This is a genomic window from Micromonospora sp. DT68, from assembly GCF_049847245.1.
In the GTDB taxonomy this organism is placed as follows: domain Bacteria; phylum Actinomycetota; class Actinomycetes; order Mycobacteriales; family Micromonosporaceae; genus Micromonospora; species Micromonospora profundi.
Window position 1 is genome coordinate 346,029 of sequence record NZ_JBNCNZ010000006.1, and the last position, 85,673, is coordinate 431,701.

The 85,673-nt window shown below is 72.2% G+C and carries 81 protein-coding genes, 3 pseudogenes and 1 riboswitch (1 of these 85 only partly in view); of the genes and pseudogenes, 39 read left to right on the forward strand and 45 right to left on the reverse strand.

Annotated elements, in window-relative coordinates:
* On the forward strand, positions 1-179 hold the 3' portion of the coding sequence (locus ACPXB1_RS14155; protein ID WP_425735379.1) for a protein kinase domain-containing protein. The gene continues 1,396 nt to the left of window position 1, outside the view; the window shows 179 of its 1,575 coding nt (coding positions 1,397-1,575); its start codon lies beyond the left edge, outside the window; it ends in the stop codon at positions 177-179.
* Here ACPXB1_RS14155 and ACPXB1_RS14160 read toward each other — a convergent pair.
* The 4 genes from ACPXB1_RS14160 to ACPXB1_RS14175 form a co-directional block, all read right to left on the reverse strand.
* Positions 169-738 carry a GNAT family N-acetyltransferase gene (locus ACPXB1_RS14160; protein ID WP_355597256.1) on the reverse strand — a complete coding sequence of 190 codons (570 nt, stop codon included), beginning with the start codon at positions 736-738 and terminating at the stop codon, positions 169-171. The genes ACPXB1_RS14155 and ACPXB1_RS14160 overlap by 11 nt on opposite strands.
* 21 nt (positions 739-759) lie before the next feature.
* Positions 760-1,257, reverse strand: coding sequence for a DinB family protein (locus ACPXB1_RS14165; protein WP_355597254.1), 498 nt, complete (start codon positions 1,255-1,257; stop codon positions 760-762).
* Between the two features lie 33 nt (positions 1,258-1,290).
* Positions 1,291-1,731, reverse strand: a complete 441-nt coding sequence (locus ACPXB1_RS14170; RefSeq protein WP_355597252.1) for a VOC family protein — start codon at positions 1,729-1,731, stop codon at positions 1,291-1,293.
* Between the two features lie 62 nt (positions 1,732-1,793).
* The gene (locus ACPXB1_RS14175) at positions 1,794-2,594 is read right to left on the reverse strand and encodes a helix-turn-helix domain-containing protein (protein WP_355597250.1); all 801 of its coding nucleotides are present in this window, start codon (positions 2,592-2,594) and stop codon (positions 1,794-1,796) included.
* An 87-nt stretch (positions 2,595-2,681) separates the two neighbouring features.
* On the opposite strand from ACPXB1_RS14175, the gene ACPXB1_RS14180 reads away from it, so the two are divergent.
* Positions 2,682-3,023: a DUF1330 domain-containing protein gene (locus ACPXB1_RS14180; RefSeq protein WP_355597248.1), complete on the forward strand. Its 342-nt coding sequence runs from the start codon at positions 2,682-2,684 to the stop codon at positions 3,021-3,023.
* A 70-nt stretch (positions 3,024-3,093) separates the two neighbouring features.
* Here the strand turns inward: ACPXB1_RS14180 and ACPXB1_RS14185 are convergent, their stop codons facing one another.
* Positions 3,094-3,762: a carbon-nitrogen hydrolase family protein gene (locus tag ACPXB1_RS14185; protein ID WP_425735380.1), complete on the reverse strand. Its 669-nt coding sequence runs from the start codon at positions 3,760-3,762 to the stop codon at positions 3,094-3,096.
* A gap of 112 nt (positions 3,763-3,874) precedes the next feature.
* Here ACPXB1_RS14185 and ACPXB1_RS14190 point away from each other — a divergent pair, with 112 nt between their 5' ends.
* Positions 3,875-4,669 (forward strand): DedA family protein, encoded by a 795-nt coding sequence (locus ACPXB1_RS14190; RefSeq protein ID WP_355597246.1) that lies wholly within the window; start codon positions 3,875-3,877, stop codon positions 4,667-4,669.
* A gap of 65 nt (positions 4,670-4,734) precedes the next feature.
* Here the strand turns inward: ACPXB1_RS14190 and ACPXB1_RS14195 are convergent, their stop codons facing one another.
* Positions 4,735-5,346 carry a hypothetical protein gene (locus tag ACPXB1_RS14195; RefSeq protein WP_425735381.1) on the reverse strand — a complete coding sequence of 204 codons (612 nt, stop codon included), beginning with the start codon at positions 5,344-5,346 and terminating at the stop codon, positions 4,735-4,737.
* A 219-nt stretch (positions 5,347-5,565) separates the two neighbouring features.
* Here ACPXB1_RS14195 and ACPXB1_RS14200 point away from each other — a divergent pair, with 219 nt between their 5' ends.
* The 3 genes from ACPXB1_RS14200 (at position 5,566) to ACPXB1_RS14210 (ending at position 8,296) form a co-directional block, all read left to right on the forward strand.
* Positions 5,566-5,985 carry a protein-tyrosine phosphatase family protein gene (locus tag ACPXB1_RS14200; RefSeq protein WP_425735382.1) on the forward strand — a complete coding sequence of 140 codons (420 nt, stop codon included), beginning with the start codon at positions 5,566-5,568 and terminating at the stop codon, positions 5,983-5,985.
* A gap of 155 nt (positions 5,986-6,140) precedes the next feature.
* The gene (locus ACPXB1_RS14205) at positions 6,141-7,370 is read left to right on the forward strand and encodes a D-alanyl-D-alanine carboxypeptidase family protein (protein ID WP_355597240.1); all 1,230 of its coding nucleotides are present in this window, start codon (positions 6,141-6,143) and stop codon (positions 7,368-7,370) included.
* A 71-nt stretch (positions 7,371-7,441) separates the two neighbouring features.
* Positions 7,442-8,296 carry a peptidylprolyl isomerase gene (locus tag ACPXB1_RS14210; protein WP_355597238.1) on the forward strand — a complete coding sequence of 285 codons (855 nt, stop codon included), beginning with the start codon at positions 7,442-7,444 and terminating at the stop codon, positions 8,294-8,296.
* Between the two features lie 215 nt (positions 8,297-8,511).
* On the opposite strand, the gene ACPXB1_RS14215 is transcribed toward ACPXB1_RS14210, so the two are convergent.
* Positions 8,512-9,549: a LacI family DNA-binding transcriptional regulator gene (locus tag ACPXB1_RS14215; protein WP_355597236.1), complete on the reverse strand. Its 1,038-nt coding sequence runs from the start codon at positions 9,547-9,549 to the stop codon at positions 8,512-8,514.
* A gap of 251 nt (positions 9,550-9,800) precedes the next feature.
* Here ACPXB1_RS14215 and ACPXB1_RS14220 point away from each other — a divergent pair, with 251 nt between their 5' ends.
* The 10 genes from ACPXB1_RS14220 (at position 9,801) to ACPXB1_RS14265 (ending at position 21,186) form a co-directional block, all read left to right on the forward strand.
* On the forward strand, positions 9,801-10,814 hold the full coding sequence (locus tag ACPXB1_RS14220) for an acetylxylan esterase (protein WP_425735383.1): 1,014 nt from the start codon (positions 9,801-9,803) through the stop codon (positions 10,812-10,814).
* A gap of 65 nt (positions 10,815-10,879) precedes the next feature.
* Positions 10,880-11,737 (forward strand): M15 family metallopeptidase, encoded by an 858-nt coding sequence (locus ACPXB1_RS14225; RefSeq protein WP_425735384.1) that lies wholly within the window; start codon positions 10,880-10,882, stop codon positions 11,735-11,737.
* 375 nt (positions 11,738-12,112) lie between these two features.
* Positions 12,113-12,862 carry an SDR family NAD(P)-dependent oxidoreductase gene (locus ACPXB1_RS14230; RefSeq protein WP_355628655.1) on the forward strand — a complete coding sequence of 250 codons (750 nt, stop codon included), beginning with the start codon at positions 12,113-12,115 and terminating at the stop codon, positions 12,860-12,862.
* A 277-nt stretch (positions 12,863-13,139) separates the two neighbouring features.
* Positions 13,140-14,171 (forward strand): ABC transporter ATP-binding protein, encoded by a 1,032-nt coding sequence (locus tag ACPXB1_RS14235; protein WP_355597231.1) that lies wholly within the window; start codon positions 13,140-13,142, stop codon positions 14,169-14,171.
* A complete protein-coding gene (locus tag ACPXB1_RS14240; RefSeq protein ID WP_355628652.1) occupies positions 14,168-15,274 on the forward strand; it encodes an ABC transporter ATP-binding protein in 1,107 nt (368 codons plus the stop codon). The genes ACPXB1_RS14235 and ACPXB1_RS14240 overlap by 4 nt, the downstream gene beginning before the upstream one ends.
* The gene (locus ACPXB1_RS14245; protein WP_355597227.1) at positions 15,267-16,802 is read left to right on the forward strand and encodes an ABC transporter substrate-binding protein; all 1,536 of its coding nucleotides are present in this window, start codon (positions 15,267-15,269) and stop codon (positions 16,800-16,802) included. The genes ACPXB1_RS14240 and ACPXB1_RS14245 overlap by 8 nt, the downstream gene beginning before the upstream one ends.
* 31 nt (positions 16,803-16,833) lie before the next feature.
* Positions 16,834-17,769, forward strand: coding sequence for an ABC transporter permease (locus ACPXB1_RS14250; RefSeq protein ID WP_053656262.1), 936 nt, complete (start codon positions 16,834-16,836; stop codon positions 17,767-17,769).
* Positions 17,766-18,698: an ABC transporter permease gene (locus tag ACPXB1_RS14255; protein ID WP_355597225.1), complete on the forward strand. Its 933-nt coding sequence runs from the start codon at positions 17,766-17,768 to the stop codon at positions 18,696-18,698. Before ACPXB1_RS14250 ends, ACPXB1_RS14255 begins: the two co-directional genes overlap by 4 nt.
* A gap of 24 nt (positions 18,699-18,722) precedes the next feature.
* Positions 18,723-19,514: an alpha/beta fold hydrolase gene (locus ACPXB1_RS14260; protein WP_355597223.1), complete on the forward strand. Its 792-nt coding sequence runs from the start codon at positions 18,723-18,725 to the stop codon at positions 19,512-19,514.
* 472 nt (positions 19,515-19,986) lie between these two features.
* Positions 19,987-21,186, forward strand: coding sequence for an RtcB family protein (locus ACPXB1_RS14265; protein ID WP_425735385.1), 1,200 nt, complete (start codon positions 19,987-19,989; stop codon positions 21,184-21,186).
* A 46-nt stretch (positions 21,187-21,232) separates the two neighbouring features.
* On the opposite strand, the gene ACPXB1_RS14270 is transcribed toward ACPXB1_RS14265, so the two are convergent.
* From ACPXB1_RS14270 to ACPXB1_RS14290, 5 genes are all read right to left on the reverse strand, one after another.
* Positions 21,233-22,024 carry a maleylpyruvate isomerase family mycothiol-dependent enzyme gene (locus tag ACPXB1_RS14270; protein ID WP_355597219.1) on the reverse strand — a complete coding sequence of 264 codons (792 nt, stop codon included), beginning with the start codon at positions 22,022-22,024 and terminating at the stop codon, positions 21,233-21,235.
* A 70-nt stretch (positions 22,025-22,094) separates the two neighbouring features.
* On the reverse strand, positions 22,095-23,588 hold the full coding sequence (locus ACPXB1_RS14275) for an MFS transporter (RefSeq protein ID WP_355597217.1): 1,494 nt from the start codon (positions 23,586-23,588) through the stop codon (positions 22,095-22,097).
* Positions 23,589-23,684: 96 nt separating this feature from the next.
* Positions 23,685-24,584 carry a Gmad2 immunoglobulin-like domain-containing protein gene (locus ACPXB1_RS14280; protein ID WP_355597215.1) on the reverse strand — a complete coding sequence of 300 codons (900 nt, stop codon included), beginning with the start codon at positions 24,582-24,584 and terminating at the stop codon, positions 23,685-23,687.
* Positions 24,581-26,026, reverse strand: a complete 1,446-nt coding sequence (locus ACPXB1_RS14285) for a HAMP domain-containing sensor histidine kinase (RefSeq protein WP_355628643.1) — start codon at positions 26,024-26,026, stop codon at positions 24,581-24,583. Before ACPXB1_RS14285 ends, ACPXB1_RS14280 begins: the two co-directional genes overlap by 4 nt.
* A 15-nt stretch (positions 26,027-26,041) precedes the next feature.
* Positions 26,042-26,722 (reverse strand): response regulator transcription factor, encoded by a 681-nt coding sequence (locus ACPXB1_RS14290; protein ID WP_355597211.1) that lies wholly within the window; start codon positions 26,720-26,722, stop codon positions 26,042-26,044.
* 164 nt (positions 26,723-26,886) lie between these two features.
* Between ACPXB1_RS14290 and ACPXB1_RS14295 the strand changes: the two genes are divergently transcribed.
* On the forward strand, positions 26,887-27,222 hold the full coding sequence (locus tag ACPXB1_RS14295) for an L-rhamnose mutarotase (protein ID WP_355628640.1): 336 nt from the start codon (positions 26,887-26,889) through the stop codon (positions 27,220-27,222).
* A 55-nt stretch (positions 27,223-27,277) separates the two neighbouring features.
* Here the strand turns inward: ACPXB1_RS14295 and ACPXB1_RS14300 are convergent, their stop codons facing one another.
* Positions 27,278-27,853: an AMIN-like domain-containing (lipo)protein gene (locus ACPXB1_RS14300; RefSeq protein WP_355597207.1), complete on the reverse strand. Its 576-nt coding sequence runs from the start codon at positions 27,851-27,853 to the stop codon at positions 27,278-27,280.
* A 129-nt stretch (positions 27,854-27,982) separates the two neighbouring features.
* Entirely contained in the window at positions 27,983-29,245 is a 1,263-nt protein-coding gene (locus ACPXB1_RS14305; protein WP_425735386.1) for an MFS transporter, read from the reverse strand.
* Between the two features lie 73 nt (positions 29,246-29,318).
* Between ACPXB1_RS14305 and ACPXB1_RS14310 the strand changes: the two genes are divergently transcribed.
* From ACPXB1_RS14310 to ACPXB1_RS14325, 4 genes and pseudogenes are all read left to right on the forward strand, one after another.
* Positions 29,319-30,302, forward strand: coding sequence for an ArsR/SmtB family transcription factor (locus tag ACPXB1_RS14310; RefSeq protein ID WP_355597204.1), 984 nt, complete (start codon positions 29,319-29,321; stop codon positions 30,300-30,302).
* A gap of 111 nt (positions 30,303-30,413) precedes the next feature.
* Positions 30,414-30,887 (forward strand): annotated as a pseudogene (locus tag ACPXB1_RS14315) (snapalysin family zinc-dependent metalloprotease); the annotation flags it as partial.
* 3 nt (positions 30,888-30,890) lie between these two features.
* Positions 30,891-31,601 carry a S1 family peptidase gene (locus ACPXB1_RS14320; RefSeq protein ID WP_425735398.1) on the forward strand — a complete coding sequence of 237 codons (711 nt, stop codon included), beginning with the start codon at positions 30,891-30,893 and terminating at the stop codon, positions 31,599-31,601.
* Between the two features lie 117 nt (positions 31,602-31,718).
* Positions 31,719-32,405, forward strand: coding sequence for a hypothetical protein (locus tag ACPXB1_RS14325; protein WP_355597202.1), 687 nt, complete (start codon positions 31,719-31,721; stop codon positions 32,403-32,405).
* A 22-nt stretch (positions 32,406-32,427) separates the two neighbouring features.
* Here ACPXB1_RS14325 and ACPXB1_RS14330 read toward each other — a convergent pair whose 3' ends face one another.
* Entirely contained in the window at positions 32,428-33,270 is an 843-nt protein-coding gene (locus ACPXB1_RS14330; protein ID WP_355628632.1) for a DUF3152 domain-containing protein, read from the reverse strand.
* A 138-nt stretch (positions 33,271-33,408) separates the two neighbouring features.
* On the opposite strand from ACPXB1_RS14330, the gene ACPXB1_RS14335 reads away from it, so the two are divergent.
* Positions 33,409-33,912 (forward strand): SigE family RNA polymerase sigma factor, encoded by a 504-nt coding sequence (locus tag ACPXB1_RS14335; RefSeq protein ID WP_355597198.1) that lies wholly within the window; start codon positions 33,409-33,411, stop codon positions 33,910-33,912.
* Entirely contained in the window at positions 33,909-34,655 is a 747-nt protein-coding gene (locus ACPXB1_RS14340) for a hypothetical protein (protein WP_355628630.1), read from the forward strand. The genes ACPXB1_RS14335 and ACPXB1_RS14340 overlap by 4 nt, the downstream gene beginning before the upstream one ends.
* A 10-nt stretch (positions 34,656-34,665) precedes the next feature.
* Here ACPXB1_RS14340 and ACPXB1_RS14345 read toward each other — a convergent pair whose 3' ends face one another.
* Positions 34,666-37,584 (reverse strand): ATP-binding protein, encoded by a 2,919-nt coding sequence (locus ACPXB1_RS14345; protein WP_355628627.1) that lies wholly within the window; start codon positions 37,582-37,584, stop codon positions 34,666-34,668.
* Positions 37,585-37,887: 303 nt separating this feature from the next.
* Here ACPXB1_RS14345 and ACPXB1_RS14350 point away from each other — a divergent pair, with 303 nt between their 5' ends.
* Positions 37,888-39,642: a M28 family peptidase gene (locus tag ACPXB1_RS14350; RefSeq protein WP_355597192.1), complete on the forward strand. Its 1,755-nt coding sequence runs from the start codon at positions 37,888-37,890 to the stop codon at positions 39,640-39,642.
* Between the two features lie 64 nt (positions 39,643-39,706).
* On the opposite strand, the gene ACPXB1_RS14355 is transcribed toward ACPXB1_RS14350, so the two are convergent.
* Positions 39,707-40,405 (reverse strand): SDR family oxidoreductase, encoded by a 699-nt coding sequence (locus ACPXB1_RS14355; RefSeq protein WP_355632387.1) that lies wholly within the window; start codon positions 40,403-40,405, stop codon positions 39,707-39,709.
* 161 nt (positions 40,406-40,566) lie between these two features.
* On the opposite strand from ACPXB1_RS14355, the gene htpG reads away from it, so the two are divergent.
* Both htpG and ACPXB1_RS14365 read left to right on the forward strand, forming a co-directional pair.
* Positions 40,567-42,483, forward strand: coding sequence for a molecular chaperone HtpG (gene htpG / locus ACPXB1_RS14360; protein ID WP_355632384.1), 1,917 nt, complete (start codon positions 40,567-40,569; stop codon positions 42,481-42,483).
* Between the two features lie 220 nt (positions 42,484-42,703).
* Positions 42,704-42,877: riboswitch (cyclic di-AMP (ydaO/yuaA leader) on the forward strand.
* A 2-nt stretch (positions 42,878-42,879) separates the two neighbouring features.
* Complete coding sequence (locus ACPXB1_RS14365; RefSeq protein WP_355597188.1) at positions 42,880-43,563, forward strand: transglycosylase family protein; 684 nt, start codon at positions 42,880-42,882, stop codon at positions 43,561-43,563.
* 73 nt (positions 43,564-43,636) lie between these two features.
* Here ACPXB1_RS14365 and ACPXB1_RS14370 read toward each other — a convergent pair whose 3' ends face one another.
* The 3 genes from ACPXB1_RS14370 to ACPXB1_RS14380 form a co-directional block, all read right to left on the reverse strand.
* Positions 43,637-43,990 (reverse strand): hypothetical protein, encoded by a 354-nt coding sequence (locus ACPXB1_RS14370; RefSeq protein ID WP_355597186.1) that lies wholly within the window; start codon positions 43,988-43,990, stop codon positions 43,637-43,639.
* 93 nt (positions 43,991-44,083) lie between these two features.
* Complete coding sequence (gene dinB / locus ACPXB1_RS14375; protein WP_355632381.1) at positions 44,084-45,271, reverse strand: DNA polymerase IV; 1,188 nt, start codon at positions 45,269-45,271, stop codon at positions 44,084-44,086.
* Between the two features lie 101 nt (positions 45,272-45,372).
* Entirely contained in the window at positions 45,373-45,810 is a 438-nt protein-coding gene (locus ACPXB1_RS14380) for a VOC family protein (RefSeq protein WP_355597182.1), read from the reverse strand.
* Positions 45,811-45,932: 122 nt separating this feature from the next.
* Between ACPXB1_RS14380 and ACPXB1_RS14385 the strand changes: the two genes are divergently transcribed.
* The gene (locus tag ACPXB1_RS14385; RefSeq protein ID WP_355632378.1) at positions 45,933-46,931 is read left to right on the forward strand and encodes a helix-turn-helix transcriptional regulator; all 999 of its coding nucleotides are present in this window, start codon (positions 45,933-45,935) and stop codon (positions 46,929-46,931) included.
* Between the two features lie 16 nt (positions 46,932-46,947).
* Here ACPXB1_RS14385 and ACPXB1_RS14390 read toward each other — a convergent pair whose 3' ends face one another.
* The 3 genes from ACPXB1_RS14390 to ACPXB1_RS14400 all read right to left on the reverse strand — a co-directional run bounded on the left by ACPXB1_RS14390 (position 46,948) and on the right by ACPXB1_RS14400 (position 50,611).
* Positions 46,948-47,475, reverse strand: a complete 528-nt coding sequence (locus ACPXB1_RS14390; RefSeq protein WP_355597178.1) for a GNAT family N-acetyltransferase — start codon at positions 47,473-47,475, stop codon at positions 46,948-46,950.
* A 304-nt stretch (positions 47,476-47,779) separates the two neighbouring features.
* Positions 47,780-49,354 (reverse strand): FMN-binding glutamate synthase family protein, encoded by a 1,575-nt coding sequence (locus ACPXB1_RS14395; RefSeq protein ID WP_355632375.1) that lies wholly within the window; start codon positions 49,352-49,354, stop codon positions 47,780-47,782.
* A gap of 126 nt (positions 49,355-49,480) precedes the next feature.
* Positions 49,481-50,611: a peptidoglycan recognition protein family protein gene (locus tag ACPXB1_RS14400; protein WP_355597174.1), complete on the reverse strand. Its 1,131-nt coding sequence runs from the start codon at positions 50,609-50,611 to the stop codon at positions 49,481-49,483.
* A gap of 196 nt (positions 50,612-50,807) precedes the next feature.
* Between ACPXB1_RS14400 and ACPXB1_RS14405 the strand changes: the two are divergent.
* A pseudogene (locus tag ACPXB1_RS14405) lies at positions 50,808-51,519 on the forward strand (mechanosensitive ion channel family protein); the annotation flags it as partial.
* Positions 51,520-52,184: 665 nt separating this feature from the next.
* Entirely contained in the window at positions 52,185-53,447 is a 1,263-nt protein-coding gene (locus ACPXB1_RS14410) for an MFS transporter (protein ID WP_355632369.1), read from the forward strand.
* Positions 53,448-53,463: 16 nt separating this feature from the next.
* Here ACPXB1_RS14410 and ACPXB1_RS14415 read toward each other — a convergent pair whose 3' ends face one another.
* The 4 genes from ACPXB1_RS14415 to ACPXB1_RS14430 all read right to left on the reverse strand — a co-directional run bounded on the left by ACPXB1_RS14415 (position 53,464) and on the right by ACPXB1_RS14430 (position 56,339).
* The gene (locus tag ACPXB1_RS14415) at positions 53,464-53,877 is read right to left on the reverse strand and encodes a YchJ family protein (RefSeq protein ID WP_355632366.1); all 414 of its coding nucleotides are present in this window, start codon (positions 53,875-53,877) and stop codon (positions 53,464-53,466) included.
* A gap of 154 nt (positions 53,878-54,031) precedes the next feature.
* On the reverse strand, positions 54,032-54,643 hold the full coding sequence (locus ACPXB1_RS14420) for a class F sortase (protein ID WP_355632363.1): 612 nt from the start codon (positions 54,641-54,643) through the stop codon (positions 54,032-54,034).
* An 82-nt stretch (positions 54,644-54,725) separates the two neighbouring features.
* Positions 54,726-55,211 carry a hypothetical protein gene (locus tag ACPXB1_RS14425; protein ID WP_355597166.1) on the reverse strand — a complete coding sequence of 162 codons (486 nt, stop codon included), beginning with the start codon at positions 55,209-55,211 and terminating at the stop codon, positions 54,726-54,728.
* 300 nt (positions 55,212-55,511) lie between these two features.
* Positions 55,512-56,339, reverse strand: a complete 828-nt coding sequence (locus tag ACPXB1_RS14430) for an ArsR/SmtB family transcription factor (RefSeq protein ID WP_355597164.1) — start codon at positions 56,337-56,339, stop codon at positions 55,512-55,514.
* Between the two features lie 97 nt (positions 56,340-56,436).
* On the opposite strand from ACPXB1_RS14430, the gene ACPXB1_RS14435 reads away from it, so the two are divergent.
* A complete protein-coding gene (locus tag ACPXB1_RS14435; protein WP_355597268.1) occupies positions 56,437-57,753 on the forward strand; it encodes a lycopene cyclase family protein in 1,317 nt (438 codons plus the stop codon).
* Between the two features lie 10 nt (positions 57,754-57,763).
* Here ACPXB1_RS14435 and ACPXB1_RS14440 read toward each other — a convergent pair whose 3' ends face one another.
* Positions 57,764-58,870 carry a serine hydrolase domain-containing protein gene (locus ACPXB1_RS14440; protein ID WP_355597162.1) on the reverse strand — a complete coding sequence of 369 codons (1,107 nt, stop codon included), beginning with the start codon at positions 58,868-58,870 and terminating at the stop codon, positions 57,764-57,766.
* A 117-nt stretch (positions 58,871-58,987) separates the two neighbouring features.
* Between ACPXB1_RS14440 and rnhA the strand changes: the two genes are divergently transcribed.
* Positions 58,988-59,464, forward strand: coding sequence for a ribonuclease HI (gene rnhA / locus ACPXB1_RS14445; protein ID WP_355595065.1), 477 nt, complete (start codon positions 58,988-58,990; stop codon positions 59,462-59,464).
* A 157-nt stretch (positions 59,465-59,621) separates the two neighbouring features.
* On the opposite strand, the gene ACPXB1_RS14450 is transcribed toward rnhA, so the two are convergent.
* From ACPXB1_RS14450 to ACPXB1_RS14470, 5 genes are all read right to left on the reverse strand, one after another.
* Complete coding sequence (locus ACPXB1_RS14450) at positions 59,622-59,858, reverse strand: preprotein translocase YidC (protein ID WP_425735387.1); 237 nt, start codon at positions 59,856-59,858, stop codon at positions 59,622-59,624.
* Positions 59,859-59,963: 105 nt separating this feature from the next.
* The gene (locus ACPXB1_RS14455; RefSeq protein ID WP_425735399.1) at positions 59,964-60,890 is read right to left on the reverse strand and encodes a pentapeptide repeat-containing protein; all 927 of its coding nucleotides are present in this window, start codon (positions 60,888-60,890) and stop codon (positions 59,964-59,966) included.
* A 35-nt stretch (positions 60,891-60,925) separates the two neighbouring features.
* Complete coding sequence (locus ACPXB1_RS14460; protein ID WP_425735388.1) at positions 60,926-62,023, reverse strand: DUF5919 domain-containing protein; 1,098 nt, start codon at positions 62,021-62,023, stop codon at positions 60,926-60,928.
* Between the two features lie 117 nt (positions 62,024-62,140).
* A complete protein-coding gene (locus ACPXB1_RS14465; RefSeq protein ID WP_425735389.1) occupies positions 62,141-62,878 on the reverse strand; it encodes a B3/B4 domain-containing protein in 738 nt (245 codons plus the stop codon).
* 7 nt (positions 62,879-62,885) lie between these two features.
* Complete coding sequence (locus tag ACPXB1_RS14470) at positions 62,886-63,497, reverse strand: LysE family translocator (protein WP_355595055.1); 612 nt, start codon at positions 63,495-63,497, stop codon at positions 62,886-62,888.
* Positions 63,498-63,559: 62 nt separating this feature from the next.
* Here ACPXB1_RS14470 and ACPXB1_RS14475 point away from each other — a divergent pair, with 62 nt between their 5' ends.
* A complete protein-coding gene (locus ACPXB1_RS14475) occupies positions 63,560-65,059 on the forward strand; it encodes a PLP-dependent aminotransferase family protein (protein ID WP_355595054.1) in 1,500 nt (499 codons plus the stop codon).
* Positions 65,060-65,093: 34 nt separating this feature from the next.
* Here ACPXB1_RS14475 and ACPXB1_RS14480 read toward each other — a convergent pair whose 3' ends face one another.
* From ACPXB1_RS14480 to ACPXB1_RS14510, 7 genes are all read right to left on the reverse strand, one after another.
* Positions 65,094-66,515: a DUF6297 family protein gene (locus ACPXB1_RS14480; protein ID WP_355595052.1), complete on the reverse strand. Its 1,422-nt coding sequence runs from the start codon at positions 66,513-66,515 to the stop codon at positions 65,094-65,096.
* Positions 66,512-67,135: an ABC transporter ATP-binding protein gene (locus ACPXB1_RS14485; protein ID WP_053656192.1), complete on the reverse strand. Its 624-nt coding sequence runs from the start codon at positions 67,133-67,135 to the stop codon at positions 66,512-66,514. The genes ACPXB1_RS14480 and ACPXB1_RS14485 overlap by 4 nt, the downstream gene beginning before the upstream one ends.
* A gap of 91 nt (positions 67,136-67,226) precedes the next feature.
* Entirely contained in the window at positions 67,227-69,644 is a 2,418-nt protein-coding gene (locus tag ACPXB1_RS14490) for a tetratricopeptide repeat protein (protein ID WP_355595050.1), read from the reverse strand.
* Positions 69,641-71,407: a hypothetical protein gene (locus tag ACPXB1_RS14495; RefSeq protein ID WP_355595048.1), complete on the reverse strand. Its 1,767-nt coding sequence runs from the start codon at positions 71,405-71,407 to the stop codon at positions 69,641-69,643. The genes ACPXB1_RS14490 and ACPXB1_RS14495 overlap by 4 nt, the downstream gene beginning before the upstream one ends.
* On the reverse strand, positions 71,404-72,681 hold the full coding sequence (locus tag ACPXB1_RS14500; protein ID WP_355595046.1) for an ABC transporter substrate-binding protein: 1,278 nt from the start codon (positions 72,679-72,681) through the stop codon (positions 71,404-71,406). Before ACPXB1_RS14500 ends, ACPXB1_RS14495 begins: the two co-directional genes overlap by 4 nt.
* Entirely contained in the window at positions 72,678-73,256 is a 579-nt protein-coding gene (locus ACPXB1_RS14505) for an ATP-binding cassette domain-containing protein (RefSeq protein ID WP_425735390.1), read from the reverse strand. Before ACPXB1_RS14505 ends, ACPXB1_RS14500 begins: the two co-directional genes overlap by 4 nt.
* Before the next feature lie 140 nt (positions 73,257-73,396).
* On the reverse strand, positions 73,397-74,389 hold the full coding sequence (locus tag ACPXB1_RS14510) for a helix-turn-helix transcriptional regulator (protein WP_355632760.1): 993 nt from the start codon (positions 74,387-74,389) through the stop codon (positions 73,397-73,399).
* A 44-nt stretch (positions 74,390-74,433) separates the two neighbouring features.
* Between ACPXB1_RS14510 and ACPXB1_RS14515 the strand changes: the two genes are divergently transcribed.
* The gene (locus ACPXB1_RS14515; protein ID WP_355595040.1) at positions 74,434-74,913 is read left to right on the forward strand and encodes a hypothetical protein; all 480 of its coding nucleotides are present in this window, start codon (positions 74,434-74,436) and stop codon (positions 74,911-74,913) included.
* Entirely contained in the window at positions 74,913-75,374 is a 462-nt protein-coding gene (locus tag ACPXB1_RS14520) for a hypothetical protein (protein ID WP_355595038.1), read from the forward strand. Before ACPXB1_RS14515 ends, ACPXB1_RS14520 begins: the two co-directional genes overlap by 1 nt.
* A 12-nt stretch (positions 75,375-75,386) precedes the next feature.
* On the opposite strand, the gene ACPXB1_RS14525 is transcribed toward ACPXB1_RS14520, so the two are convergent.
* From ACPXB1_RS14525 to ACPXB1_RS14535, 3 genes and pseudogenes are all read right to left on the reverse strand, one after another.
* Complete coding sequence (locus ACPXB1_RS14525) at positions 75,387-76,847, reverse strand: cryptochrome/photolyase family protein (RefSeq protein WP_355595036.1); 1,461 nt, start codon at positions 76,845-76,847, stop codon at positions 75,387-75,389.
* A gap of 87 nt (positions 76,848-76,934) precedes the next feature.
* Positions 76,935-78,074: pseudogene (locus ACPXB1_RS14530) on the reverse strand (low temperature requirement protein A).
* 47 nt (positions 78,075-78,121) lie between these two features.
* A complete protein-coding gene (locus ACPXB1_RS14535) occupies positions 78,122-78,541 on the reverse strand; it encodes a hypothetical protein (protein WP_355595034.1) in 420 nt (139 codons plus the stop codon).
* A 185-nt stretch (positions 78,542-78,726) separates the two neighbouring features.
* On the opposite strand from ACPXB1_RS14535, the gene ACPXB1_RS14540 reads away from it, so the two are divergent.
* Both ACPXB1_RS14540 and ACPXB1_RS14545 read left to right on the forward strand, forming a co-directional pair.
* Positions 78,727-79,812, forward strand: coding sequence for an S-(hydroxymethyl)mycothiol dehydrogenase (locus tag ACPXB1_RS14540; RefSeq protein ID WP_425735391.1), 1,086 nt, complete (start codon positions 78,727-78,729; stop codon positions 79,810-79,812).
* Positions 79,812-80,441, forward strand: a complete 630-nt coding sequence (locus ACPXB1_RS14545) for an MBL fold metallo-hydrolase (RefSeq protein WP_355595030.1) — start codon at positions 79,812-79,814, stop codon at positions 80,439-80,441. The genes ACPXB1_RS14540 and ACPXB1_RS14545 overlap by 1 nt, the downstream gene beginning before the upstream one ends.
* Before the next feature lie 126 nt (positions 80,442-80,567).
* On the opposite strand, the gene tsaA is transcribed toward ACPXB1_RS14545, so the two are convergent.
* The gene (gene tsaA, locus ACPXB1_RS14550) at positions 80,568-80,990 is read right to left on the reverse strand and encodes a tRNA (N6-threonylcarbamoyladenosine(37)-N6)-methyltransferase TrmO (protein WP_425735392.1); all 423 of its coding nucleotides are present in this window, start codon (positions 80,988-80,990) and stop codon (positions 80,568-80,570) included.
* Between the two features lie 61 nt (positions 80,991-81,051).
* Between tsaA and ACPXB1_RS14555 the strand changes: the two genes are divergently transcribed.
* The gene (locus ACPXB1_RS14555; RefSeq protein ID WP_425735393.1) at positions 81,052-81,522 is read left to right on the forward strand and encodes a VOC family protein; all 471 of its coding nucleotides are present in this window, start codon (positions 81,052-81,054) and stop codon (positions 81,520-81,522) included.
* Positions 81,523-82,222: 700 nt separating this feature from the next.
* Entirely contained in the window at positions 82,223-82,936 is a 714-nt protein-coding gene (locus ACPXB1_RS14560) for a hypothetical protein (RefSeq protein WP_355595024.1), read from the forward strand.
* A 68-nt stretch (positions 82,937-83,004) separates the two neighbouring features.
* Here the strand turns inward: ACPXB1_RS14560 and ACPXB1_RS14565 are convergent, their stop codons facing one another.
* Entirely contained in the window at positions 83,005-84,372 is a 1,368-nt protein-coding gene (locus ACPXB1_RS14565) for a hypothetical protein (RefSeq protein WP_355595022.1), read from the reverse strand.
* Between the two features lie 165 nt (positions 84,373-84,537).
* Here ACPXB1_RS14565 and ACPXB1_RS14570 point away from each other — a divergent pair, with 165 nt between their 5' ends.
* Positions 84,538-84,849 (forward strand): MazG-like family protein, encoded by a 312-nt coding sequence (locus tag ACPXB1_RS14570; protein ID WP_425735394.1) that lies wholly within the window; start codon positions 84,538-84,540, stop codon positions 84,847-84,849.
* Positions 84,850-85,673: the final 824 nt, after the last annotated feature.

An 85,673-nucleotide genomic window follows, 5' to 3' on the forward strand; every position in this document is an offset into this window, starting at 1 on the left:
GCGATGAGCTCGACGACCTCAACCGCCGGCCACGCGACCGCGCGCGTAACATCGCCGACCTGCGGGAACGCATCGCGAAGCTGGTCGAGCGGCGCGAGATGCCGGCGCGCACAGCCGCCCAGCTCGACGCCCTGCTCACCCGGGCCGACACGTCCGGCACGGGCCGGATCAGCGACTGACGCGGGAGCTGCGCGCTGCTTGGCCGGGCGCTGCCGGGAGCGTGATCCAATAGCGGCGCGCGGGGCCGAGGCCGGTGTCCGGGCCACACTCAAGGACGCCGCCCTGCCGTTCGATCGTCCTGGCCGACGCGAGATTGTCGGCCACGCAGACGACCAGAACACGATCCAGGCCGAGCCGCCGAGCCTCGTCCAGCATCCGACCCAATGCCCAGGTCGCCACACCTCGGCGTCGCGCGGACGGCCGGATGCCGTAACCGATGTGGCCGGCGACCCGCAGCAGGAAGTCGTTGAGCTCGTGCCGCAGCGCGATCCCACCGAGGACCCGGCCGTCCTCGACGATCCACCGGTACGTGCACCGCACCTGGCCCTCGTCCAGCGGCGTCGCCGGATCTGACTGGTCGGTCAGCCGCGCCACCCAGGCCGCGAACCCGTCGGGGGTGCGTACCTCATCCGTCGGCCGTAACCCGAACCCATCCTCGTGGAGGCCGGCACCCCATTCGTCATGCGCGTCGAGCCACGCCCCGCGTAGGCCTACGGTGGGCGCGACCAGCTCGGGCATGCGGCGATCGTAGTCGGCGCCTCACTCGCTCAGGATCTGCTCACGGAGGATCTCCGCGTGCCCGCAGTGCTGCGCCAACTCCCGCAACACGTGCAGATAGACCCAGCGCAGCGGCAGCGGACCGCGTCGGTTGCCGCGCAGCACATCGTCCAGACCCAGGGTGGCCGCCGCCCGGCGCGACGCCTCGCACGCCTCGCGGTGTGCCCGCTGGATGCTGGCGATGGTGTCACCGTCGTCGAGGATGAATGACTCGTCCGGCGTCGCCGGGATGCCGATCTCGGCGCGGGACCGGCACGTGACGGCCTCGTCGAACCACACCTTCTCCACGAACGTGACGTGCTTGATGAGGCCGAGCAGCGTCGTGCGGGACGGCACCAACGATCGGCGCGCCTGCTCCTCGGTCAACCCGTCCAGACAGCCGTTGAGCGCACGGCGGTGCTCGTCGATGAACGCCTCGAACTGCTCCTGTGCGGAAGCGCTGACCACGTCGGAGGCGAAGGTCCCCGGAAAAGACGTCATGACCGAAGCCTAGGACCACGGCCGCGACGGCACTCACCCGAAGGAGACCAGGGCGCCGCGCTCGTCGAAGCGGGCCGTGCCCGCCCACGCGATCTCCCAACGGTTGCCCTCGGGATCGGCGATGTAGGCCGAACGCCCACCCCAGGGCCGGTCGGTGGGCTCGGCGACCACAGTCGCACCCGCCGCAACCGCCGCGGTGAAGGCCGTGTCGACCTCGGCCCGGCTGTCGACGTTGCAGGCCAGGGTCACGCCGGACCAGCCACCGGCCGGACCAGCCACGCCGGGTGCCGCCTCGGCGGCCAACTCCGGCAGCGGAAAGAGCGCGAACAGAACGCCGCCGAGCAGGAACGCCGACCAACTGTCGTCGCTGCCCGGCGACTCGGGCCAGCCCAACGAGCGGTAGAACGCCCGCAACCGGCCCACGTCGCGCGCGCCCACTGTGACAACGGACAGACGGGAGGGAAGTGCGTGCATGGCACTGATCCTGCCTTGGCCGTACGACATCTCAAGTCGTGGCGCTGCACCGCCACGACTTCCTAACCGGCGAGGGCCCGTAGCAGATCGGTGGTCGCCGGGTCGGCCGGAAAGAAGGCCTCGACGGCCAATCCGGCGACTGTGACGTCCAGCGGCGTACCGAAGAGGGTGGTGGTGCTGAGGAAGGACAGCTCCCGGCCGTCATGGCGGTAGCGCAGCGGAACGACGATGCGTGACACCGCCGTGCTGATCGGCGTCTCCTGGATGTGGCCGCCGGGATAGCCGCGAAGCTCCTCGTGCAGGTCGTACAGGATCGGATCGTTGCTCGTCACGGCCTGCTGGCGCAGACGGCTCAGCAGATGCGCGCGCCACTGCGGCAGGTTGACGATGCGCGGAGCCATGCCGTCGGGGTGCAGGCTGAGCCGCAGCACGTTCACCGGTGGGCTCAGCAGGCGAGGGTCGGCGCCAGCGGTGAACAGGGCCACCGCCGGATTGGCCTCGACGAGGTGCCAGTGCTTGTCGACGAGCAGAGCGGGGTACGGGCTGTGGGCGTCGAGGATCTGCCGCACTGCCGCGCGTACCGGGTCCAGCTCCGGATCGGTCAGGTCGTGAGTGGAGTACGCGGGTGCGTAGCCACCGGCGAGCAGGATCGTGTTGCGGGCCGCCAACGGCAGGTCGAGCTGCTCGGCCAGCCGCAGGATCAGCTCCGGGCTCGGGCGCGACCGCCCGGTCTCCACGAAGCTCAGATGCCGGGCCGACACCCCCGCCTCGAGCGACAGGTCGAGCTGACTCATCCCGCGGGTTCGGCGCCAGTCGCGCAGCAACTCCCCGACGGCGCGCGCGGGCCCTGCCGTGATCGTCACGCCTCGACCCTAGTGACAGCGGCTGCGCACGATCCATTACCTGCGAGGTAATCGACAGGGCACCGGCAGCCCCGAGACCATCTCCCCATGACCGCTTACGGACTTGCGCATCTGCGCACCGCATCCACCCACGCCGACGTGCTGGAGTACCTGCGCCGCATCGACGCCACCCTCGCCCCCTTCGGCGGCCGGTTCCTCGTCCACGGCGGCGACGTCGAGGTCCTGGAGGGGACCTGGCCGGGCCATCTGGTGATCATCGAGTTTCCCGACCTGCCCACGGCCCGCGCCTGGTACGACTCCAGCGACTATCAGGAGATCAAGCCGTTCCGGACACGGCACATCGCCGGCGACGTGATCCTGGCCGACGGAGTCGAGCCCGACCACAGTTCAGCCGAGCTTGCCGCGAGCATGGTCCGCCGGAGCGGGTGACAGCTCGCCGCCCGCCTGGTCTGGCGAAGTGGGTGACGGGGCCCCCATCTCGCCGGTCGGCCCGGTGCCGTCAGCCGATGTCGGCCCGGGCCAGCGCTTCGGGCTCGGTGCCCGTGCGGGCGTGCACCTCGCCCGCGGGCGACCAGATCGCCGACCCGCCGGCCGCCTCGGTGTAGCCGCCACCCGTCGATCCCGCGAAGCTCGCCACCGCCACCCACACCCGGTGCGTCGTGGCGATCCGCCGCGCCCGCCCGTCCGTCACGGCCGCGTCGCACGCCGACTCCAGCACGCCCGCCGCGTACACGTCGATCCCGAGCGCGGCAGTCTGCGCCGCGTGCGCGGCGACGCCGGTGTCCTTGCAGATCGCCAGGCCGATCCGCCAGCCGTCCACATCCAGCACCGTCGGCGTGTCGCCCGGCCGGAAGCGGCGGGCCTCCATGTCACCCAGCCACATCTTCCGGTACGCGATCGTCGCGCCGTCGCCGGTCACCGCCAGCGTGGCGATGTGCTCACCGGCGACCGGCGCGCCGGCAAGCGCGAGGGTGCCCGTCTCGGCGCACGCCTCGACCAGCGGCGCCAACCGGGGATCGTCGACCGACACGGCCGGCCCCTGCAACTCGTACCCCGTCAGTGACAGCTCCGGAAAAACGACAACCCGGGCGTGCGCCGCGCGGACCGCGGCGGCGTGCGCCCGCGCGTTCTCCGCGACATCCAGGGGTACGCACGAAGGCTGCGCCACCGCGAGCCGCAGTGGGGTACGGTTCTGCGCGCCCCCTTCGCAAGGGGCGGCGTGCTCGACCGGGGGGTGGCCCGCGTGGCCGACTCTCAGGAACACTTCGTAGCGTGGGGGCATGATTCGAACGTCCCACGCCGTGCTCGCCACCGGAACCCCCAGCGCTGCGGCCGAACCGCCACAGGATGGCATCGTCGGCTACGTCACCGACCTGGTGGAACGACTCGGCGGGCCGGGCGCCGGCCTGGCGGTGGCACTGGAGAACCTGTTCCCGCCGATCCCCAGCGAGATCATCCTTCCGCTGGCGGGTTTCGTGGCCGCGCAGGGCCGGATGAGCCTCGCCGGGGCGATCTTCTGGACGACGTTGGGATCGGTGGTCGGCGCCCTGGCGCTGTACTACATCGGCGCGTTACTGGGGCGTGACCGGACGCGCGCCATCGTGGAGCGGCTGCCGCTGGTGAAACTCAGCGACGTGGACCGCACCGAGGCGTGGTTCCTGCGGCACGGCGTGAAGGCCGTCTTCTTCGGCCGGATGATTCCGATCTTCCGAAGCCTGATCTCCATCCCGGCCGGTGTGGAACGGATGCCGGTACGGATCTTCCTGCTCTACACCACGCTCGGCAGCCTCATCTGGAACAGCACCTTCGTGCTGGCCGGCTACCTGCTCGGCGACAACTGGCACCTCGTCGAGAACTACGTCGGCATCCTCCAGAACGTCGTCATCGTGGTCTGCGTGGCGGCCCTGGCCTGGTTCGTCGGGTCCCGCGTGCTGCGCGCCCGCCGCGCCGCCCGCAACCCCGAGCCCGCCGTCGAGGTCACCCCCGACCCGATCACCCCGACGCCTGGCGTACCCGACCCGAGTGGGCGCGGAACGCTCTACCGGAGCGGCTCACAAACCCCCCACGAGCACTGACGAACGCAGGGCAGGGTAGGGCCGGGCACGGGTACGACTGCGTGGTCCGGCGCGGTGGTGTGGTCCTACTCTCTGTAAACCCACCTTCGCAACCTGTCAGCCATGGTTGACGCGCCGTCGGGGTGTAGCAAAGAGCGCAGCAGTACCCGATGGCGCCGGACCAGCAGCGCGATCCAGATGACCACCACAGCCCACATCAACAGAGAGACGCTGCGGTACCTCATGAGTGCCGTGTCGGTGCGTGCCTCGCGTGCTGCCCTCACCTCGGCCGCCGTGTAGAGCACGATGCCGTCGGCGACGAAAGTGTCGGCCCTGATCCGGTAGAGGGCGTTTTCGAACACACGTCCGCTCTCCAGCGTCGGGCCGGGGTCACTGCCCATCTCGAACCGGACCGGCGTGCCGGGCACCAGCTCCTTGCTCGGCAGATTTCGTACGCTGAACTCGACCCGGGGGTGCTCGCGGACCGTCACCAGATACACCGGTGCGGCGATCCTTCTGTTGCCGCTTCCCGTCGACGCGCTTGTGGTCCGAAACGACTCGACCGTGCCTGCCACCACGAACATCTCTGCCGGCAGGTCCGGCTCGTCGATTGGCGTCGGTATGTTCCAGATCCAGGTTGCTAGAACGGCAAGGAAGACGGGAACCATGTAGCGCGCTCTGAGACGGAGGTGCGGCATGCTGGCGAGAGTAGCCGCGCCCATCCACAGGTGCCGTTGCCCGATAGGCCGCCTCACCTGCAGGCGCCGCCGCGGAATGCCGTCAGGCTGGAGTCGCGTCGCGCCACTCGCCGAGAGGCGACCCGCACACCGACACCGCCCTCGCCACCACCCGGTCGGGGGCAGCGCTGTGTCGGTACGGGAGCCCGACAGGTGCTTGTTTCGCGGCACAATGCTCAGGTGACTGTCGCGCAGCCCTGGTCTGAGCAGTCGGGTGTGCTCGTACTGCCCGGTGGAACGACGGTGCGCGGGCGCCGTGTCGCCGCGACCGCGTCGCCGGCTGACTTCGCCCTGCTGTTGGCGCCCGGCCCGGCTCCGGCGTGGCCGCATCGGCGGATCCGGTGGCCCGACTTCTGGGTCCCGCTCGACCGGGCGGACACACTCGACGCCCTGCGGGATGCCCTGCAGCGGGCGTACGACGGTGAACGCGTCGAGGTGGCCTGTAGGGGCGGGGTGGGTCGTACGGGTACGGCGTTGGCGGCATTGGCGATCCTCGACGGTCTGCCCGTCGAGCGGGCGGTGCCGTGGGTGCGGGCGGGCTATCACCCGAAGGCGGTGGAGACGCCCTGGCAGCGGCGGTGGCTACGGCACGTCGCCTGACCTGTGGAGTCGGCTGACGTACTCGATGAGCCATTGCCGCCGGCGGCGACCGGGTCGGCGGTGCGCGCCCGTGAAGACGGCCCGCCTGTCACCGAGACGATCCGTCCGGCGGCATCCGGTCCCGCCGGGCGATCTTGTTGACTAGGGTCGGGCACATGAGAGCTGCGCTGTTGGCGGTGACGGCGACCGTCGCCCTGCTCGCCTCGGGGCCGGTCACCGCCGCGCCAGCATCGCCGGCTGCCCCCGCGCAGGCTGGCGCCGCGCAGGCCGTGCGGTGCCCCCGGGTGCCGGCGCCTGCGGTGTCCCGGCCGCCCCGGCCCACGCCCCCGCCCGACGTGCCCGAGCAGCGGACCGTCGGCGGCGCCGGGTTGGCCACCAGCGGCCTGGTCGTGCCGGCCGGCGTGGGCGCGCCGCCGGCGATCACCGCCACGTCGTGGTTGGTGGCCGACCTCGACACCGGTCAGGTGCTCGGAGGCTGCGGCCCGCACGAGTACGGCACCCCGGCCAGCGTGCAGAAGCTGCTGCTGGCGGCCACCATGATGCCCCGGCTCGACCCGAAGCAGACGGTCACCGTCACCGCCGCCGACATGAACATCGAGCCCGGTTCGTCGGCCGTCGGCCTGGTGGAGGGCGGCAGATACACCATCGAGACGATCTGGTTGGGGTTGCTGCTCAACTCGGGCAACGAGGCGGCGAACGCCCTGGCCCGGCTGGGCGGCGGCTCCGACGGGGCGGCCGGCGGCGTGCGCGCCATGAACGAGGAGGCGCACCGGCTCGGCGCGTTGCAGACGCACGCGGTCACCCCGTCCGGCCTGGACGCCAAGGGACAGTTCACCAGCGCGTACGACCTGGCGCTTATCGCCCGGGCCTGTTTCGCCCAGCCGACCTTCCGGCGGTACGCGCTCACCGACCAGACGGCCATCCCGGCCCAGCCTGCGCAGCGCACCAAGGGTTTCCAGATCCAGAACGAGAACCAGCTCATCTACCGGTACCCGGGCGCGTTGGGCGGCAAGACCGGCTTCACCGACCTGGCTCGGCACACCTACGTCGGCGCGGCCGAGCGCGGTGGGCGGCGGCTCGTGGTGACGCTGCTGGGTGCCGAACCGGCGCCGATGCGCGGCTGGGAGCAGGGCGCGGCACTGCTGGACTGGGGCTTCTCGCTGCCCCGTGATGCCGCAGTGGGCCGGTTGGTCGAGCCCGGCGAGCTGACCGCCACGCCGTCGGCCGCGCCGTCGGCGTTGGCCGCACCCGGTGCGCCCCGGCCGGCCGCTGCCAGCGGCCCGCACCCCGGCGCGGGATGGCTGTGGTTGGTGACCGCCGTGAGTGGCGCGGGGGTACTGGTGCTGATGGGCGGGCTGCTGTGGCGCCGCCGCCGGCTGCCCTGAACGAATCGACAACCGGCTCTGGTGTCCATAGACTCCGGTCGTTCTGGCACCACGAGTCCAGGAGGATCCCTGTGTCGAGTGAACTCGAACCGACCTCCGGTGTGGCGGTACCCCGCCGACCGGTGCGCGCGCTCACCCGCCTCGCGGGCGTGACGGCGCTCGCCGGGGCGCTTGTCGCCGGCGCCGCCGCCGCAGCGGTCGCGGCACCGAGCGCCGCCCGCGACGCGCTGACAGCGCATGGCGCATCCCGCGGCGCGCTGACGGCGTCCGCCGCCGAGCGTCCGCCGCGCACCACGCACGGCCCCTGCGCGTACACCGAGACGCCCGACGAGCCGGCCGCCCGCCCGGTGCCGCTGCCGCCCGACCCCCGCCGTACGCCGACTCGGGGCACCGTCCGGGTGACCCTGGCCACCAACCACGGGCCGATCGGGTTGACCCTGGACCGGGAGGCCGCGCCGTGCACGGTACAGAGCTTCCTGCACCTGGTCGGCAAGCGGTTCTACGACCGCACGTCGTGTCACCGGCTCACCGCGTACCCCACGCTTAGCGTCCTGCAGTGCGGTGACCCGTCCGGCACGGGCGAGGGCGGCCCCGGCTACCGCTACCGCGATGAGCTGCCGACCGACCTGCCGCCGGCGCCGACCGATCCGACAGGCGTCCGCCGGCTCTACGCCCGGGGCGTGCTGGCCATGGCCAACGCCGGGCCGGACACCAACGGCAGCCAGTTCTTCCTGGTGTACGCCGACTCGGCGCTGCGCCCCAACTACACGATCTTCGGTGAGGTCGATACCGCCGGGCTGGCCACCCTGGACCGGATCGCCGCCGGGGGAGTGGCGCCGACGGCCGAGGATCCGGCACCGGTCGACGGCGCGCCCGCGCTGCCGGTCGACATCCGTCGAGCCGTCCGGTCCCACCACCACCACTGACGCGTACGGCGCGGTGGGCGACTCACGGTCGCCCACCGCGCCGGTACGTCACCGGCGGGGCCGGCGGTGAGGTCGCGCGGCCAGGTGCGGGCGTTATCGTCGGTGAGGTCGCTCAGCCAGGCGAGTGCCAGCAGTACGAACGACGGCCGGCGGACCGAAAATTTCGGCTTCCGGACCGGTACGGGCCAACCCAGGATCCGACACGATTCGGGCCATCATGACGGGTGTGATGACCCGGTCGGCGGCGCGGTGGTGCTGTCCCGCACGACAAGTTCGGTGGCGAGTTCCACCCGGGGGGAGTCGATGCTCTCGCCCTGCGCCAGTCGCAGCACCGTCCGGGCCGCCAGCCGGCCCATCTCGACAAGCGGCTGCCGCACAGTGGTCAGTGGCGGTGACGCCCAGCGGGCCTCGGGCAGATCGTCGAAACCCACAACGCTGACGTCGTCGGGTACCCGCAGACCGCGACGCCGGATGGCCTCGTACACGCCGAAGGCCATCTGGTCGCTGGCGGCGAAGATGCCTGTCGGCGGGTCGTCCAGGTCGAGCAGTGCCGTGCCGCCGGAGAAGCCGGAGGCGTGGTAGAAGTCGCCCGGGTAGATCAGCGCGTCGTCCACCGGTACGCCTGCCGCCTCCAGGCCGGCGCGGTAGCCGTCGAGGCGGGCGCGGCTGCACAGCAGGTGCGTGGGCCCGGCGACGAACCCGATCCGCCGGTGCCCGATCGCCAGCAGGTGCTCGGTCGCGGCGAGCCCGCCGGCCCAGTTCGTGGCGCCGATGGTCGGTACGTCCATGGCCGGAACGCCGGCCGGGTCGACGACGACCACCGGCACGTTGAGGCGGCGGAGTTGGGCGTGCAGGGGCGGGCTCAGGTGTGACGTCACGAAGATGACGCCGTCGGTGGCCCGGGTCCGGAGATTCTGCAGCCACTGCCGGGCGGCGGTGGGCTGCCTGTGGATCGCGGAGACCACGGTGCCGACGCCGGCGCCGTGCCCGACGTCCTCCACCCCGCGGATGATTTCCACCGCCCACGGGCTGTCCAGGTCGTTGAAGACCAGGTCGACGAGGCCGGCGCGGCGAACGCTGCGGCTGCTGCGTCGCCGGTAGCCGTGGTGGCGCAGCAGCTCCTCGACCCGTTCCCGGGTGTCAGGGGCCACATCGGACCGTCCGTTGAGCACCCGCGACACGGTCGGCACCGAAACTCCGGCCTCCCGTGCGATCGCGGTGATGGTCACCCTGCGTCCGTCGTCCGCGCCCACCCGCGTCTCCTCACCGGTCCGGAAGAGCGACCGCAAGCCGTCGCCATACCATTGTCCCGGAACGGTGTTCCCGCCCCTTCGCGCCATCTTGCCTCACGAACGTGGGTTGACGACATGGCAGGTCGGTTCTAGCGTTCGGCGGAGTTGCGGAACGGTACCGGTAAGTTATCGGGCACCTTCCGGTGTGCTGCCTGCCGTCGCCGTCCGGCGGCCGCCGCCTGTTCCCTGTCGATCTACGGACCGAGGACGCCATGTACACCGACCTGTCCGAGGACCAGCTCCGCGACCACCGTGGCGTGGTGAGCGACCCGGGCGACTTCGACGACTTCTGGGCCGGAACCCTGGCCGAGGCCCGCGCCGCCGGATGGCCGGTCCGGATCGAACCGGTGACGACCGGGCTGACCAGCATCGATGTGTTCGACGTGACGTTCGCGGGCTTCGCCGGTCACCCCGTACGGGCCTGGCTGCGGGTGCCTCGCGGGGCGGATACGGCGCTGCCGACCCTCGTGCAGTACGTCGGCTACGGCGGCGGTCGGGGGCACCCGCTGGAGAACCTGCTGTGGGCGTCGGCAGGGTTCGCCCACCTGCAGATGGACACCCGGGGGCAGGGGTCCGGCTGGAGCCGCGGTGCCACCGGGGATCCGGGCGTGGCCGGTCCGGAAGTGCCCGGTGTGATGACCCGGGGAATCGCCGATCCCCACACGTACTACTACCGGCGGCTGATCACCGACGCGGTCCGGGCGGTGGACGCCGTCCGTGGCCTGCCGATGGTCGACCCCACCCGGGTGGCGGTGTTCGGGCAGAGCCAGGGCGGCGGGTTGGCCCTCGCGGCCGGCGCGTTGGCGCCCGGCGTGCGCGCGGTGGTCGCCCTCGTGCCGTTCCTCTGCGACATCCCGCGCTCGGTGGTGGTCACCGACGCGAGGCCGTTCCGGGAGATCCGTGACTACCTGGCCGTCCACCGGGGCGCCGAGGATCAGGTCTTCACGACCCTGGCGTACGTCGACGGGGTCAACTTCGCGCGGCGCTGCCAGCGGCCCGCCCGGTACTCGGTGGCGCTGATGGACGACATCGTGCCGCCGTCGGGGGTCTACGCCGCCGTGAACGCCCACGCGGGGCCCACCGAGTTGGCGGTGTGGCGGTACAACGGTCACGAGGCTGGCGGGATCGACGACGACGAGGCGGCGCTGCGGTTCCTGCGCGGGCACCTTGTCGACGACGCCGAGATGGTGCGACCGGTGGGAGCGGATCCGGTCGTCGCTCGCTGATCCGTCGCGGGCGGCAGTCGGTTGATCGGGCGTGGAGCACCGGGTGCGGCTGGTAGACAGAACGGGTGCGCAGGTCAGGCCGGGTGGGCGGTGCCGCCGTGCTCGCGCTCGTCGCGGCGCTGGGCGGCTGCTCGCACCCGCGTTCCGGCCCGACGCCGGCAGCTCCCGCGCCGGCGTCGGGAAGCCCGGGGCCGACCTCGGCGGGTGCCGGGCCGTCCGCCGCGGACCGGCTGCCGGGTTTCGTGGTGCTGGGCGACGTCGATTCGCGCATCCACACCGACATCAGGTACGCCACCGACCACAATTTCGTGGGTCGGCCGGTCGCCGGCTACCCGGAGCCGCTGTGCCTGCTGACCCGGCCGGCAGCCGAGGCGCTGCGCCGGGCGCAGGACGCCGCGCTCGCCGGTGGGCACAGCCTCAAGGTGTACGACTGCTACCGCCCGCAGCCGGCGGTGGACGACTTCGTGGCCTGGTCGAAGCGTCCGCGTGAGCAGCAGACCAAGGCCGAGTTCTATCCGCACCTGGACAAGGACCGGCTCTTCGCCGACGGCTACATCGGCGCGCCCACGGCGCACAGCCGTGGCAGCACCGTGGACCTGACGCTCGTCGACGAGCCTCCGGCCAGCCAGCCTCCGTTCCTGCCGGGGCAGCCGCAGGTCGCCTGCACGGCGCCGGTCGGGCAACGGTTCGCCGACAACAGCGTCGACATGGGCACCGGCTTCGACTGCTTCGACACGCGGGCGCACACGGCCGACAGCCGCGTCAGCCCGACGGCGCGTACCAACCGTCAACTGTTGAAGCGGCTGATGACCGACGCCGGGTTCGTCAACTACGACCGCGAGTGGTGGCACTACAGGTTCCGCGACGAGCCGTACCCGGACACGTTCTTCGCCGCCCCGGTGGCCCGCTCGTCGGTGGGCTGACCCGGACGGGTCGGCTGACCTGGACAACGGGCGTCCAGCGGCGGCGTCCCAGCCGTGCGCGCCCGCGCCTTGCGTGGGCTGCGACATGTGCGTGGGCTGCGACGTGTGGGTGGGGCCAGCGCTCCCCTCGGCCGGCTTGAGCGCCCCGCGGCCGAGGGGAGCGTGCCGGCGCCCAGATCGTCATCCAGCTCAGGGTGCCCGAGACGTTGACCTGCCGGCGAGGCAGAGCTTAGCGTACAAGTGGGAACAGCGTTCCGCAGTGCGGAAGATCGTTTGTCGGTTCTTTTCCCATGGTGCCAAGTGAGGGGTAGAGCCAATGTTCCGGGTACGCGAAAGAGAACGTCGTTCCGACGACTGGTGTGCCGATGGGAGCGGGTGTCGAGTGGCCCCGGCGCGGCGCGCGCTGCCGTGGTGACCCGCGTCGCCGTGGTGACCGGCGGGGCGTCGGGCATCGGAGCGGCAGTGGTCAGACGGTTGGCCCGCGACGGGATGCACGTGGTGGTCGCCGACGTCGACCTCGATGCCGCACGCGAGGTGGCCGCCGAGGTCGGCGGTCGCGCTGCCCACCTCGACGTCACCGACAGCCGGGCCGTCGAGGCGCTCTTCGCCGACGGACCAAACCCCGACGTGCTGGTGTGCAGCGCGGGTGGGGCGCCGCGCAGCGCGGCGCTGGAGATCGACGATCAGACGTTCGGTGCGGTGCTGGACCTCAACGTCGGAGGCTTCTTCAGGTGCGCACGCGCTGCGGCGCGTCGGTCGATCCGGCTGTCGCGCCCGCTGAGCATCGTGCACGTCGGTTCCAGCCTGGCCGAGGGGGCGGCGACGGACCTCGCGCACTTCGGGGCGGCCAAGGCTGCCTGCGCGTCGTTGGTGCGCACCCTCGCTGTCGAGTGGGCGTCGCACGGCATCCGGGTCAACTCCGTCGTGCCGGGCCTGGTCCGGACGCCCGCCACGGCGGCGGTTCTGGCCTCCCACGAGGCGTCGCTCGCCCGCGACGTGCCCCTCGGTCGGGTCGGCGAACCGGACGACGTGGCGGGGGCCGTGGCCTACCTCGTCGGGGCCGACGCGGGCTGGGTGACCGGTACCGCGGTCACCGTCGATGGCGGGCGGCGCGCGTCGCGCTGAGCACCGGCGCGCCCGGCGGAGCCGGGGTGGCCGAAGGGTGCGATTCGACGTCCAAACGGCCAGTCAGGTGAACGTTTCGGAGCCGTTGACCAACAGCCAGGCAGAGTTTAGCGTCTGCGAAACGGCGTTTCGCGGAGCGGAAGAGCCGTGCTGCGGGCCTGGATCCCGCAGTGCTGGAGTGAGGAGCGATACCGATGTGTCAAGCGTTTGAGGTGAAACCACGTTCCGCTGAGCGGAATGTGGTTTCGGGTTTCGCTACCACCGTGGTGCCGCTGTCGTGACGTCCCCCATGACGACCGGCACCGTTGCCGACACGGTCACGCAGTCTGCGGATGAGCCGCTGCTGCGCGTCCGCGACCTCCGCATCAGCGTTGGCGACATACCCCTGGTCCGGGGTGTGTCCCTGGACGTCCGCGCCGGCGAGATCGTGTCGGTGGTGGGGGAGTCGGGCTCCGGGAAGTCGCTGACGTCGCTCGCGGTCCTGGGACTGCTGCCACCGGAGCTCGCGACCGACGGAACCGTCGAGTTCCGTGGTGAGAACGTCACGACGATGAACAGCCGACGGCTCCGGCAGTTCCGCGCCTCCGCCGCTCGGATGATCTTCCAGGATCCCGGCTCGGCCATGAACCCCGTGCTGACCATCGGGTTCCAGGTCATCGAGTCCATTCGAGCGGCCCAACGGTGCTCCCGCGCCGAGGCTCGCGAACAGGCGTTGGCGATGATCCGCCGGGTCGGCATCGCCGAACCGCAGCGCTGCCTGAGCGCCTACCCGCGCGAGTTGTCCGGCGGGATGCTCCAGCGGGTCGTGATCGCGATGGCACTCGCGGTCGACCCGCCGTTGTTGATCTGCGACGAACCGACGACCGCACTCGACGTCACCACACAGGCGCAGGTGCTCGACCTCATTCGCGCCCTGACCAGCGACATGGGAACGGGCGTCATCCTCACCACCCACGACATGGCGATCGCGGCCGACTACTCCGACCGGATCGTCGTCATGTACGCGGGCCAGGTCGTCGAACACGGGCCTACCCGCGCGACACTGGCCACCCCTCAGCACCCGTACCTGTGGTCGCTGCTCAACGCCCACCCGGACTCCGGTGAGCGCGAGCCCTTCACGCCCCTGACGATCCTCGACGGGGCGCCACCCCGACCGGACGTCGACATCCCCGGCTGCCGCTTCGCACCCCGGTGCCCGTTCCGACAGGAGCGGTGCAGCGTGGAGACCCCCGTCCTCCGGCCGCTGGCGACGGTGCCCGAGCGGTCCGCGGCCTGCCTCGTGTCAGCTTCTCAGGAGACGGCGTCATGAGCACCAGCAACACCTCGGAAGCCACCCCGGGCACGTCGAGCCTGCTTCAGGTGGACGGCCTCCGGCGCCACTTCGCGCTGTCGCGCGGCCGCGTGCTCCGGGCCGTCGACGGTGTCTCCCTGCGCATCGACAGTGGGCGGACCCTCGCCCTCGTCGGCGAGAGTGGCTCGGGCAAGAGCACCCTCGGCCGGTGCGTGGTCCGGATGGACGAGCCCAGCGACGGCCAGATCCGCTTCGACGGCGAGGACATCACCCACCTGCGACACCGTGACCTGCGCACGATCCGCCAGCGGATGCAGATGGTCTTCCAGAGCCCGTACACCTCGTTGAGCCCGCGGATGAGCGTCGGCGACTCCATCGCGGAGCCGCTGCAGATCCACGGCCTGCCCGACGGCCTCAGCCCGGCCGACCGGGTGCGGGAGGTCCTCGACATGGTCGGCCTGCCGGCGTCGGTCGAGACCCGACGCCCCAGCCAGCTCAGCGGCGGCCAGCGGCAGCGCATCGGGCTCGCCCGTGCGCTCGCGTTGAGCCCGAAGCTGCTCGTGGCCGACGAGCCGACGGCATCTCTCGACCTGACCAGCCAGGCGCAGATCGTCAACCTCCTCCTGGAGCTTCAGGGCAGGTTGAGCCTGGCGATGCTGTTCATCACGCACGACCTCGGGCTCGCCCACCACCTCAGCCACGAGTGCGCAGTGATGTATCTCGGACGGATCGTCGAGGCGGGGCCCACGGTGGAGCTGATGCGTCAGCCGTTGCACCCCTACACCCACCTGCTGGTGTCCACCCGGTCGCGTGGTCCTGCCGCGCCGTCCGAGGCCGAGTCGGTGCCGTCCCCGATCAACCCCCCGGCCGGCTGCCACTTCCGTTCGCGGTGCCCGATCGCCGTCGACAAGTGCGCGACCGAGTACCCGCCGTTGCAGGCCACGCCCAGCGGTCGTCGGGTGGCGTGCCATCGGCCGGGAGTGCTGGAGCTGTCCGCAACTGCCACGGCCCGCATTCCTCAGCCGGAAACCTGGCCCAGGCCACCCGCCGCGACCGCGGCTCAGAGCACCACCGCCCTCACCAGTTCGCCAAACCCCAGTGCAGGAGCATCACATGACTGACGCCGTCAACCCCCGGACCGTGCGATCGCGTCGGGACTTCCTCCGCTACACGGCGCTCGTCGGCGCCGCCTTCGCAGTCGCTCCGGCGCTCGTCGCCTGCGGGTCCGACGACGAGGACGCCGGCGCCGGCGGGCCGATCAGGATCGGTACGTCGGTGCTGGACCCGGACGCCAACCCGCTGAAGTCCCTCGGACACAGCGCCAACTACCTCGCCTTCGACGCGTTGACCCGGATGAACCCGTCGACCCTGAAGATCGAGCCGGGGCTGGCCACCTCGTGGACGCGGCTGTCCGATACGGAGATGGAGTTCAAGCTCCGCGAAGGTGTGAAGTTCTCCGACGGCACGCCACTGACCGCCAAGGACGTCAAGTTCTCCTACGACATCACGAAGAAGGAAGGCCTGGCCCTGGCCTCCCTGATCGCCAACGTCAGCTCGGTCGACGTGGTCGACGACCTGACGGTGCGCATCCGCACCACCAAGCCGGACGCCATCCTGGAGAAGCGGACCGCCCTGCTGTTCATCGTGCCCGAGAAGGCGTACACCGCTGCCGGCACTGAGGCGTTCGGCCTCGCGCCCGTCGGCAGTGGGCAGTACCGGATCACCAAGGTGGTCCCCAACTCGCAGATCACCCTGGAAGCGGCGGAGGACCCCTGGGAAGGTAAGCCGGCCAACTCGCGGGTGGAGTACATGCAGTACTCCGACCAGAGCGCCTTCCTGGCCGCGATGCAGTCCGGGCAGCTCGACATCGGCCACAACCTGCCGGTGCAGGCCCTCAAGAACCTGGGCTCGGACATGAAGGTGGAGGTCGTGTCCACCGGTTCGCCGCTGGCCGTGCAGTTCGACACCAAGATCGCGCCGTTCGACAACCTGGAGGTCCGTCGTGCGCTGAACCTGGCGATCGACGTGGACTCCATCGTCAGCGCGGTGATGAACGGCGCCGGCGACCCGCTGCCCGGCCAGCTCACCGCCAAGGGCTGCTTCGGCCACAACCCGGACATCAAGGCCATCCCGTTCGACCTTCAGCAGGCCAAGGACATCCTGGCTCGGGAGGGCGTCAAGCCCTTCTCCACCGAGATCGCAGGCCTGCCGGTGAACAAGCCGCTGATGGAGGCGATCAGCGGCCAGCTGGGGGCCATTGGCATCACCGTCAAGGTCACCGTCCTGGACTTCGCGGTGTGGGTGGACGGCTTCAACAACGGCAGCAAGTGGCCGCTGTTCGTCAAGGGCATGAACTACTCGCCGCTGTTCGACGCCGAACTGACCTACCGCTACCCCACGGCCGGTGCCGAAGGGCGCAAGGGCTGGGTGGACGCGCACTACGACCAGCTGCTGGAGAAGTCCCGCAACGAGATGGACTCCGCCGCCCGCGAGAAGGTCCTCCAGGAGATGGGTGCCCACCTGCACAAGGAGCTCCCCTTCATCTTCCTGTTCGGCCAGCAGTGGGTGGTCGCCAACACCTCCGACGTCTCCGGGTACGACCCGAGCACCGGGTTCTGGGTGGACGCGTCGACAGTGACGAAGTCATGACTGTCGGCACCGCGCGGATGGGTCGATAGACGTGGCTCACCTGACGTATCTGATCAGTCGCCTGGCCCAGCTGGTCCTCACCGTCGCCGGTGTGATGACAGTGCTGTTCGTGCTCCTGCGCGTCTCGGGTGATCCGGCGGAGGTGTTGTCCGGACCGGACGCCACGCCGGAGATCGTCGAGGCGACGAGGGCCCGACTGGGGCTGGAGGGCTCCCTGCTGAGCCAGTACCTCCGCTTCATGGGTGACCTGGCAGTCCTCGACCTGGGCCGGTCCTTCACCTTCGGCGGCGACGCGCTGACCGCGGTGACGGACCGGCTCGGGGCGAGCATGTTGATCCTCCTACCGGCCCAGGTGCTCACCATGCTGCTCGGCATCGCGCTGGGCAGCGCGGTGGCGCGGGCCGGGAAGTTCCGGATCGGCCAGATCTTCATGGGCGGGTCGTTCCTGTTGCAGGCGGTCCCGTACTTCTGGCTGGCGATCGTGCTTGTGCTTTTCCTGGCCCTGCAGTGGAAGGTGCTGCCGGCGACCGGGTCGGGCGGCATCGAGTACGCGATCATCCCCATCATCGCGATGACCGCCAGCCACACGGCCGCGTTGGCCCGGCTGGCCCGAGGTGAGGTCGCGGACGTGCTGCACCGCCCGTTCGTCCTCGTCGCCCGATCGAAGGGGATCTCACAGGGGCGACTCATGTTCCGGCATGTCCTGCCGGTGGCGCTCCCGCCGATCATCTCGTACTCGGGGATCCTGTTCGCGTTCTCCGTGGGCCAGCTGGTCGTCCTCGAACCGCTGTTCAACTACCGCGGGATCGGCGCGCTCCTGGTGAACGCCGTACACGGTAGGGACTTTCCCATCGTGATGGCCGGGGTGTTCGTCGTGACGCTGATGGTCGGGCTGGTGAACCTTCTGGCGGACGTCGTGAACCGACTGATCGACTCCGGCCTGCGGACGAAGGTGGGTGTGTCATGACGGAGCAAGCGCTCCAGCCCGGTGTGGGCGGCGAGGCGGGCCCGACCGTGCCGAAAACCGACGTACGGACGCGCTCGCGCGGCCCGCTGGGGCGGCTCGTGCGCCGCCCCGGCGCGATGGTGGCGCTGGGGTTCCTGCTGCTCGTCGCCCTCACGGCGATCTTCGCGCCGCTGATCGCCCCGCACGACCCCGTCGTCCAGGACCTCGCCAGGTCCCGGCAGCCTCCGGCGTTCCTGGACGGTGGCGACACGACGCACCTGTTCGGCACCGACGAGTTCGGACGGGACCTGCTCTCGCGCATCCTCCACGGAGCACGCATCTCGCTGTTCGTCGGCACCATCTCGGCGACCATCGCGATGCTGCTGGGTACGACGATGGGCCTGATCGCCGGTTACTTCGAGCGGCGGGTGGGGCCGACGATCCTGCGGTTCGCCGACATCCAGTTCTCGCTGCCCTTCTACGTCATCGCGATCGCCGTTGTCGCCCTGTTCGGGCCGAGCCTGCGCAACCTGGTCATCCTGCTGTCGTTCTGGGGCTGGGCGACGTACGCCCGCACCATCGCCGTCACCGTCTCGCAGCTCAAGCGGATGGAGTACGTGCAAGCCTCCCGGCTCCAGTGGTCCAGCGTCGCGCGGATCATGCGCGTGCACCTTCTGCCCGGCGTGTCCAGCAGCGTCATCGTGTTGTGGACGACGTCGGTCGGCGGTCTCATCCTGGTCGAGTCGGCGCTGTCCTTCATCGGTCTCGGCGTGCAGGTTCCCGACTTCTCGTGGGGCTCGATGCTCGGCGGAGCACAGACCGAGCTGCAAGGAGCCTGGTGGGTGGCCATCGTGCCCGGTGTGTTCCTCACCGCCACCATCGTGGCGTTCTACGTCCTCGGAGACGCGCTCCGCGACATCCTCAACCAGCCGGTCCCGAAGGACCATTGATCTCCGACTCCGGGAGCCCCCCTGATGCCACACCTGCACGTCAACAAGACCAACCTGCACTTCCGTGAGTCCGGCTCCGGCCCGACGGCCCTGTTCCTTGCCGGCTTCATCCTGGACAGCACGTTCTGGCTGGACCAGATCGCCGACCTGTCCGACATCAGGCGGTGCGTGTCGCTCGACCTGCGCGGGTTCGGCCTGTCCGACCCGATCACCACCGACGACCTCCTCGACCTCGACGTGTACGTCGAGGACGTGGCCGCCGTCGCCCGTGAGCTGGGCGACGGGCAACCCGTCGACCTGGTGGGGTTCAGCCTCAGCTCGGTGGTCGGTGGGCTGGTTGCGGAGCGGTACCCCGAGCTGGTCCGCTCGATGTCGTTCCTCAGCCCCAACCTGCCGGCCGACACCCCGGCGTACCGCCTGTACCGGGACGAGATGGCCAAGCTCGCCGTACGCGAGGGCATCGACGCCGTCTACCGGCGGTTCGCCGAGTACATCGTCGCGTCCGGGGCGAGCCTGCAGAGCCTGGCCCGCTATCGCCAGATGATGCAGGACACCCGCCTGGACATGGTGGTGGCGACGCTTCGTACCTGCGGGCGGACGCCGGACCGGACCGACCTGCCGAGCCGCATCACGGTGCCGACGAACTTCGTGACGGCCACCGGGGACACCGTGTTCGACAGGTCGGTCGCCCAGGGCTACGCCGACAAGGCGCCCAAGGGCCGCGTGTCGGAGGTGAGCGGGGCCGGCCGCTTGACGCCCCTGGAGTCTCCGCACGAGCTGTCCGCCGTCCTGCGGGAGTTCTGGACCGACCTGTGACAGAGGTCCACGACAGCTGCACGTCCTAGCCAGGTCATCCGGCGCCCCCAACCCTCCCGGGTGTGGGGGCGCCGGTCTTTTTCCGCCCGGTGCAGGCGGCTCCCACGTGTGAAATCCTTTGCGGACACCCGCCGGCCCGTCTACCGTTCCCGACGCAAGGTCAACCGATCAGACCCCCCGAGGAGCACGCCGTGTCGCAGCGCGCCCGCACCACCACACCCTGGCGTACGCCGGGCGCGGGTGCCGCGTTGCCATCCGGCGCGTGGTATCGGGGTCTCGGCCGTCGCGCCGAGTGCCGGCTGTCCGGGCGGCTCCACCGCTGACGCGAGCGCGTCCGGTAGCCGCCCACCCCCTGAGGATCGGGCGGCTTTTTCGTATCCGCTGAACTTCCCGCGCTCCGGTCGACCCGGACCGCGATCGTTCCCGGTCACCCCCTGCAACGATGGGCCGGGACCCACACAAGGAGACCACGATGGGATTCACGCCCCTCGCCGGCACCCGGGCGCCGGTCCGGGTCTGGACCGACCCGTACGCCATCGAACCGCAGGCGGCCAAGCAGCTGCGCAACATCGGCGCGCTGCCCTGGGTGCAGGGCGTCGCCGTGATGCCCGACGTGCACTTCGGCAAGGGCGCCACTGTCGGCTCCGTGATCGCCATGCGGCAGGCCGTCTCGCCGGCCGCCGTCGGCGTGGACATCGGCTGCGGCATGTCAGCGGTGCGTACCTCGCTTACCGCCGCCGACCTGCCGGACGACCTGGCCGGGCTGCGCTCCGCGATCGAGGCCACCATCCCGGTGGGCTTCGCGCAGCGGGACCGGGCCGTCGACCCCCGTCGGGTCCGGGGCCTGGAGCAGGGCGGCTGGGACGACTTCTGGGGCCGGTTCGCCGGGCTGGACCGCAAGGTGGCGCAGCTGGAGACCCGGGCACAGCGGCAGCTCGGCACGCTCGGCGGCGGCAACCACTTCATCGAGGTCTGCCTGGAGCAGGGTGGCGACGACGACGGCCGGGTGTGGCTGATGCTGCACTCCGGGTCCCGCAACATCGGCAAGGAGCTGGCCGAGCGGCACATCGGGGTCGCCCGAGCGCTGCCGCACAACGCCGACCTGCCCGACCGGGACCTCGCCGTGTTCCTCGCGGGCACGCCCGAGATGGACGCGTACCGGCGGGACCTGTGGTGGGCGCAGGAGTACGCGCGGCGCAACCGGGCGGTGATGGTGGCCCTGCTCTGCGGTGTGGTGCGGGAGCAGTTCCCGCAGGTGTCCTACGACGAGCCGATCTCGTGCCACCACAACTACGTCGCCGAGGAGAGCTACGACGGGGTGGACGTGCTCGTCACCCGCAAGGGCGCGATCCGGGCCGGGAAGGGTGACCTGGGCATCATCCCCGGGTCGATGGGCACCGGGTCGTACATCGTGCGGGGTAGGGGCAACCCGGACGCGTACTGCTCGGCGTCGCACGGCGCGGGCCGGCGGATGTCGCGGGCGCAGGCCAAGCGGACGTTCACAAGGGACGACCTGGTCGCGCAGACCGCCGGGGTCCAGTGCCGCAAGGACGCCGGGGTGATCGACGAGATCCCCGGCGCGTACAAGGACATCACCGAGGTGATGGCGCAGCAGGAGGACCTGGTGGAGGTGGTGGCGCACCTGAAGCAGGTGGTCTGCGTCAAGGGGTGACGGGCCGCGCGGGCCGGGAACGACCGGCCCGCGCGGTATGCGCGCGTCAGAAACCGACGAAGACCCGGCGCAGGTCGTCCACTGTCACCGGGCCGGTCACCTGTACTCCGTCGGGCGTGTACGCGGGCCCGAGCCGGCCCACCGCGAGTCGCAGCCACGCCTCGGCCGGTGCGGTCAGCTCGCCGTCGGGCTGCTCGGGCGCGTCGACCACCTCGACGCGCTCGCCCAGCCGCAGCCCGTACGTCCGCTCGGGCCGGTGCAGCCGCAGCAGCAGTGTGGCTTCCCGGCCGGCCAGCTCCTGTGGCCGGCTGGTCCAGCTCAGCATGCCGCCGACGTGGTCGAGCAGCAACGGCACCGCCTGCGGCGTCACCGACGCGAACCTGTTGAACGCCACCTCGACGTCCCACTGGTGCAGGGCGAACTCGCTGAGCCGGAACCGGCCCGACGTGGCGACGTCCACCGGTTCGGGCAGGAAACCCATGTCGATGCGCAGCGTGGCGCGGGTGTCGACGTCGAGTGCCTCGTACGCCTCGACGAGACGTTCGTTTGTGGCGAGGAACCCGGCGGCGTGCTCGGCCGGGGACATCGCGTCCCACCGCTGCCAGACACCGCGGTTGAAGTCACCGTCCGGGCCGGGCTCGCCGCTGCGGGCGGCGCTCAGCGTGGCGAGGCCGATCTCGGCGCCGCTGCCCAGGTGACTGAGCACCTGGGACACCTGCCACTCGCTGGCACCCGACGGTCGGATCAGGTCGTCCTCCTTGAGGTCCCGGACGAGCGCGGCCAACTCCTCGTGGCCGGCCCGCAGAGCGGTGATGATCTCATCGGCAGAGGTGGGCATGTATCTCCTCAGCGGGTTGTCGACGGTCCTCGAAACGCTATCCGACGCTGGCCGGCTTCCGTCGGACCGCTCAACCCATGTGCGCGGTGCCGCTGGTCCGGATGTCCCCCTTGCGCACCTTGATCAGGAACAGGGCGATCAGGCCGGCGAGCACGATCAGGGCCGCGCCCCAGGCGAACGCCACGCTGTAGCCGTGCACCAGCGCCTTGACCTGGGTGGCCGGGCTCGGTGCCCGCGACACCAGGTACGCGGTGACCGCGCTCGTGTACATGGTGTTCAGCAGGGCGGTGCCCAACGAGCCGCCGATCTGCTGGGTGGCGTTGAGCGTCGCGCTGGCCGCGCCGGCGTCGTGCTCCGGCACCCCGAACAGTGCCAGGCTGGACAGCGGCACGAACGTGAAACCGAGGCCCATGCCGAGGATGACCTGGGCGGGCAGCAGGAGGGTGAGGAACGAGGTGTCCACGTCGATCCGGGTGAGCAGCAGCATGCCGACGGCGGCGAGCGCGGCCCCGCCGACCATGAGCGGCTTGGCGCCCAGCCGGGGCATCAGTTGGCTGGCTCCGGCGGCGGCGATCAGCACACCCGCGGTGACCGGCAGCGACGCGAGCCCGGCTTCCAGCGGCGTGTACCGAAGCACCACCTGGAAGTAGAAGGTCAGGAAGAGGAACGCGCCGAACAGGCCGGCGCCGATAAGCGTCGAGGTGAGGTACGCCGCGCCCCGGTTGCGGTCCAGGATGATCCGCAGTGGCAGCAGCGGATGGTTGGAGCGCAGCTCGATCACCACGAAGACGGCGAGCAGCACCACACCGGCGGCGATGAAACCGAGCGTCGCGGCGGCGTCCCAGCCGTCCTCGGCGGCCTTCGTGAAGCCGTACACGAGGGAGACCAGGCCCGCGGTGACGACGACAGCGCCCGGTACGTCGTAGCGGGTGTTGCCGTGCGCCCGGCTCTCCGGCACCAGTGGCAGGGCGAGGAAGATCGCCACGGCGGCGACCGGGATGTTGACGAGCAGGCACCAGCGCCAGTTGGCGTACTCGGTGAGCACCCCACCGAGCAGCAGGCCGACAGCCGACCCGCCACCGGCGATGCCGCCGTACACGGCGAACGCCTTGGCCCGCTCGGTGGTCTCGGTGAACAGGACGGTGAGCAGGGCCAGCGCGGCCGGGGCGAGCAGCGCGCCGAAGACGCCCTGCAACGCCCGGGCGGCGAAGAGCATCTCGCCGGTGGTCGCCAGCCCGCCCAGCGCGGAGGCCAGCGCGAAGCCGATCATGCCGACGATGAACGTGCGCTTGCGACCCCAGTAGTCGGCGATCCGGCCGCCGAGCAGCAGCAGGCCACCGAAGGCCAGCGTGTATGCGGTGACCACCCACTGCCGGTTCGCGTCGTTGATCCCCAGGGCCGCCTGGGCCTGCGGGAGCGCGATGTTCACGATTGTGGCGTCCAGGACCACCATCAGCTGCGCGAGGGCGATGACCACCAGCGCCAGCCAGCGCCGCGGGTGCTGCGTGTCTGTCGACGCCCCGGTGCCGGGTGCGCCGGGCGCGGTCGAGGTCGCTCCGGCCATGGTGATGCCTCCGTGCTGCGGTCATCCTTCGGGCCGGACAGCCCGCCCGGCGGCGGTATAACCATCGCCGCCACCTCGAAACGTGAGCCCCGCTCCTCAACCGGGCGCGAGGATCACCGGCACGGCCACCGTGTTGATCCGCGCGCCGTCGTCCGCTGACACCTCGTAAACCTCGATCGTGCCGTGCTGCTCGCGGTTCGTACGCCAGCCGACCACCACCCGGTACGCGCCCCGGCAGCCGCTGCCGCAGCTGGCGGTGCCGAATCCGGTGGCGACCTCCCGGCCGGAGGCGTCGCGCACCCGGACGCTCACGGTGGCCTCGAACACGTCGGCGCTGCCGGTGACGGTGAGCGGAGCGGTGACCCGTTCGCCGACGGTGGGGCCGGTGACCACGATCGGCGGCAGCAGGCCCGCGTAGTCGGCCCGGCCGACCGGGTCGCCGCCACCGAAGCGGACCTGCCGGACGCTGGGGAACTGGGTGAGCGTCCAGACCACCTGCGCCTCGCGGAGGCGCTGTTCTGCAGGATCGCCGGCGGGTGGGACCCGCAGTGTCGCCACGCCGTCGGTGATCCGGGTGACCTCGGCGCCGGCCGGCAACCGGGTGGTCAACCCGGTGGCGGCCTCGGCGGGTGTGGGTCCGGCGGCCAACTCGGTCAGCGCCAGGCGGGACGTCGCCACGGTGGCCGGTCGGGTCCGCCGGGTCGGAACGAGCTGCCCGGACCGCACGTACCACAGCTCGATGGTCACCGTGGCCTGGTGGCGCGTGGCGGTGGGCATCGGTGCCAGCGGGCGCGGCGGCGTGCCGGTGACCGCCGGCGACGATGTCGGCGTCGGCGTGGCCCGCGGTGTGGGGATGGGGCTCGGGCGTCCGGTGGGCGCGGCGCTCGACGGCGGTGCGGTCGGCGCCGGGCCGAGGGCGCCGGAGCGCGGGGTGCCGCAGCCGCCGACGAGAGGCACGGCGACGAGCACGACAATGACCAGCGGGCGCCAGCTCATCCCACGCCACCCTTCGGGCTGGCGGTCTCCCCATCGGGGTGCGCCGCCGGACGTGGCACGCCGCCGGGACCGTGCGCGGGCAGCTCCAGCCGGAACCGTGTGCCGGCACCCGGCTCGCTGCGCACGCTCAGGACGCCGCCGAGCAGGGTGGCCTGTTCCCGGGCGATGGCCAGCCCCAGCCCACTGCCCGGAGCGGAGCGGGACGGGTCGGCCTTGTAGAACCTGTCGAACAGGCGGGGCAGATGCTCGGCCGGGATGCCCGGCCCCTGGTCGGTGACCTCGACGACGACAAGCGGACCCGCCGCGGCCACAGTTGCCCGGATCTCGCCACCGCCGTGCTCGACAGCGTTGGACACCAGGTTGGCAAGTACCCGCTCCAGCCGGCGCGGGTCGGTGCGCAGCACGATCGGCTCGCCACTGATCAGCACCCGCGCCGACCAGCCGGGCGCCGCGACGATCCCGTGCAGCAGGGCCACCACGTCCACCGGCTCGACGCTCGGCCGCTCCCGCCCGGCGTCCAGCCGGGAGATCTCCATCAGGTCCTCCACCAGCCGGCGCAGCCGGACCACGTCGCCGACCAGCAGCCGCGCCGCCGGCCGCGCGTCGTCGGGCAACTGGTCGAGGTGCCCGCGCAGCAGCGACGCCGCTGCCACCAGGGCGGTCACCGGGGTACGCAGCTCGTGCGCGACGTCGGCCGTGAACCGCCGCTCCCGGGCCTGCGCCGCAGACAGCGCGGCGATCTTCGCCTCCAGGGCCTCGGCCATCTCGTTGAACGACGCCGCCCAGTCGCTGAACTCGTCGCGCCCGCGTACCGGCAGCCGGGTGGCGAGCAGCCCTTCGGTGAGCGCCCGGGCGGCCCGGCTGGCCCGATTGACCGGTTCCAGCGTGCGGCGGGCCAGCGCGTGCCCCACCCCTGCGGCGAGCAGCACCACGAACACCCAGCCGGCCAGCAGCGCGTTGCGCAGTTGAACCACGTCGGCGGCGATGCCGTCCTCGTCGGTGAGCACGTACAGCTCGGCGGTCGACCCGGGGATGCGTCCGCCGACCACAAGCAGTCGAGGGCGCATCCCGGGCGCGGAGCGCTGGTAGCCGAGCTGCCCGCCCGCGACAGTGGCCCGCAACCGGGTGCCAAGCGTCGGGGCGTACTCCGGATGCGAGGGGCGGGCCGCTCCGTCGACGAGCACCACGTGCCGGCCGCTGCTCTCGAAGCTGGTGAGCAGCTCGGTGCTGCGCTGCTCGGTAAGCGGCAGGAACTGTCCGGCGAGGACGAGTTGGTAGCGGGCGTCGGCGGCGGCCTCCTGGAGCGACGCGTCCATCCAGGACTGCCGCAGCAGCAGCCCGGTCCCGCCGGCGAGCAGCCCGGCCGACATCCCGGCGACAAGCACGAAGGCGATCGTCAGCCGGCGCCGCAGACGGCCCGGTGCCACAGCGCGTCCGGCCATCGCCGACCCTCCTCCTCAGCCGGTGGACAGCTTGTAGCCGGCGCCGCGCACGGTGCGGACCAGCAGTGGGTGCGCCGGGTCGTCCTCGATCTTGGCGCGCAGCCGCTGGACCGCCACGTCGACCAGGCGCGAGTCACCGAGGAAGCTGTGGTTCCAGACCAGGTCCAGCAGCAGCTCGCGGGTGAAGACCTGCCCGGGGCGGCGGGCCAGCTCCAGCAGGAGGCGGAACTCGGTGGCGGTCAGCGTGACCTCCCGGCCGTCCCGGCGCACCACGAAGCTGCCCGGATCGATCTCCAGCCCGCCGACCTCGATGGTGCTCGCCGCCACCGGCGCGGTGGCCCGGCGCAGCACCGAGCGGACCCGGGCGACCAGTTCGGGCAGGTCGAAGGGTTTACGTAGGTAGTCGTCCGCGCCGCACTCCAGGCCGACCACCACGTCGAGCGTGTCGGTGCGGGCGGTCAGCATGAGGATCGGCACCTGACTGGTCCGCCGGATCTCCCGGCACACCTCAAGGCCGTCCAGGCCCGGCAGCATGACGTCGAGCACGATCAGGTCGACCGGGTGGGCCCGCCATGCCGCCAGGGCCTGCCGCCCGTCGACGGCGGTGTCGACCCGGAAGCCGGCGCGGCGCAGACCGAGGGCGGTGACCTCCCGGATGGAGGCGTCGTCCTCGACCACCAGTACGCGGCCCTCCATCACCTGAGGGTAGACCCGCCTTCATGGCGTGCGACCTGGCGAAACGGTCGGTGTCGGCGGCCCGGCCGGCTCTGCGGGGTGCCACGGTGGCGGGTCGGTGAACTACCTTGCTCCCGACCCGGTCAGCTCACCCGAGAGGGCACGACGTGCAACGTTTTGGCTGTGTGATTCGGCTCCGCCCGGACCAGCGGGAAACGTACCTGCGGCTACACGCCGACGTCTGGCCGAGCGTCGAGCAGACGCTGCGCGAGGCGAACTTCCGCAACTACACGATCTTCCTCCACGACGACCTGCTCTTCGGCTACTACGAGTACGTCGGTGACGACTACGAGGCCGACCAGCGGCTCATCGCCGCGGACCCGCAGACGCAGGAGTGGTGGAAGCTGACCGATCCGTGTCAGGAGTCGCTCGCCGAACCCGGGTCGGGGCACTGGTGGGCGCCGATGCGGGAGGTCTGGCACCTGGCCGAGGACGCCCCTGAGCAGGGCTCGCCCAGGTGATGCCCGCCCGGCCGGACGGTCGCGAACCGTCCGGCCGGGAGACGTCGCCGACCTGTCACTCCTGCCACTGGTGGGCCACGTCGAGCACGACCCGGCTGTGTGTGCCGGGCCCGGCCAGCACGAGCACTCGGAACGGCAACCGGGCCCGTACGCCGACCGCGAAGGTGCTGTAGCCCTCGAAGCTGCCGCCGAAGACGACGTCGCGCAGCGTCGGGTAGCGCAGCAGGTTCGCGGTGTGCTCGCCGACCGCGTACGGGATCGTGCCGGAGTGGGCCGCGTCGTAGGCGGGTGCCCGCAGCGAGACCCGCAGCAGGGCACCCCCGGCGGTGTACGGCGACAGCGCCAACCCTTCGCCCTCGGTCCACGTCTCGCCGTAGCCGACCGAGTAGCCGTCCACCGGGCCGGCGAACTCGAACACCACCCGGTCGTAGCAGTCGTGCCGACCGGTCCGTACGTCGACAAGTGGGGCGTCGCTCAGCGTGCCGGCCGTCTTGTCGGCGCTGCCCCAGGTGATCCCGCAGTACGGCGACGCTGTCGCTGCGGTGATGCTCGCCGCGTGGCCGCTGCCCGCGCCGGCGACCAGCCCGGCCAGGACGATCGCCAGCGCCGTCAGCGCGTTTCTGATCCTCATCGTGGTGCCTCCGTCCGCTGCTCGGGGCCACGTCGTGGCGGTGTGCCGGTGACCCTCGATCTCGACCGTGGCCTCGGCACGGCACGACCATTTCGCTGTGGCGTAACAGGCCCGTAACAGCGGATGGGATCAGTCGACCGTGGGTGGCCGGTGCAGCGTGCGCAGCGGTGAGCAGAACACCGGCAGCCAGGTCAGTCCGTTGGCGAGTGCACCGACCACCAGTGCGGTGCGAACGTCCGCGTACTGGGCGAGCACGCCGGCGACGATCGCGCCGATGGTGAGCGCCCCGGTGAGCAGGAATCGGAAGGTGGCGTTCATCCGGCCGAGCAGTCCGTCCGGGGTGACGCTCTGGCGCAGGCTGACCCCGATCACGTTGCCGATCCCCGTCCGCCAGGCCAACATCAGCCAGCCGAAGGCCGCCACCCAGAGCATCGGCCCGTTGTCGATCAGCGCGACGGACCCGCCGAGCGGTGCGACGAGCAGACCGGGCAGCCAGAGGGAGCGGCCGTTGCCGATCCGCTCGGCGAGCGGTCGCGCGCTCAACGCGCCGAGAAGAGCGCCGAGCCCGCCCACCCCCAGGAACAGGCCGAGGGCGGCGGCGCCCAGCCCCAGTTCGCAGAGGAAGACCACCGGCAACATGGTCGTGGTGAGTTGCATTGTCAGGTTGATGCTCGCGGTGGAGACGGCGAGCGGGCGGAGCAGTTGGTTGCCGGTCACGTGCCGCACGCCCGTGCTGAGCTGTCGAACGAACCCGCCCGTCGTCCCGGTCGCAGGCCGTTGGGGAGCACCGGTGCGGACGCGGGACAGGATCGTCCCGGACGCAACGTAGGCCACCGCGTCCAGAACGATCGCGATCGGTGCCGTGAGTGTCTGCACGACCAGGCCGCCGAGTCCTCGTCCTGCGATCTGCATGGTGGCGCCGGTGCTCATCATCAGCGAGTTGGCGGCCACCAGCCGATTCCGGCCGACCAACTCGGGCAGGCAACTTTGTGCGGCGACGTCGGCGAAGACGGTGCCGACGCCGGTCAGCAGCACCACCAGATAGAGCTGCGGGATGCTCAACCAGCCGGCCCACCATGCCAGCGGCACGGATGCGACCAACGCCGCCCTGGTGAAGTCGGCGGTGATCAGCACTGCACGGCGAGGCAGCCGGTCGACCCAGACGCCGGCCGGCAGGCCGATCAGCAGGAAGGCGGCGGTGCTCAGAGCGGCGAGAACTCCAACCTGACCGGGACTGGCGGCCAGCAGGGAGACGGCCAGCACCGGTACGGCCAACTGACCAACGTGGAAGCCGATGCCATCGATGAGGGAGGCCGCGTAGAGCAGGCGGAAGGATCGTGGCCAGGGCTCCGGTCGCTGGCGTGCGGCGGTCACCGTCGGGGTGGTGGTCATGCCGCCCACGGTGCCGGTCGCGGTCCTTTCGACCGATAGATTTGATGCTCGCCGAATCGATCGGGGGGCGCGGATGATGCTGGTCGGTCTGGACGCGCGGGACCTGGCGATGACGCGATTCGCGGTGTCACCGTTGTGGGAGGCGGTGGCCAGTGTGCGGATCATCAAGCGGCCGCATCAGTTCCCAGAGCATCTGGCCTGGCACGAGCGGGCCCGGCCGCGTCTGGCCGAGGTGGACTGGCAGATGTTCGCCGACCTGGTGCAGATGCCGACACCAATCATCCCGACCTTCATCTGTCCGCCCCCGGCCACGTCACAGCCCACCCTCGACATCGAGCTGGCGACCCTCGTCGCCACACCTCCCGAAGCGGTACGGGCAAGCCTCGACACGCTGCCAGGGCCCAGGTCGTCGCCCCTGGCGGCGCTCTACGCCGATCCGCCGACTCACCTGGGCCGGCTGGCCGACGCGATTCGGGCGTACACCGATGCGGTCATCGCACCCTACTGGCCCCGGATGCGGACCCTGCTGGAGCGGGAGGTGCTGCTCGGCGCGCAACGGATGGCCACCGACGGGCTGCACGGCCTGCTCAACCAGCTCGACCCCTTCGTCCGGCTGGAGGCCGACACGCTGAAGGTGGAGCACATCGTCCTCGCTGGCAGTGTGCGACTCGATGGTCGGGGCCTGCTGCTCGTGCCGTCGGTCTTCATCGGCCGCCGGGTGTGGTCCAACTTCGGCTCCCCGGGACAACCGGTGCTGCGCTTTCCGGCGCGGGCGACGGCCACTGTATGGGAGCGGGATCCGGCCCCGGACGGGCGGGGACTGGCCCGGGTGTTGGGTCGCACCCGGGCCGCCCTGCTGCACGAACTGGCGGTCCCGACCTCCACCCTGGAACTGGCCGAACGCTGCGGCCTCACCCCGGGCACCGTGTCACAGCACCTCGGCGCGCTGCGCGAGGCCGGCCTGGTGGGGGCCCACCGCGTCGGCCGTTTCGTCCTCTACGCCCGCACGACCGCGGCCGAGACGCTGGTCGCCGCGGGCGGCGCGGCTGCCACCTGAGGCCGGTATGACGATTCCGCTATAGCGGACATCGACCGTCGTCGTCTTAACATCTACGTACGTCAATGACCGACGACCCTGGGTCGTCGGGGCGACCCAGGGGAGTGCGTGATGTACCGACGACAACTCAGACGCGCCGTCCAGGCCGTGCTGGTGGCCGTGCTGGCGGTAGCCGGGACGCAGCTCGCCACCGGCGCACCGGCCGCCGCCGTGCGGACCGTCTACTACGACGCGAGCCGCACCGGCGAGTTCCGCACCAACTTCGACCAGGCGGCGCAGATCTGGAACAGCAGGGTCAGCAACGTCCGGCTCCTGGCCGGCACCCCGGCCAGCATCACCATCTACGTCGACGACGGGTGGCCCCGGGCGCAGTCGACCGGCCTCGGGTCGGGCCGGATCTGGATGGGCCGCACGGCCGTCAACCAGGGGTACGACCGCAACCGGATCGCCGCCCACGAGCTGGGCCACATCCTCGGCCTGCCGGACCGGCGCACCGGCCTCTGCACCGACCTGATGTCCGGCAGCAGCGCCCCGGTCTCCTGCCGCAACGCCAACCCCAGCTCGACCGAGGCGTCCCGGGTGAACTCCCTGTTCGCCGGTACGCTTGCCGCGCCCGCCGCCGGCACGACGTACACCTGGACCGACGAGGCCGGCGACATCAGCCCGCTGGTCGTCGGTGGCCGGCCGGCGAGCGAGAGCTACCCGTTCATGGTGTACGTCTCCGGCTGCACCGGCACGCTGATCAAGGCCAACTGGGCGGTCACCGCCAAGCACTGCTCCACGCCGTCCTCGGTCCGGGTGGGCAGCGTCAACCGCAGCAGCGGCGGAACCGTGGTCCAGGTGACCCGCGCGGTCAACCACCCGAGCGTCGACGTCAAGCTGCTGCAACTGGCCAGCTCGGTGACGTACGCCCCGGCGCCGATCCCGAGCACCTCCGGCGCGGTCGGCACCGCCACCCGGATCATCGGCTGGGGTCAGACGTGCGCGCCCCGTGGCTGCGGATCAGCCCCCACCGTCGCCAACGAGCTGGACACGTCCATCGTGGCCGACAGCCGCTGCTCCGGCATCAACGGCCCGTACGAGATCTGCACCAACAACACGAACGGCAACTCCGGCGCCTGCTACGGCGACTCGGGCGGCCCGCAGGTGCGTCGGGTCAACGGCGTGTGGAACCTGATCGGCGCGACCAGTCGTGCCGGCAACAACAACTCCACCTGCGCCACCGGCCCGTCCATCTACGTGGACCTGCCGTCCATCCGGTCCTGGATCTCCACCCAGGTCGGCGGCCTGCCCGCCTGATCTGCCCGAGGTGCTGGGTGGGGGCGCGACGCGCGTCCCCACCCGGCGCTGTCTGTTCACCTGGACCGCCGTGCTGCGGTACCGTGCCTGGCACATCGACGCATCCGAGGTGGACACATGCCTGCCATCGTCGCGCTCACCCTGGCTCTCGCGCTGACGCCCGCTCCCACGCCCACGCCGTCGACGACGTCCGGCCCGGTCGGCTCCCTGCTCGGTGGCGTCGGTCAGATCGTCGACGGCCTGCTCGGAGGCGGCAGTGCCTCCGGCTCGCCCGCAGCACCGAGCCCGACGCAGAGCCCCACCGGCGGCCCCGCGCCGAGCCCGTCAGCAGCGGTCGCCCCGCCCGGGGCCTCCGCCGCCCCGCCGGCGGCGTCCGGCTCACCGTCGCCGGCCCCGGGGTCAGCCGTGGCGCCGGGCACTGTGGACCCGGCCGGTCCGGGGCGGGTGGCCCGCGACGCGGCGGTGCCCCTGCCGAACGGCGGCGACTCGGAGTCGCTCGACGGGCCGGCACTCGGCGCCCCGGAACGCGGAAACTGGCCACCGCCTCCGGGGTACTACCTGCTGGCCGCGGGTGTCCTCGCGGTGCTGGCGCTGCTGCTCCTGCGCGGTCGCCGGCCGGCCGTCGCGGCGGGCGCGACCTCCGCTCCGGCCCCCGCGCCCGCCCCGGACCCGAACCCGAATCCGGAGGTGGATCCCGACCCCGTTCCGGACAACGTCAGTCGCCTGCCGACAAACCTCAACGCCATCTACGAGCTGGGCCGGCTGGACGAGCGACTCGAACAGGAGCGCGGCCGGAAATCGTGAACCGCGACGGGCCAGCTTCCCCTCACGGCGCTGGGCGGGCGCCTTCGCGCGGCGGCATCTCGTCACGGTACGCCCCGACCGGCCCGGCGTAGCGGTCCCGGCCGTCCGGGTACGGCCAGGCGTTGGCTGTGCAGCCGTGCAGGCCCAACGTCTGCTGCTGCATCACCGGCGCCGGCCGGCCCCGCCCCGGGCACCGCTCGTGGCCCATGCCGAGCCGGTGCCCGACCTCGTGGTTGACCATGTATTCGCGGTAGGTCGCCAGGCCCGCGCCGTAGCCCTGTACCCCCTTCACCCAGCGCGCCACGTTGAGCACCACCCGATTGCCGTTGCGGCACGAGGTGTAGCCGTCAGGTGTGTCCTGGCACAGGTCGTCGCGGGTCCCCGGGGTCGCCAGGTAGATGGTGAAGTCGGCAGCGCTGTCGACGCCCACCCGGCGCAGCTGCCACGTCCCCCCGGCCGTCCAGCCGCGCGGGTCGTCGAGTGTCGCGGAGACCGCGGCGGCGACGCCGGCCACCGACAGGCCCTCGATGTCGCGCTCGACGGCGACCCGGTAGCGCAGCAACCGCCCTCGGCCGCCGTGCTCGGGTGCGCTTTCGGCCGCGGCTGTCGACCAGCGGCCACCACCGGTGGCGGGATAGCTGACCGCGACGGGTGCGACACCTGCGACGGGCGACCGCCCGGGCGGGCTGCCAGTCGTGGTGGCACCCGGCGCGGTCGTCAACGGTGCTGTCGTCGGATCGCCGATGGTGCGCGTGGCCACGGGCTGGCCCGCCGCCGGCAGCCCACAGCCGGCCAGCAGCGCCATCACCACGACGGGCAGCGCCGCCGCGCCGGCCGGCACCCGGCGGGTAGCTTTCGTCGACATGTCTCTCCCCTCGCGCGCCGCGCTGGGGCGGCACGGGAGAGAGGACGGGTGGAATCCACCGAAAGTTGATCTCGCGATGACTCAACTTTTCGGCGGTCCCACCCGTCCGTACTTCTGTGGCACGGGGGAGGGGCCGGCATGGCCCGAGGTGACGCGGAGTTCGTCGAGTTCGCGCGGGCGGCGTCCGCGCGGCTGGTGCATGCCGCGTTCCTGCTGACCGGTGACCACCACCAGGCCGAGGACGCCGCACAGACCGCGCTTGTGCGCACGTACGCCTCCTGGTCGCGGATCCGCGACGACGACGCCTACGGGTACGCCCGTCGGATCCTGCTCAACCACCTGGTGGACGGGTGGCGGCGGCCGCTGCGGGAGTACCCGACCGAGGAGGTCCCCGAGCAGCGGCGGGCCGACGTGGCCGACCAGGTGGCCACCCGGCACTGGCTGCGGGCCATTCTCGGCGCGCTCAGCCCGCGCGAGCGGGCGATCCTCGTGCTGCGCTACTACTTCGACCTTCCGGAGGCGCAGGTGGCCCGGGAACTCGCCGTCTCGGTGGGCACCGTGAAGAGCACCAGTTCGCGGGCGCTGGAGAAGCTGCGCGCCACCCGGCAGCGGGCGGCAGACGACGAAAAGGCCTGCCGATGAGCGAGTTCGACCGGCTGCGCCACGCCATGCGTGTGACCGAGCGTCCGGGCGTCGCCCTCGACCTGACCGCCGTCCTGCGCGAGGGACGGCGGTTGCGGACCCGCCGCCGGCTCGCCGGTGCCGCGACGCTCGCGGCCGGACTGACGGCCGTGGCCGCCGTGGTGGCGGTCGGCATCCGGCCGGGCGACCCCCCGTCGGTCGAGCGACCGCCGCCGGTCGCCGTCGCTCCGCCGCCGGTAGCCGCCTCGCCGACCACCCCGGACTCGCCCGAACCGACGACGCCCACGACGATGGCACGCGACATCCCGAAGCCGCTGGGTCACGTCGTCGACAGCGGGATACGCCACGGCGTCGAGCAGCGGGTCTTCTACGTCGTGCAGGTGCGGGTGCCCGGCCAACCTGGGGTGAGCATCGGGCTGGCCGCCGGTCGCCGCGCCCCCGACGGCAGATTGACGACGGACATCCTCGTCAACGACGTCGAGGGCGCCGACCGTGGCCCGGGGTTCCACCAGATCGGCTACGACGAGCGTGGCGCGGGCGCGGCGGTCCCCACCTTCGGCTATTTCGTCGGCCCGGCCCAGCAGATCACCGGCACCGTGAACGGCAGGCAGGTGAGCGCCCGGCTGGCCCGCTGGAGCGCCGACAAACAGGTGGTGATCTTCTGGTTCGATCCGGCGGATCTGGCCCCCGGCGACCGGCTGGACGGCATCGTCGCCCGCGACGCCGAGAACAAGCGGCTGTGAGACCCGCCGGTCAGGCCGGATCGACGAGCCGGCGCTCGATGGTCACCGTGGTGCCCTCGCCGGTGGAGACCATCCGCACGTCGCCGTAGGCGTTCATCAGCAGCGCGCCCCGACCCCGGTCCATGGCCGGGCGGCGGTCGCGCCAGGTGCCGAAGTCGCGTACCGAGATGCGGACCACGCCGTCGCCCACCCGGAGTCGTACCCGCACCTCGGGGCGGCTGGGCCGCTGGGCGTGCTCGACGGCGTTGTTCACCGCCTCGGACGCGGCGAGCAGCAGATCCTCGAGCACGTCCGGGTCGACGTCCAGGCCGCCCAGGACCCGCCGGACGTCCCGGCGCATCGCCGACGCCGAGGTGGGCGCGGACGGGTACGCCCATTGGACGTCCACAGCGCCGCCGGTGCCGACCGGCGGAACCACCGACGCGGCGTCGGTACCGTTGGCCGAACCCTCAGCCGGGGCGGTCGCTGTGGAAGGGATCTCCGCGAATGCCGGGGCAGCGGAGAACGCGGACTCCGCGAGCGGCGTGGCGGCAGGTCCGCCAGCGCCGGCGGGCGGGCCGTCGACGACGGACGGGACGTCGCCTCCGGGCCGGCCGTCGCCGACGGGCGAAACATCGTCGACGCGCCGGCCCTCATCGACGACGTGGCCGGTGGCCCCGGGCAGGCTGTCGGCGGCGGCGTGGGCGCGGGCACGACGGATGGCGGCCCGTATCCGGGCGATCAGCTCCACAGCGGCGAACGGCTTCACCAGGTAGTCGTCGGCGCCGAGGCTCAGACCCGCGACGCTCGCCTCCTCGCCGGCCCGCGCCGAGAGCACCAGCACCGGCATCGCCCTGGTCGCCGGGTCCGCACGCAGCCGACGGACCAGGTCGAAGCCGTCCAGCACCGGCATCATCACGTCGGTGAGGACCAGGTCCGGTGGCTCGCGATGGATCGCGTCGAGGGCCTGCTGGCCGTCGGTGACCGACCGCACCCGCCAGCCCTGGCCGGTGAGCAGCCGACTCAGGTACGCCCGCATGTCGCTGTTGTCGTCGGCCACCAGGATGCGCGCCCCGGCCAACTCGTCGGTGCCCGGCCCGGACACCGCGGCGGGCTCCGCGACACCGCCGGTCGGGTCGGTGAGCCAGCTCAACGCGTCCTGGACGGCGGCATGGGCGGCGTCGCCCCGCCCATCGCGCGCCGGACCGGTCACCGCCGTGGGTTTCGACGTCGACCAGGGCAGGGCGACAGTGAACGTGGTGCCCACACCCACCCGGCTGGTCACCCGGACATCGCCGCGCTCCAGGCGGGCCAACTCACGGACCAGCGCCAAGCCGATACCGGTGCCCTCGTGGCTGCGTGACCGGGCGCCCTGCACCCGGTGGAAGCGCTCGAAGAGCTTCGGCAGGTCCTCCTCGGCGATCCCGATGCCGGTGTCGGCGACGGTGAGGCGTACCTCGTCTTCGTCGGCGTCCATGGCGACCCGGATCCGCCCGATGAACGTGTATTTCAGAGCGTTGGAGAGCAGGTTTGTGACGATGCGTTCCCAGTTGACCGGGTCCACCGTCACCGGCCGCGGCAGCGGCGGGCAGTCGACGTCGAGCGTCAGGCCGGCCCGTTCCACGGCTGCCCGGAAGACGCCTGCCAGCTCGGCGGTGAGTGCTGCCAGGTCGACGACGCGGGCGTCGCTGCGCGCCCGCCCGGCCTCCAGGCTGGAGAACGTGAGCAGGCTGTTGACAAGCGTCAACAGGCGGGTGGAGTTGCGCCAGGCGGTCTCCACCCGCTCCCGCTGCACGGAGGCCAGCGGCGCGGTGGAGTCGGCGAGCGCGTCGGCGAGGGGGCCGAGCATGAGGGTCAGCGGGGTACGGAACTCGTGGCTGACGTTCGTGAAGAAGTTCGTCTTCACCCGGTCCAGCTCGGCAAGCGCCTCGGCCCGACGCCGCTCCTGCTCGTACTCGCGCGCGTTGCGCACCGCGACAGCGACCTGCTGGACCAGCAGTTGGTAGAAGGATCGGTACGCCTCGTCAAGGTGCCGGTTGGGGCTGACAGCGGCGAGCAGGACGCCGGGCGGCTGGTCCTCGGCCGCCGAGGGCAGCGGCAGTGCCAGTGCGACGCGGGTCGGGTCGTCCCACGGGCCGGCGGGCAGGGGCAGGAGCTCCGCGAGACCTGTCACCTCGACGAGCCGACCCCGGGCGGCGTCGGGTAGCCCCCAGGCCCGGGCGACCGGGCCGGGAGCGGCCAGGTCGACGGCGTCGGGCAGCGCCCCTGGCACGGTGGTCTGACCGGGCGGGCCGCCGACGCAGGCGGTCCGCCGCAGCACCTCGTTGTCGCGCAGGTAGATCGCGGCGAACGGCACGTCCAGCGGATGGCCGCCGATCGCGTCGATCAGCCGGGCGCAGGTGGCGTCCACGTCGACGGTACGGCCGTCGCCGCGCAGGGACAGGTCGCGCAGCAGGCGCAGCCGCCGTTCGCCGACGACCTGCTCGGTGACCTCGCTGCACACGGTCAGCACGCCGACGGTGCTGCCGTCGTCGTCGCGGGCCGGTGCGTGCGAGACGCTGAAGTACGCCTCCTCGCGGTAGCCGGCGCGTTCCAGCAACAGTCGCAGGGCGGGCACCCAGCTCGCCACCCCGGTCGCCATGGCCTCCTGGATCAGTGGGCCCAGGACGTCCCAGCCCTCGGCCAGTGTCACCCGGACGTCGTCGCCGAGCGCGGCCGGATGCTTGTCGCCGATCAGCGCCGCGTACGCGTCGTTGTAGAGCTGGGTGAAGTCCGGGCCCCAGAGCAGCAGCATCGGGTACCGGGACGAGAGGACGATGCGGACGGCGGAGCGCAGGCTCTGCGACCAGCCCGCCACCGGGCCCAGCGGGGTGCCGGCCCAGTCCAGCTCGGCCATCAGCCGGCCGGCGTGGCCACCGTCGGTGAAGAGGTCCGTGCTGGGTCGTTTCACGCTCGACCCGGCCTCATCGCAAGCCCCCGTTCCGGGCCCGATGACCCCTGCTGGTGGTACGTACCCATCCTGACACTTCGCCTCACCTGTGCTGACGTCGGCACCCGCCTGTCCCACTGCCGGGCGGGTACGGGCTCGCGGAGCGCCCGGCAGTGGGGAGGCGGCGCGGGTCGGTGATACCGGCGGGCGGCTGCGTGGTGGTATGTCCGGCGTCGAGCCGGTGGGGTTGGCCGAACGACCGATGCCTGCGGGATAGATATCTGTAAGTGTCTCGGTAATCTCTCCAACCCCCGAGGAGCCCTCATGAGAGGCAGAACGCTGAGCGCGGCAATCGCGCTCACCGTGTTCGCCGGGACGGTGACGCTGGCCGCCCAGCCGGCATCCGCGTCGCCCACCACCGGAACGGCTGCGGCCCGGCCGATCGCCGCGTCAGCCGCCGTCCTGGCAGCGCCGGACATCTCCGTCAGCAACGTCCAGGCGCACCTGACCCAGTTCAACTCCATCGCCACGAGCAACGGCGGCAACCGGCGGGCCGGCTCGGCCGGCTACACGGCCTCGCTCAACTACGTCAAGGGCAAGCTCCAGGCGGCGGGCTACACCGTTACCGAGCAGTACTGCTCCAGCTGCACGTACCCCTCGAACAACCTGATCGCGGAGTGGCCTGGCGGCCCGACCGACCAGGTGGTCATGTTCGGCGCCCACCTGGACGGCGTGTCGGCCGGCCCTGGCATCAACGACAACGCCACGGGCTCGTCGGTCCTGCTGGAGAACGCCCTGGTCCTGGCCGCGCAGAACCCGACGATGACCAAGAAGGTCCGGTTCGCCTGGTGGACCGACGAGGAGCAGGGGCTCAACGGCTCCCGGTTCTACGTCAACTCGCTCAGCAGCACCCAGCGGGGCTACATCAAGGGCTACTACAACTTCGACATGGTCGGCTCGACAAACGGCGGCTACTTCATCAACCGGGTCACGTCCACCACGGCTGCCCCGCTCAAGGCGTACTGGGACTCGCTCGGGTTGCAGCCGGAGGAGAACGTCGAGGGCCAGGGCCGCTCCGACGACTACTACTTCCAGCAGGCCGGCATCCCCACCTCGGGCTACGCGGCGGGCGCCAGCGCCCGCAAGACCAGCGCCCAGGCTGCCAAGTGGGGCGGCACCGCGAACGCCGCCTACGACCCCTGCTACCACCGGTCCTGCGACACCACGGCGAACGTCAGCGCCACCGTGCTGAACCGGGCAGCTGACGGCGTGGCGTACGCGCTGTGGGATCTGGCCGTCGGCGGAGGAACCCCGAGCAACGACTTCTCAGTGGCGGTCAGCCCCACGACCCGCACCGTGGCCCGGGGCGCCAGCACCACCGCGACGGTCTCCACGGCGACCACTGCCGGCTCGGCGCAGTCGGTGAGCCTGTCCGCCTCCGGCGCGCCAAGCGGGGTGAGCGTCTCGTTCAGCCCGTCCTCGGTGACCTCCGGCGGCTCGTCGACGATGACCCTGACCGCGTCGTCAAGCGCCGCGACAGGCACCTTCACAGTGACGGTCACCGGCACCGGTTCGGTCACCCGCAGCGCCACCCTCACCCTCACGGTGACCGGCACCGGCGGCTGCGCGGCCGCCCAGGTGATCGGCAACGGCGGCTTCGAGAGCGGCGCCACGGTGTGGACGGCGTCCTCCGGCGTGATCACCAACTCCAGCAGCAAGCCGGCCCGGACCGGGTCGTACAAGGCGTGGCTCAACGGGTACGGCAGCACCCGCACCGAGACCCTGTCCCAGTCGGTGACGGTGCCGGCCGGCTGCGCCAGCTACACGCTGTCGTTCTGGACGCGCATCGACACCGCCGAGACCACCTCGTCCACGGCGTACGACAAGCTGACAGTGCGGATGGGCTCGACCACGCTGGCGACGTACTCGAACCTCAACGCCTCCAGCAGCTACGTCCAGCGCACGCTCAACGTCGCCGCGTACGCCGGCCAGACGGTGACGCTGACGTTCACCGGTACCGAGGACTCGTCGTTGCAGACGAGCTTCGTGATCGACGACGTGACGCTTCAGGCGAGCTGACCGCGTACCCGCTGTAGTGGGCCGCCGCCGGGAACACCCGGCGGCGGCCCGTCGCGTCGAGGGGTCAGGGGAGCTGCGGGTAGAGCGCGCCCACCCCGCCGGCGAGCCCGGCCTGAACCTGCCGACTGGTGTCGTCGGCGACGATCTCGTACGCGTCGGACTCGATGCCGTCGACGGCGATCCGGGCGATGGTGGCGGGGTCGGACTTCGGGCCGGTGACGTGGGTGGCCATGTCGGTGTCCATGTAGCCGACGTGCAGGCCGGCGACCCGGATGCCCCGCTCGGCGAGCTGGACGCGCAGCGCGTTGGTCATCGCCCACTCGGCCGACTTCGCGGCCCCGTACGCCCCGGAGGAGGGGAAGTTCAGCCAGGACAGCACGGAGAGCACGTTGAGGATCGTCCCGCCGCCGTTGCCGGCGATGCCGGGCGTGAAGGCCCGGACCATCGACAGGGTGCCGAGGTAGTTGGTCTCCAGTTCGAGCCGTACGAGGTCCAGGTCGCCGTCGATCAGGTCGGTGTGGGACTCGATGCCGGCGTTGTTGATCAGGAGGTTCACGTCGCCGGCCAGCTCGGCGGCGGCGGCCACCGAGGCGGGGTCGGTGATGTCGAGGCGTACCGGCGTCACGCCGGACAGGTCGACGGTGTCCGGGTTGCGGGCGCAGGCGTAGACGGTCGCGCCGCGGGCGAGCAGCTCGGCGGCCAGGTGCCTGCCGAAGCCGCGGTTGGCGCCGGTGACGAGGGCGGTGCTTCCAGCAATCTTCATGGGCGTCACGCTATCGGACCTGACTTTTGTCAAGCAAAGTCAGATAGGTCACGCGACGGCCCGGCTCGATCGGGAATACGACCCGGATGCGGCCACCGCCCCGCCCGTGACGGCTCGTATCCTTTCGGCGAACCTCCGCACGAGCCGAGAAGGGAGACGGTGTGAGCAACCAGGCCGAGACATTGGAGTTCCAGGCTGAGGCGCGTCAGCTCCTGCAGTTGGTGGTCCACTCGATCTATTCGAACAAGGACGTCTTCCTGCGGGAACTCATCTCGAACGCGTCCGACGCGCTGGACAAGCTGCGGCTGGCCACGCTTGTCGACAAGGACCTCGTCGCCGACACCGACGACCTGCACGTCGCCATCGAGGTCGACAGGGACGCCCGCACCCTGACCGTCCGGGACAACGGCATCGGCATGACCCGCGACGAGGTGGTCGGGCTGATCGGCACGATCGCCAAGTCCGGCACCGCCGAGCTGCTGCGCCAACTACGGGAGTCCGCCGACGCCCGCGCCTCGCAGGACCTGATCGGCCAGTTCGGCGTCGGCTTCTACGCCGCGTTCATGGTCGCCGACCGGGTGACCCTGCTGACCCGCAAGGCCGGCGAGACCGGCGGCACCCGCTGGGAGTCCACAGGCGAGGGGACGTACTCGATCGAGCCGGTCGCCGAGGCGCCCCAGGGCACCGCGGTGACCCTGCACCTCAAGCCCGCCGACACCGAGGACAACCTGCACGACTACACCGCCGAGTGGACCATCCGCGAGATCGTCAAGCGATACTCCGACTTCATCGCCTGGCCGATCCGGATGACCGTCGAACGCCCCGGCGCCGACGGCGCGGACCCCACCAGCGAGGTGCAGACCCTCAACTCGATGAAGGCGCTCTGGGCGCGACCCCGCGACGAGGTCGACGCCGCCGAGTACAACGAGTTCTACAAGCACGTCAGCCACGACTGGGCCGACCCGCTCGAGGTCGTACACATGAAGGGCGAGGGCACCTTCGAGTACGAGGCGCTGCTCTTCCTGCCCAGCCACGCCCCACTGGACCTGTTCTCCCCGCAGGGCTGCCGGGGCGTCCAGCTCTACGTCAAGCGCGTCTTCATCATGGACGACTGCGTGGCGCTGGTCCCCACCTACCTACGCTTCGTCAAGGGCGTGGTCGACGCCCACGACCTGTCGCTGAACATCTCCCGCGAGATCCTCCAGCAGGACCGCCAGATCCAGATCGTCCGCCGCCGCCTGGTGAAGAAGGTCCTCGCCGCTGTCAAGGACCTCAAGGCCAACCACGCCGAGCGCTACCAGACCTTCTGGAAGGAGTTCGGCACTGTCGTCAAGGAAGGGCTCATCGACGACACCGACAACCGCGACACCCTGCTGGAGATCCTGTCGCTGGCCTCCACCCACGACCCGGCCGAGCTCACCGACCTGGCCGGCTACGTCTCCCGGATGAAGGACGGCCAGAGCGACATCTGGTACGCCACCGGCGACTCCCGGGCCACCATCGAGAACTCCCCGCACCTGGAGGCGTTCCGGGCCAAGGGCCACGAGGTGCTGCTGCTCACCGACCCTGTCGACGAGGTGTGGGTGGAGCGGGTCGGCACGTACGACGGTCGGCCGCTGCGCTCGATCGCCAAGGGCGAGGTCGACCTCGACACCGACGAGGAGAAGCAGCAGGCCGAAGCCGAGCGCGAGCAGCAGCGGCAGGAGTTCGCGGCGCTCGTGGACTGGCTGGGCACGACACTTTCCGACAGCGTCCGGGAGGTCCGCCTGTCGTCGCGGCTCACCACCTCACCGGCCTGTGTGGTGGGTGACGCGCACGACCTCACGCCGACACTGGAGAAGATGTACCGGGCGATGGGGCACGAGATCCCGTCGACGAAGCGCATCCTGGAGATCAATCCCGGTCATCCTCTGGTAGCCGCTCTGCGCAAGGCTCACGAGCAGGGCGATTCCGCCGAGACCCTCACCGAAACCGCCGAGCTGCTGTACGGCCTCGCGGTACTCGCCGAGGGTGGCGACCTGGCCGACCCGGCCCGCTTCACCCGTACGCTCGCCGACCGGCTCGCCCGCACTCTGTAGGGAGGTGCCCCGGCCGGTGGTGACCCGCGTTGTCGGGCTCCACCGGCCGGGGAACGGCCGACCTGATCGGAAGCGGTCCATCATGGTCGCTGCACAGCTGAACGCCGCCCGCAACCGCTGAGCGCGCCGCTCAGCGTGCCCCGGTGAAGAACTTCACAGGGGTTGGGCGATCGATGCCGGCCGTGCCTAACGTCGGTCGGGTCCGCCACTGCGGACGCCACGACCGGTAACGCCAAATCCTGCCCCCGGTCGTCGGAACCCAGTCACCCGGGCAGGAGCGGGGGACCCAAACGTTCCTCGGTGCATCGTCACCTCGGGGTGAAGCCGCCACCGTGCGGCCGGGCTCCTCGGCCCGAACCCGACAGCTCACCTCGCCGGCGTGGAGGAAGCACACTCATGACGTCTGTCTACACCCCCCGTCATCGACGGGTCAGCACCCGCCGCATCGCCGTCGGCACCCTGGCCGTCGGCGCGGTCACCGGCGCCGTGGCGCTCTTCGGCCCGGCCGCACCTGCCCAGGCGGCCGTCAACTGGGACGCCATCGCCAAGTGCGAGTCCGGTGGCAACTGGAAGATCAACACCGGCAACGGCTACTACGGCGGGTTGCAGTTCTCGCAGAGCACCTGGGCCGGCTACGGCGGCAAGAAGTACGCCGCCCGCGCCGACCTGGCCAGCCGCGGCGAGCAGATCGCCATCGCCGAGAAGGTGCTCAAGGGGCAGGGCATCGGCGCGTGGCCGACCTGCGGCAAGAAGGCCGGTGCGTCGGGCGGCTCCGCCACCAAGTCCTCGACGAAGCCCACCACGAAGTCGAAGTCCACCGCCAAGTCGAAGTCCACTCCGAAGGCCGACAAGCCCGCCCAGCGGTCGTCGCGCGGTGAGCAGCCGGCGACCCGCAGCAACAAGCGCACCGCCCCGGCGGCCAGCGGCGACACCTACGTGGTGAAGTCCGGCGACACCCTGTCGGAGATCGCCCAGAGCCACCAGCAGGACGGCGGCTGGCAGGCCCTCTACGAGCGCAACCGGCAGGTCGTCGGCTCGGACCCGGGCCTGATCTTCCCCGGGCAGCGGCTCAGCCTCTGACGTACGACCCAGCGGGCGCCCGATCGGATTCCGGTCGGGCGCTCGCTGGCGTGTCGCTGTCGTGGCGGAGGCGTCAGGCTGCCGAAGCCCGCGACGCCGATACCGCTTCGCCGGACCGGGTTCGCCGCGGGTGGAAGGACTCCTGGGTGGACCAGTTGTCAGGTGTCTCGTCGTGGCCGTCCCACTGCTGGGCGGCCGTCGGCGGTGTCTCGGCCCCGCCTCGAGCGAGCCGCAGCGACTGTTCAGCGTTGCCGCGTGCCGCGCATGGGTACGGTTCCCCGGCGCAGAGCAGGTTGCCGCAGACGCCGTCCTCGGTCGGCTCGTGGGCGTCGAGCACGTCGAGCGCCAGCTGCCACAGCAGCGGGTCGGTCACGTCGTGCGGACGCTCGGCACGCCGGCTCGCGCGGTTGCTGCTGTCGTCGGACATGGTGGTCCCCCCTCAGGCTGATCGTCACAACGTCTCCGATCATGCCGCCGCTAAACCCTCCAGCAGCTGTGATATCCGCCGCCACCAGGGAGATCAGTCCGGCAGAAGGGGCATTTCGACGCCCGGATCCCGGCCTAGCAGCACCGCGCGGGTCACGGCAGTCGACCCGAACCGGTCCCGAACCGCGTCCACGGCGGCGTCCAGGTTGGCCCCCGGGACGGCGTCGAACGGCAACTCCGGTTGCACAGGGTTGTCGTCGAGGTTGCCCACCGACACGCCGATCAGCGTGATGCCCCGCCTGTCGATCTCCGGCAGCGCAGCATGCAGCAGCGCCCGCGCGGCAGCGAGCAGGGGCGTGGTGTCAGCTGTCGCCTTGCGCACCGTGTGCGAGCGGGTCGCCCGGGTGTAGTCGCCGAAGCGCAGCCGCAGCAGCACCGTGCGCCCGGACCGGCCGGCCGCCCGCATCCGTCGGGTGACCCGGTCGACAAGGCCCGCCAGGATGGCGTCCAACTCCGTGGCCGCGTGCGGAGTGCGACTCAGCGCGTGCTGCGCGCCCATCGAGCCGCGCCGCCGGCCGACCTGCACCGCCCGCGGGTCACGGTTGTGCGCCAGGGCGTGCAGGTGCCGGCCGGCGCCCGCACCGAGCAGGGACACCAACGCCGCCTCGCCGAGTCGGGCGACCTCGCCGACGGTACGGATCCGGCGCTCCCGCAACTTCGCGGCCGTGACCGGGCCGACGCCCCAGAGTCGCTCCACCGGCAGCGGGTGCAGGAACGCCATCTCGGCATCCGGCGCGACGACAAGCAGCCCGTCCGGCTTCGCCACCCCGCTGGCCACCTTCGCCAGGAACTTCGTACGCGCCACCCCCACGGTGATCGGCAGGCCGATCTGTTCACGGACCTCCCGGCGCAGCCGGTCGGCGATGTCGACAGGCGCCCCGGCCAGCCGCCGCAGACCACCCACGTCGAGGAACGCCTCGTCGATGGAGAGCCCCTCGACAAGCGGCGTGGTGTGCCGGAAGATCTCGAACACCGCCCGGCTGGCCCGCGTGTACGCCGACATCCGGGGCGGCACCACTATCGCGTCCGGGCACAGCCGCCGCGCCTGCTGCCCACCCATCGCGCTGCGGACGCCCCGCGCCTTCGCCTCGTAGCTGGCAGCCAACACCACGCCGCCGCCTACGATCACCGGCCGGCCGCGGAGACGCGGGTCGTCACGCTGCTCGACCGACGCGTAGAACGCGTCCAGGTCGGCGTGCAGGATGCTGGCCCCGGGCGACACGTACATATGTTCGCATGGCGCGTACGATCACGGCAGTGAGCTGCGTGAACACGGCCGTGTCAGCCTCGCGCGTAGCTTCCGTGACGCGGCCCGGGGCCCGTTCAGTCGAGGCAGAACTCGTTGCCCTCGGGGTCGGCCAGCACGAGGTGACCGGCGTTGAGCGGGGGAGCGGGCTCGTGCCGCGCGAGCCTGGTGGCACCGCGGCCGACGAGCCGGTCGGCCTCCACCTCCAGCGCCGCCATCCGTTCGTCGCCGGTCAGCCCGGGGGCGGCCCGCACGTCGAGGTGGACGCGGTTCTTGGCCCGCTTGCCCTCGGGCACCCGCTGGAAGAACAGCCGCGGCCCCGACCCGGCGGGGTCGACGACCGCCGAGGCGTCGTTGCGGTTCTCCGGCGGTACGCCCATCGCCTCCAGCGCCTGCTCCCAGGACTCGAAGTCACCCGGCGGGCCCTGCACCTCATAACCGAGGGTGTCGGCCCAGAACGCGGCAAGTGCGCCCGGGTCGGCGGCGTCGAACGTTATCTGCACCTCGCGGGCCATGTCAGCTCGCCTCCCGTCGGGTCTGCCGGATGTCGCCGGTGGTCATCGTGTGGTCGGTCATGGTCCCAGCCTTCCGCAGCCAGCGGACAGGAACGTTCCGCGATCTGTGCAACGATCGGCCGGTGACGGTGGAGGCGACGACCGAGCGGGTGCTGCGGATGCTGGCGCTGCTGCAGCGGCGGTCGTCCTGGACCGCCGACGAACTCGCCGCCGAGTTCGGCGTCACCGCACGTTGTGTCCGCCGCGACGTGCAACGGCTGCGCACCCTCGGCTACCCGGTGCACGGCACCTCGGGTGTCGGCGGCGGCTACCGCCTCGGCGCGGGCACCCGGCTGCCGCCGCTGCTGCTCGACGACGAGGAGGCGATCGCGACGGCCGTGTCCCTGCGGCTGGCGTCCGAAGGCACGGTCGCCGGTGCGGGCGAGGCGGCGCTGCGGGCGCTTACGAAACTCGACCAGGTGATGCCGGCGCGGCTGCGCGCGGAGGTGCGGGCCGTGCACGGCGCCACCGACACCCTCATCGGCCCGGTCGTCGAGATCGACGCGGAGTTGCTGGTGACGCTCGCCCGCGCCTGCCGCGACGCGGTGCGGGTGCGGTTCCGGTACGCCGGCCGTGACGGTGTGGACCGGGAACGGACGGTCGAGCCGATCCGCATGGTCACCACCGGCCGCCGCTGGTACCTGATGGCCAGGGACGTGGACCGCGACGACTGGCGGACGTTCCGCCTGGACCGGATGCGCGACGCGGTCACCACTACCTGGCGCTTCCGACCGGGCGAGCACCCCGACCCTGTCGCGTTCGTGCAGCGGTCCGTGACGGGGGCGCCGTACCGGTATCTCGCCCGGGTGCGGGTGCACGCCCCGCCCGAGCGGGTGCGGGAGCTGGTGCCGCCCCAGGTCGGGAGGGTCGAGGACGACGGCGACGGGTGGTGCCTGCTTGTCGTCGGAGGCGACACCCTGGACTGGCTGGCCGCGCACATCGCCCGACTGGGCCTCGACGTGCAGGTGTTGGAGCCCGCGGAGCTGCGCGAGGCCGCCGCCCAGCTCGCCCACCGGCTGGCGGCGATGGCCAGCGCGCTGCCGGCGTCACCCGGCGTCACCTCGTCGGGCGACGTTCCCTAGCGACGGACGGCCCGGGTCACAGGTCGTCGAACGGCCGGGCGTAGCGGAACTCACCGCGGATCGACTCGCGCCAGGCGGTCATCGGCCGTGCCTGGAAGTACTGCGGACCCCACGGCTGCGGCGGGGTGACGCCCAACTCGACGGCGGGACGGAATCCGAAGCGCGGGTAGTAGTCGGGGTGCCCGAGCAGCACCACCAGCGGCTCGTCGCGGGCGTCGGCCGCGCCGAGAACCGCGTGCATCAGCGCGCTGCCGACGCCGCGCCGCTGCCAGTCGGGGAGCACGCCGACCGGCCCCAGGCCCAGCGCCACCGGCTCGCCGGCCACCCGACCCCGGGTGGCCACCACGTGCCCCACCACGCGGCCGTCCGCAGCGGTCGCCACCAGGGAGTACGCCGCCAGCCAGCCTTCGTCGGCGCGCAGGGCGTCGACAAGTGTCGCCTCGACGGGTACGCCGTCACCGCCACCCGACGCAGCAGCAAAGGCAGCGGAGTGCACCGCCCGAATGGCATCGACGTCGGCGGGTGTCTCGCGTCTGATCAGCACCGCGCCACCATAGGCGCCCTGTGTCGGCAGCTTCCATGTGTTTATCGCGCCTCATCGTGGTCCGCAGCCGTGATACCCGGGCGGCAGCCTGAAGCAAGCCCGCTGGGGGCAGGTACCGCTAAACGGCTGATGACTCTGAGGTATCAATATGACTCTGAGGTATCAAGCTCACGGGCGACCCGCCCTCCGCCCCCGCCCCGCCTTCGCACTCTGCCTCGGCCGGCCCGCCCCGGGCTCGCCTTCGCCCTCCGCCTCGTCCACGGCCAGGGCCCTCGTCACGCGCGGGGCGAGGGCAGCCGGGGCTTCAGCCGACGGCGGTGGCCGACGGTGGGGCACTGCCGCCCTGCGGCGCCTCCGGCATCATCAGCCGGACGATCTCCTTCTGGTCGGCGGGGGAGGGCATTCCCCAGTCGGGCTGGTAGCCGTACACCTCGTGCAGTGGCGTGGCGCCGGTGCGGCCGTTCAGGATCTCCACGGCGTCCGTGCCGATCAGGCCGGGGTGTTCCACACCGCACGCCTCGGCGACCTTCATGAGGTCCCGGCGCAGCGTCCGCAGGTAGTTGGCCGCCCGGACCGACTTGAGAGCCGGGTCGAGCCCGCGCGCCAGCCACGCGTTCTGCGTCGCCACACCGGTGGGGCAGGTGTCGGTGTGGCACTTCTGCGCCTGGATGCAGCCGATCGACAGCATCGCCTCCCGGCCGACGTTGACCAGGTCGCAGCCGAGCGCGAACGCCACCACCGCGTTGTCCGGCAGGCCGAGCTTTCCCGCGCCGACGAACACCACCTGCTCGTGCAGGTCACGCTCGGCGAACACCTTGTAGACCCGGGAGAAGCCCTGCTGGAACGGCAACGACACCGAGTCGGTGAAGATCAGCGGTGCGGCGCCGGTGCCGCCCTCGCCGCCGTCGACAGTCACGAAGTCGACGCCTCGGCCGGTGTCCCGCATCAGGGTGGCCAGTTCCTCCCAGAAGCCCATGTCGCCGACGGCCGACTTGATGCCGACCGGCAGGCCCGTCTCGGCGGCCAGCAGCTCCACCCAGTCGAGCAGACTGTCGCAGTCGGAGAACTCGGCGTGCCGGGACGGGCTCACGCAGTCCCGCCCGGCCGGGATGCCCCGGGTGGCGGCGATCTCGGCGGACACCTTCGCTCCGGGCAGCAGACCGCCCAGGCTGGGCTTCGCGCCCTGGCTCAGCTTGATCTCCAACGCCCTGACCGGCGCGCCGGCCACCAGGTCCTTCAGCCGGGGCAGGCTGAACCGGCCCTGCTCGTCGCGGCAGCCGAAGTACGCCGTGCCGAGTTGGAAGACCAGCTCAGCACCGTTGCGGTGGTACGGCGACAGGCCGCCCTCGCCGGTGTTCTGTAGGCAGCCGGCGAGCGCGGCACCCATGTTGAGCGCGGTGATGGCGTTGGCGGACAGCGAGCCGAAACTCATCCCGGAGATGTTGACCACCGACTCCGGCCGGAAGGCGCGCGGTCGTCCCCGGCCCGCACCCAGCACCTTCGCGCAGGGCAGTCGCACGTCATGCCCCGCCGTCGGAGTGGACGGCGGCACCGCCCTGCCGAACGTCCGGTGCTTGATGATCGGGTAGCCGGAGGTGTGCTCGATGTCGTTGTCAGTGCCGAAGCCGAAGTAGTTGTTCTGCTGTTTCGCCGACGCGTACACCCAGCGGCGCTGGTCGCGGGTGAACGGTCGCTCCTCGTCGTTGCCTGCCACGATGTACTGCCGCAGCTCCGGGCCGAGAGCCTCCAGCAGGTAGCGGGCTCGGCCGAGCACCGGGAAGTTGCGCAGCAGCGCGTGGTCACGCTGGATGAGGTCCCGCGCGGCGAGCGCGGCGACGGCGGCTGCGGCGGCGGGTACGGCTCGACGGGCCCATTTCATGTCCGGCACTCTTTCCGCCAGCGACACCCGCCAAACCGGCGCGGTGGCGACACCTGCCCTGCTCAGGCCGGGGGCGACGCAAACTCGCGTCACCCCCGGTGTGCCTGCGCGCGTCGCGGCGTGCTGTCAGCGGCGCTGGAAGGACTGGCGGACCGTCCCGCCGACGACAGCGCACCACGTGCTCGCGCTCAGCTTGCCGTTGCGCGGCAGCCCGTGCAGCGCCTGCAGGTCCTGCACGGCGCGTCGGGTGGCGTGGTCGTACGCGCCGGTGACAGTGACCGCGTACCCCTTGGTGGCGAGGATCTCCTGCACGGCGGTGACCGGCGGGCCGCTGGCGTGCTGGTCCAGTTCGGGCACCAGGGTTTCCCAGGTTGGCGCGGTGAGCGTGGCGTCGACGTCGACCGCGATGCCGTTGCGGGCCTGCCAGTCCTGCACCGCCGCCACCGTCGCGGCGTCGAACGTGCCGCTGACCGTCACCGCGTAGCCGCGGAACGCCAGCAGGTGCTGCACCACGCGGACCGACGGCGAGTTGACGAAGCGCCAGAGGTCCGGCCAGCGGCGGGCCGGCACGTCGCCCAGCTTGGTGCCCAGGGCGGCGAACACGTGTCGGCGCAGCGCCGGGAACTCCCGGTAGAAGGCGGCGCCCGGGCACTGGGTGGTGCGGAAGTCCCAATGTCCAAAAACGTCGTGCGCGTGCAGGCCGTACTGTCGGCAGACGGCGACGCAGAGTTTGACGAGGGAGTCGGTCAGGGCCTTCGGCGGCGTCTCGGTGACGTAGGTGCCCTCGTTCTCGATCCCGATGGCTCGACCGTTCTCGCCCGGGCAGTGCGCCGAGATCATCTGCCGGTCGCCGGCTTCGAGGCGTTCCAGGCTGCCCCGGCGCCCCTCCAGGACGTACCCGCCGCGGCTGACAGTGAAGTGCTGGCCGGTGTCGGACCATCCGTTGCCGTCCATGTGCAGGTCCTGGCAGTCGTGGGCCAGCTTGACGGCCTGCTCACGGGAGTAGTCGGTGACGTTCGGAAATGCCATGTGGTGCACGATGATTTTGTTGGTGGCGATGGCGCTGACCGCCAGCGGGTCCTTCGGCGGCCGGGCGTCCCACTCGTCGCAGCTGATGATCCAGTCCAGGTCGGTGCCGGGACCGGCGTGCGCGGCGCCGGGGAACGCAAGCTCGCTCCCGACCACGGCGACGGTGGCGGCACCGAGACCGGCCCGCAGCAGCGTCCGGCGGTCCACTTCGGAATGGTCGAGGTGCATGACGTCTCCTCCTGCGGCCGTGGCGGGGGATGAAAACTAACTCCAGTGACCGCATTCCGCTCCGGAGGATATTGCCAGGACTCGCCCACGCGCTAGAGTCCGAGTTGATCACGCCTTCCGTTGTGGCGTTTCCGGACAGGGCGGCGGGGGTAGGTCGGGGCCGACCGTCCCGGCAGCCACGCGTGGAGGAAACCCGATGAGAGACAACGTCAGCGACGCGGTGGGCGACGCCCTTCGCTCGGTGATGCTTTTCCTGCCCAAGGCCGTCGCCTTCGTGGCGATCCTGGTGGCCGGATGGCTGATCGCCAAGGCCGCGCTCAAGATCGTGGACAAGGTTCTGGAGCGGGTGGGCTTCGACCGAGCCGTGGAGCGCGGCGGCATTCGTCGGGCGCTGAGCCGTTCCCGGTACGACGCCAGCGACCTCGTCGCCAAGCTCGTCTACTACGGTCTGCTGCTTGTCACCCTCCAGATCGCCTTCGGCATCTGGGGGCCGAACCCGGTCTCCGACCTGATCGCCGGCGTCATCTCCTGGCTGCCCCGGGCGTTCGTCGCGATCGTCATCGTCGTGGTCGCCGCCGCCATCGCCAACGCCGTGAAGGACCTCATCGGTGCTGCGCTCGGCGGCCTGTCGTACGGCCGGATGCTGGCCACCATCGCGTCGGTGTTCATCCTCGGCCTGGGCGTCATCGCCGCGCTGAACCAGATCGGTGTGGCGACCGCGGTCACCACGCCGGTGCTGATCGCCGTGCTGGCGACAGTGGGCGGCATCCTCGTCGTCGGCGTCGGCGGGGGACTGGTCCGGCCCATGCAGAACCGCTGGGAGTCCTGGCTGACCCGCGCCGAGCAGGAGTCGCAGCAGATCGCCGCGCACGCCCGCGCGTACCAGGCCGGCCGCCGCGACGCCGAGGCCGAACGGGCCCGGACGGCGGCCCCAGCCACCGACCCGGAGGCCACCCAGGTGGTGACCCGTCCGAGTGCCCCGGAGGGCATCCAGTTCGGAGCCCGTCCGAGCGACCCGGAGGCCACCCAGATCGTGACCCGCCCGAGCGACCCGGACGCGACCCAGGTGGTACGCCCGTCGACCTCCTCCGACACCACGCAGGTGGTCACCGGCGGCACGTCCGAGGCTGCCGCTCCGGCAGTTCGGCAGGCCGACGACACCACGCAGGTGGTCACCGGCGGCACGCCCGACGCCGCGGCTACCCGGCAGGCCGACGACACGACCCAGGCGCCGTCCGATCCGGACACCACCCAGGTGGTCGGCGGTGGCGCGGTTCCCGGGCAGCGCGCCGGAGACGACATCGAGGCCACCACTGTCATCCCGCCGGTGGATCGGCGCTGACCATGACCAGCGCCGACAAGGGCTGACCGGCAGAGGGACGTCGGGGCGGGATCCGTGCGGATCCCGCCCCGTTCTCGTCCGGCACGCCGAAACCGCTGGCCGGCGCCACTCGGCGCGTCTAGCATCGCCGACATGACCTGGCGACATTGATCCAATGCCGTAGGCCGTTCCCGTGGGCCACCACGGGCACCGCACGTCCGGTGTCCGTTTCCAGTCCCACGGGAAGGCCCCATGACCCACCTCGCCTCACGCGCGTCCGACCCGGCGGTCCGCCGGCTGACTGTCACCCTCTACGGGTACGCGTTCCTCAGTGACCTCGTCCTGCTCTACCCGCTGTACGTGGTGCTCTTCGCTGACACCGGGTTGTCGGTGGGGCAGATCTCGTCGCTCTTCGTTCTCTGGTCGGCCGCCGGGATCGTGTTCGAGGTGCCGTCGGGCGCGTGGGCCGACGTGGTGTCCCGTCGGCTGCTGCTGTGCATCGCCCCGCTGGTGACCGGGGCCGGCTTCGCGCTCTGGGTGCTGGTCCCGTCGTACCCTGCGTTTGCTGTCGGGTTTCTGCTCTGGGGTGCCGGCGGCGCGCTCGTCTCCGGTGCGCTGGAGGCGCTTGTCTTCACCGAGCTGGAGCGCCTCGACGCCGCCGACCGGTACGCCCGGGTGCTCGGCCGGGCGCGGACGGCCGGCGTGCTGGGCGTCGTGGTGACCGGTGTCCTCGCCGGCCCGGTGCTCGCCGTCGGCGGATATCCGGCGGTCGGCGTGGCCACAGTGGTCGCCTGTCTGCTGGCCGCCGCCGTCGCCACCCGCTTCCCGGAGCACCGTACGTCGACCGTGGCGTCGGATGCCCCGGCCTCCGGTCCGGACGGTGACGACGACCTGGGTTGGTGGGAGACGATGCGGGCCGGGGTGTCGCAGGTCCGCACCCACCCGCCGGTACGGGCTGCCGTTCTGCTGGTCGCCGTGGTCGCCGCCGACTGGGGCGCGCTCGACGAGTTCACTCCGCTGCTCGCCCTGGACACCGGGGTCGGGGCGAAGGCCGTGCCCCTGCTGCTCCTGCTGCTCTGGGCCGGGGTGACAGTCGGCGGGCTGCTCGCCCCGGCGGGGGAGCGGCTGGGCACCCGTGGATACGCGGCACTGTTGGCTCTGGTCGCGGTCGCGCTGGCCGGCGGCGCACTCACCGGGCACCCGGCCGGCTTCGTGCTGATCGCTGTGGCCTTCGGTGCCGCGCAACTGGCGACAGTGCTTGCCGACGCGCGGCTCCAGGCCCGGATCACCGGCACCAGCCGGGCCACCGTCACGTCCCTGGCCGGAATGGCCACCGACGCGCTGATCATCGTGACGTACGCCGGCTACGGCCTGCTCGCCACGGCGGCCGGCAACGCTGTGGCGTTCGCGCTGACCGCGGGGGCGTACCTCGTGGTGGCGCTCGTGTTGGTCACCAGGCGCCGGCCGCCTGCCCACCTCGGTTCGTCTCCACGGTCGACGGGGCCGGGACGTTGACCTCCCGGGACAACCGTCAGAGTTGGTCACCGTCGAGGTAGACCCACCGGCCGTCCTCGCGAACGAAGCGGCTGGTTTCGGTGATCGTGCCGGTCCGACCCGCGTCCCGGTAGTGGGCGCGGAACGTCACAGTGCCGGTGGCGTCGAGCAGGCCGCCCCGCTCGGTCTCGACGATCTCCAGGCGGATCCACCGCTGCCCCGGATCAAGCTCCAGGGACGTGGGCCGGGTCGACGAGTGCCAGCTCCGCAGCAGGTAGCCGGCGTCGCCGAGGGCGAAGGCGCTGAACCGGGAGCGCATCAACGCCTCGGCCGTCGGCGCCGGTTTGTCACCACCGTGCGCGGGGCCACAACAGTCCGCGTACGCCCGACCAGATCCGCACGGACAAACCTGCCCCGCAGTCGCCCCAGCTCGCCGTCGCGAAGAACCCACACCCCAATCCTGCCCCACCAGCCCTGCCGTCCCGCCCCCACCCCTTCCCGCCCACCCCTCCCCGCGATCTTGCATTTCCTGCCCCGCATAGGTGACAAAACCCCCATAACGGCGACACATAGTGCAAGATCGCGAGGGCGGGGCGGGGGAGAGGTCAGGCCGTGCGGGTTGCCAGGACGACGATGTTGTCCTCGTAGTTGCCGGTTGTGTTGTCGAAGCGGCCGCCGCAGGTGATCAGACGCAGACCGGCGGCGTCCGCCGGGCCGTAGACCAGGTCGGTGGGGAAGCGGTCCTTGGGGTACGCGTGGACACCGTCCACTGTGAACGTGGCGACCTGTGCGTCGGCGCGGACGACCTGGATCTCCTGACCTGCGCGGAGTCGACCGATGTCGAAGAAGACCGCCGGACCGGTTGGGGAGTCGACGTGCCCCACCAGGACGGCGTTGCCGGTCTCGCCGGGGCTGGCCCCGTGCCGGTACCAGCCGGCGACTGTGGGCCGATCCAGCGGCGGCACCTCCAGCACCCCGCTGGCGTCCGCGCCGACGGGGATGATCTCGGCGCGTACGTCGATGTCAGGGATCTGTACCCGGACCGGCGCGGCGCGGGTCAGCGGTGCCAGATCCGGTGCGGGGTGGGTCCGTGTCGGTGTGCCGGCCGGCGGCTGTGGTGGCCGGGCCGGGCCGGCGGTGAGGCCGACGGCGACCAGGCCCAGGCCGGTCACGCCGAGCAGGGTCACCGCCGCCGGCAGGATTCGCCGCCACCACACGTGCTGACCTCCGGATGGTCGGGGTGCCCGTGCCGAGACGCCGGCACGGGCACCCGTTCTCAGGGATGGAGCGGGCCGCCGGTCAGGCGACGGTGGACACCGGGCGGCGCCGGCGGTACAGGAGCACCGCGCCTCCGGCGGCGGCACCGAGCAGCGTGCCTCCGGCGGCGAGGGCGCCGGTCTCGCGGCTGTCGCCGCCGGAGCCGGCCGGTGCGCCGCCGATCGGGGTGACGGTGAACGTGGCGGTGCCGGCCGAGCTGCCGTCGCCGCAGGTCGCGGCCACCGTGTAGGTGCCCAGGGTGAATCCGGCGGTGAAGAGTTCGGCGCTCAGTCCGCCGCCGGCGGCGGCCGTGGTGGATCGGACGTTCTGGTCGCGGTTGGGCCCGGTGACGCGGAAGATGGCGTCACCCGACTTCGGGTTGCAGGTCGTGGCGGTGAGCACGACGGTCCCCCCGACCGGGGTGGTGGCGGGTGACACGACCGTGTCGGCAAGTGCGGCGCCCGGCAGCAGTAGCGTGCCGAGGCCCACGCCGAGCGCCGCCGAGCAGAGTGCTGTTGAGACCTTCATACGCGTCTTCCCTCACTTTTCGTCCGCTGACTACGTGGGACGTCGTTCGGGTGGCCAACTCCGTGACTAGCACCGGTGTGCCCAACCCTAGGTGGGTTGGGACCTCGATCCGGTGAAAATGAGAATTCTTCGTTGCCGTCACGTGTCCACCCGAAGGCGGGGAGAACTGCGGAAAGGCCCCGACGGGCCGGCCGGTGCCGGTGCTCCGGTCGATGTCTGCTCCGGTCGGCCCGTCACCGCTGGGACGATGACGAGGTATGACCGTCGAGGGCGGTAATGCCCGCCTCGTTGATTACCGGATCAGCCTGCCGCGACCGGCTCGGGCATCGGTTCGCCGGTCTCCACGAGCGTCTTGAGGCTGGCCAGCAGCTCCGGCCAGCCGCCGCTGCCGTCGAGTTGGCCGCTGATCGCCTTGTGCATGTCGCTGTCCGGGGAGAAGCTGTCGTGGATGACGGTCAGCCGGACGGCCGATGGCCCGTGCGGCTCGATCTCGAACGTCACCTTCGACCGGCGCTCGCCGAGCCGGGCGGCCAACTCCTCGTCGGACCAGCCGAAGTGCTCGGCGTGCTCGGGTTGGAAGCCGTGCCAGCTGTAGGAGAGGCACCGGTACGGCTCGGCGACGAGGACACGTTGCCCGAGGTCGCGTGGTTCGGCGTCCGGCGCGTCCTGCCAGAGCACCGGCGAGCCGACCTGCCAGTCCGACACCAGTGCCACCCCACCCCAGTAGCGTCGGGTGAAGGCCGGCTCGACGAGCGCGGCCCAGAGCCGCTCCGGCGTGGTGGTGATGTACGTCGTGTAGACGAACGTGGGGCTCTCCATGTGTTGACGCTCCAAGGCTGTGCTCAGGTCGGCGAGCGCCGCCGCCCGCTGACGGTCGTAGTGGCTGAGCCACCGGTCGGCGATGGCGGTGATCGGGGCGGCGTTGAGGTAGTGCAGCTTCTCCCGGCCGCGCCGCACTGTCGTGACGAGATCGGCCGATTCCAGCACCGCGAGGTGCTTGCTAACCGCCTGGCGGGTGGTGGCCAGCCCGTCGCACAACTCCCGCAGGGTCTGACCGTTGCGTTCGTTGAGTCGGTCGAGCAGCCGGCGACGGCTCGGGTCGGCAAGCGCCCGGAACGCCTCGTCCACCAGACCTCCAACAGGCAACCGCGCGGTTGCACATGAACTTAGGCAACCACTCGGTTGCCTGTCAACCGTGTCGCCCCGACCGGCGTCCGGACCGGGCGTGTGGCAGCGTGGGGCGGTGACCGAACCCGCGCCCCTGGACGTCGATCTCGCCCTGCTCGGCGGCGGCGGCGCCGCGTCCCTGCTGCTCGCCGCGCTGGCCCGGCACGGCGTGCGCGACCTGCGGATCGCCGTCGTCGACCCGGTGCGCCGACGCGGCCAGGACCGCACCTGGGCGTTCTGGGGCCACCCCGACAGCGACCTCGACCCGCTGCTCAGCGCGAGCTGGCAGCAGGTCGAGGTGGCCACGACGGCGCGCCGCCGGGTCCTGGACCTGGCCCCCCTGCGGTACGCGATGCTCCGCTCCGGCCCCGTCTACGACGCCGCTGCCGCTGCCGAGCGTCGCCTGGGCGTCACAAGGATCGTCGCGCCCGCCGAGACGGTGACCGACGACGGCACCCGCGTGGTGGTGCGCACCGGTGACGGGCGGAGCATCCGGGCCGGCTGGGTGCTCGACTCCCGCCCCCGCCCACCGGCGCGACCGGGGCGGACCACCTGGTTGCAGCACTTCCGCGGCTGGTGGCTGGAGGCCGACCGGCCGGTGTTCGACAGGCGTCGTGCGGTGCTGATGGACTTCCGCACCCCGCAGCCGACCCGAGGCGTCTCCTTCGGGTACGTGCTGCCGGTCAGCGACCGCTACGCCCTTGTCGAGTACACCGAGTTCTCGCCGGACCTGCTCACCGACGCCGGCTACGACACCGCGCTGGCCGGCTACCGGGACCTGCTCGGCCTGGACCCGACCGGGCTGCGGGTGCGCGAGGTGGAGAACGGGGTGATCCCGATGACCGACGCCCCGTTCCCGGCCCGACCATCACCTCGGGTCGTACGCCTCGGAACAGCAGGTGGCGCCACCCGCCCCTCCACAGGTTTCACGTTTTCGGCCATGTACCGCCAGGCCGACCAGGTCGCCCGCGCCTTCGCCGCCGGCCGGGCGCCGGTGCCCGACGCCGCGTACCCCCGCCGGCACCGCTGGATGGACGCGGTGGCCCTGCGCGCGCTTGACCAGGGTGGCGTCGGCGGCCCCGAGTTCTTCGACCGCCTCTTCGACCGCAACCCCGCCGAGCGGGTGCTGCGCTTCCTCGACGGCGCGACCAGCCCGGCGGAGGAGATCGCGATCATGAGTTCCACGAGGCTGCTTCCCATGATCGCCGCGACTGCCGGCGACGCGGCGCACCGCGTCCGCGACCGGCTGCGGCCCGCTCGGCCCGCGCCGCCCATCCCGGCCGCCGTGGTGGGCGCCCGCCCCGACGCCCGTGCCCACGTGCGCGACGCCGAGCCGGACGCGGTCGGCCCGGGGTCGGTCACGCCGCCCGGCTGACCCGGGCGGCTCAGCGTCGGGCGGCCACCGCATCGCGGACCAGCACCCGCAGGTCCTCCATCGGATCGCCGTCACCAGCCCCGAGCAGCGTCTTCGTCGCCGCCACAGTCAACCCCAGATCCGGGTACGCGTACGCGAGGCTTCCGCCGCTGCCCGCCGCGCCGAACGAACCGTCGGCGTCCACGGCGTACCCGAGGCCCCAGGTCGTCTCCTGGCCGAACACCCACTCCGGCCCGGCCCCTGCCGGTGTCGTGGCGGTGCGCAGCCGGGCCGGCGAGATCAGCCGGACGCCGTCGACCTCGCCGATCAGGGCGGCGAGCATCAGTGCCGCCGCGCGGGCGGTCATGGTGCCGGTAGCCGGCACCTCGGCGGTGAGGACGTCGGCGCGGCTGCCGATCTCCGCGCCCGGCCGGACGCCGGCCGGGGCGACCCGGTCGAAGTTCGGCAGGTTGGCGCTCGCGTAGTCGAACAGCGCCGACAGGTTGCGGTCCTCCACCCGGGCCAGCCGGTCCAGGTCGCCGGCCGGTACGGCGAGATACAGCTCGTCGGCGACCCCGAGCGGCCCGGCCACGTCCTCGGCGAGCACCTGCGACACGCGTCGGCCGGTAACCCGGCGGACCACCTCACCGACAAGCCAGCCGAACGTCCACGCGTGGTACGCCTTCAGCTCGCCGGGCGGCGCGATCGGCTCGGTGTCGACAAGGAGCGCGCACATCCGGTCCCAGTCGGTGAAGTCCTCCGGCGTGACGTCCTTCGGCAGGGCGGGTACGCCCGCGGTGTGGGTGAGCGCGTGCCGCAGGGTGACGCGGTCCTTGCCGTGCCGGGCGAACTCCGGCCACACCTCGGCGATCGGCTGGTCGTAGTCCAGCTCACCGCGCTCGGCAAGCACGTGCACCACTGTCGCGGTGAGGACCTTGCCGGTCGACACGCTCCAGATCGGCGTGTCGGCGGTCAACTGCCGACCGGTGGCCCGGTCCGCGCTGCCGACGTGCACCTCCAGGATCGGCTCACCGTCGAGATATGCGGCGACCTGTACGCCGGATTCCCGCCCGTTGGTGATCAGCTCGTCGATCGTCTGCCGCACGTCGGCCCGCAGGTCGTCCCAGGTCCCGTTCATGGGATCGACTCTGGCAGACCGGGCCGGGCCGACGCGCTCGATTTTCGCCACCCCCGACGTGGGCGCTAGCTGCCCCGAGCGGCAGGTACGACGTCACCGCCCGGTAGGTTGCCTGCCATGGTGGACGCGGCGGCCGGCAGGGGCGTGCAGATCTGGACCGACGGGGCGTGCAGCGGCAACCCCGGGCCGGGCGGTTGGGGTGCGCTGCTGCGCTACGGCGACCACGAGCGGGAGCTGTGCGGCGGCGAGGCCACCCCGACCACTAACAACCGGATGGAGCTGATGGCCGCCATCCAGGCGTTGGAGAGCCTGAACCGCCCGGTCAGCGTGGAGTTGCACACCGACAGCACCTACGTACGCAACGGCATCACCAGTTGGTTGGCGTCCTGGAAGCGCAACGGCTGGTTGACCGCCGCCAAGCAGCCGGTGAAGAACGCCGACCTGTGGCAGCGGCTGGAGGCGGCCTGCGAGCGGCACCAGGTGACCTGGCTGTGGGTCAAGGGGCACAACGGGCACCCGGAGAACGAGCGGGCCGACGGGCTGGCAAACAAGGGCATGACCGAGGCCCGGGCCGCCGCCCCAGCGCGCCGCTGACGGTCGCGCCGGCCCCAGCCCGCATGACGATCGCGTCGCGTCCGCCGCTGACCACAGCGCCGCGCCGGCCGGGCCGTTGACGATCGCGCCGCGCCGCGCCGGCCGCTGGCCACAGCGCCGACGCCAGTCGGCCGCTGACCCGGCGTCGGGCCGAGTGTCAGCGCGCCGCGTCCGGATGGCCGGGCATGCTCGATCCGCCGCCGCTGCTTCCGGACGAGCCGCCCGTCATACCCGAGCCGTTGTCCTCGGTCACGATGTCCGGCGCTGCGTCGGTGTCGTCTGGTGGCGGAACCTCGGTGTCCGCCTCGACCTGCACCAACGGGACCTGACCGGCCTCGTCCTCGGCATGCGCCGGGTCCGCCGGCTCCTCACCGTCACGCTTTCGGAAACCCACGCCGTCCCCCCGTCGGTGCCGTTGCGCGTCGGCGGTGGCTACCCGGCGTCATCGTGCCGAAACCTCACCCGCCCGCCGCCCGCCGCCCGGCACGCGTGCTGACGGTCAGCGGCGTCGTCGGCGGCGCGTCGGGGTGGCGGACGGTGCGGGGCGGCGTACCGGCGTGAGGGGCAGGGCCGTCCAGTGCGCCGGGCGGGTCAGCGTCGCCGGCAGTCCGGTGCGCGCGTCGCCACGGGCGGCGTCCAGTTGGGCCTGGTGCAGGAAGAGCGTCCCGCGCAGGTCCGCACCGCGCAGGTCGGCTCCGCGCAGGTCCGCGCCGGTGACGTCGGCCCGGCCCAGGTCGACGCCGCGCAGGTCGGCGCCGATCAGCAGCGCCCCGCGCAGGTTGGCCCGGCGTAGGTCCGACCGGCGCAGGTCCGCCCCGATCAGCGGGGCGCCCCGGTGGTCGGCGCCCCCAGGGGAACGCGCAGCGTCGCCGGCCTGGGACAGCAGCGGATTGACGCGGTCGCGGTGCGCGGCGACGTCCACTGTGCGGAGCCGTGCCAGGTCGGCGACGGTGAGCGCTGCCGTGTCGGCGCGGGCGCGTTCCAATTCGGCCCGCAGCCCGGCCGGCGGGCGCAACGCCAGGGCCTCGGTGAGATACCAGAGCAGTTCGTGCAGGGGCCGCAGCACTGTGAACGCCTCGGCCATCGCCGGCAGGGTGTCCGGCGCGTCCCGCCAGTCCCGTCCGCCGAAGGTGACCTGGGCGACCTGCTGCCCGGCGCCGAAGCAGTCGAACACCGTGCACCCCGGAAACCCTCGCTCCCGCAACTGCGTGTGGATGCCGCAGCGGTGGTCCGGGCGCAGGTTGGGGCAGGGTCGCCCGGCCGGCTTGTCGATGGCGAAGTCCGCCGACGCGGCGAAGGCGGGCACCACGCAGCACAACCCGAAGCAACGTCCGCAGTCGGCGCGCAACTGCGCCGACCCGGGCGGCGGCGTGGCGTCGGGCTGCACGGGTCGGCCTCCGGGTGCTCGGGCGCTGGGAGCCACCATTGTTTCGCGGGGCACCCGACCGGGCCGGTCGGGGGTCACCGTCCGTGCGTGTCGCCCGCCGCCGAGGAGCGGGGAACCGGGGTACGCGGACCGCCCGGCGGTGGCACCAGCCGGCGGATCGCCCGCTGCTCGTCGCCGCGCCCGTACTTCTGGTCGAAGTGCCGTTTCACCGTCGCGGCCGGCGTGCGGTCGGTGTCGGCGGGCTCGGCCAGCCCGAACACCGCCGGGGCCGCGCCCGGGGCGCGGGGCGGCAGCACAGCCCGTACGGTCAGCGGCCCGGTCACCCGGAAGCTTCCGCAGTCGACGTAGTGCTGCCCGTCCACGGTCACGTACGGCACCGGCACCTCGACCACGTCGGAGCCGTCGTGGCGCAGGGTGACGGTGACCGACCAGTACCGCTCCAGGTTCACGGTGGCCTGCTCGTGCTCCCACAGCTCCTCGAACCGGGCGTGCACGAACCCGCCCCACGGGCTGTCCATGTCGACTTCCAGCTGCGGCACGTTGAACGACAGCTTCCCGATGGGGAAGAACGAGATCAGCGCCCGCCCGTCCCACTGGTAGAGCTGGATCGACGGGGACGCGTCGTAGAGCCGCACCTGGAGGCGGTGCCGCAGCGCGGGGTCCAGGGTGCTCTGGAACGCCGCCAGGTGGCGCAGGTTGGTGCGGATCTGGCGTGGCACGTCCACCCGCTGCCGCTCCAACTCCTCGGAGCGTTGCTGCGCGGCGGTGCAGTCCGGGTCGAGCAGAAGCAACTGCACCTGCGCGCCGTTGGCGAGTGCCGCCCGTACCGCGCCCAGGGTCTCGTCCCGGTGCGTACGTTCCAGCAGGATCGTCCAGGTGTCGAGGATCCGTACCCGGCGGCCGGAGCGGTGCAGCCGCGTCACGAAGGCGCGTTGGTCGAAGCTCAGATGCTCCTGCACCCGCGCCCTGCGGGCCTCCTCGAACAGCGGGTCGAAGATGACGTACGAGATGGCAGCGAGCACCACGCTGGAGCCGAGGTTGAGCAGCAGGTCGCTGAGGAAGCCGGTGCTGCGCCAGGCGGCGAGCAGCATCACGGCAGCGACAGTCAGCAGCGCTCCGCCGACGACGAAGGCGCGTCGTTGCCGGCCGCCCCGGTCAGCCCACCCGGGCATCCGGTCCTCCTCCGTCGTGGCCACGATCACGGAATGCGGAGGATACGTGTCGGCTTTGCCGTTCGCTGTCCGGTTCACGACCGACGCGCCGGGTTCGCGCTGTCGGGGCGACCACGGTCACCTCGTCGCCGGGGACACCTCCTCACCGGGAACGCCCACCGCCCGTGCGGTGAACCGGGGCGTCGCGGCGGTGAGCACGGCGGACGCCACCGGTGGACCCCACCCGTCGGTCAGGTCCGCCACCAGCGCGGCGACCAGCCCTGTCACGTCCCGTTCGGCGTTGGCGTGCAGCGCCTCGGCGACGATCAGCACTGACGAGGTGTCGGCCCGTACGGCGGACAGGCCGCTCTGCCGGTTGACCCACCGCCGCGCGTGGGCCCGCCCGGCGGCGTCTGCGTAGGTCACCTCGCCCGGGTCGGGATGCTCGGTGTCGCCGGCGAAGGTCAGGTACTCCTCGTCGCCGTGCGCGAGCCGCACTGTCAGGTCGCCGTCGACCCGGTCGGAGTCCAGCACCGCGACCGGGATGGCGTACGCGGCCGAGACGGCGTTGCAGAGATCGACGAGCGGGTGCAGCCGGGGCAGTTCGCCGTCCAGGCGTAGCCGTCGCAGCAGCGCTTCGGAGGCGCACCGGTACTGCGTGGGCCGCAATCCCATGACGGTGTACGCCCGCCGCCACGCCTGGATCTCACCGAATGTGCTCTCCGGGCCGCCGGCCAGGCGCTCCCGGGCGCGGGCCAGGTAGCCGGCGGTGCGCTGCTCCAGGTCGGCCGTGGCGGTGATCCCGGTCGCCTGCACCACACCGGCGACCAGGTCGGGGTGTGCGGCGCGAAGGTGCGCCGAGTGTTCGAACTGCACGGGACTCCTATCGTTCGGTGAGGGCGAGTGTCACGCCGAGCGCGACGAACGTGCCGGCGACGGACCGGCGCAGCCAGTCGGTGACGCGGGGGCGGGTCAGCACCCGGTCGCGTACGCGGGCCGCGAAGACGCCGTAGCCGCTGAACACCGCGAAGGTGAGCAGCATGAACACCGCGCCGCAGACGAGCATCGCCCGGGTCGAGCCCGGGGCCGTGGTGTCCACGAACTGCGGCAGGAACGCGACGAAGAACAGCGTCGGCTTGGGGTTGAGCAGGTTCACAAGGACGCCGGAGACGATCACCCGGGTCGCCGAGCGGGCCTGGTGATCGCCGCCGGCAGTGAAGGCGCTGCGGTCCCGTACCGTCGACCAGGCCAGGTAGAGCAGGTAGCCGACGCCGAGGTACCTGACTACCTCGAACGCTGTTGCGCTCGCCTGCATCAGCGCGGCAAGCCCGGTCATCGCCGCCAGCAGGTGCGGCACGACGCCCAACGTGCAGGCGAACGCCGCCAGCACCCCGGCTCGGGCGCCTCGCGACAGCCCGGCGGAGAGGGTGAAGAACACCCCGGTGCCCGGGGTCACCACCACGACAAGCGTGGTGATCAGGAACGGGATTGTCACTGTTGTCCTCCGGCGCGGTGGGCGGGGCGGTCTCCTGCCCACTCTGCTGCCACGATGGACCGATGAGCAGGGCCAAACCGAACGCGTCCGAGGGGTCCATAACGGCCGGGTCGGACTTTCTGCACCTGACCATCGCCGACGCGCCGTCCGGCGGACGCGCCGACTGGCTCGCCGCGCGGCTGCGGCAGGCCATCGCCGAAGGGCGGATTCCGGTCGGCGACAGGCTCCCCGCCACCCGCGTGCTCGCCGCCGACCTCGGCGTCTCCCGAGGTGTGGTCACCGAGGCGTACCAGCGGCTCACCGAGGAGGGCCACCTCACCGGCCGGGGGCGGGCCGGCACTGTGGTGGTCGGCGGTCCAGCCGCGCCGGCCCCGCCGGCACCCGCCCCGACCGCCGCGCCGGCACCGGCGGCACTCTTCCCGCCGGCTCCGGGCAGCGACATCTTCGACGCGGTACGCGCGGCCCGCGCGACAATCGACCTGACACCCGGCGTACCCGACCTGACGGCCTTTCCCCGCGCGGACTGGCTGCGCGCCGAACGGACCGTGCTGCGTGGCCTGGCCGCTGCCGACCTCGGCTACGGCGACCCGCGCGGCGCGCCCGTGCTGCGGCAGGCAGTGGCCGCCCGGCTGGCCCGCAGCCGCGGCATCGCCGTCGACCCCGCCGACGTGATCATCGTGGCCGGTGTGTCCCAGTCGCTGGGGCTGCTCGCCCAGGCGTTCGGCCCGGCCGGCATCGACCGGATCGCGGTCGAGGACCCTGGTTCGCTGGGTGTACGCCAGCATCTGAACAACTGGCGGATGGTCACTCCGCCGATCGCCGTCGACGACGCCGGGCTACGGGTCGACGAGTTGGCCGCGAGCGGCGTCCCTGCGGTGCTGCTCACCCCCGCGCACCAGTTCCCGACCGGAGTGGTGCTCGACGGTGACCGCCGCCGGCGGCTCGTCGAGTGGGCGCGGGCCGGCGGTGTGATCATCGAGGACGACTACGACGCCGAGCACCGCTACGACCGCCCGCCGGTGCCGGCGTTGTGTGGCCTGGTGCCCGAGCAGGTCTGCTACACCGGCAGCGTGTCCAAGCTGCTCGCCCCAGCGCTGCGGGTCGGCTGGCTGCTCGTGCCGTCCCGCTGGCGCGAGGCGGTGGTGGCCGCGAAACGCAACGCCGACCTGGGCAACGCGGTGCTTCCGCAACTGGTGCTGGCGGAGCTGATGACCTCCGGCGCGCTGGATCGGCACCTGCGGCTGCTGCGCCGCAGGCACATCCGCCGCCGGGACGCGATGATCGCCGCCGTCGCCCGGCACCTGCCGGGCGCCACTGTGCACGGCGCCGCGGCCGGACTGCACCTGATGATCACCGTGCCGGGCGTCGTGGCGGACACCGACCTGGCGGCGGCGACGCTGGCGCGCGGCGTGAAGGTGCAACCCCTGACCTGGCACTGCCAGCGCCCGTACCGGCCCGGTCTGGTTCTCGGTTACGCGGCCCGCACGACTACCGAGATCGAGAACGGCGTCACGCAGGTCGCCGCCGCGCTACGCGAGCTGACCCGCGCCGCCGCAGGCTGAGCGCCGGCCCCCGCCGCACAGGTGCCGGGCCGGGTCAGCCCAGGAACAGTTGCACGAGCACCAGCACGGCCAGCAGCGCAGGCCCTCGTGACCCCTGACGCAGCAGGTCCACCGGAACCATCCCGAACGGCGTGTTGACAGTCGCGCCCCCGTAGTTGATCGGCGGGCGCGTGCCGGCCCGCCAGGCGGCGGCCACCACGCCGAGCGCCAACGTCGGCGCCAGCCAGGGCGGCCCGGCCTCGACGGTCGGCAGGGTCAGCAGCCACCACAGGCCCGCGCCGATCGCCGGCACCACCACGTGGATCCCGCGCAGCAGGTTGTCGCTGCCGCCGAGCGCCCGGCGCAGCCCCGGTGACCGGCTGATCGACCGCAGGCCGCCGGTGAGCCGGTCGGTGGCGAGATAGGCGAACACGACCTGCGCGGCACCGGCCAGCCCGGGCAGGGCGAGCGCGGCAGCGTACTGGACGCCGACGAGCGCAGCCCAGATCAGCAGGGCGCTGGGGTGACGGCGCAACCGGCGTACGTCGGCCTGCAACAGCGCCCACCAGCTCGGTCCGGGCCGGATCCGGCTGCTGCGCACCCGGCCGATGCGGCGCCACCGTCGGCTCTCCACCAGGCTGGTGAGCATGCTCGGATCGAGCAGGATCGTCGCCGTGGCGGCGGCGTTTGCGAACTGCGCGCCGGTGGTCAGCGTGGCCCGGTCCACCCGGGGCAGCGCGCGGGCCGCGAAGACCGTGCCGGCGACAGCGAGCGGCACCCCCACGGCGACAAGCGCGGCCGTCGGCAGCGTCGCCGGCTGGGGCAGTCCGTTGCCGAATCGACCGGCGAGCACCACCACGGCCGTGACGACGCCAGCCGTCACCATCGGCACCGCACCGACGAGCGTCGGCCACCGCCGGCCCGTCCGGTCACCCTGGGCGACGACGCTCAGGGCCAGCGCGGCAGCACCCCACCCGGCGCCGGCGCCCGCCGCCCAGCCCAGGGCGTCCGGCTCGCTGACACCGCCCAGCACCGCCACTGCCACGCCGAGCAGCGCCGTGCCGGTCGCCGCGCCCACAAGCAGGACGCCGAGGCGCGGCGCCAGCCAGGCCCGCCTGTCGACAGGGGCACTTGTCACCCAGCTCTGCGTGGCCGGCGTGACAAGCAGCGGACCGAGCGCCCGCAGACCCCGCCAGGCCAGCCCGGCGCCGGCCAGCAGCGCCGCCACCGCCAGCCACCACCGCACCCCGGGATCGGCCCGGCCGACGGTGGGGGAGGCCAGCATGTCGCGACTGGCGCTGATCGCGAACCAGCCGTACATGCCCACGAACAGCACCATGACGTACGCGTCGCCAAGCACGTCGCCGAGCGAGTGCTCGTGGTGGCGACGGCGGGCCTGACGCAGGTGCGTACGCACCTGACGGGCGCTGGGCACCCCGACCGGCGCGTCGGCGATCGTGGCCGGTGGTGCGGTCACCGGCCGATCTCGATCCGCTCGTCCACGACCGCGTCGATCAACTCCGGGTCGTGCGAGGCCAGCAGCACTGCGGTGCCGGCGTCCCGCTCCCGGCGCAGCCGCTGTGCCAGCCACTGCCGGCCACGCACGTCCAGCCGCTGCTCCGGCTCGTCCAGGATCAGCACCCGACGGGGGCGTACGAAGCAGGACGCCAGGGCCAGCCGGCGGCGCTGCCCGCTGGACAGGGTCACCGGCAGTTGGTCGCGGGCCGGCTCCAGGCCCAGCTCGACGAGCACCTCCTCGACCGGCTCGGCGTTGCCCCCGTGCGCGTACGCGACAAGTTCCAGGTGCTCGACCACTGACAGGTCGGGAAAGAAGTCGATGTCGTCCAGGGCAGCGGCCACCAGCGCCCGTACCTGCGGATCGGTCTCGTCGGCCCGGCGGCCCTGCACCAGCACCTCACCGGCGTCCGGCCGGTCGGCGCCCACCACGCAGCGCAGCAGTGTGGTCTTGCCGCTGCCGTTGGGGCCGAGCACCACGGCGATCCGGCCCGCCGGCAGCGCGAAGCTCACGTCGTCGAGCACCACCAGGTTGCCGAAGTTGCGACTGAGTCCCCGTACCGTGAGCGCATCCACGGTCACACACTCTCCCAGACCGTGCCGTCGGCGGTCAGCCGCCCGCCGTCGGCGGTCAGCCGCCCGCCGTCGGCGGTCAGCCGCCCGCCGTCGGCGGTCAGGCACCGTCGAGCACGGCGTCGGAGTCACCCGGCACGGTGCCGGAGTCGTCCCGCCCGGCGTCGGAGTCGTCCAGCCGCCCGTCGGCGGCGGTCAGCGCCGGCTCGTCGTGGACCTCCTCGGCCACCGATGCCGCGTCCGCCCAGTGCCGCCGCGCCTCCGCGCGGTCACCAAGCGAGTCGGCGGCATCGCCCAGGTAGAGCAGGGTCCGGGCCAGCCCCGGGGTCGGCCGGCCGGCCGCACGCAGCCGCCGGCTCTCGGCAAGCAACTCGTACGCCGCCCGCGCCTGCCCCGGTGCGCTCGTCAACAGCGTCGCACCGGCGTTGAGCAGTGCCGCCGCCCGGCTTGTCGGGTCGTTCACCGACTCGTACTCGCGCAGCGCCGCCCGCCACGCCTGCGCGGCGTCCAGGTGCTCGCCGAGTGTGGCGTGCACGAGCACCAGGTTGGTCAGGGCCGCCGCGTAGCCGCGCGCGTCACCCACCGACCGGAACGTGTTGGCCGCGCGCACGAGGTGGTGGTGGGCGGTGTCCAGCTCGCCCCGCGCCAGCTGGGCCGCGCCGAGACCAAGGTCGGTGAGGGCGTGCCCGGCCCGGTCCGCCGAGGAGCGGTGCCGGCGGGACAGCTCCAGGTGCTCCACCGCGTCGTCGAGCTGCCCCAGGTCGAGCAGTGCCAGACCGAGGTTCATCCGGGCCTGGGCGGTGCCGCGCCGACCCCGTTCGGCAACCGCGAGGGTGAGCGCGGCGGCGGCGCCCTGCGGGTCGTGTCGGCGTCGACGCAGCACGCCCAGCTCGTTGTGCGCCCACCCGGCGATCTCCGGCCGGTCGTCGGCGGTCGGGGTGGCCAGCACCGTACGGCAGACCTGCTCCCACTCGTCGAGCCGTTCCACGTGCGCGAGCCATCCGCACAGCGCCACGGCCAGCCGGAACCACCAGCGGCGTACCCGACGGGGCAGCGTCTCGGCCGCCCCGGCCGGCACCCGTACCACCGCCAGCAGCAGCTCCTGGTGCAGGTCGAACCAGCCGTACGGGTCGTCGTCCAACGGCAGTGACCACTCCCGGTCCGGTGGGGAGCCGAGCACTGCCAGGTTGGCCGCGTGCCGTTCGGCCCGGCGGGCCAGGTGCCGGGTCAGCCGGGCCTGCGCGGCGACACGGGTCCGGGACGGTTCGGCGGCGCGCAGGTGCAGCCGGGCGTTGGCGGCGAGCAGCGGCCGGATCTCGTACCGGTCACCGGGTGCGCCGACCACGAACGCGGCGGCCGCGAGCTGGTCGAGCAGCGCGGTCACCCGGTCGGGATGCCGGGCGGCCAGCGCGGTGATGGTCGGCCGGTCCACCGGGGCGGGGGTCAGCGACATCAGCCTGTACAGGCGGCGGGCCTCGCGGGTCAACGCCCGGTACGCGACGTCGCGTTCGGTGACCAGTTGGGCTGCCGGCGACACGGCGACCCGCTGGTGCGGCGGGGTGTGCACCGCGCGTCGCAGCGCGTCGAGCACGTCCGAGTGCCGCCAGCCGTGCTGCGCGGTGCGGTAGCCCAGCGCCCGGATCGTGCGGGGCTGCCTGCCGCACAGGTCGACGATGTCGCGTACCGCCGGATCGGTGCGTGGGTCGGCACGGCGGGCCCGGGCGGCGGGCGCGGCACTGCCGGCCGCCGCGAACAGCTCGACCGCCTCGTCCGGGCCCGGCTCGGCGATCCAGTGCGCCACCACCCCGCTGAGACCGCTGAGCGCGGGCCCACCGGCGAACAACAGCCGGCAGGTGCGGGCGGTGGGTGGCAGCAGCGGGCGTACCTGCTCGGGACTGTCGACGTTGTCCAGCACCAGCAGGATCTTGCGGCCGTCGAGCCTGCGGCGTAGCGCTGCGGCGGCGGCCGCGAGGGCGTCCGGCCGGCCCGAGGCGGGCGGCGCGGTGCCCAGGACACCCGCCAGCGCGGTGAGCACCTGGCGGGCGGTGCGGGGCCGACCGCCCCGACGCAGGTCGAGGTGGTACTGGCCGTCCGGGTAGTCGTCCCGGCACAGGTTCGCCACCTGGACGGCGCAGGCGGAGGTGCCCACCGCCCTACGGCCCAGCACCGCCACCGCGTGCTCGTGGGCGAGCAGGCCGAGCACCGTCCGGACGTGCTCGTCGCGGCCCGTGAACCCGGCCGGGTACGGCAGCGTCGGCACGTCGGTGACGGGTGCGGTGACGACGTCGGTGGGTTCCGGGGCGGTCTCGCGCACGGCCCGGCGCCGGCGCATCTCGAACACCACGAAGCCGGCCGCGCCGCTGACGGCAAGCGCGATGCTCGCCGGGCCGAGCACGCTGGCGGCCAGCTCGGACAGCAGGTTGCTGGCGAGGTTGCCGAGCACCCCGCTGACAAGCGTGCCGACCGCGATGAGCACCGGCCAGCGCGGCCCTCGACCGGTGCCGCCGGGGCCGGTCACCGGACACCTCCGGAGACCAGGCCGGCGACGAGTTGTCGCCGGGCGAGCACCATCAGCACCACCGGGAGCACCGAGGCGAGCACCGACCCGGCGGCCAGGACGCCGCTGTTGGACACGAAGCCTCGGGTCTGCCCGGCCAGGAACAACCCCAGCGGCGTGGCCTCCGGCCCGCTGAACAGCAGCCCCACCACCAGGTCGTTCCAGACCTGGACGAACTCCAGAACGGAGACGGCGACAACGGCGGGCAGGTTGTGCCGGCCCAGCCGGCGCAGCGCGCCCCACCACCGTCGGCCGCCAAGCCGGGCGCCGCGCACCTGCTCGGCGGGCAGGTCGGCGAACGCGTTGCGCAGCACCAGCACTGCGAACGGCACGCCCAGCGCCACGTGCACAAGCGCCAGCCCTCGGGCGGTCCCCGAGGACAGGACCACGCCCAGCACCTCGTTGACCGGGCCGGCGATCACCTGCACCGGTACGATCGTCGCGGCCATCAGCAGCAGGCCGGTCGCCTGCGCGGCAGGCCCGGTCAGCCAGGCCAGCGGGTACGCGGCCAGCAGCGCGATGACCAGCACCGTGGCGGTCACCACTGTGGCAAGCAGCAGCGTGAAGCCAAGCGTTCGCCACAACTCACCGCTGGTCAGCAGGGCGTGATAGGAGCCCGCACCGGGTGGCGTCGACCACCAGCCGCGCGCCGCCGCGTCCACCTGCCCGTGCGCCGACGTGGCGACGAGCACGACAAGCGGTATCAGCCACGCCACCGCGGCGGCCGCGGCGAGCAGCCGGAACAGCCGTCGTGGCGGTGCCAGCGCGGCGGGCTCCGAGCCGACCTCGACGCGCGGCGGCGGCCACGCCTGACGGACGAAGAGAGCGGCCACCAACATGCCGGCGACGACCGCCACCAGCCAGACGACGCCGAGCGCGGCGCCCGGCCCGGTGGTGGTGCCACCGGAGGTCTGCCACACCCGCAGCGCCAGCACCGCCGCGTCGTCGCGCACCGACCCCGGCGTCATGACCAGGATCAGGTCGAAGGTCCGGCTGGTGCCGAGCGCCACAAGCGCGAAGACCACAGCGACGGTACGCAGCAGCAGCGGCCTCCACTGCGCGTCCCACAGGACGTGCCGGCGACCGCCGCCGTAGGCGCGTACCGCGTCGGCCAGGCTCGGCGGCACCTGGTCCAGTGCGGCCCGGAAGACCAGCACCGCCAAACCCACCCACGCCCAGACGAACGCCGACATCAGCGCCACGGTGACCAGGCGAGGCCCGAGCAGTTGGGGAGCGTCCTCGGCGGACCGGCCGGTCAGCCGCGCCAGGACCAGTGTGGCCAGACCACGGCCCGGGTCGGGGTCGTACATCAGCCGGAACGTCACGCCGGTGACGACGAGCGGCAGCGCCACCGGCACCAGCAGGATCAGCCGGACGAGCCCGCCCTCCTGGGAGCGACGTGACGCGACGGCGAGCAGGTAACCGAGCGCCGTCACCACCGCCGGCACCAGCACCGCCCACAGCACTGTCCGTCCGACCACGGCGCCGGTGCCCGGCGCGGCGAGGGCGGTGCGGAAGTGCTCCGCGCCGACCCAGCGGCCGTCGGTGGTGACACTGGCGTGCAGGGTGCGCAGCACCGGCCACAGCAGCAGCCCGCCGAGCAGCAGCGCGGCCGGCAGCAGCAGCGCGGACGTCGCCCCGGCCGCCGGGTACACGCGGCCACGGCGCGGTGGGCCGACGTCGTCGAGCACCGCGAACTCGCCGAGCACCCGGGTTTCGCTCATCGGCCACCTCCCGCGCTGCGGGCCGCCGCGGCGAGCTGCCCGGTGGCACGCCGGACCGCCTCGGCGGCGCGTACGCCACCTGTGACGTCGGCGAAGAAGTCCTGCATGATGCGCCAGATGCCCACGCCGTCGGAACCGGTGAACGCCCCGCGCAGCTGGTCGGAGAGGTCGAACCGCAGCGTGCCCGGATCGCGCATCTCGGCGGCGAACCGGCGGCGGACCGGATTCGTGTAGTCGGCAAGCGGGATCGTGGTGTTCGGTGACAGGTAGCCGCCGGCATGCAGCCAGGGGCGGAACGAGTCGGCTCTGGTCAGCCACTCGACCAGCTCGACCCCGCCCCGCGCGTCGGCGAACACGACAGCTGCGTCCCCGCCGACGATCAGCGGGCCGACGCCGCTGCCGGCGCTGGGGAACCGGAAGGCGGCCGCCTCCTCGGAGCCGCCGCGGAACCTGCTGCCCACCTCGGCCGTGAAATCGGCCTCGAAGACCATTACCGCACGGCGGGAGCGCACCACCTGGATCACCGACTCCTCGTACTGGGTGAGCAGGGCGCGACGGCCGCCCCCGACGAACGCGCCGTCGATGCTCCACAGCTCGGCGAGCCGGTCCAGGGCGTCGCGCACCGGCTGGCCCCGCCAGTCGGCGTCCGGCCCGGCCAGGGCGTCGTACGCGGCGGGCGCCAGGTCGGCCAGCACGTTCTCGAACCAGTCGGTGAGCACCCAGCCGTCGGCCGCGCCGATCGCCAGCGGCGCCGGGCCGTCCCCCCGCACGGCGAGCGTGCCGAGCCGGCGGGTCAGCGCGACCAGCTCGTCCCAACTGGTCGGCGGGACGGGCAGCACCGAAGGCAGGTGCCAGATGAGGGACTTGTGCGCCGCCTTCACCCACACGCCGTAGCGGTGCCCGCCGGTCCTCAGCAGATCGTTCAGCCCGGCGGGCACCGCGTACTCGTCGGACGGGAGCACGGGCCGCAGCCAGCCCCGGGCGGCGTACTCGGTGACCAGGCCGGGACGCGGCAGGATCGCCACGTCCGGTGCGGTGCCGGCGAGATGCCGGGCGCGCAGGAACGCGTCGATGTCGTTGCCGGCGCTGACCACGTGTACCGAAGGGCCATAGCCCTTCACGACCTGCCGGAAGCGGTCCAGCTCGCCGCCGCTCCACACCACCGCCACCTGCACCGAACGGGTGCTCCCGGCGCAGCCGGCGATGGTAGCGGCCGCACCGACAGTGGCAGCGCGCAGCAGGGTACGGCGGGTGGTCCGGCCGCCCGGCGTCACCGGGGCGCCCCGTCGGCCTCGGTGACCAGCTCGTGCCGCCGGGGGATCTCGGCAAGGGCGGCCCTGTCGGCCGTGCACACCAGCACCGCCACTCCGGGCGCGTCCGGCGGGGACAGTCGTGGAAGCAGGTCGCCGAGGCGGCTGCCGCCGGCCGGTTCGGTGGGCAGGTCGACCACGAGGACCTCGGGCAGGCACACCGCCGCGCGGGCCAGCGCCACCCGGAGCCGTTGGGCGTCGGAGAGCAGGTGCGGCAGCAGGCCGAGCGTCGGGGCGAGCTCCAGCCTGTCCACCACAGTGGACGTCCAGTCGTCGGCCACCTCGTGCACCCGCTCGCGTTTGCGCTGGCCGTACTCGATGTTGCGGCGGACGGTGAGCTGCGGCAGCAGGGCACCGCCGGCCGGCACGTAGCCGATCTGCCGACGCGGCGGCGGCAGCGCCGTCACGTCCCGGGCACCGACCATGATCCGCCCGGTGGCCGGTGCGGCGAGCCCGACAAGCACCCGGGCCACCGCGGTGCCGACCGCAGGTGGCCCCACAAGCGCCGTCGTCGTGCCGGCGGGGACGTCGAGGGTCACCGGCCCGGTACCGGGGACGGCGACCAGTGCACGTAGCCGTAACGTAGCCCTCACCTCCGGTGACCGCGGGTGACGGTCCCAGGGTGGCACACGATGCCGACAGCCGATGTCCCGCCGGCTTCCACAGTGGAAGCGGCGGGCTATCGCGCCGGCTGTCCGGTGGGGGCGTAGAGGGCCGCCAGCCCGGCCGCCGTGGCGGCCAGGCGCTCGCGGAGAGCGACAGGGGTCAGCACCTCCACGTCGGCGCCGAGGCGCAGCAGGTCACCGTGGGCATGGGTGAGCGACTCGATGGGCAGTACAGCGGTCACCCAACCCCGCGCGTCGGGTGGCCCGGCGCTGGCGTCCACGGCGGCCACCACCGGATCGCTGCCGACCTCCCGCAGCCGCTCGCGGCCGGCGGGGGAGAGCCGGACGGTGGCCTCGTCGCGGTGCAGCCGGGCCCGGAACCCCACGACGTGCGCCCGCCACCAGGTCGGCAGGTCGAAGTCGGCCGGCCGGTCGAACTCCTGCGCCAGCGGGGTCAGGGCGAGGATCTGGTTGACCCGGTAGGTAGCCGGTGCGTCCCGGCCGGGTTGGGTGGCCACCACGTACCACCGGCCGCCCTTGAGCACCAGGCCGTACGGCTCCAGCACGCGGGTCACCTCGCCGCGCCAGCCGCGGTAGCGCACCTCGATGCGGTGCTGACGCCAGACCGCCTCGGCGGTCCGGGCCAGCTCCGGGGACGCGTCGCCGTCGGCGTACCAGCCGGGGGTGTCCAGGTGGAAGCGCTGCTGGAGCTGGGTGGCCCGGTCACGCAGCGGCGCCGGCAGCGCGGCGTGCAGCTTGAGTTGCAGCGCGGCCACCACGTCGCCGTAGCCCAACTCGTCGGCCGGACCGGGCAGCCCGGCCAGGAAGAGCCGGTCGGCCTCCTCTGCGGTCAGGCCCGTCAGCCGGGTACGCCAGCCGTCCACAAGTTGGTAGCCGCCGGCGTGCCCGGCCTCCCCGTACAGCGGGATACCGGCGGCATGCAGCGACTCCACGTCCCGGTAGATGGTGCGGGGGGACACGTCCAGCCGCTCGGCGAGCTGCGCGGCCGTGAGCCGCCCGTGCGCCTGGAGCAGCAGCAGGAGGGAGAGAAGTCGACTGGCCCGCACTTCACTGACACTAGTTGTCAGGGGAGCGGTCGTACCGTCCCGGCATGGCTTTTCGCGACAAGGATCTGACAACGCCTCCGGCGATCACTGTGGACGCCCGGCAGTTCAAGCGCTACCACATCGACCAGCCGCAACGGCCCATCGAACCGGAGGTGGAGAAGGCCGCGTACGACATGCTGCCCACGTTGCTGAAAGACGTACCGAGCGACGGCACCCCGGGCGCCGGGTGGGTGGTGCTGCACCGGGGCGCGGACACCGGCGCGTACCTGCTGGCCTACACCTGGGTGTGGGACAACGCGGTGGAGATCCGCGTCGCGGTGGCGGGACAGCCGGCGCTGGACTGCCCCGATCTGGACCCCGCGCACTTCGTCGAACTGCGCCGTCCCGCCGTGGGCTGCGTGTGGGAGTTGGCGGTGCTGGAGCACGAGCGGGCCGCCTGGATCCGGCACATGCTGGCGCCAGCGAGCCCCGACCTCACCGGTTACCTCAACGACACGCGAGCGGAAGGGCCGGTGGGCCGCTGATGGGCGACTTCGACTTCTTCGTGGGGACCTGGAACGTCGTGAACCGGCGGCTGCGCGAGCGGCTTGTGGGCTCCGACGAGTGGGAGGAGTTTCCCGGGGTGTCGGTCGCTCACGGCTTCTTCGCCGGCGGCGGCCACTTCGACGAGATCACGTTCTCGACCAAGGGCTCCGCCGGTGCCACGATCAGGATCTTCGACCCGGCCCGGCAGCAGTGGTCGATCTACTGGATGAGCAGCGACAGCGGCGTGCTGGAGCAGCCGCCGATGGTGGGTCGCTTCGTCGACGGCGTCGGCCGCTTCTACGCCGACGATCAGCACGAGGGGCGACCGGTGCGGTGCCGGTTCATCTGGTCGGACATCAGCACGACCACGGCCCGCTGGGAGCAGGCGTTCTCCACCGACGGCGAGCAGACCTGGGAGACCAACTGGGTCATGACCTTCTCCCGAGTATCGGGCCGGTGACCGGGCGGCCCGTCACGGGGCGGTGCCGCCCCGCTTCTCCTCCTGCGCCATCACCGCCTCGCGGTGCTCCGGCTCGTCGCGGCGTGCCAACTCCGCGGCGAGCCGGGGGTCGGCCACCAGCCGCTCCCGGTTGCGGTGCAGGAAATTCTCGAACCCCCCGGTGTACGGGCAGGCCAGGTCACCCAGCGCCCGCTCCGGCACGTACCGGCAGCCGCCGCAGTAGTCGCTGATCTCGTCGATGTCGGTGCCGTCCACCGCGTACGGGCGGGTGTCCACCCTTGCCAGGTCGGCGTACTGACTCATGCCGATCACCGTCGTGTTCATCACCCAGTCGGTGCCGTCGACGAAGCAGCGCCGGAACCAGTCCGCGACCTCGGTCGGACGCCAGCCGCGCTGCAACGCGTAGTTGCCAAGCACCAGCAGCCGGGGTGTCTGGTGCGTCCACGCCCGGTCGCGGACGGCGGCGAGCACGTCCGCGAGGCAGCGCGCCTCCACAGCGTCGGCGTCCAACTCGGCGAACCAGTCCGGGATCGGCTCGGTGGCGGCCAGCCAGTTCGAGCCTCGGAACCTGGGCTCGAAGTACCAGTACAGCTGCCACAGGAACTCCCGCCAGCCGAGCAGCCCTCGGATGAACGGCTCGACAGCGGTGCGTGGGGCGGCGCCGTCCCGCCACGCCTGCTCGGCGGCGCGTACGGCCGGCTCCGGGTGCAGCAGCCCGAGGTTGAACGAGGACGAGAGCGCGGAGTGCGCGAACAGCGGGTCCTCGGCGCTCATCACGTCGGCCCAGCGGCCGTACTCGGGCAGCCGGTGGGTCAGGAAGTGCTCAAGCCGGGCCTGCGCCTCGGCGTGGGTTGCGGGGTGCTGCCGGGGGCCGTCCCGGCCGACGAACCGCACGCCGTCGGCCGCCCACCGGTCCAGGTCGCGGCGGACCTGCGCGTCGATGTCGTCCTCGACGATCGGCGGCGGTGGCGGAGGTGTCGCCGGTACGGCGTGGCCCTCCGCTGGCGGGCGGCGCGCCGGCCCGGCCCCGCCGGCCGGCCCGGTCAGCACGATGTGCCGGCGGCGGACGTGACGGTAGTGGTCGGCCATCCGGAGCGGGCCGCGCCTGGTGCGGTCGGCCCAGGCGGCGAAGTCGTCCTGGCTGGTGATGAAGCCGCGCGCCGGCAGGACCGTCAACCCGGGCACCGAGCGGGCGAAGCGCAGGGCCGCCCAGGAGTGCGGGTGGCACACCTCGACCGGTTCGGCGACCTGTGCCAGGGCCTCCCGGAACGTGTCCGTCCGCAGCAGCAGCGCCCGGTCGCCCAGTTCGGCGGCGCGGTGCCGCAGGGCCGAGAGGATGAGATGTGCCTTCTGCCGGTGCATCGGCCGACGGCGGAACAACTCCCGGATCTCCGCCAGCAGCACCGGCTGGTCGGGGTCGTCGAGGAAATGTGGCCCGAGTTGGTCGGCCAACAGCCATCGGCGGCGAAGCATGCCGCAATTCTGCCGACTTCCGGGCCGCCGCGCCCGAACGGCGGGCCGCATATTCGCGCCGCGTGCGTGTGTCGTGGCGTCGTGACGTCAGGAGGGGCCAACGCCGGCCGGTGCCGGCGCGGCACCGTCGTCGCGTCGACGCAGCACCACCGTGAGCGCCACCAGGGCGACAAGCAGCAGCGCGAGGACCTGCACCCGGGCTGGTCCCAGCGGCGCGAGCAGCGCCAGTCCGGCGACGACCGGGTACGCCACGACCACCGCGCCGTGCTGCTGGCGGCGGACGTGCAGCATCCACACGGTCAGCAGGAACACGGCGATCGGGATGGCCACGGCGTAGCCGGTAGTGGTTCCGGAAACGTGGGCGAGGTGCCGCTCGTCGTCGACCACCACCGGCAGGCCGGCGCCGACCGCCGCGAAGATCAGGTAGTGGCCGTAGCCCCAGATCAGCGAGTACGGCAGCCGGTCCGGCGCCTCGCTCGGCCTGTCGAAGTAGAGCCACCAGAGCGCGAAGACGATTACCGCGCCGGCCCCAGCGAGGGACCAGAGCCCGTGGTTGCCCGCGTCGACGCCGGTCTGGATCGCCACCGAGATCGCCAGGACCGCCTCGCCGAGCACGATCAGCGTGAACAGCCCGTACCGCTCGCCGATGTGCCCGGGGTGCCACGGGGTCATCCCGGGTCGCTCGGCCACCGCGGGCACCAGCAGGTCGGCAAGCGCCAGCACCACGAACGCAGCGATGCCCCACCCGTCGGGCAGGGCCAGCCGCAGCAGCCAGCCGAGCTGCACCACTGTCACGCCGATGGCGTACCGGCGGGCCGCCGCGCGGTGGGCGGGATCGCCGGCGGCGGCTCGGCTCCACTGCACGACGGCGGCCAGCCGCATCACCACGTACCCGTATGTGATGATCGTGAAATCGCCGTCGGTGAACGCCCGCGGAACCCCGGCCGCGAGGATCAACGCCCCGGAGATCTGCACCAGCGTGGTGATCCGGTACACGTCGTCGTCGGTGTCGTAGGCCGAGGCGAACTAGGTGAAGTTCATCCACGACCACCAGATCGCGAAGAACACCATCGCGTAGCTGGTCACCGCGTGGCGGAGGTGGCCTTCGGAGACATCGTGGTGCAGGTTGGTCGCGGCCTGCGCCACCGCCACCACAAAGCACAGGTCGAAGAGGAGTTCCAGCGGCGTGGCCGCCCGGTGTGGCTCGTCGCGGCTGCGGGGCCGCATCGGCCGGTAGAACGGCCGCAGCGTACGAGGTCCGGTCACCGCCGGGTTCAGTGGCGTCGGCGGCCGTGGGTCAGCCCCTCCAGCACCATCGTCAGCCCGGCGCCGACCAGCCACACGTCCTTGGCGAGCCCGGTGCCCTGCTGGGTCGGGCGGATGCTGCCCGGCTCACGCATCCCCGGCGTCTTCAGGTACAGCTGCACCAGGCCCGCGCCGAACGCGGTGAGGCCCAGCCCCACCAGGGGCGTCGGCACGAACGGCGTGAGCAGGGCGGCCCCCAACGCAATCTCCGAGCGAGACAGCAGCTTGGCGAAACGCACCGGCTCGAACTGCTTGAGCTGCGGCAGGGCCGCCACCGCCATCCCGTGCATGCCCGCCGCCGCCTCACCCTCCAGGTTCCGCTTGCCCAAACCCGAGTTGAGAAAGTACGCGCCGATGCTGACCCGCAGCGGCAGATGCGCGAGTTTCATGATCACTCCTGGTGGCCGTGGTCGGAACTGCGGCCCGCGTACCCCGCGTGACCCGCGATAACCCGTCGCCGGGGCGGCTGGGACGGCCGTTGTCGTCGGGTAGGTTCGGCAGGGGCCCACCGCCGCGCCCGGTTCACCACCTGCCGGCATCCGGTCCCCGCCGCACACCACCAGCAGGAGGCGAAGTGAGCCAGGAAGTCCGGGGAGTCATCTCCCGTAGCAAGGGCGCACCGGTCGAGGTCACGACGATCGTGGTGCCCGACCCGGGGCCCGGTGAGGCGATCGTCCGGATCCAGTCCTGCGGGGTCTGTCACACCGACCTGCACTATCGCGAGGGTGGCATCAACGACGACTACCCGTTCCTTCTCGGCCACGAGGCGGCAGGCATCGTCGAGCAGGTGGGCGACGGCGTCACCGACGTTGCCCCGGGCGACTTCGTGGTGCTCAACTGGCGTGCCGTCTGCGGCGACTGCCGGGCCTGCCGGCGGGGGCGGCCGTGGTACTGCTTCAACACCCACAACGCCCGCCAGCGCATGACCCTCACCGACGGCACCGAGCTGACCCCGGCGCTGGGCATCGGCGCGTTCGCCGAGAAGACCCTCGTGCACGCGGGCCAGTGCACGAAGGTGGACCCGGCCGCCCGGCCGGCCGCTGTGGGCCTGCTCGGCTGCGGCGTGATGGCCGGGCTGGGCGCGGCCATGAACACCGGCAACGTCACCCGTGGCGACTCGGTCGCGGTGATCGGCTGCGGTGGCGTCGGCGACGCGGCGGTGGCCGGTGCGCTCCTCGCGGGCGCGACGACGATCGTCGCCGTGGACACCGACACCCGCAAGCTGGAGTGGGCCCGTAAGTTCGGCGCCACGCACACCGTTAACGCCTCCGAGACCGACCCGGTCGAGGCGATCCAGGCCGCCACCGGCGGTTTCGGCGCCGACGTGGTCATCGACGCGGTGGGTCGTCCGGAGACGTGGAAGCAGGCGTTCTACGCCCGGGACCTGGCCGGCACCGTCGTCCTGGTCGGCGTGCCCACCCCGCAGATGCAGGTCGAGCTGCCGCTGCTGGACGTCTTCGGTCGCGGCGGCGCCCTCAAGTCCAGCTGGTACGGCGACTGCCTGCCCAGCCGGGACTTCCCGATGCTCACCGAGCTGTACCTACAGGGCCGCCTCGACCTGGACGCCTTCGTCACCGAGGAGATCGCCCTCGACCAGGTCGAGAACGCGTTCGACCGGATGCACCACGGCGACGTGCTCCGTTCGGTGGTGGTGTTCTGATGACCGCCCGGGTCGACCACGCGGTCACCGCCGGCACCTTCTCCCTCGACGGGCAGACGTTCGACGTCGACAACAACGTCTGGGTGATCGGCGACGACACCGAGTGCGTGATCCTCGACGCGCCGCACGACGTGGAGGCGATCCTCGCGCTTGTCGGTGACCGTCGGGTCCGGGCGATCCTGGCCACCCACGCGCACGACGACCACGTACGGGTCGCGCCGGAACTGGCACGGGCCACCGGCGCTCCGGTGCTGCTGCACGCCGACGACCGGGTCCTGTGGGACATGGTCCACCCCCACCTGCCGCCGCACGGCGAACTGCACGACGGGCAGGACATCGAGGTGGCCGGCACCACGCTTCGGGTGCTGCACACTCCCGGGCACAGCCCCGGCGCGTGCAGCTTCTACGCCCCGGATCTGGGCGCGGTGTTCACCGGCGACACGCTCTTCGCCGGCGGGCCGGGTGCCACCGGTCGCTCGTACAGCGACTTCGACACCATCGTCGGGTCGATCCGCACCCGTCTGCTCACCCTGCCGCCGGAGACGGTAGTGCACACCGGGCACGGCGACGACACGACAATCGGCGCGGAGGCCCCCCACCTCCAGGAGTGGATCACGCGGGGCCACTGAACTCCGGGCACGCCGCCGCAGTGACTGGCACGCCGCCAGCGTGCGCTGCGGCGGGCTGGCGCTTCCGGTGTGCGCTGCGGCGGGCTGGCGCCGTCGAGGGTCGGCGGCTGGCGCGCGGTCGACGGGTCAGCGCTCGTCCGCCGCGCCCAGCACCGGCTTGACGTCGAGCACTGGGGTGCCGTCGAGGGCTTCCAGCTCGGCCACCTGCACGCGCAGCCCGTCGACGGCCAACACCCGGACACGGTGCAGGCCGATCGGGTTGGGGCGGTGCGGGGAGCGGGTGCTGAACACGCCGGTCTCCGGTCGGCTCTCGTCGCCGCGCGGGTGGACCGCCAGCAGATCGCGGCGGGCGCGGTCCAGCCAGGTCAGCACCAGCAGCTCCGCGCCCACCGACAGGTCGCCCAGAGCCCGCTCGACCGACCTGTCGAAGACCAGCCAAGCGGCCGGCGCACCTTCGTCGCCCTGCCGGGGTGCGCTCGCCGCGTCGGTAAGCGGCGAGACGACCCGGCCGACCGGCCGCAGCACGTACGCCTCGTCTGTGTCGCCCATCCTGGACCCCCTCCGGACTGCCTGAACCTACCGCCGCCGACCGACGTTACGATCTGCGGTCATGACCGCCGAGCAGCCCGCGCCCGTCGTCCGTCAGCTGCGCCTCGTGGTGGAGGCCGAGGACCACGAGGCCGCTGTCGCGTTCTTCCGCGACGCGCTCGGGTTGTCCGAGGAGGCGGCGTTCAGCGGCGACGGGGATGCCCGGGTGGTGATCCTGGATGCCGGCCGCGCCACGCTCGAGATCGCCAATCCGGCACAGAAACGCATGATCGACGAGGTCGAGGTGGGTCGGCAGGTCGCGCCCCGCATCCGGGTCGCCTTCGAGGTGGACGACGCCAGAGCGACCACCGCCCGGCTCGTCGCCGCCGGGGCGGCCGAGATCGCGCCGCCCACGCTCACCCCGTGGCAGTCGTTGAACTCCCGCCTCGACGCCCCCGCCGACCTGCAGATCACCGTCTTCGAGGAACTGCGTACGCCGGAAGAGCGCGCCGGGTTGGACGGCTTCGGAACGGGACGCGACGCCGACGACTGAGCGGAGGCGGGCCATCGGGAGCGCCGCCGACGGCTGAGCGACGCCGGGTGATCGGGCTCACCGGCACGCCGCGACCGACCGTGACACGGGTTCGCCGTCACCGACTGTTACATCCAACGCCCGCCGCATCCCCGGCCTCGGTGCTTGCTGTCGTTGATCCACTCGGGCTCCTGGAAATCGGCGCATCCCAGGTGCTCGGACACCGCGATTTCCAGGAAGTCGAGTCGATCATCGCTCGGAGGGCTCGGCGTGCGCCGTCACCTTGTGTGCCTGTTGCGTGGGTTGAAGCAGAGCAAAGGAAGCACCGCCACCCTCAGCCGCCGCCTCTCACGTCACGCTCCGCTAGACCCCGCCGCCCGTAGCTGTCCGTCCCGGGGCCGCGTGCCCGCAGTTGTCCGCCCGCCCGGAGCCGCGCGCCCGCAGTTGTCCGTCCGTCCCAGAGTCGCGTGCCGTAACTGCCGCCGTCCGGGAGCTCCGCCCGCCGTCTTGCTGCGCAGGAGGGTTTCGGCCGCGTTGGGCGGTCCGTCCCGTAGCCGCGAGTGACCGGGACCTCATCTCGCCGAGCACTGCGCATATCCGGAATGGCCGACACCGCAACCCGGTTGTGTCCCCTGAACCGCCGGAGCCAAACACTTTCCGCGGTCATCTCCCGAGGAACGTTCACCCCGGAGCGTTCCGCACGATCGAAAGGGCAACCATCGTGAAGGTCGACTTCACTCGATGGCTCCCGGCCATCGCTAAGGACAAACACCGCAAGACCGCGCTGAGCGTTGTGGGCATCGCCGCCCTCGGCGGGCTCGCGCTGGCCCCCACCGCGGTTGCCGCCCCGGTCACCTCAGGACCGCACGAGGGTGCCGTCGCCGCCATCGACCTCGCCACCGGCAAGGCCGCCACCGAAGCCCGCCAGGACGACCAGCCCGTCGAGTCGGGCCTCACCACCGGCTCCCCGACAAGCAAGCCGCCGGCCGGCAAGCCCAGCCGTGCCGAGTTGATCCCGCACGGCGTCGAGGGCGCACAGTCGCGCATCCCGCTCGACGACGCGCAGCTCGACAACGCACGGGCGATCATCGACGTGGCCGAGAAGACCGGCGTCGGCGACCGGGGTGCGGTGATCGGCATCGCCACCTCGTTGCAGGAGTCGAAGCTGTACAACCTCGGTCACCTCGGCGCGTACAACGACCATGACTCGCAGGGCCTGTTCCAGCAGCGCCCGTCGTCGGGTTGGGGCACGCCCGAGCAGATCACCGACCCCGAGTACTCCGCCACGGCGTTCTTCACCGCTCTGAAGAACGTGGGCGGCTGGCAGGACCTGCCGCTTACCACCGCGGCGCAGACCGTCCAGGTCTCCGCCTTCCCCTACGCGTACGCGCAGTGGGAGGAGCAGGCGGCGGACCTCGTCCAGCAGCTCTCGTAACACCCGCACACACACGCCGGCCGGCTCCCGAGAAGGGGGCCGGCCGGCGTCGTCGTGTGCGCGTACCGTCAGCAGGCCGGATACAGGCGGCGGGTGCCGACGCCGGCGGCGTACGCGGCCCTGTCGCTGAACCGGCAGCCGTAGTCGGGTCGCGCCACCACCGCCGGGTCGGTCACCGTGTCGCCGGCCGGGCGCTTGCCGGTGCGTACCCATGACACCAGGTCATCCCAGCCGGCGCCGGCCTCGGCCGGGCTGAACTCGCAGTGCTGCGCGGCCCGGATCGCCCGCTGCACCACAAGCCGGCTGCGACCGTGCCGCGCCACGTCGGTGGCGTACGCCTGCTCCATGCTGAACGGCACGAACAGGTCACCGAGGCCGTGCAGGCTCACCACGGGCGCGCTCGGACGGCCGGCGATCTTCGGCACCTCGGTGAGCGTCGGCAGGAGTCGCTGTACGAGATTCTCCGGAGCGACCCGCTGCACTGTCGCGTTGACGTTGACGGGACTGTTCGGGCTGTAGCGGGTCAGCAGGTTCGTGGAGATCTGGCCGGGCCGCTGGGCGGGGGAGGTGCCGCCCTCGGTCACCGAGATCGAGAACAGGAAGTCCTTCCAGATCGCGAAGGCGGCATCGGCGCCGGGGCGTGGTCCGCCCGAGCGGTTCACCGTGATGGCCCGCAACTGCTTGCCGCGCTCATTGGTGGTGTCCGGCCCGGTGGGCGTGAGCCCTGCCAGGCCGAGCGCGACCTGGATGCGGGGCACCGCGTTGCTCAGGTAGTCGGTCGGCGTGGGATAGGCCGGCACCCCGGCGAGGGCCTGCGCGACAAGGTTGTAGTCGAGGAAGAAGTCGAGAAGCGTCTGGTCGCCGAGCACTCCGCACATGGGCAGAGCTCCGTCGTAGAAGCCGGGATACTGCTCCAGTGAGCGACCGATGACGTACCCGCCCATCGACACCCCGGCCAGGTACGTGCGGTGCGGCTTGCGTACCGTCCGTCCGAAGTGGTCGGCGAGTTCCTTCGTGCTCAGCACCCCAGAGCGGATGTCGAAGCCGTTGCGATCGTACGACGACGACGCCCACGCGTACCCCTGGGCAAGCACCCGCTGACGCAGGTCGAAGGCCGGCGGCTCCGGCGACAGCACAGTGCCCTGGCCGCGGTAGCCGTGCGCCCACAACACCAGGTCACCGTTCCACCGGGCCGGAACCTCGATGATGTACGCGGCGTGCCGGTGCACGCCCTGGCGTACCGTCGTCGGTTTGCCGGCCACCACCAGCGGCGCCAGCGGCGGATTCTCGAACGTGTAGCCCGGCAGCGGCTGGCTGCCACGCGGATCGTGGGCGGCGGCGCTGGCCGGCGCGGCACCGGCGAGACCGACCGCCAGGGTCAGCGTCGCGGTGGCGGCGAGCAGGCGGCGCAGGGTACGAACGGGTACGGACAGCATCGATGCTCCCCATCGGACGGACGCAGGCGGGACGGTTGCCTACCGGCCGGTAGCGCCCTGAACCTAGGACCGCCGTCGAACACTGTCAATGGCGGTACTGACCAGCCAGTCAGGGAGTCGACCCGGCCGCCTGGTCCGCCGGGCCGGTCCGGTTGACTGGTCGACGTGAACGAGTCGATCTGGGATGCGGCGCGCGCCTCACGCAGCTGGTTGGACGCCGCCAACGGCACCGGCCAGACGGAACTGACATGTCGCATCCTCAAACTCACCGAGGAGGCGGGGGAGGCGTCAGCGGCGTGGATCGGCCTACTCGGGCAGAATCCTCGCAAAGGCGTCACCCACACCCGCGAGGACGTAGCCGCCGAACTGGCCGACGTCGCCTTCACAGCCCTGGTGGCCATCGAGAGCCTGGGCCTGGACGCGCAGGCAGTGTTGGACGCGTGCGCCGCAAAGGTCAAATCCCGCCTGATGCCCTAACCGCTCGCCCCTCGCCTGCCGCTGCCTGCCTGCCCGCCCGCCGTCCGCCGCTCGCTCGCCGCTCGCTCGCCGCTCGCTCGCCGCTCGCCGCTGGCCCGTCCGCCGTGTTCGCCCCCGCCGTCCGCCGCTCGCTGCCCGCCTGGCCTGCCCTGCCGGCTGTTGTGGGTGACCGCGGTTGTAGGGTCGGGCGGGTTGCGGTGCGTTTTGGGAGCATTTGGGCGGCGGGCGTGGGCTTGCACAGTGGCCGGGGGCGACGGCAGTGATTGATCGACTCGGGTTGCATGAAATCGGTGTGTCCGTGCGCGGAGGATGCCCCGGTTTCAAGGAGCCCGAGTCGATCACCGCCCGGCTGACCGGTTCGGCGACGCCTTACGGCGGACATGGGGGCGGTATGTCCGCTGGCGGGGGTTTGTGGGTGTGACCGGGGGCATTCCCAGGCCGGAATCGCGGCGGCCCCGGCCGGGTTACATACCCTGACGGTCGCAGTACCACCGGCCGCAAGGCCATCTCCCTCGCGGGGGACGCTGCCTGGACCGTGGCGCCGGCTCGACGCGGTAGCCATGGATAGGCCGCCCCGGGAATGACCCCGGCCGCCGGGTGGTTACACATGGACCCGGCCGCCAGAGGCGCTCCCCGCGCCCAGCCGCCGTCGATGACTTTCCCCCTTTTGTTTTGTGCAGCGCCGGACGAGGTGCTCACACCCGCGCGCCCATCCCCCTTTTGGGTTGGCGGGTGTTTCCTACCCCCGAAGGAGCTACCCCCATGAACACGATCTTCCGTAAGAGCATGCTGTCCGTTGCCGGTCTCGCCTTCGCCGGTGGTGT

Bases quoted from the DNA above. Each gene is read 5' to 3' on its own strand.
- ACPXB1_RS14515 (WP_355595040.1), top strand. From the start codon at position 74,434: ATGGCTTTTCGCGACAAGGATCTGACAACGCCTCCGGCGATCACTGTG.
- ACPXB1_RS14245 (WP_355597227.1), top strand. From the start codon at position 15,267: ATGACTGACGCCGTCAACCCCCGGACCGTGCGATCGCGTCGGGACTTC.
- ACPXB1_RS14525 (WP_355595036.1), bottom strand. From the start codon at position 76,847: ATGCTTCGCCGCCGATGGCTGTTGGCCGACCAACTCGGGCCACATTTC.
- ACPXB1_RS14220 (WP_425735383.1), top strand. From the start codon at position 9,801: ATGTACACCGACCTGTCCGAGGACCAGCTCCGCGACCACCGTGGCGTG.
- ACPXB1_RS14255 (WP_355597225.1), top strand. From the start codon at position 17,766: ATGACGGAGCAAGCGCTCCAGCCCGGTGTGGGCGGCGAGGCGGGCCCG.
- ACPXB1_RS14400 (WP_355597174.1), bottom strand. From the start codon at position 50,611: ATGCACCTCGACCATTCCGAAGTGGACCGCCGGACGCTGCTGCGGGCC.
- ACPXB1_RS14355 (WP_355632387.1), bottom strand. From the start codon at position 40,405: ATGAAGATTGCTGGAAGCACCGCCCTCGTCACCGGCGCCAACCGCGGC.
- ACPXB1_RS14350 (WP_355597192.1), top strand. From the start codon at position 37,888: ATGAGAGGCAGAACGCTGAGCGCGGCAATCGCGCTCACCGTGTTCGCC.
- rnhA (WP_355595065.1), top strand. From the start codon at position 58,988: ATGGTGGACGCGGCGGCCGGCAGGGGCGTGCAGATCTGGACCGACGGG.
- ACPXB1_RS14460 (WP_425735388.1), bottom strand. From the start codon at position 62,023: ATGCCCGGGTGGGCTGACCGGGGCGGCCGGCAACGACGCGCCTTCGTC.
- ACPXB1_RS14265 (WP_425735385.1), top strand. From the start codon at position 19,987: ATGGGATTCACGCCCCTCGCCGGCACCCGGGCGCCGGTCCGGGTCTGG.
- ACPXB1_RS14475 (WP_355595054.1), top strand. From the start codon at position 63,560: ATGAGCAGGGCCAAACCGAACGCGTCCGAGGGGTCCATAACGGCCGGG.
- ACPXB1_RS14335 (WP_355597198.1), top strand. From the start codon at position 33,409: ATGGCCCGAGGTGACGCGGAGTTCGTCGAGTTCGCGCGGGCGGCGTCC.
- ACPXB1_RS14565 (WP_355595022.1), bottom strand. From the start codon at position 84,372: ATGCTGTCCGTACCCGTTCGTACCCTGCGCCGCCTGCTCGCCGCCACC.
- ACPXB1_RS14520 (WP_355595038.1), top strand. From the start codon at position 74,913: ATGGGCGACTTCGACTTCTTCGTGGGGACCTGGAACGTCGTGAACCGG.
- ACPXB1_RS14240 (WP_355628652.1), top strand. From the start codon at position 14,168: ATGAGCACCAGCAACACCTCGGAAGCCACCCCGGGCACGTCGAGCCTG.
- tsaA (WP_425735392.1), bottom strand. From the start codon at position 80,990: ATGGGCGACACAGACGAGGCGTACGTGCTGCGGCCGGTCGGCCGGGTC.
- ACPXB1_RS14455 (WP_425735399.1), bottom strand. From the start codon at position 60,890: ATGGTGGCTCCCAGCGCCCGAGCACCCGGAGGCCGACCCGTGCAGCCC.
- ACPXB1_RS14300 (WP_355597207.1), bottom strand. From the start codon at position 27,853: ATGAGGATCAGAAACGCGCTGACGGCGCTGGCGATCGTCCTGGCCGGG.
- ACPXB1_RS14545 (WP_355595030.1), top strand. From the start codon at position 79,812: ATGACCGCCCGGGTCGACCACGCGGTCACCGCCGGCACCTTCTCCCTC.
- ACPXB1_RS14165 (WP_355597254.1), bottom strand. From the start codon at position 1,257: ATGACGTCTTTTCCGGGGACCTTCGCCTCCGACGTGGTCAGCGCTTCC.
- ACPXB1_RS14340 (WP_355628630.1), top strand. From the start codon at position 33,909: ATGAGCGAGTTCGACCGGCTGCGCCACGCCATGCGTGTGACCGAGCGT.
- ACPXB1_RS14275 (WP_355597217.1), bottom strand. From the start codon at position 23,588: ATGGCCGGAGCGACCTCGACCGCGCCCGGCGCACCCGGCACCGGGGCG.
- ACPXB1_RS14555 (WP_425735393.1), top strand. From the start codon at position 81,052: ATGACCGCCGAGCAGCCCGCGCCCGTCGTCCGTCAGCTGCGCCTCGTG.
- ACPXB1_RS14285 (WP_355628643.1), bottom strand. From the start codon at position 26,026: ATGGCCGGACGCGCTGTGGCACCGGGCCGTCTGCGGCGCCGGCTGACG.
- ACPXB1_RS14395 (WP_355632375.1), bottom strand. From the start codon at position 49,354: ATGAAATGGGCCCGTCGAGCCGTACCCGCCGCCGCAGCCGCCGTCGCC.
- ACPXB1_RS14365 (WP_355597188.1), top strand. From the start codon at position 42,880: ATGACGTCTGTCTACACCCCCCGTCATCGACGGGTCAGCACCCGCCGC.
- ACPXB1_RS14195 (WP_425735381.1), bottom strand. From the start codon at position 5,346: ATGCCGCACCTCCGTCTCAGAGCGCGCTACATGGTTCCCGTCTTCCTT.
- ACPXB1_RS14370 (WP_355597186.1), bottom strand. From the start codon at position 43,990: ATGTCCGACGACAGCAGCAACCGCGCGAGCCGGCGTGCCGAGCGTCCG.
- ACPXB1_RS14280 (WP_355597215.1), bottom strand. From the start codon at position 24,584: ATGAGCTGGCGCCCGCTGGTCATTGTCGTGCTCGTCGCCGTGCCTCTC.
- ACPXB1_RS14380 (WP_355597182.1), bottom strand. From the start codon at position 45,810: ATGGCCCGCGAGGTGCAGATAACGTTCGACGCCGCCGACCCGGGCGCA.
- ACPXB1_RS14535 (WP_355595034.1), bottom strand. From the start codon at position 78,541: ATGAAACTCGCGCATCTGCCGCTGCGGGTCAGCATCGGCGCGTACTTT.
- ACPXB1_RS14325 (WP_355597202.1), top strand. From the start codon at position 31,719: ATGCCTGCCATCGTCGCGCTCACCCTGGCTCTCGCGCTGACGCCCGCT.
- ACPXB1_RS14440 (WP_355597162.1), bottom strand. From the start codon at position 58,870: ATGAACGGGACCTGGGACGACCTGCGGGCCGACGTGCGGCAGACGATC.
- ACPXB1_RS14190 (WP_355597246.1), top strand. From the start codon at position 3,875: ATGATTCGAACGTCCCACGCCGTGCTCGCCACCGGAACCCCCAGCGCT.
- ACPXB1_RS14170 (WP_355597252.1), bottom strand. From the start codon at position 1,731: ATGCACGCACTTCCCTCCCGTCTGTCCGTTGTCACAGTGGGCGCGCGC.
- ACPXB1_RS14260 (WP_355597223.1), top strand. From the start codon at position 18,723: ATGCCACACCTGCACGTCAACAAGACCAACCTGCACTTCCGTGAGTCC.
- ACPXB1_RS14160 (WP_355597256.1), bottom strand. From the start codon at position 738: ATGCCCGAGCTGGTCGCGCCCACCGTAGGCCTACGCGGGGCGTGGCTC.
- ACPXB1_RS14290 (WP_355597211.1), bottom strand. From the start codon at position 26,722: ATGGAGGGCCGCGTACTGGTGGTCGAGGACGACGCCTCCATCCGGGAG.
- ACPXB1_RS14180 (WP_355597248.1), top strand. From the start codon at position 2,682: ATGACCGCTTACGGACTTGCGCATCTGCGCACCGCATCCACCCACGCC.
- ACPXB1_RS14330 (WP_355628632.1), bottom strand. From the start codon at position 33,270: ATGTCGACGAAAGCTACCCGCCGGGTGCCGGCCGGCGCGGCGGCGCTG.
- ACPXB1_RS14425 (WP_355597166.1), bottom strand. From the start codon at position 55,211: ATGAAGGTCTCAACAGCACTCTGCTCGGCGGCGCTCGGCGTGGGCCTC.
- ACPXB1_RS14305 (WP_425735386.1), bottom strand. From the start codon at position 29,245: ATGACCACCACCCCGACGGTGACCGCCGCACGCCAGCGACCGGAGCCC.
- ACPXB1_RS14310 (WP_355597204.1), top strand. From the start codon at position 29,319: ATGATGCTGGTCGGTCTGGACGCGCGGGACCTGGCGATGACGCGATTC.
- ACPXB1_RS14495 (WP_355595048.1), bottom strand. From the start codon at position 71,407: ATGAGCGAAACCCGGGTGCTCGGCGAGTTCGCGGTGCTCGACGACGTC.
- ACPXB1_RS14410 (WP_355632369.1), top strand. From the start codon at position 52,185: ATGACCCACCTCGCCTCACGCGCGTCCGACCCGGCGGTCCGCCGGCTG.
- ACPXB1_RS14270 (WP_355597219.1), bottom strand. From the start codon at position 22,024: ATGCCCACCTCTGCCGATGAGATCATCACCGCTCTGCGGGCCGGCCAC.
- ACPXB1_RS14205 (WP_355597240.1), top strand. From the start codon at position 6,141: ATGAGAGCTGCGCTGTTGGCGGTGACGGCGACCGTCGCCCTGCTCGCC.